This window comes from Xenophilus arseniciresistens (assembly GCF_028023875.1).
Classification (GTDB): Bacteria; Pseudomonadota; Gammaproteobacteria; order Burkholderiales; family Burkholderiaceae_C; genus Xenophilus; species Xenophilus arseniciresistens.
Map to the genome: position 1 here is coordinate 1 of NZ_JAQIPB010000003.1, position 114,842 is coordinate 114,842.

The following is a 114,842-nucleotide window of genomic DNA, read 5'->3' on the forward strand; positions in this document are numbered from 1 at the left end:
GGACAACAGCGCGGGCAAGGTCTTTGGCGAGCGCATCGCCATCGACACCCGCGGCCAGCAACTGAGCAACGCGCTGGGCACCCTTGTGGCCACCCAGGGCATCAGCCTCAAAACGGGCGCGCTGCTCAACGACGCCGGCCTGATCCAGTCCGGCGGCGCACTCACCCTCGACACGCAGGGCCAGGCGCTGAGCAACACAAACGCCGCGGGCTACGCCAACGGCCAGGGCGGCATCACCAGCGCCGATACCCTGGTGCTGAACGCTGGCGCCGTGACCAACACCGCCGGCTACATCGGCGCCAAGGGCGCCATCACGGCAAACACTCAGCAGTTCTCGAACACGGCCGGCGGGCAGGTCTTCAGCCAGGAGGCCCTCAGCGTTGACACGAACGGCGCTGCTTACGACAACACCGGCGGTCAAACCCAGGCCATGGGCGGCCTCACCCTGGCTGCCGGCAGCATCCACAACGACGGGGGGCTGATGCGCTCCCTGCAGACCACCACGCTCAGTGCCGGCGACATCCTCAACGCCCACACCCTTGGCACCGACCAGGGCATTGAAGGCAAGAGCGTCGCCCTCACCGTCGGCCACCTGGACAACGGTGCCGGGGCCATCCGCGCGGATGCCGACACCACCGTCACCAGCGGCGGCACGCTCAACAATGCCGATGGCCTGATCTCGGCGGGCCACACCCTGGCCATCCTCGACCCCAACCGGGCGAACCCGGCGGCCAAGACCCTGGCGGTCGTGAACACGGGCGGGACGCTGGAGGCAGGCAAGCGCGTCGTAGTCGATGCCGCCCGCTTCAGTGGCGACGGAACGCTGGTGTCCAACCAGGACCTGACGGTGGCGCTCTCGCAAGACGTCACCAACAACGCCGAAGTCATTGCCAATGGCAACCTGAGCTATGGCACCACGGGCAAGCTGACCAACAACGGCAAGCTGCTGGCAGGCCAGACGCTGACGGTGAGCGGGGACGGAGTCACCAATACCGCCAGCGGCGAAATGTCGGGGAAGAACACAACCATCAACGCCGATACGCTCACCAATCGCGGATTGATCGACAGCGCCAGCACCACACGCGTCAACGCCAGCATCGTCAACAACATAGGCACTGGCCGCATCTACGGCGATACCGTCGCCATCGGTACGGGTCAACTCAACAATGACGCCGAGACGGTCAACGGAATCACCTCGGCTGGGGCGATAGCGGGCCGGTGGAGCGTTGAACTAGGAGCCAGCGAGATCAACAACCGCGAGCATGCGCTCGTCTTCAGCGCTGGCGAGATGCAAATCGGCGGTGCACTGGATTCCAGCGGCTATGCGACCGGCACGGGCAACACGCTCAACAACCTGAGCGCCACCATTGAATCGCTGGGCAGCATGTCCATCGCGATGGGCCAGGTCAACAACATTGACACGCACGTCCAGTTGGGGCCGCAGGTTGTCACCACCGATTCGCAGACTTACTACGTCACCCTGAACGGCACCGTCTGGCAGAAGCTTGATGCCAACGGCAATGTGGTCACCTGGGGAGATCCGGCCAAACGCATCCTGTACCACCGCAATTCCGACGGCAGCATCATCGTGGCCGGCATTGGATACGCGGACTGGTACGTCAACACCCGGACCACGACCGATACGGCCGTCAACGCCGATCCGGCACGCATCGTGGCCGGTGGCGACCTCGCCATCAATGGTCACCTGCTCAACCGCGACAGTCGCGTTGTCGCTGGTGGCGCACTCACCACGACCAGTGTGGACAACCAGGAGTTGCAGGGGCAGCAAACAGTGGCTGAGACCCTGCGCGTGGCTTGGACCTACAGCCCGCGCCTGTCAGACCCTGCGCCGGTACCCTTGTTCTTCTTTAATCCCCCGACCACGAAGGCCATCTCGGTGGGAGCCTACGAATATGTCGACCATGCCAACGGCATCGGCGGCTATGCCATCGGCCCGGCGGCTGTGGGGAGTACGGGCGCCACTGCGACGCGCGTGGGCAGCGTCAGCAGCGGCTCCCGGAACCCGGCCATTGTCGAGGTGGCCTCCCAGGTGAGCGGCGTGGCGTCGTCCTCTGGCACTGGAGCCGGGACTGCATCGGGCGCGACTGGTGCCAGCAGCACCAGTCCCGGCGGGGTGATCCCGGTCATGGTTCGCACCAGCTCACCCAGTATCAGCATCCCGCAAGCAAGCCTGTTCCACACAGTCTCCGGCGGCCACTACCTGGTGGAGACGGACCCGCGCTTTGCAAACTACCGGAACTGGCTGTCCAGTGACTATCTGCTGGAAAGCCTGGGCGTAAGCCCGGACAGCTTGCTCAAGCGCCTGGGCGACGGCTTCTACGAGCAGCAACTGATCCGGGAGCAGGTGGCGCAGTTGACGGGCTACCGCTACCTGGACGGCCACTACAGCGATGAAGGCCAGTACAAGGCGCTCATGAGTGCTGGAGTGACATTCGCGCGGGAGTTCCATCTGAAGCCCGGAGTTGCTCTGACCGCCGATCAGATGGCCCAGCTGACCAGCGACATCGTCTGGCTGGTCGAACAGATGGTCACGTTGCCCGACGGAAGTACCCAGAAGGCGCTGGTGCCGCAGGTGTACGTGCGTCTCAAGAAGGGTGACATCGATGGTCATGGCGCACTCCTGAGCGCGGACGCCCTCGTCATTCAGAACGAGGCAGGCCAAGGCAACTTGACCAATCAGGGCGGCACGCTGGCGGGCCGCACGGTCGTCTCCATCACTGCCGACACCGTCAACAACCTCGGTGGCCGTATCTCGGGCGGCAGCGTGGGGGTCACGGCGCGCGATGACGTGAACAACCTCGGTGGCACCATCGACGCGCGCGACGCCATGAACCTAAGCGCGGGACGTGATCTCAATGTCCGGACCACCACTCAAACGGGCGCGCTTGGCACGGCCAACGTGGATCGGATCGCAGGTCTGTACGTGACCAAACCAGGCGGCACGCTGGTGGCCAGCGCCGGCAATGACGTCAACCTGATGGGTGCTGTCGTCGCCAACCAAGGCAAGAATGGCTACACCGCCATATCCGCGGGCAACGACATCAACCTGGGCACTGTTCAGTCAAAGACGCTGACAGTGGGAGTCGGCGGCGGTATGTCTGGCGTGATGACCGCCGCCAGGGAAACCGGCACCACTATCACGACCAATGGCACCACCGTGCTCGATGCCAAGCGTGACGTCAACGCGCGACAGGCCTCAGTGGAAGCCGGCGATGGACTGCTGAGCGTGCGAGCAGGCCGGGACATCAACATCCAGGAAGGGCATGCCGAGACGACCGCGAAATTCCAAGGCGAGTCGACCAGCAAGAGCCTGCTGAAAAAGAACACCACCACGATGAGTGGTGAGTCACAGACCGACACCAGCATCGGCAGCAGCTTCACCGGGGACATCGTGGCGCTGAACGCGGAGAACAACGTCAACATTCAGGGCTCGAACATCAGCGGCACGCAGGGCGTTCTGATTTCCGCGGGCAATGACTTGAATGTGACGGCGGCTCGAAGCACCTCCGATGTCAGCATGGAGATCAACCGCAGCACCCAGGGCATCACGCTCACTGGAGGCGGAACAGTTCCGATGACCGGGCCGATCAAGAAGGGAAGCGGCAGCAACGCCAACCTGCAGAGCGACACCGCTGTGGCCAGCAGCATCACCAGCAGCCAAGGGGGTGTGCTCTTGCAAGGCGGCAACCTTGTGTACCTGCAGGGAGCCCAGGTCAATGCGGCCAAGGACATCACCATCGCCGGTGCCAACGTGGTCATCGAGGCGGCTACCAACACCAGTTCCGTGACTTCCGGCACGAGCAGCAAGAACCTGAATTTTGCGAGCGAGACGACCTGGCGCGATCTGAGTACCGGCATCAACGCCAAACGCAATGAGCAGATCGCGGTTGAGGACAGCACGCTGACGCGCACCACCCTGGATGGCGCGAACGTCAACATCGCTGCGGCCGGCACCTTGTACATGTCGGGTACGACGGTCCATACGCCCGGGCAGCTGAAACTCGATGCCGATACCCTGGTCCTCGCGACGCAGACGAGCGAGCGCGAGGTGAAAGTCACGGGCGAGGGCCGTGACGTGATGTACCAGAAGGTCCAGAACAAGGGCATGCATGGCCAGACCACCCACTACAACCAGTTCAACACCGGCAGCCTCGCCATCAACGCGAGCCGCATCCAGGCCGGGCTGAACGCCAGGGACAGCATCGACCAACTGGCCCAACAACCGGGCATGGGCTGGGTGAGCCAGTTGCAAAGCGATCCGAAGTACGCGGGCAAGATCGACTGGCAGCGGGTCAACGAAGTCCACAGGACGTGGGACTACGGGGCACAGGGCTTGACGCCGGAGGGCGCCATCATTGCCACCGTGGTCACGGTGTATCTCACCGCAGGCACGGCCAGCAACCTTGGAACTGCGGCCGGCAATTCTGCAGGGAGCAGCTTCGCTGGCGGCACTGTGGCGACGCTCGGCGAAGGTGGCTTCATCGCCGCTGGTGGCGTCACAGCGTCTACGGTGGTCAGCGGTGCGGTGACGGCAGGGATCACGGCGCTGGCGGGTCAGGCAGCGGTGGCCGTCATCAACAACCAGGGCGATCTGGCGGGTGCGCTGCGTGACTTGGGCTCCAGCGCCAATGTGCGCAACCTCCTGAGTGCGATCGTCACTGGCGGCGTGTTGGGCGGGATGAATTTGAATCCGACCGGCCTGCCGACCAGCGGTGCGGGCGCACAACCTTTCTTCACGCAGCTTGGGCAGAACCTGCAGGCTGCTGCAGCCAGGGCGGTGGTCCACTCAGCCATCAACGGCGGCGGCCTGGAGCAGGCGCTGGGCGATGCGATCAAGGGGGCCGTTCTGGATACAGCGGCAGCTCAGGCGGCGCATGGCATCGGCAATCTGGTGCAGGATGGGCAGCTCAATGCTTTTACGCAGGCGGTGGCGCACGCCATTGCAGGCTGCGCAGTGGGTGCCGCACGCGCAGACAGCACAGGCGCTTGCGCGGCCGGTGCCCTGGGCGCGGCGGTCGGCGAGTTGGCCGCCAGCGCCTATGGCAGGCAACCCGATACGGTGGCCTTCGCTTCCATGATCAGCGGCTTGGCTGTGGCTATTGCGGGCGGGGATGCCAGCCAGATCAACCTGGGGGCGCAGGCAGGGGCCAATGCGGCGGCCAATAACTATCTGAACCATGATCAGTGGAAGCAACTGGCGAACCGGCTTGCGGATTGCCGCAGCAAGCCAACCGGCTGCTCGGCCAGCGAAGAGCAGCAGCTGCGCACAGAATTCCAGCGAACCAGCGACGAACAAGACCGCGCTCTGAGGGCCGCATGCGCCAGCGCCGGCAGCCAACTGTGCCGGACTCTGCTGGACGAGGCCAACCTGGGCACGCAGGCGCAACTGCAGTTGGCGGCAAGCGGCCACATTCCCAACTACTACCTAGCCGGCAGCGATTTCAACAACAACGTGCGCCTTGTGCAGCAGCGCGTGGATGCCTACGACATCGTTGCCGCGTGCGCGGCCAATCCTGCGCAATGCGACCAGCAGCGTTTGGATGGGGCGATGCGCCTTGCAGTCACAGGCGTAAGCCTTGCTGCTCTCACGGCATTTTCAGTAGAGCTGGGAGCGGTCGGCGCTGGGATGCTTGCCGAGGGTGCCGGCGCTTACTGTGCCGTGCGTGCGCAGCAATGCCTGAACCTGGTAACTGGGTTGGCAGAGATGGTCAGTGGAGTGCCCTACGCTGGCGTCAGCGCCGCAGGCAGTTGGGCCAGCAAAGTGCCTGCCGGCTATCAACGCTTCGATGGCATGAGCGGCTTGCCGCCGCGAACCATGGCGGTGGTGGACAGTGCCACGGGCGAGGTTCGGCTGCTCACCAGCAACGGCCGCATCGTCGATGTGCCGCCGGCACCGCTGCCGCCCTGGAGCAGCGCTGCGGACAATGGCAATGTGAGGATTGTTTGGGGCCAGGGGATCCAGGAGCAGGGCATGCCCTGGGAGAGTTTTCTGGCGGGACAGATGCCAGCGGGCTCGCAGTTGCCGCCGGGATTCAAGACCTTTGACTTCTATGACCTGTCAACGCAGACGGCCATCAGTGCCAAAACTTTGGATACGATGACCAGTGCGCGCATTGGCAGCCCTTCGCAGGTTTACTCGACCATCAAAGGGTATGTGGATGAAGTGGCGGGGTTCACCGAAGCTTCGTTAGGTGCGACTTTTGTGCAGCGATCAATGATCTCGACAAGTGAACTGCGACTTGCAGTGCCAGCCAGCACGACTCCCGGCCAGTGGGCCCAGATTCAGCGAGCGATTGAATATGGTCAAACTCAGGGCGTGAATGTCCTGGTCACAGGAGTGAGGTGAGAAAGTGAATGCTGTCGTACCGAGCAGGTGGGCCTCTGCCTACTGGAATAGAAACTTCTATCTGATCGAGACGTTTTCGGGATATGGCATGGCCGGGCGCGATCCTGCGGGCAAGCAACACACGCTACAACAAGACGCAACTGCCGATGATCTGGGTGCGGCGGTGCTCGACGCAATGGGCCACAGCCGCTTCTTGTCCCTTGATGAGGCCAAAGATTTCTTCGACTACAAGAAGATGCAGGAACAGTACGCGGCATGGATAGAAGACCTCATGAAACAGCATGGCTACAAGACCAAGAGGGCGCTATTTAAGGATATGGCACGGTGCAATATTTCTCTGACCGTCGGTGATAGTCAAATGACGATCAGCCCTTCGCACCATGACCGTCTTGAGAGTTGGAGTCGCGTGAAAGACGACGGCATCGAGGATGTCGTCATTCCCTCCGACAGCACGCCTGAAGTGGTAGGGCAAGCGCTGCTGCTGGGTTTCAGTCGCTGCACGTAGTCGCCGTCGGGGCTCCGACAGCGACTCCATCAGCAGCATCACCAGCAGCCAAGGCGGCGTGCTTCTGAGCGGCCAGAGCAACGTCTTGCTGCAAGGCGTGGAGGTTGCCGCCGCCAAGGATGTGTCCATCACTGGCAGCAATGTGGTCATCCAGGGCGCCACCGACACGCAAACGGTCACTGGCTCCACCGGCGCACGCAGCCCCTGGTACGACTTCGGCCAGATCGCCGTGCTCACGGACGTGGGTGAGGGCTTCAAGGCACGCGAGAGCACCCAGACGCAGGTCAGCGATTCGACGCTGGTGCGCTCCAGCATCACGGGCGCCAACGTGAGCATCACGGCCGCCGACACCCTGGCCCTGGCGGGCACCCGCATCAACGCCCCAGGCGCCGTGAAGCTGGAAGCCGACACGCTGGTCATGGGCACCCAGGGCACCGAGCACAGCACCCAGACGACCAGCCAGGGGCGGGACCTGGTCTATCAGGTCTCTCGCGATGGGGGCCAGAGCGACCAGCGCACGCACTACAACCAGATCCACGCCGGCAGCCTGAGCATCAACGCCAACCGGGTGCAGGCAGGAATAGGTGCGCGAGACAGCCTGACGCAGTTGGCGCAGCAGCCAGGCATGGGCTGGGTCGATCAACTGAACAAGGACCCGGCCTTGCAAGGCCGGGTGAACTGGCAGCAGGTCGAGGAAGTCCACCGGCAGTGGGACAACGACCGGCAGGGCCTCACGCCCGAGGGGGCTGCGATCCTGACGCTGGTGACGATCTATTTCGTGGGGCCTTGGGCTGAAGTTGGCGGTGCCGCGGCAGGTGAGGCCGTTGCCGTTGGCGCTGGCGAAGGTGTCTATCTATCGGGTGGCGGCACGTTCCTGAGCAGCACGGGCGCCAGCATCTCGGCGGTCGCGGGCGGTGCGGTAGAAGCGGGCATCGCGGCCCTCGCATCGCAAGCGGCGGTGGCGGCAGTGAACAACCAGTTCGACCTGGGGGCGACATTGGAGACACTGGGCTCCAGCGCGAACGTTCGGCAACTGCTCACGGCCGTGGTCACGGGGGGCGTGCTGGCGGGGTTGAACCTCAACCCGGTGGGCCTGCCCACGATCAGCGGCGGTGCGCAGCCATTCTTCACGCAACTGCAGCAGAACCTCACGGCCGCAGCCGCGCGGGCGGTGATCAGCACGGCGATCAATGGAGGCAGTCTGGAGCAGGCGCTGGGCGATGCGATCAAGGGTGCCATTCTGGACACAGCGGCGGCCCAGGCGGCGCATGGCATCGGTGATCTGGTGCAGGATGGCCAGCTCAATGCTTTTACGCAGGCGGTGGCGCACGCCATTGCAGGCTGCGCGGTGGGCGCGGCGCGCGCAGACAGCGCCGAGGGCTGTGCGGCGGGCGCGCTGGGTGCGGCGGTGGGCGAGCTGGCGGCCAGCGCCTATGGCAGGCAACCCGACACGGTGGCATTCGCTTCCATGATCAGCGGCTTGGCGGTGGCCATCGCGGGTGGGGATGCCGGCCAGATCAACTTGGGCGCGCAGGCTGGGGCTAATGCGGCGGCGAATAACTATTTGAACCACGATCAGTGGGCGCAGTTGGCAGAACGCCTGAGGACTTGCACGCCGGGCGCCGATTGTGATCGAGTGGTGCAGGAGTTTCGCGCGCTGAGCGAGAGCCAGGACGCAGCCATGCGGCAGGCCTGCCAGATACCCACCAGCCCTGCATTGGTCACCTCCAGCAAGTTGCGCAAGGCTATGCCTATCAACAGGACCTGCTGCGAAATCCCGAACCACGCATACCAGAGTATCTGCTCGGCGGTGATCCGCTTGGATTCTTCGAGCCACCCGAAGCGCTAGTCTCGGCCGGTCTGATCCGCTTGGATTCTTCGAGCCACCCGAAGCGCTAGTCTCGGCCGGTCTTGATCCGCTTGGATTCTTCGAGCCACCCGAAGCGCTAGTCTCGGCCGGTCTCGGGGCCACTAGGCAGGCCCCATCTCCTTGATCCTACGGGCATATTCAGCCGGTGTCAGGTCATTGAGAGCACTGTGAGGACGACTCTCGTTGTAGTCCTGGCGCCAGGCCTCTAGAAGTCCCTGCGCCTCGACCAGCGAGGCGAACCAGTTCACGTTCAAGCACTCGTCCCGCAGCGAGCCGTTGAAGGTCTCGACGAAGCTGTTGTCCGTGGGCTTGCCTGGCCTGCTGAAGTCCAGCCGCACGCCATGGTGGTACGCCCACATGTCCATCAGCCGTCCCGTGAACTCGCTGCCGTTGTCCACGAAGATGGCTTTGGGGGCACCGTGGTGACGAGCCAGCCGATTGAGCACCTCGACCACGTGCTCGCCCTTGAGCCGATGCCCCGCATGTACCGCCAAAGCCTCGCGCGTGAACACATCGACCACGCTCAGGATGCGGAACTTGCCGCCATGGCTAAATTCCTCGGCCACGAAGTCCATTGACCAAGCTTGGCCTGGCGCGCTGGGCAAGGTGCGCTGTCGGCGCTGTACGACCATCTTGCGCTTCTTGGGCAACTTGGAGCGCAGCTGCAATTGCTCCTCGCCGTAGATGCGGTAGCACTGGCTTCGCCCGAGCTGCCAGCCCTCGCGACACAGCAGCACGTGCAGCCGCCGGTAGCCCCAGCGCACGCGCGTGTTCGCCAGTTCCCGCATGCGTCGTCGCAACTCCGGCCGCGAGTCCTTGCGGCGCTCATAGTAGGGCGTGCTTCGCGACACCTGAACCAGCTGGCAGGCCCGACGCAGACTGATGCCGTAATGGCCCCGGACATAGTCCAGGGCCTGCACCCTCAGCGCGGGCCGGACCATTTTTTTGCGGCGATATCCTGAAGAATCGCTTTGTCCAGGCTCAGGTCCGCCACGAGCTTCTTGAGCCTCGCGTTCTCTTCCTGCAGCTGCTTGAGCTCGCGTGCCTGGTCGGGCTCGAGGCTGCCGTACTGTTTCTTCCAGCGATAGAAAGTCTGCTCGCTGATGCCCATCTTGCGGCACGCGTCTGCCACCGCCATGCCGAGCTCGACCTGCTTGAGCACCGCCACGATCTGCTCCACCGAAAAACGACTCCGTCTCACGACTTCTCCTGCGCCCCTGGCTCGGGGCCAAATCGCCGAAAGACTAACGCTCAACGTGTCTCGATTTCTTCAATGCAGATCACATTCCCGCTGCAAGGCTTCTTCAAGACCCCTTTGAACATGAAGTTCGAACTGCCCGCTGGCGCGGTGCAATACCTGGGCCGCGCGCAGACGCACATGCGCACCAAGAAGGACGACAGCGAAGTGGCAGCGGGCTCGATCATCCCCTTGGTGAGCCAAACCGCACTGGGCATTTCCAACAGCACCTTCGAGGTTCAGGCCGTCGACGCCTCCGAGGTTGACATCCCGAAGTTTCGCGAAGACTTTCCCGTCCTCGAAACCGCCGAGATTGGCACGCGCTTGATGACAGTGCTCGTCAAGGCACCTGCTCCTTCTGCGGTACCAGCTGCCGTGCCCGCGCAGTAGCAGCGCATTCTTCCCAGGGAGTCAAGGCAATGAACAGCACCGAGTGCACAAGAAAGTTCCTGCTCACGCTCGCAACCGTCTCGGCATTTGGCATTGCCGCCTGCGGCTCGCGCGGCCCGGTAGCCGAACAGGCGGCAGACCCGGAGCCACAGGCCAACAGCCGCAATGCCGTGGTGGTGCCGCCCATCGCCTACGGCAAGACCGACAAGGGGCAGCAGTTGAGCGCGGCCGACGATGCCTGCGGGGTGCCAGCCTCGCTGCGTCAGGCCATCGAAGATCACCTGACTGCGCCTTATGAGTTCATGGTCCAGGCGCCCTCACCCCAGATGGCGGGTGCGCCAACCATGCGGATCGAGATTGCCGATTTGCTGGCCAATGCAGGGGGGCTGTATGGCGGGCCAAAGCTCATCGAGCTGCGCGGAACGCTGGAGCGGCCTGACGCGGCGCCCGCACGCTTCACGGCGCGGCGCCAGATGTTCATCTACTTCGGCCTGCCGCGCAGCACCTGCAGCATGGTGGGCAAGGTGAGCTACGCACTGGGCGCGGACATCGCGCAATGGCTGCACAAACCGGTGGACGGCGCGCGGCTGGGCGAGTGAGTTCCAAGGGCGTTTGGCGATGACCTGCCCGCCTTGACGCCAAAGGCCTCACGCACCACCCCATCTAAAAATGCGTGCTGATCGCCTCGCACACCCCATAGTCTTCATCCACCACCGGCATCCAGCGCCACTTGTCGAAGGTGGTGCAGGGGTGCGAGATGCCCAGGCCGATGCGCTCGCCCACCACGGGTGCCTGCGCGTTCAGCGCGGGGTCGGCGGCGTCCCAGCGCAGGTAGGCGTGCTGGTCGTTCAGGCCGGTGATGTGCCAGCCTGCGGGCACGGCCTGCGGCTGCAGGGCGCCGGGGGCGGCGCGGGCGATGGGCGTGGGCAGGCCCATGTCGAAGGACAGGTCGCGCTTGCCCGCACCGACGATGGCCAGCCCGGGCTCGGGGCAGGACTGGACCAGCGCCCACACCTCCAGCGCCGGACGCAGGGCGTCTGCGCAATCGCAGCCCAGGCGCGGCGCCATGGCCGCCATCATCTGCGTGTAGGTGCCGTGGTCGTGCGTGACATAGCAGCCCGAGCGCAGCACGCCCGTCACCCGCACCTGCCCCGGCCGGCCCAGCACGGGGTTCAGCCGCGCGGCCACCAGGTCGAAGACGGCCGAGCCGCCGGCCGAGACGATGACTTCCTCATGCGCGAACAGGCTCTCTTCCACGCATTGGCGGGCCACGGCGTCCACGCGGTCCATGAGGGTGTTGACCCATTGGCTGTCGGCGCTGCTTTCGCCCTTGGCCCACAGGCCTTCGTAGCATTCGATGCCGGCCAGCTGCGCGGCGCTGCTGGCGCGCACGGCGCGGGCCACGGCCAGCGCCTGCTGCTCGTCGCGGCAGCCGGTGCGCCCGCCGTTGAAGCCGATCTCCAGCAGCAGCTCGAAGGGGCGCAGCAGTTGCGCTGAGGGCTGCGCAGCAGCCCAGGCTTCGATCAGCGCCAGCTGCTGCACGGAGTCGATCAGAAAGAGCACGCGCAGGTCGGCATGGGCCTGCAGCAGCATCTGGATGGCATGCAGGTCGCCCGCGCCCATCACCTGGTTCGGGATGATGGCGCGGCGCACGCCGGCCGCCACACCCACGGCAAGCTGGAACACATTGCCGAAGCTGATGCCCCAGGCGCCCGCCGCAAGCTGCTGCGCAAAGAGCTGCGGCGACATGGTGGTCTTGCCGTGCGGCGCCAGCGCCACGCCCCAGGCGCGGGTGCGCTGCGCCATCCACGCGATGTTGTGCGCCAGCGCATCGCGCTTGAGCAGCGCCACGGGGAACGGCAGGTCGTCGGCCAGCACGTTCCAGCCCTGGGCGCCCACCTGGGACAGCGGCAGCGGCTGGATGTGAAGCGGCAGCCCCTTCATGGGGGGCTGCAGCACCGGGTTCAGGAAGTCATGGGATTGCATGGCCCGAGCGTGCCATGAAATCCGTCCGCTGGCTCAGACCACGCCTTGCGCCAGCATCGCGTCGGCCACCTTCACGAAGCCGGCCACGTTGGCGCCGTCCACGTAGCTCACGCTGCCGTCGGCGCGCGTGCCGTATTGCAGGCACGAGGCGTGGATGCTCTGCATGATCTGCAGCAGGCGGCCGTCCACCTCTTCGCGCGGCCAGGACAGGCGCGCCGCGTTCTGGCTCATCTCCAGGCCCGAGGTGGCCACGCCGCCCGCGTTGCTGGCCTTGCCCGGCGCGTACAGCACGCCCGCCTGCTCGAAGACGTGAACCGCCTCGATGGTCGAAGGCATATTGGCGCCTTCGGCCACGCAGATCACGCCGTTCTCGACCAGCGTCTTCGCGTCTTCGGCGTTCAGCTCGTTCTGCGTGGCGCTGGGCAGGGCCACGTCCACCGGCACGTGCCAGGGCGTGGCGCCGGCGATGAAGTTGGTTTTGGTGCGCTCGGCGTAGTCGCTCACACGGCCGTACAGGTGGTTCTTCACGTCCATCAGCACCGCCAGCTTCTCGGTCGTGAAGCCGTCTTCATCGACCACCGTGCCGCTGGAATCGGACACCGTGACGACCTTGGCGCCCAGCGCCAGCGCCTTCTCGATGGTGTATTGCGCCACGTTGCCCGCGCCCGAGACGGACACGCGCAGGCCGTCGAAGCTGCGCCCGCGCGTCTTGAGCATTTCCTGCGCGAAGTAGACGTTGCCATAGCCCGTGGCTTCGGGGCGGATCAGCGAGCCGCCAAAGCTCAGGCCCTTGCCCGTGAACACGCAGTCGGCGCGGTTGGTGAGCTTCTTGACCATGCCGCTGAGGTAGCCCACCTCGCGCCCGCCCACGCCGATGTCGCCGGCCGGCACGTCGGTGTAGGCGCCCACGTGGCGGAACAGCTCGGTCGCGAAGGCCTGGCAGAAGCGCATCACCTCGCCCTGGCTCTTGCCCTTGGGGTCGAAGTCGGCGCCGCCCTTGCCGCCGCCCATGGGCAGCGTGGTCAGTGCGTTCTTGAAGGTCTGCTCGAAGGCCAGGAACTTCAGGATCGACAGGTTGACCGAGGGGTGGAAGCGCAAGCCGCCCTTGTAGGGGCCGATGGCCAGGCTGTGCTGGATGCGGTAGCCGCGGTTGACCTGCACCTCGCCGTGGTCGTCGGTCCAGCAGACGCGGAAGGTGATGACGCGCTCGGGCTCCACCAGCCGCTCCAGCAGGGCCTGCGTCTGGTACTTGGGATGCTCGGCGATGAAGGGCCACAGGCTCTGGATCACCTCGGTCACGGCCTGCAGGTATTCCGGCTGCCCCGGGTTGCGTTGGGCCACATGGGCCAGGAATTCTTGGGCGCTGCCGTGCTTCATCCGATCTCCAAACAAGTGCGTGAATTAACCAAAACCGTGCATTCTCATGCAAGAAGCACAGGAGGTCATGCACCAAAAGCATGATTCCTGGTTTTGATCGCACCTTTGTGGAGCAGAAGGCGGTGCAAAAGCTTGAGCGCGCAGGGCTGCGCCGCCAGCCTCCCCGGGGGAAGGCGGCGGCCAGATCGTGAAAAAAGAAGCTCGGGCAGGACGGCCCGGTCCGTAGACAGGCCCGCGCAGCAGCGCGCAGGCCCGCTGTGCGTCAGGCGCCGGCCAGCCGGCCCGTGTTCAGGCGCAGCACGCGGTCGCAGCGGGCGGCCAGCGCTTCGTCGTGCGTGACCATCACGAAGGCCGTGCCCTGCTCGCGCGCCAGGCGCAGCATCAGCGCAAACACGCCGTCGGCGGTGCTGCGGTCCAGGTTGCCGGTGGGCTCGTCGGCCAGCACGCAGGCCGGCCGGGTCACCAGCGCGCGCGCGATGGCCACGCGCTGGCGCTCGCCGCCCGACAGCTCGGCCGGCCGGTGCGACACGCGCTCGGCCAGGCCCACGGCCGCCAGCATGGCCTGCGCGGCTTCGGCCGCCTGCGCCGGGGGCATGCGCCGGATCTTCAGCGGCATGGCCACGTTGTCCAGTGCGCTGAACTCGGGCAGCAGGTGATGGAACTGGTAGACGAAGCCCAGTTGCTCGTTGCGCAGCCGGCCCTGCGCGGCGGGGCCGAGCCGCGCGAAGTCCTGGCCCTTGAGCAGCACCGAGCCGCCCGTGGGCGCATCCAGCCCGCCCATCAGGTGCAACAGGGTGCTCTTGCCCGAGCCCGATGCGCCCACGATGGCCAGCGTTTCGCCCGCGCGCACGTCGAGATGAACGCCGTGCAGCACCGTCAGGTCGATGCGGCCTTCATGGAAGCGCTTGGTCAGGCCGCGGGCCTGCAGCACCACAGCACCGGCACCCTCGGGGGGCAGCGAACCACGGGAAACGGGGAGCGTGGGGGTCTCATTCATAGCGCAGGGCCTCCGCGGGGTTCACGCGGCTGGCGCGCCAGCTCGGGTAGAGCGTGGCGGCAAAGGCCAGGATCAGCGAGATGATGGTGATGGGCAGGATGTCGCTGCGCTGCGGGTCGCTGGGCATGCGGCTGATGAGGTAGATGTCCTTGGGCAGGAAGCTCGCGTTGAGCGCCTTTTCGATCACTTCGACGATCTCGGTCACGTTGTAGGCCACCAGCAGGCCCAGGCCCAGGCCGGCCAGCGTGCCGATCACGCCCACCATCGCGCCCTGCACCACGAAGATGCCCATGATGCTGCGCGGGCTGGCGCCCAGCGTGCGCAGGATGGCGATGTCGGCGCGCTTGTCGGTCACGGTCATCACCAGCGTGCTCACGAGGTTGAAGGCGGCCACCGCCACGATCAGCGTGAGGATGATGAACATCATGCGTTTTTCGACCTGCACGGCCGCGAACCAGGTGCGGTTCTGGCGCGTCCAGTCGCGGATCAGGAACTGGCCCGGCAGGGTCTGCGCCATCTGGTCGGCCACCTCGCGCGCGATGTGCAGGTCCTTGAGCTTCAGGCGCAGGCCCGTGGGCCCCTCGAGCCGGAACACGCGCGCGGCGTCTTCCACATGGATCATGGCCAGCGCCGAGTCGTACTCGTAATGGCCCGAGTCGAAAGTGCCCACCACGGTGAAGGACTTCAGCCGCGGCACCACGCCGGCCGGCGTGACCTGCCCGCCCGGCGCGATCAGCGTGACCTGGTCGCCTTCGCGCACGAAGAGCGAGCGCGCCAGTTCGCCGCCCAGCACGATGCCGAACTGCCCGGGCACCAGCTTTTCCAGCGCGCCCTTTTGCGCCGTGCCCGCGAAGTCCGTCACCTCGGGTTCCTGCGCGGGCACGATGCCGCGCACCAGCGCGCCCTTCATGTCTTCGCCGCGCGCCACCAGCGCCTGCGAGGCGATGAACGGCGCCACGCCCACCACCTCGGGGTTCTGGCGCGCCGCGGCGGCGATGGCGTCCAGCTCGGGCAGGGCCTGGCCGTCGCGCGAGAAGATCTCGACGTGCGAGACCACGCCCAGCATGCGGTCGCGCACCTCCTTCTGGAAGCCGTTCATCACCGACAGCACGATGATCAGCGCCGCCACCCCCAGCGCAATGCCGGCCATGGACACGCCCGAGATGAAGTTGATGAAGCCGTTGCGCCGCGTGGCCCGGCCGGCGCGGGTGTAGCGCCAGCCCAGTTGCAGTTCGTAGGGAAATTGCATAGACGTTGAGAACGCCCGGAGGCGGGCGCGTGATTGTGTCACCCTGCCCGGCGCGCCGACGCCGACGGCCTTGCGCAGGGACCGACAATGGTCCCCATGCCCTTCTCCCGCACGCCGCCGCATCTGCTGATCCCCTTTGCCAGCCACGCGGGCGTGGCCTGCCGCATGGCCCTGCACGAGCTGGACCTGCCGCACCTGCAGGCCTTGCTGGCCCGCCTCACGCCTTCCGGCGAAGACCGCCAGGACGACACCAGCCTCAGCCCCCCGCACGAGCGTGCGCTGGCGCGCGCCCGCGGCCTCACGCCCGTGGACGGCCAACTGCCCTGGGCCGCGCTGGCTGCGCGCGAACGCGGCCTGCCCGGCGCCGACGATGGCCAGGGCTGGGGCCTGCTCACGCTGTGCCACTGGCAGGTGGGCCTGAGCGAAGTGGTGCTGGGCGATCCACAGCAGATGGGCATCACCGCGCGCGAGTCCGACGCGCTGCTGGCCGTGGTCAAGCCCTTTTTCGAGGAAGACGGCCTGGCCCTCTTCCCCGGCCCGCAGCCGGGCCAGTGGCTGGTGCACGGCACCCTGCTCGAAGGGCTGGCCACCGCCTCGGTGGACCGTGCCATCGGCCAGCCACTGGCCGCCTGGCTGCCCATGGGCGACGCGGCCCGGCCGCTGCGGCGGCTGCAGAACGAGATGCAGATGCTGCTGTACACCCACCCGGTCAATGACGAGCGCGCCACCCATGGCATGACGCCCATCAACTCCTTCTGGCTCAGCGGCACCGGCCCCGCGCCGGCCAAGGCGCAGGCCCTGGCACCGGCCCCCGAAATCGCCACCCAGCTTCGCGAAAGCGCGCTGCAGGACGACGGGGCCAGCTGGGCCCATTGCTGGGCCACGCTCGACGCCAGCACCCTGGCCGCCTGGCGCGCGCGCGCCGATGCGGGCCAGCCCATGACGCTGACCCTGTGCGGCCCGCGCGCCGCCCTGCGGCTGGAGAACCGGCCGCGCGGCCTGGGCGGCTGGCTGCGCGCGCGGCTGCGCAAGCCCGACGTGGCCGCCGTGCTGGAGGCGCTGTGAGGATCCTCGAGCGCGAAGTCCCGCCGCGCAGCGCGTGGGTGCTGGAACAGGCCGGCGTGCATCCGCTGCTCGCGCGCCTGTATGCCGCGCGCGGCGTGCGCTCGCATGACGAACTGGACGACGGCCTGGCCCGCCTGCTGCCGCCCGATGGCCTGCGCGGCACGCGCGAGGCGGCGGTGCTGCTGGCCGATGCCATCGCGCAGCAGCGGCGCATCTGCATCGTGGCCGACTACGACTGCGACGGCGCCACCGCCTGCGCCGTGGCCGTGCGCGGACTGCGCCTGCTGGGCGCCACGCAGGTCAGCTACCTGGTGCCGGACCGCGTGGTCGACGGCTACGGGCTCACGCCGCCCATCGCCGAGCGCGTGGCCGCGAGCGGGGCGCAGCTGCTGGTCACGGTGGACAACGGCATCGCCAGCGTCGAAGGCGTGGCACGCGCGCAGGCCCTGGGCCTGGCCGTGCTGGTGACCGACCACCACCTGCCCGGCCCCACGCTGCCCGCAGCCGAGGTGCTGGTCAACCCCAACCACCCCGAATGCGGCTTCGAAAGCAAGTGCCTGGCCGGCGTGGGCGTGATGTTCTATGTGCTGCTGGCGCTGCGCGCCGAGCTGCGCGCGCGGGGCGCCTTTGAACGGTCGGCGCAGCCCAAGCTGGATGCGCTGCTGCCCTTGGTCGCGCTGGGCACCGTGGCCGACGTGGTGAAGCTGGACACCAACAACCGCCGCCTCGTGGCCCAGGGCCTGCGCCGCATCCGCGCGGGCGCGCTGCCCGTGGGCATGGCAGCGCTGTTCCGCGCCGCCGGCCGCAAGGCCGAAAGCGCCACCACCTTCGACTTCGGCTTTGCGCTGGGCCCGCGCATCAACGCGGCCGGCCGCCTGGCCGACATGACGCTGGGCATCGAATGCCTGCTGACCGACGACGCCGCGCGCGCCGACGAACTGGCCCGCACGCTGGATGCCATCAACCGTGAGCGCCGCAGCATCGAAGGCGGCATGCGCGAGCAGGCCCTGCAACTGGCCGGCGAGCTGTTCCCGCCCGAACAGACGCCGCCCGGGGCCATTGCCGTCTACGACCCCGACTTCCACGAAGGCGTGGTCGGCATCGTCGCCTCGCGGCTGAAGGACCTGTACCACCGCCCCACGTTTGTCTTTGCCGCCAGCGGCGCCGACGGGCGCGGGCACGAGCTCAAGGGCTCGGGCCGCTCGATCGCGGGCTTTCATCTGCGCGACGCGCTGGACCTGGTGGCCAAGCGCCACCCGGGCGTGCTGCTGCGCTTCGGCGGCCACGCGATGGCCGCGGGCTGCACGGTGCCGGCCGAGCAGTTCCCGACCTTTGCGCGCGCCTTTGCGGAAGTGGCCGACGAATGGCTGGACGCGGCCACGCTGACGCGCCGCATGGACACCGACGGCCCGCTGGCGCCCGAGTACCTGCGCGTCGACCTGGTGGACACGCTGCACCGCGAAGTCTGGGGCCAGGGCTTTGCGCCGCCCACCTTCAGCGACGAGGTGGAGGTGCTGTCGCAGCGGCTGGTGGGCCAGGGCCATCTGTCGCTCAAGCTGCGCCTGGGCGGCCAGCCGGTGGACGGCATCTGGTTCGGCCGCAGCGAGCCGCTGCCTGCGCGCGTGAAGCTGGCCTTTCGGCTCGACGCGAACGAATGGCAGGGCCAGCGCCGGCTGCAGCTGATGGTCGAGGGCGCCGAGCTTTGAATTCCGAGACTGTGGGTTCGAGCGGCACCGCCATGTGGCGCTGCCTCGTGATCGAGGACGACGCCGACAACGCGCGCTACATCGCCGAGGGCTTTCGCAGCCTGGGCCATGTGGCCGTGATCTGCCGCGACGGCACCGAGGCCCTGGGCCGCGCCACGGGCGAAGCCTGGGACCTGGTGATCCTGGACCGCATGCTGCCCGGCGGCGTGGACGGGCTGGCCATCCTGGCGACCATGCGCGCATTGGGCCGCAAGACGCCCGTGCTGGTGCTCAGCGCGCTGAGCGCGCTGGACGAACGCGTGCGCGGCCTCAAGGCCGGCGGCGACGACTACCTGACCAAGCCCTTTGCCTTTTCCGAACTCGCGGCGCGGGCCGAGGCGCTGGTGCGGCGTTCGCGCCCCGGGCCCGAGATCCGCGTGATCGAGGTGGCCGACCTGCGGCTGGACCTGGGCCACCGCAAGGCCGAACGCGCCGGGCGCGCCATCGCGCTGCAGCCGCGCGAATTCCGGCTGCTGGCTTTTCTGGCCATGCACGCGGGCCAGGTGCTCACGCGCACCATGCTGCTCGAAGCCGTGTGGGACTACCAGTTCGACCCGCAGACCAACGTGATCGACGTGCAGGTCAGCCGCCTGCGAGCCAAGCTGGAAGCCGGCGGCCTGCCTTCGCTGATCCACACCGTGCGCGGCGTGGGCTACCGGCTGGCCGCGCCGGAGGCCGAGCCCACCGACCCGGACAGCGCGTGAACGCATCGACGGCTGCGCTGCGCCAGCTCTGGCGTTCGCTGGGCTTCAGGCTGGCCGCGCACTATGCGGTGCTGGTAGGCATCACCATGCTCGCGGCGCTGTCCATCATCTACCTGCAGACCGTGGGCACGCTGCACCAGCGCATGGCGCGCCAGGTCAGCGCCACCTCGCAGCAGCTGGCCGCGCAGTTCGAAGCCGGGGGCGAAGAAGCCCTGGTGCGCAGCATCGAGCGTGCGCTGGTCGACGGCCGCAGCACCGACGAAGAGCTGCTGCTCTTGGCCGACGCCCAGGGTCGCCGCCTGGCCGGCAACCTCGACGAGATGCCGCCGCCGGGCGCCGACGGCCAGCACCAGGTGATGCGCGCGGGCCGCAGCGTGCGCGGCTGGATCACCACGCGCACCCTGCCCGAAGGCCATGTGCTGGTGGTGGGCCAGGACCTGGGCGAACAGGAAGCGCTGGAGGAGCTGATCATCAGCGCCAGCGCGGCCGCCGCGCTGGTGGCCTTGCTGCTGCTGATCGGCGGCCTCTTCGTGTTCAGGCAGGAGATCGAGCGCAGCGTGGGCGCCGTGCGCCGCACGGCGGCGCGCATTGCGGCGGGCGACCTGCGCGAGCGGGTGCACCTGACCGATGCGCAGGGCGACGAGTTCGCGCTGCTGGAGCGCGACATCAACGCCATGCTGGACCGCATCCAGTCGCTGATGGACGGCGTGCGCCATGTCTCCGACACCATCGCCCACAACCTGCGCACGCCGCTCACGCGCGTGCTCAGCCGGCTGCGCGCGGCGGCTGAAGACGGCGTGGCGCCGGCCCAGCGCCAGGCCGCCATCGCGCGCGCGATGGACGAGCTGGAGGAGCTCAACCGCGTGTTCGAGAAGCTGCTGCAGATCGCCGAAGCGGAAGCCGGCGCGCGCCGCCAGCGCTTTGCGCCCGTGCAGCTGCAGGAGGTGGTGGCCGACGTGATCGAGCTGTACGACGCCGTGGCCGAGCAACAGGGCGCCACGGTGCGACACGCCTGCGAAGCGGGGCCCCTGCCGGTGCAGGGCGACCGCGACCTGCTGGCGGGCGTGGTGGCCAACCTGCTGGACAACGCGCTCAAGTACGGCGGGCCGGGCTGCACGGTGCGGTTGCAGACCGGGCGCGAGGATGGCCAGGCTCTGCTCTGCGTGCAGGACGACGGCCCCGGCGTGCCGCCCGAGGCGCTGCAGCGCCTGGGCGGGCGCTTCCTGCGGCTGCAGCCCGAGTTGCCGGGCCATGGCCTGGGCCTGGCCGGCGTGCAGGCGGTGGTGGCCCTGCACGGCGGCCAGATCCGCTACGAGAACGGCGCGCCGGGCCTGCGCGTGCAGCTGCTGCTGCCCCTCGACGACACGCCCCCTGCACGCGGCGTGAGCGGACCCGCAGCCGCCGGGCGGCGGCGCGCATCGCCCGTCCGCAGCTGAGCACAGCTTGAACACCCTCCAAACATTGCCAAACGGCAATGCTTTGGTCATCCACCTCGGGCGCAAGCCTTCCTACGATCCGCCGCGCACATCTCTCTCGGGGAGATGCATGCATTCGCGCGTCCGGCGGTTCGGGCGCGCGCCGTCCATCGATCGCAGGAGACCAGAAGGTGAAGATCAAAAGCGAGCGGGACTTCTTTTCAGGAGTTCTTTTCTGTGCATTCGGGGTGGCCTTCGCCTGGGGCGCCACCACGTACAACGTGGGCAATGGCGCCCGCATGGGCCCGGGCTACTTTCCGCTGATCGTGGGGGTGCTCATCGCCATCATGGGCGCGGCCATCACGCTCAAGGCCATGACCGTGGAGACCGAGGACGGCGAGCCCGTGGGCGCCATCGCCTGGAAGCCGCTGGTCTTCATCATCGGCGCCAACCTCATGTTCGGCGTACTGCTGGGCGGGCTGCCCAGCATCGGCCTGCCGCCGATGGGCCTGATCGTCGCGATCTACGCGCTGACCTTCATCGCGGGCCTGGCCGGCGACAAGTTCAGCTTCAAGGCCTCGGCCGTGCTGGCCACCATCCTGGCCGTGGGCAGCTACCTGGCCTTCGTGGTCGCGCTGAAGCTGCAGTTCCCCGTGTGGCCGACCTTCATCGCCTGACAACAAGAGACACAACGGATTCCTCAAGGCCCCATGGACCTCATCAACAACCTTTCCATCGGCTTCGGCGTTGCGTTCACCTTCCAGAACCTCGCCTATGCCTTCGTCGGCTGCCTGCTGGGCACGCTGATCGGCGTGCTGCCCGGCATCGGCCCCGTGGCCACGATCGCCATGCTGCTGCCGGCCACCTATGCGCTGCCGCCCGTGTCGGCGCTGATCATGCTGGCCGGCATCTACTACGGCGCGCAGTACGGCGGCTCCACCACCGCCATCCTGGTCAACCTGCCTGGTGAATCGGCCTCCGTCGTGACGGTGATCGACGGCTACCAGATGGCGCGCCGCGGCAGGGCCGGGCCCGCGCTGGCTGCGGCCGGGCTCGGTTCCTTCTTCGCCGGCTGCGTGGGCACGTTGATCCTGGCGGCCTTCGCGCCGCCGCTGACCGAGGTGGCCTTCAAGTTCGGCCCGGCCGAGTATTTCTCGCTCATGATCCTGGGCCTGATCGGCGCCGTGGTGCTGGCTTCGGGCTCGCTGCTCAAGGCCATCACCATGATCCTGCTGGGCCTGGCCCTGGGCCTGGTGGGCACCGACGTGAACTCCGGCGTGGCCCGCTACAGCTTCGACATCCCCGAGCTGACCGACGGCATCGGCTTCATCGCCATCGCCATGGGCGTGTTCGGCTATGGCGAGATCATCGGCAACCTCTCGGTCAAGGAAGACGAGCGCGAGGTCTTCACCTCCAAGGTCACCGGCCTGTTCCCCACCAAAGAAGACTTCAAGCGCATGACGCCGGCCGTGCTGCGCGGCACGGCACTGGGCTCCACGCTGGGCATCCTGCCCGGTGGCGGCGCGCTGCTGTCCTCGTTTGCGTCGTACACGCTGGAAAAGCGCACCCGGCTCAAGCCCGGCGAAGTGCCGTTCGGCAAGGGCAACATCCGCGGCGTGGCCGGCCCCGAATCGGCCAACAACGCGGGTGCGCAGACCTCCTTCATCCCGCTGCTGACGCTGGGCATTCCGCCCAACCCCGTGATGGCGCTGATGGTGGGTGCGATGACCATCCACAACATCCAGCCCGGCCCGCAGGTGATGACCAGCAACCCCGAGCTGTTCTGGGGCCTGATCGCCTCGATGTGGATCGGCAACCTGATGCTGATCGTGCTGAACCTGCCGCTGATCGGCATCTGGATCAAGCTGCTGACCATCCCCTACAAGTGGCTGTTCCCCGCCATCGTGCTGTTCTGCGCCATCGGCGTGTACTCGGAGAACAACAACACCTTCGACGTCTGGATGGTCGCCATCTTCGGCGTGGTGGGCTACACCTTCCTCAAGCTCAAGTGCGAGCCCGCGCCGCTGCTGCTGGGCTTCATCCTGGGGCCGATGATGGAAGAGAACCTGCGACGGGCGCTGCTGCTCTCGCGCGGGGACTGGGGCGTGCTGGTCACGCGGCCCATCTCGGCCGGCCTGCTGATCGCCGCGGCGCTGCTGCTGGTGGTGGTGCTGCTGCCCTCGGTCAAGGCCAAGCGCGAAGAGGCCTTCGTGGAGGAATAGCGCAGCTGCCGCCTTTTCTGCCGCGTGGCGGCGGCGGTCAGCGCCCGAACTCGTGCGAGAGGCCCAGGGTGTAGACCGTGCCGCCCGGCCGCGCGCGTGCCGCGCTCATGTCCAGCGTGAGCGCAGGCGTCAGGCCCAGGCGCAGGCCGCCCCGCGTCGTCCACGCATGGGCGGCGCGGTTGCGCTCCATGATCAGCGACAGCTTCCCGTCCACCGCCCACTCGGCCGCCAGGCCGCGGCGGGCGCTGCGCGGGCTGTCGCCCGCCCAGTCCGCACCCACGTTGGCATGCAGCATCAGGGCCGGCAGCGGCTGCCAGGTCAGCGGCAGCAGCAGTTGCCGGCTGGGCTTGCCGTGCTTGCGCCAGTCCCAGCCGGCCCCGAAGGCCAGGGCGGCGCGCACCGGCTGCTCCGGCTCCCCAAGCCAGGTCCACTTGATGGCGGGCCCCAGCACGCGGGCAGCGGGGCGCGAACTGCGATCACCGCTGAGGCCCAGCTCCACGGCGCCGACCCGGCACCCCAGCCCCAGGTGCTGGAAGGCCGTGCTGCTTGATTGCGCGCGCCCGGCCCACAGCTCGTACTGGCAGCGGCCTTCGCCCAGCGTGTCGGCATCGTCCACATCGAAGTGGCCGCCGGCACTGGCCGCACCCATGGCCAATGCCAGGCTGCCTGGAAGCAGGAAGCGGCTGCGGCGATGAAGGTGCACAGGCATCCGGGCAGCATAGTCCCTCCCGGGCATGGCCATGCGACCAAGCCCCGGGGAGACGCCCGCTGCGCCCGTCAGAACGTGCTCAGGTTCTCAGTTCGCCACGAACACACCTGTCCTGGCCAGATCGGCCACGCGGCCTGCGTCCTGCTGGATCAGTTGGCGAAAGTGGCCCGGTCCACGCTCGTCGCCGGTGGGGGCCTGCGCGCCCATGCTGTCGATCTGGGCGCGGAACGCGGGCTCGGCAACCGCGGCGGACAGCGCCTGTTCGAGGCGGCGCAACTCGGCCGCAGGCGTGCCCGTGGGCGCCACGACGCCGTTCCAGATCGCCAGGTCGAAGGCTAGCAGGCCCGCCTCGGCGAAGGTGGGCACGTCCGGGCTCTGCGGCACCCGCGCAGCGGACGACACGGCGAGCGCGCGCACCCGCCCATCCTTGTGCAGCGGCAGCATGGTCACGGTCTGGTCGATCACGGCCTGGATGGTGCCGGCCATGAGGTCTGTCAGCGCCGGACCCGACCCACGGTATTGCACCAGCTGGCCCTGCGCGCCGGCCTGCTGCATGAACAGCGCCTCGGCGAAATGGGCGGTGGTGCCAGGCCCGCCCGAGCCGAAGTTCAGCGCACCGGGCGTGCTCTTCATCTTTCCGATCAGCCCCGGGAGGTCCTGGATGCCGCTGGCATTGCTGACCGACAGCACCATCGGCACCTTGGCCACGATGCCCACGGGCGCCACATCCGTCACGGCCGAATAGCCGGCCTGCTTGTACAGGTGCGGCAGTATGGCGAGCGACTGGTTGATGAACAGCAGCGTGCTGCCGTCGGCCTTGGCCTTGAGGAAGCGCTGCATGCCGACCAGGCCACCCGCGCCGGTCACGTTTTCCACCACGACGGACTGGTTGAGCCGGGCGCCGAGGGCCGTCGCGGTCAGCCGCGCCAGTGCGTCGGAAGACCCGCCAGGCGGCACCGTCACGATCATCGTGATGGGGCCGGCGGCCTGGGCAGTGGACAGCACGAGGCATGACAGGGCCGCGCCGGCAAGCAGAGTGAGCATCTTGCGCATGGAAGGGTCTCCGTGTTCTTCTGGAAAAAAGGCCCTGGATCAGCCCGCGGCGCGGTCGAGGCGGCGCAGCACGGCTTCGGTCACCTCGGTGCAGGTGGCGCTGCCGCCAAGGTCGCGCGGCACCGCATCGCCCTGCGCAAGCACCTGGCCCACGGCGGTCTCGATGCGGCGGGCCGCGGCGCTCAGGCGAGCGTCGCCATGCCGCTCGGCCAGCCACTGCAGCATCAGCGTGCCCGAAAGGATGGTGGCCAGCGGGCTGGCCAGGTTCTGGCCCGCGATGTCGGGCGCCGAGCCGTGCGCGCCCTGGAACAGGCCATGGCGTTCACCCAGCTCCGCCGAGGGCGACAGGCCCATGCCGCCGATGGTGGCCGCGCCCAGGTCGGAAATGATGTCGCCGAACATGTTCTCGGCCACGATCACGTCGTAGAAGTCGGGCCGCTTGACCAGGTGAACGGTCATCGCATCGGCATACGCATAGTCGATCTCCACGTCGGCATGCTCGCGCGCCACTTCCTCGCAGACGGCCCGGAAGAAGGCGTAGCTGCGCAGGATGTTGGCCTTGTCGCAGACGGTCACCCGGCGCTTGCCGTCACGCGGCGCGCCGTGGCGCTTGCGGCTGAGCCCGAAGCTGAAGCGCGCCACGCGCTCCACGCCCTTGCGCGTCACCACGATGGTGTCGGTGGCCACCTCGCCGCGCAGGTTGATGCCGCCGCCGCGGCTGGCGTACAGGCCCTCGGTGTTCTCGCGCACGATCACGTAGTCGATCTGCCCGGCCTGCCAGCCGGCCAGCGGCGACTTCACGCCCTGCCACAGCCGCACGGGCCGCACGTTGGCGTACAGGTCGAGCCTGAAGCGCAACTGCAGGTGCAGGTCGTTGCCGACCTCGGTGCCGTCGGGGTAGGTCACGCCCGGCAGGCCGGCCGCGCCGTGCAGGATGGCGGCCGAGTCGCGGCAAAGCGCGAAGGTGTCATCGGGCAGCACGTGGCCGGTGCGCGCGTAGTGGGCGGCGCCGCCGTCGCAACGCGTGAATTCCAGCAAGTCGCTGCCGCAGGCGTGTGAAAGCACGCGGGTGGCCGACTGGCACACCTCGGGGCCGATGCCGTCGCCGTCGATGGTGGCGATCTGATACAGGGGCATGAGTCCGGTTCTCCAAGAGGGGGCGCGCGCCGCCTGCCGGCGACGCAAGAGAAAAGAAGCTGGCGGGCAGGCCGAGGCCGGCCCCGGCCTGCGCTCAGGCCGCGTCGCGCGCGGCCAGCACGGCCACCAGCTCGGGCAGCAGGCGTTGGCCGCCAGTGCTTTCGACCGCCTGCGCCAAGGTCTGGCGCACGCCCTCCGCGATCGTGTGCGGGGCCTGGCTGTCCTGCGCCATGGCCGTGTAGTAGCCCAGGTCCTTGAGCGCATTGGCCATCGTGAAGCGCAGGCCGCTCGGGTCCTGCTGCGCCAGGAAGGGCTTGAGCCGCTCCAGCGCCGTGCCGCCGCCGCCACCCTTGCTCAGCACGTCGACGAAGACCTCGGGCGCCACGCCGGCGCGCTGGGCGCAGGCGGCGGCCTCGGCGATCAGCGACACCGAGCCCAGCGACACGTAGTTGTGCAGCAGCTTCATGCGATGGCCCGAACCCACCGGGCCGCAGTGCGTGATGTTCTCGGCGAAGCAGGCCAGCAGCGGCCGGCATTCGTCGAACAGCGCCTCGTCGGCGCCCACCAGCAGGTTGAGCCGGCCCTCGGCCGCCTCCTTGGGCGTGCGGGTCATGGCCGCGTCCATGAAGCGGCCGCCGGCCTCTGCCACCACTTTCGCCAGACGCTCGGTCGAGGCCGGGATCGCGGTGGAGCAGTCGATGATCACCGTGCCCTTGCGCATGCCCTGCAGCACGCCCTCGTCGCCGAGCAGCACCGCCTCGACCTGCGGCGAGCCGGTCACGCACAGCAGCAGCACATCCACGGCCGCGGCCAGCTCCTTCGCGCTGACGCAGGTGCTCACACCCGCCGCCTTCAGACCATCCAGCGGCTGGTTGCCTTCATGCTCCAGCACCGACAGCGGATGGCCGTGCCTGGCAATGTTGGTCGCGATGCCGTGGCCCATCAGGCCGACGCCGATCAGGCCGATCTTCTTGTGTTTCATGTCTGTCTCCTTGCGTTGAATGCAGCTCAGCGGCCCGCCAGCGGTCGGCCCAGGCCACCGGCACACACGTACTTGATCTCGAGGTAGTCGTCCACGCCGTACTTGGAGCCCTCGCGGCCGACGCCCGACTCCTTGATGCCACCGAAGGGCGCCAGCTCGGTCGAGATCAGGCCCTCGTTGAGGCCCACGATCCCCACTTCCAGCGCCTCGGCCACCTGCCAGGCGCGCGCATAGTCCTGCGTGTAGAAGTAGGCCGCCAGGCCGAAGGGCGTGTCGTTGGCCATGGCGACGGCCTCCTCGTCGGTCTCGAAGCGGATCAGCGGCGCCACCGGGCCGAAGGTCTCTTCCTGCATCAGCTTGGACCGGGGCGACACCTCGGCCAGGATGGTGGGCGTGAAGAAACGCCCGCCCAGCCGGTGCGGCTGCCCGCCCGTGACGATGCTCGCGCCCAGCGCCACGGCATCGTCGATGTGCTCGCGCACCTTGGCCACGGCCGCATCGTCGATCAGCGGGCCCAGGTTCACGCCCGCTTCCAGGCCGTTGCCCACCACCTGCGCTTCCACGGCCTTCTTCAGCTTTTCGGTGAAGCGTTCGTAGATGCCGCTCTGCACGAAGATGCGGTTCGCGCACACGCAGGTCTGGCCCGCGTTGCGGAACTTGGAGGCCATCACGCCGGCCACGGCCGCGTCCAGGTCGGCGTCGTCGAAGACGATGAAGGGCGCGTTGCCGCCCAGTTCCATCGACACCTTCTTCACCGTGCCCGCGCACTGTTCCATCAGCTTCTTGCCGATCTCGGTCGAGCCCGTGAAGGACAGCTTGCGCACCACCGGGTTGCCCGTCAGTTCGCCGCCGACCGTGGAGGCCGAGCCGGTCACCACGTTGAGCACCCCGGCCGGGATGCCCGCCTCCAGCGCCAGCTGTGCCAGCGCCAGTGCCGAATAGGGCGTGGCCGACGCGGGCTTGATGACGATGGTGCAACCGGCCGCCAGCGCGGCGCCGGCCTTGCGCGTGATCATCGCGTTGGGGAAGTTCCAGGGCGTGATGGCCGCGACCACGCCCACGGGCTGCTTGAGCACCACGATGCGGCGGTCCATGGCGGCGGCAGGGATCACGTCGCCGTACACACGCTTGGCTTCCTCGGCGAACCACTCGATGAAGCTGGCGCCGTAGGCGATCTCGCCCTTGGCCTCGGCCAGCGGCTTGCCCTGCTCCAGCGTGAGCAGCAGGCCCAGGTCGTCCTGGTGCGCCATGCACAGGTCGAACCAGCGGCGCATCAGGCGCGAGCGCTCCTTGGCGCTGGTCTCGCGCCACCCCGGCAGGGCCTTGTTGGCTGCATCCACGGCGGCGCGCACATCTTCTGCGTTCAGGCGCGGCACGGTGCCGAGCAGGCTGTCGTCGGCCGGATTGCGCACCTGCAGGGTGGCGCCGTCGGAAGCATCGACCCAGCGGCCGCCGACGAGGCATTGCTGGCGAAAGAGATCGGGGTGTTGCAGTTTCATGAGAAGCGCTCTTTGGAGGAAAGTCAGCGAAGAAGGTTGTCGGGCGCGCGGCCACTTTGCAGGGCGGCGATGCCATCGATGAGCAGCCAGCCCATGGCGTCGCGCGTCTCGTGCGTGGCACTGCCGATGTGCGGCGAAAGAAAGACGTTGTCCAGGTCGCGGTAGCCGGGATGCACGCGCGGCTCGTTCGCGAACACGTCCAGCCCGGCGCCGCGCACCTGGCCACTTTGCAGCGCGGCGATCAGCGCCTCGTCATCGACCAGGTCGCCGCGCGAGATGTTGACCACCACCGCGCCGCGCGGCAGCCGCCCCAGCCGCTGCGCGTTGAAGACGCCCTTGAGCGCAGGCGCGCCGGGCGCGGCGATCATGAGGATGTCGCTGTGCGCCAGCATCGCTTCGAGCGTGGGGTGGTAGGTGGCGCCGGCTTCCAGCGCCGGCTCGAGCCGCGAGCGGTTGTGGTAGTGGATGGCCAGGCCGAAGGCCTGGGCGCGGTGCGCGATCGCGCGCCCGATGCGGCCCATGCCGAAGATGCCCAGGCGCTTGCCCACCAAACCCACGCCAAGCAGTTGCGTGGGTGCCCAGCCCTGCCAGGCCCCACTGCGCACCAGGCGGTCGGCCTCGAAGCCACGGCGGCAGGCGTTGAGCAGCAGCATCAGCGCGATCTCGGCGCAGGCATCGCTGAGCACGTCGGGCGTGTGCAGCACCTGCACGCCGGCCTCGCGCGCCGCGGCCAGGTCGATGTGGTCATGTCCCACCGACAGCGTGGCCACGATGCGCAAGGTGGGTGCCAGTGCGGCGATGACCTCGGCCGTGACCGATTCGGTGGCGCTGACGAACAGCACTTCGCAGCCCTGCGCGAGCGCGACGATCCGTGCGGGCGCGAGGATCGAATCGTCGTCGTTGATGCTCAGGATGAAGCGCTCGTGGAGCGCGGCTTCCACCGCCGGCGTGAAGCGGCGGCACAGAAAGGCACGCGGCCTGTTCGAATGATTCATGGGGGCCTTCAGGGTGTGCGGCACCAGCGCTTTGCGTCTGGCGTTGCCTCAAGTCGTATTACAAATACGTAGTACCACCTTGTCAAGCGCGTTGACTCCGGTGCTATTCTTCGGGCACCCGAACAGCCTGCGAACACCATGGCCTTCTCCGCTTCCGAAGACCTCAGCCCGCGCGCCATGGATGGCACCCTTGCCGATCGCGTGACAGGGCTGATCGCGGCCGACATCCGCGCTCGCATCTACCCGGTGAACACGCGCCTGCCCACCGAGCAGGCCATGACGCAGCAGTACGGCGTGAGCCGCACGGTGGTGCGCGAAGCCATCTCGCGCCTGAAGTCCGAAGGCCTGGTCGAAACCCGGCAAGGCAGCGGCACCGTGGTGCGCGACCCGAAGACGGCCGACGCCTTCCGCCTGGCCCAGGCCGGCACGGGCGGCACGGAAGACCCCGCGCAGGGCGTGCTGCGCATCCTGGAACTGCGCCGCGGCATCGAGGCCGAGATGGCCGCCCTGGCTGCGCAGCGGCGCACAGGTGCCGAGATGACGCAGATCCAGCAGGCGCTGCGTGCCATCGTCCGCGCCGAAAAGGAAGGCCGCGATGGCGTCGAGGAAGACCTGGCCTTTCACATCGCCATCTCGCGCGCGGCCCACAACCCGCACTACACCGAACTGCTGGGCATGCTCACGCGCGCACTGCACGACGCGATCCGGCTCACGCGCTCCAACGAGGCACGGCGGGTCGACCTCGCGGCGCAGGTGCGGGCCGAGCACGAAGCACTGTGCGCCGCCATCAAGGCGCGCGATGCCGCGGCAGCGCGCACCGCCGCCTTCATGCACATGCACAACACCGGCGAGCGCATCGAGCAGGCCGGCAAGGACTTCTGGACCGGCGACAGCCGCGCTGCCGCACGCCGCGTGGCACGGGCCAAGCTGGGCACTTCCACGACGGCAGCGGCCACGCCAGCGCGGCCGACCCCGCGCAAAGCCGGTCGTCAATCCTGAAGTTGTGTGATAGATTCATCACACAACTTTGAGAACAACCCGGCCTGACCGGGACCGAGACAGGGCGCCGGCAAGCCGCGGCGCATCCGCCCGCCCCGGGCGATTCCACGACTGCGAACCCGGCCACATGACCAAGCCTCGCGTGCTGCTGACCGACCCGCTCCACCCCGATGCGCATGCGCGCCTGTCGGAATGGGCGGATATCGAACAGATCCCCGATGGACTCGTGCGCGAAGGCAGCGACGACTTCCTGCGCAAGGCCATGCCGCGCATCGAGGGGCTGGTTGTGCGCCGGCTGCTGCCGCCCGATCTGTTCGACCGCCCCAACAGCCTGCGCTGCGTGATGCGCCAGGGCGTGGGTCTGGACTTCATCCCCGTCCCGCGCGCGACCGCCAACGGCATTCCCGTGGGCAACACGCCGGCCGTCAATGCCAACGCGGTGGCCGAGTACGTGTTCGCCGCCCTGCTCGCGCAGGCGCGCCAGCTCGCGGCCTTCGACCAAAGCGTGCGCGCCGGCGACTGGGCCGTGCGCGCACAGGCCGGTGCGCGCACCTTCGAGTTGCGCGGGCGCACGCTGGGCCTGATCGGCTTCGGCGCCATCGGCCAGCGCATCGCGGCCATCGCACAGCAGGGCTTCGGCATGCAGGTGGCCGTGTGCACGGGCACGCCGGGCAAGGTGACTGCCCCCTTCACTGCGCTGCCGCTGGACGCACTCTTCGCCGCCAGCGACTTCGTCATCGTCGCCTGCCCGCTCACGCCGCAGACGCGCGGCATGGTCGACGCCCGCGTGCTGGCCCATGCGCGACCAAGCGCAGTGCTGGTCAACGTGGGCCGCGGCCCCGTGGTGCGCGAGGAAGACCTGGTGCAGGCCCTCGAACGCGACCAGCTGGCCGGCGCCGTGCTCGACGTGTTCGAGAGCCAGCCGCTGCCCGATGACAGCGCGCTGCGCCGCCATCCGGGCGTGCTGCTGACGCCGCACCTGGCCGGCATCACGCAGGAAGCCGAACGCGCCATGGGCGTGCTGGCGGTGGACACGCTGGCCGCCGTGCTGCTGCGGGGCGAGCGCCCGCCCAACATCGTCAACCCCGAAGTCTTCGACCGGCCCGCGCGGGCCGCGCAATGAAGACCACCCTTCTTCGCCATCCATCGCCATACAAAGGAGACAACCCTTGAAGATCACCCGCATCACCGCCGTGCCGCTGTCGTACCGCCTGCCCGAGGGCAAGACCGTGACCATGGGCATCGGCAGCACGCTCAAGCGCGACTGCATCATCGTGCGCGTCGAGACCTCCGAAGGCATCACCGGCTATGGCGAGGCGCACCCGGGCCGCAGCCCCGGCGCCATCGTGAGCCTGATCCACAACACCCTGCAGCCGCTGCTGGTGGGCATGAACGCCACCGACGTGGTGGGCGCGTGGCAGCGCGTGCACCGCATGCAGCTTTCCAGCCACGGCCTGGGCGCCGGCACCTGCCTGGCGCTGTCGGGCATCGACATGGCGCTGTGGGACATCCGCGGCAAGGCCGCCAAGATGCCGCTGTACGAACTGCTGGGCGGCTCGCACCGCCGCATCCCGGCCTATGCGGGCGGCATCGCGCTGGGCTACCAGCCCCCGGAATCCATGGCGGAGGAAGCGCAGTCCTATGTGGCGCAGGGCTACAAGGCCGTGAAGCTGCGCATCGGCGACACGGTCAAGAACGACATCGCGCGCGTGCGCAAGGTGCGCGAGGTGCTGGGCGACGACATCGACATCCTGACCGATGCCAACACGGCCTACACCATCGCCGACGTGCGGCGCGTGCTGCCCGCGCTGGCCGACATCCAGGCCGGCTGGCTGGAAGAGCCCTTCGCCTGCAACGACTTCGCGTCGTACCGAGAAGCGGCCAAGATCACGCCGCTGGTGCCCATCGCGGCTGGCGAGAACCACTTCACGCGCTTCGAGTTCGGCCAGATGCTGGACGCACGCGCCGTGCAGGTGTGGCAGCCCGACCTGTCCAAGAGCGGCGGCATCACCGAGGGCGTGCGCATCGCGGCCATGGCCTCGGCCTACCGCATCCCGCTGCATGCGCACAGTTCGGCCACGGGGCTGAACCACGCGGCCACGCTGCACTTCCTGGCCGCGACCGAGAACGCCGGCTACTTCGAGGCCTGCGTCTCGCACTTCAACCCCTTCCGCGACATGTTCGGCAGCACCTTCCAGATCGGCGCCGACGGCTGCGTGGAGCCGCCCAAGGGCCATGGCATCGGCATCGAGGTCGACGAAGCCATCTTCGACAAGTACCCGATGGTGGACGGCCCGGGCTACGTCGTGAAGTTCTGACCCGCGCCCGCCGGTGCGCCATGACCGGCCCATGACAGATCGAACAACGGAGACAAGCCATGCAATTCGACAAGCGCACCCTGCTGCGAGCCCTGGCCGCGGCACCCCTCACCCTGGCGTTCGGCGGCGCCTTCGCCAATGAGGAGTACCCCGGCAAGCCGACCCGAATCATCGTGCCGTACACGCCCGGCGGCTTCAACGACACGCTGGCGCGCACCGTGAGCGACCGCCTGAACCGCACGTGGAAGCATTCGGTGATGGTGGACAACCGCCCGGGTGGCAACACCGTGCTGGGCAACAACCTGGCCGCCAAGTCGCCGGCCGACGGCTACACCATCCTCATCACGCCGCTGCCCTTCTCGGCCCTGCCGGCGCTGTACGGCGACAAGCTGCCCTACAGCGCGACGGGCGACTTCCAGCCGCTGGTGTGGGCCGGCTACACGCAGAACGCGCTGGTGATCCGGCCCGACCTGAAAGGCGTGAACAACGTCAAAGACCTGATCGACTACGCGAAGAAGAACCCGGGCAAGCTGAACTACGGCTCCACGGGTTCGGGCTCCTCCAACCACCTGTCGATGGAGCTGTTCCAGAGCATGACGGGCACGAAGATGACCCATGTGCCGTACAAGGGCAGCGCGCCGGCCGTGATGGCCATGCTGGGCGGCGAGATCGACGTGCTGTTCGACAACGTGCCCAACCTGATGCAGCAGATCAAGGCCGGCAAGCTCAAGCCCATCGGCGTGACCGGCTCCAGCCGCGCCGCGCTGCTGCCCGAGGTTCCCACGGTGCAGGAAGCCGGCGTGGCGGGCTATGAGGTGATCGTGTGGTTCGGCATGCAGATGCCGGCGGGCGTGCCCAAGCCCATCGTGCAGCGCGCCAACCGCGACATCGTGGCCGTGCTCAAGGACCCGGAAGTGGTGAAGCTGTTCCGCGACCAGGGCGTGGAAGTGGTGGCCAGCACGCCCGAGGCCTTTGGCGAGCTGCTGGCCAAGGAGATCCCGAAGTGGACCAAGGTGGTGAACGATGCGGGCGTGAAGCTGGAGTGATGCGCCCGGGCGCCTTCGCTCAGAGCTGGAACTGCGGCAGGCTCTCGCGAATGCGCTTGAGCGCCACGGCCGCGGCGGCCGTGCGCGTTTCCACGCCCAGCTTCACGTAGATGCGCTCCAGGTGCTTCTTGGCCGTGGCGGGGCTGCTGCCGAGGATGTCGCCGATGTCCTTGTTGGTCTTGCCCTTGGCCACCCAGTACAGCACCTCGGCTTCTCGCGCAGTGAGCTTCAGCGCCAGCCGCATGGCCTCGATGGCGGCGCCGTCGCTGACTTCGCGCAGGATCAGCAGCCAGTCGCCCGAGACGCCTTGCGCATCGCCCTGCCCTGCGCCGTCGTCATCGTCGTCGCCGGTCTGCTGGTGCACGCGCACCTGCAGCTCGGCCGCGCCCTGCACCAGCACCAGCGGCGGCGGCTCCACGCCCTGGCGGGTGGCCGGCAGGTGCTGCGCCAGCCAGTCGCGCATGGCCGCGGGCATGGCCGGCGCGGTGGTTTGCGCATAGCGCTGCAGCAGCTCGCGCGCCAGCGAGGTCTGCCAGATCACGCGCCCTTCGGGCATGCGCACGGTGATGCTCGCGTAGCCGAAGGCATCGAGCGCGTTGCGCGCGTGGCCGGCCTGCTGGGCCTGCTGGCGCGCATGGCGTGCGCCGCGCAGGTGCACGTCCATGCGGGCCAGCACTTCCTTGGGCTTGATGGGCTTGGTGACGTAGTCCACCGCGCCCGTGCCCAGCGCGGCCACCAGGTGCTCGGTCTCGGTCAGGCCCGTCATGAAGACGATGGGAATGTGCGCGGTGGCGGCATCGCCCTTGAGGCGGCGCGCCACCTCGAAGCCGTCCATGCCCGGCATCATGGCGTCCAGCAGCACGATGTCGGGGCGGGCCTGCGCGGCGCGCATGAGCGCGGCCTCGCCGCTGGTGGCCACCAGCACGGTATAGCCCGACTCATCGAGCGCGTCGTGCAGCATGGCCAGGTTGTCGGGCACGTCGTCGACGATGAGCACCAGGTCGCCCTGCGCGGTTTCTTCGCGCAGGCTGGCGGCCAGCGGAGCAAGGCTGGGGTCGTTCATGGCACGCGCGACAGGGCCGCCAGGGCCTCGAAGTCAAAAGCCCGTGCCTGCGCGCGGCGCGCGGCGATCCAGTCGGCACACGCGGGGTGCGCCAGGGCCAGGGCGTCCAGTTCCTTCATCACGCCCCGAAGATAGCCCAGCTCGGCCGCGGCCCGCAGCGGCTGCAGCGCCTGCGCCGGCGGCTGCGGCGCAGCGGCGGCGGCCCCGGGTGCCGCGGCCTGCGGCGCTGGCGCCGCTGCATCCAGCCACTGCAGGCCCAGGCGCCGACCCAGCCAGTCGAGCAGCTCGCTGTGGCGCACGGGCTTGACGAAGAAATCCTCAGGCGCGATGCCCACGTCGTTCTCCAGCCGCTTGTCGAAAGCGTTGGCAGAGACGATGGCGCAAGCAGTGTGTGGCCCCCACGCTCGGCACTGCGTGTCCTCGCTGCCCCCCGAGGGGGCCGCGGCCGCCTTGGGGCGGCCCGGCGGCGGCCGGGACTGCCTCATCTGACCCGGTGACGCATCACCGCTTCGCTGCGCTGCCCCGGCCCACATCGCCCCGGCCCGGCGCAAAGTCTCCCAGCCGTCGATACCGGGCATGGCCAGGTCGATGAAGATCGCGTCGGGGCGCAGGCCCGCGGCCAGCAGGTCCAGCGCGTCATGGCCGCTGGCGGCAGTGCGCAGCTCGAAGCCCAGGGGCTCGAGCAGTTGCACCAGCAGCTCGCGGTCGGCCTCCTCGTTGTCGACCACCAGCACATGGCGGCGCCGGCCGGCGTAGCCGCGGCGCGCGGAGACTGCCGGCCCCGGCGCGGCGGATGCGCCTTCGGCAGGCCGGGGCGGCGCGGGCGCCGCATGCAGGCGCGGCAGAAACAGGCGCACGCGGAACACCGAGCCCTCGCCCGGCACGCTGCGCGCCTGCAGCTCGCCGCCCATCAGGTCGGTCAGCATCTTCGCCATGGTCAGGCCCAGGCCCGCGCCCGGCGCAGCCTGCGCGGCCGAGCCGGCGCGCGCGAAGGGTTCGAAGATCCTGGCCAGTTCCTCGGGCTGCATGCCGGGGCCGCTGTCCTCGATCTCGATGCTGGCGAATTCGCGTGCGTAGGCCACGCGCAGGCTCACCTGGCCCCGCGCCGTGAACTTGATGGCATTGCCCAGCAGGTTGATGAGGATCTGACGCACGCGCTTCTCGTCGGCGCGCACCCACTCGGGCAGGCCCGGGCCGGCATCGAAGGCGAAGCGCAGGCCCTTTTCCGAAGCCTGCAGCTCGAACATGTGGCCCAGCTCGCGCAGCATGTCGCCAAAGTGCAGCGGCCGCGGCTGCAGGGTGAGCTTGCCGGCCTCGATGTGGGCCAGGTCGAGCGTGCCTTCGATCAGCGAGAGCAGGTGCTCGCCACCGCGCTTGATGACGGCCACAGCCTGCTGGCGATGCGGCGGCACGGAGGCGTCTTCGCCCATCAGCTGCGCGTAGCCCAGGATGCTGTTGAGCGGCGTGCGCAGCTCGTGGCTGATGGCGCTGATGTAGCGGCTCTTGGCCTGGTTGGCGGCCTCGGCGGCCTGGCGGGCCTCGTCGGCGGCCTGGCGCGAGGCCTGCAGCTCGCGGTCGGTCTGGCGGTGCAGCTCGATTTCGCGCATCAGCAGGTGGGCCTGGCGGTTCGACTCTTCCTGCGCCACCTTGCGGCTCTGGTGCGCCAGCACCAGCCACCAGGCCACGATGCCGGCCACCAGCAGCAGCGCCATGTAGGCCTTGAGGAAGCCGCTGCGCAGGGCCGCCTGCGGCGCGCGGCCCACCGTTTCGGCGATGGCCCGCAGCTCCTGCTGGTAGAGCACGCCGAACACGGCCGCGAGGAAGGGCACGATCACCAGGCCCAGCAGCATGAAGTGGCCCAGGCCCGTGTCGAGGTAGGGCCAGACGCGGCGCGGCAGCAGCCAGCGCAGGGCAGCCGACCATTGCGCCGACAGGCTCGCCTGGGGCTTGCACATGTCGCCGCAGCGCGCATCCAGCGTGCAGCACAGCGAGCAGATGTGGCCCTGGTAGGCGGGGCAGTGCGCCATGTCGGGGCCTTCGTAATCGCGCTCGCAGATCACGCAAGTGCGCACGACCAGGCCCTGCCCACCGGCCATCCCGGATGCTGACGGGCAAGCCTCGCACCCACCCCGCGCGAGGTAGTAGCGCCCCTTCGTCGCCCAGGCGATCAGCGGCGCGGTGACGAAGGCCGTGCCCAGCGCGATCAGCGCCGAGAAGGCCTGCGCCATCGGCCCGAAGACGCCGATGTGGGCCGTGATGGACAGCACCGAGGCCAGCGCCATGGCGCCCACGCCCACGGGGTTGATGTCCCACAGGTGTGCGCGCTTGAACTCGATGCCCCTGGGCGACAGGCCCAGCGGCTTGTTGACCACCAGGTCGGCCACCACGGCCATCATCCAGGCGATGGCGATGTTGGCGTACAGGCCCAGCACGTCGCCCAGCGCCTCGAAGACGTTCATCTCCATCAGCATGAAGGCGATGAAGGTGTTGAACAGCACCCACACCACGCGCCCCGGGTGGCTGTGCGTGATGCGCGAGAAGAAGTTGGACCAGGCCAGCGAGCCCGCATAGGCGTTCGTGACGTTGATCTTGAGCTGCGAGATGATCACGAACAGCGCCGTGGCGGCCACCGCCCAGCCGTAGTCGCTGAACACGTATTCATACGCCGCCAGGTACATCTGGTTCGGGTCGACCGCGCGCTCCACCGGCACCATGTGGCTGATGGCCAGCCAGGCCAGCAGCACGCCGGCCAGCATCTTCACCACGCCCAGCACCACCCAGCCCGGCCCGCCGGCCAGCACGCCGGCCCACCAGCGCCCGCGCGTGGCGGGCGTGCGCGCGGGCATGAAGCGCAGGTAGTCGGCCTGCTCGCCCATCTGGGTGATCAGCGCAATGCCCACCGTGAGGCCTGCACCAAACATGTGCCAATCGAAACCCGCTCGACCGGCCTTGTCACCACCGTAGTGCACGACGCCCGAGAACGCACCAGGATCGCGCATCAGCACATAGCAAAAGGGCAGCACCAGCATGAGCAGCCAGATGGGCTGCGTCCACAGCTGCAGGCGGCTGATGGCCGAGACCCCGTGCGTGACCAGCGGGATCACGACCACGGCGCAGATGAGGTAGCCCCAGGCGGGCGGAATGCCGAGCGACAGCTCCAGCGCATAGGCCATCACGGCCGCTTCCAGCGCGAAGAAGATGAAGGTGAAGCTGGCGTAGATCAGCGAAGTGATGGTGGAGCCGATGTAGCCAAAACCCGCGCCGCGCGTGAGCAGGTCCATGTCCACCCCGTAGCGCGCCGCATAGATGCTGATGGGCAGGCCGGCGCCGAAGATGATCAGGCCCGTGGCCAGGATGGCCCAGAAGGCATTGACGAAGCCGTACTGCACCAGCAGCGTGGCGCCCACCGCCTCCAGGATCAGGAAGGAGGCCGCGCCGAAGGCCGTATTGGCCACGCGCCATTCGGACCACTTGCGAAAGCGCTGCGGCGTGAAGCGCAGCGCGTAGTCCTCCAGCGTCTCGCGCGCCACCCAGCTGTTGTAGTCGCGGCGCAGCTTGACGATGCGCTGGGGCGCATCGTCGGCCAGGGGCGAGGGCTGGGGCGGCAGGGTGGACACCCCCTTCCGGGTGCAACTGCCGTGCCACGGCACGGGTGTTGCATCAGCAGCGGGCCATTCAATAATCGTCGCCCATGGAACTCACGCCCCGCGAAAAGGACAAGCTGCTGATCTTCACCGCCGCCCTGCTGGCCGAAAGGCGCAAGGCGCGGGGCCTGAAGCTCAACTACCCCGAGGCCGTGGCCCTGATCTCGGCCGCCGTGATGGAAGGCGCGCGCGACGGCAAGACCGTGGCGCAACTGATGAGCGAAGGGCGCGAGGTGCTCACCCGCGCAGACGTGATGGAGGGCGTGCCCGAGATGATCCCCGACATCCAGGTCGAGGCCACCTTCCCCGACGGCACCAAGCTGGTGACGGTGCATCAGCCGATTGCCTGAGTGGCCCGCGCTTCAAGCACCTCAAGCACCTCAACCACTTCAAGCGACAAGGACTGTTTTCATGCGCACGCTCCGCAACCCCCTGATCGGCCTCGCATCCCTGGCCGCCGCCCTGCCCGCGCTGGCCCATGAAGGCCATGGCCTCAGCGGCCCCCATTGGCATGCCACCGACGCCGCGATCTTCATCGCCCTGGCCGTGGCCGTGGGCATCGCCTGGTGGGCGGGCCGCAAATGATCCCGGGTGAGCTGCTCATCGATGCCGGCGACCACGGGCTGAACCCGGGCCGCCGCAGCACCACGCTGGTGGTGCGCAATGCTTCGGACCGGCCGATCCAGGTGGGCTCGCACTACCACTTTGCCGAAACCAACGGCGCACTCGATTTCGACCGCGATGCCGCACGCGGCATGCGCCTGAACATCGCTTCGGGCACGGCCGTTCGCTTCGAGCCCGGCCAGCAACGCACCGTGGAGCTGGTGGACTATGCCGGCGATCGCACGGTCTACGGCTTTCGCGCCCTGGTGCAAGGCAAGCTCTGAACACTCGACCGCCCTGCACGCACGCCCTCTTGCAGATTCATGCATTGCCCGGCCGGGCAATGCCGTTGAAGGATTGACCCGATGGCCTCCATCTCTCGCCGCGCCTATGCGGAAATCTTCGGCCCCACCGTGGGCGACCGCGTGCGCCTGGCCGACACGGGCCTGGTGATCGAGGTCGAGCAGGACTACACCCTGCGCGCCGGCGGCTACGGCGAAGAAGTGAAGTTCGGCGGCGGCAAGACCATCCGCGACGGCATGGCGCAGAGCCAGCGCACCCGTGCCCAGGGCGCGGTGGACACGGTGCTGACCAACGCACTCATCCTTGATCACTGGGGCATCGTCAAGGCCGACATCGGCCTCAAGGACGGCCGCATCGCCGCCATCGGCAAGGCCGGCAACCCCGACACCCAACCGGGCGTGGACATCGTCATCGGCCCCGGCACCGAGATCATCGCGGCCGAAGGCAACATCGTCACGGCCGGCGGCATCGACAGCCACATCCACTTCATCTGCCCGCAGCAGATCGAAGAAGCACTGGCCAGCGGCGTGACCACCATGCTGGGCGGCGGCACCGGCCCGGCCACCGGCACCTTCGCCACTACCTGCACGCCCGGCCCCTGGCACATCGAGCGCATGCTGCAGGCGGCCGACGCCTTTCCCATGAACCTGGGCTTTCTGGGCAAGGGCAATGCGAGCCGGCCCGAGGCGCTGCGCGAGCAGATCGATGCCGGCGTGATCGGCCTGAAGCTGCATGAGGACTGGGGCACCACGCCCTCGGCCATCGACCAGTGCCTGAGCGTGGCGGAGGAAAGCGACACGCAGGTGGCGATCCATTCGGACACGCTCAACGAATCGGGCTTCGTCGAAGACACCATCGCCGCCACCAAGGGCCGCAGCCTGTGTGCCTTCCACACCGAGGGCGCGGGAGGCGGCCACGCGCCCGACATCCTGCGCGTTGTGGGCGAGGCCAACTTCCTGCCTTCCTCCACCAACCCCACCATGCCCTACACGGTGAACACGCTCGACGAACACGTCGACATGCTCATGGTGTGCCACCACCTCGACGCCGCCATCGCCGAAGACCTGGCCTTTGCCGAATCGCGCATCCGCAAGGAAACCATTGCGGCCGAAGACATCCTGCACGACATGGGTGCCATCAGCATGATGAGCAGCGACTCGCAGGCCATGGGCCGCGTGGGCGAGGTCATCATCCGCACCTGGCAGACGGCGCACAAGATGAAGGCCCAGCGCGGCGCACTGCCCGAAGACAGCGAGCGCAACGACAACTTCCGCGCCAAGCGCTATGTGGCCAAGTACACGATCAACCCCGCCATCTCGCACGGCATCAGCCACGAAGTGGGCAGCCTGGAAGTGGGCAAGTGGGCCGACATCGTGATCTGGAAGCCGGCCTTCTTTGGCGTGAAGCCCTTCTGCATCCTCAAGGGCGGCAGCATCGCGATGGCGGCCATGGGCGATCCGAATGCCAGCATCCCCACGCCCCAGCCCGTGCATTACCGGCCCATGTTCGGCGCCTATGCAGGCAACAGCGCGCGCAGCTCGCTCACCTTCGTCTCGCAATCGGCACTGGCCGCGGGCGTGAAGGAGCGCTTCGGCCTGGCCAAGACGCTCAGCGCCGTCAAGGGCATTCGCGGCGTGCGCAAGCAGCATCTGATCCACAACGGCCTCACGCCGGTGATGGAGATCGATCACCAGACCTATGCCGTGCGCGCCGACGGCGTGCTGCTGACCTGCCAGCCTGCGACGGTGTTGCCGATGGCGCAGCGGTACTTCCTGTTCTGAGGTTGCGGCGCCGCGCCCGCCTCTTGACAGGCTGGCTATGCTGGAAAAGCCTTTTCAACCCTCGGTTCAGCCGACCCATTTCACATGCTCACCGCCAACAAACTCATGCCCCAAGGCCAGGGCCTGGCACCGGTGCTCGTCAAGCGCGCGGCCACCGTCGAACTCGATTGGGACGTGCGTCAGAAAAGCCGCTTCGAGACCACCGATTCGCAGGGGCGCCGCATCGGCGTCTTTCTGCCGCGCGGCACTGCCGTGCGTGGCGGCGACCTGCTGGTGCTGGAAGACGGCTCGCTGGTGCGCGTGATCGCTGCGCTCCAGACGGTTCTGCGCATCACCCATTGCAGCGCCCACGGCACGCCTTTCGACCTGACGCGCGCGGCCTACCACCTGGGCAACCGCCATGTGCCCATCGAACTGCAGAGCGACCACCTCAAGATCGAGCCCGACCATGTGCTGGCCGACATGCTGCGCGCCATGCACCTGATCGTGAACGAAGTGCAGGAAAGCTTCGAGCCCGAAGGGGGGGCCTATGGCGGCCACGTGACGCAGGATGGGCACAGCCATCATGGGCATGACCACTCGCATGCTGAACACACGCATGACCATGGACATGTCCATGGCCCCGGCTGCGGCCACGATCACGGACATTCGCATTGAACGCTTTGGCGCCGCAGAGCCTGCTCCAGCTGATCTGGCTGGCTTCTCCGGCGCTGCCGGTGGGTGGCTTCTCCTACTCCGAGGGCCTGGAAGCCGCGGTCGACAGCGGACGCGTTCATGACGAAGCCTCGGCCGCCCATTGGCTGGTGGAGCAGCTGCATCTGACGCTGGCGCCGGGCGACCTGGCCGTGCTGGCTGCTGCGCTGCCCGCCTGGCACGCAGGCGATCAGGCGCGCGTGCGCGTGCTGAACGACTGGGTGCTGAGCACGCGCGAATCGGCCGAGTTCAGGCTGCAGACCGAACAGATGGGCCGCTCCTTCCTCGAATGGCTCAAGCTGCATCATCCTGACGCGCAGGCCTGCTTTGACGGCCTGGCCACCACCTACCCCATTGCCTTCGCCTTTGCTGCCGCACGCAGCGGCGCCGATGCGCGCAGCGCCTGCCTGGCTTTCGCCTTCGGCTGGGCCGAGAACATGACGGCCGCAGCCGTCAAGGCCGTGCCGCTGGGGCAGAGCGCGGGCCAGCGCATGCTCGCCCGCCTCGCACAGGAAATGCCGGCGGCGGTCGATGACGCCATGGCGCGCGACGACGACACGCGCCAGGCCTTCTCGCCCATGCTCGCCATTCTGTCGGCGCAGCACGAACATCAATACTCCCGTCTTTTCAGAAGCTGACCTCATGACCACCGGCGCCGCCCTGCATCACATTCCCCATCGCACCAAGAAGCTCCCGCCGCTGCGCGTGGGCATCGGCGGCCCCGTCGGTTCAGGCAAGACGACGCTGCTGGAGATGCTCTGCAAGGCGATGCGCGCGCAGTACGACCTGGTCGCGATCACCAACGACATCTACACCAAGGAAGACCAGCGCCTGCTCACCGTGGCCGGCGCGCTGCCGGCCGAACGCATCATGGGGGTGGAGACCGGCGGCTGCCCTCACACGGCGATCCGCGAGGATGCCTCCATCAACCTGGAAGCCATCGACCGCATGCTGGCCGACTTTCCTGATGCGGACGTGGTCTTCGTCGAAAGCGGCGGCGACAACCTGGCCGCCACCTTCAGCCCCGAATTGAGCGACCTGACCATCTACGTGATCGACGTGGCCGCAGGCGAGAAGATCCCGCGCAAGGGCGGCCCCGGCATCACCAAGAGCGACCTGTTCGTGATCAACAAGACCGACCTCGCACCTTACGTGGGTGCCGATTTGGGCGTGATGGAGGCAGACACCAAGCGCATGCGCAAGGACAAGGCGTTTGTGATGACCAATCTGAAGACGCGGGAGGGGCTTGATGAGGTGGTGAGGTTTATTGAAAACAAAGGGATGCTGACGGTGGTCTGAAGCGGTCCTTAGCACCACGCTTACTGCACCACAAACAAAAAGCCAGCCGTGTTCCCACGACTGGCTTTGCGCAGACTGAGTCCCGTCAACAAGTCAGGGAGTGGGAGGAGGCGTTATTGCCTCAGGCGTCCACTCCAGCGTCAACGCGCGGGCCACGGTGTTGCCATTGGGCGAGGTGACGATCACATCGAAACCAGCTGTCGACCCTGCGGCACACGTTGCCTCAGAAATATTCGCAGCCAGATCCAGACGTGTTCGCTGGCGCGGCACTGCCAATTGATCCAGCACGGTACCACCCGCTTGGACCGTCATCGTCACACCCGGGTTCTTGGAGATAACGGTGACGGTGCTTTGCGCAGGCGCTGGGAAAGAAGCGTTTGTACCCACATGCAGGGGCAGATTCAGCGGTACGTTGACCTTGCAGTCGCCTGCAAAACGCGTCGTAGCTACCGCACCACCAGAAGGAGCGTCGTACACATTCACATCACCAATCCGGGGCGCCGTGAACTGAATCGTATCGCTGATTGCCTCGGCATTCGCTCCCACGCGCGTCGATGCCGTGACTATCACGTACTGGCCATCCAGGGGACGAGGATCTTGCACACTCAGGTCAACAGAGCACTGGCCGTTCGCGGTCACGCAACCACCACGCGACGAAGAGCCGACCGCCAGAAAGTCGGAAGTAAAGACCACAGGCACGCCGTCAGCCACGGGGTTGCCTGCCGTGTCCACGATACGTACCGTGATGGTGGACTTGTCGCCAGACGTGGCAGAGTCGAGATTGAACTTCGTGGCGGAAAGATCAAAGCCTGCCTGCGTGGCCACTCCCGTGGTGATCAGCAGTTGATCGGACTGCGACGAAATATTCCGGCCATCCACCTTCGCAACCACCACAGCCGAGGTGGTGACGTTCTGCGAAGAAACCGTTGTCAGCACCACGCCTTCTGCATCACTGGTCGCCGTCGGAACATTCAGCGTCACGTACTCGGCAGGGTTCACCGAGAACGACACCTTTGCACCCTTGACCGGCGTGTTGTTGGCATCCACCACGCGGAACCGCAGGGTGGCCGATTCGGCACGCCCATTGCCGCCGGACCCTGCCAGCACGATCGACTTGTCAGCCGGGTTGATGTCCAGGAAGCCGATGGACGATGCGAGGGCCTGAGGGTCTGTCTGGCCCACCGAGGGCGCATTGGAAATTGCGAGGGACTTCTCTGCCGTGACCGTCGTACCGTCCACCAGGGCCGAACCAACGACTGTGGTCGCGCCAGTGGACGTGGAAGATGCAGCACGCACTTCGATCGTCGCCAGGCCGTTGGCATCGGTCAGCGCCGTTCCGGAAGAAGGTGCGAAGCTGAGCAGGCCCGATCCTGACTCGGTAAAGGTGACCACCTTCCCCTGCACTGGCACGCCCTTGGCATCAAGCAACGTGAAACGTACCTGACTGATTTCAAGCGTGGTCATGGAACTGGTGCTGACACCGTTCACGTTCACGATGGCCATGGCCGCGGTGGGCGCTGCCGGCGTCGTAGGCGTGGCCGGGTTCGTCGGATTCGTCGGATTCGTGGCAATCGGAATGATGGGCACCGACGGACTGCCACCGCCACCACCACAAGCCACCACTGCTGCCGCAACGAGCGCCATCAGGCTCGCGCGACCGATTCCCTCCAGATATTTCATATCTTCCTCCAAGTAATCTTGACCTGACATGGAAGCGCCGGCCACTGGCCGGCGCACCGTGAACAATCTCAACGGCTGGCGTTGCGGTCCGTGATCATGCGCGGCGTGATGAACACCAGCATCTCGGTCTTATTGGCCGTGCGATCACGCTTGCGAAAGAGTGCGCCCACCACCGGCACTTCGCCCAGAACGGGGATGCGCGATTCGTCATTGGTTTCGGTCAGCTCGAAGATGCCGCCGATCACCACCGTGCCGCCGTTTTCCACCAGCACCTCGGTTTGCACATGCTTGGTGTTGATGGCCGGACCCGCGCTGGTATTGACGCCGCGCGAATCCTTGCTCACGTCCAGCGCCAGAATGATGTTGCCTTCGGGCGTGATCTGGGGCGTCACTTCCAGCTTAAGCACGGCCTTGCGGAACGAGATGGACGTCGCGCCGCTGGAGGTGGCCTGCTGGTAGGGAATCTCTTCACCCTGCTCGATCAGCGCCTTGGTCTGGTCGGCCGTGATCACGCGCGGGCTCGAAATCACGCGGCCCTTGCCGTCCGCCTCCATGGCCGAGATTTCCAGATTCAGCATGCGCGAGAAGCTGGAATTGAACAGCGACAGCGCGAAAGTTCCCACAGCATCGCCCGTGGTTGAGGTCGCAGGCAGGTTGATGAAGTTGGAATTCGTGAAGGTGGTGGTCGCGCTCGGGCTGGCGGTGAAGGCGCCGTTGACCACGGCGTTGGGCGCGACCGTGGGCATCGCGCCAAAGGTGCTGCGTGTGTTGATGATGCCGCCGCCCAGGCGCACGCCCAGCGAGCGACCGAAGGTGTCGGTGGCTTCCACGATGCGGGCCTCGATCAGCACCTGGCGCATCGGCACATCCAGCTTCTGGATCATTTCGGCCACCTGCGCCAACCGTGACGGCACGTCCGTCACGAAGACCTGGTTGGTGCGTTGTTCGGCAATCACGCTGCCGCGCTGACTCAGGATGCGGGTGGCGGTGCCGCTGCCACCGCCGCCGCCCGCGGCGGCGCCGGTGCCCGACAAGCCCTGGGCAATGACCAGTGCCTTGGTGTAGTTGAGCTGAAAGGACTGGGTGCGCAGGGGTTCGAGGTTCTCGATGGCCGCGCGGGCCTCGAAGTCCATCTTCTCCTTGGCGTTGATCTCGTCCTTGGGCGCGATCCACAGCACCGAGCCGTTCTTGCGCATGCCCAGGTTCTTGGCCTGCATGATGATGTCCAGCGCCTGGTCCCAGGGCACGTCCTTCAGCCGCAGCGTCAGCGCACCCGTCACCGAATCCGAGGTGACGATGTTGAAATTCGTGAAGTCGGCGATCACCTGCAACAGCGATCGGATCTCGATGTTCTGGAAGTTCAGCGACAGCTTCTCGCCCGTGTAACCCACGCCCTGCGTGAGTTTGGTCGGGTCCACCTTGCGCGCGCGCACTTCCACCACGAACTGGTTGTCGCTCTGGTAAGCAGAATGCTCCCAGTCGCCGCGCGGCTCGATGGTCATGCGCACGCGGTCGCCCACCTGCTGGGCGCTGACGAACTGCACAGGCGTGTTGAAGTCGGCCACGTCAAGGCGGCGGCGCAGCCCTTCGGGCAGGCGCGAGCGCGTGAACTCGACCAGCAGCTGGCTGCCTTGCTGGCGCACATCCACACCCACCTGGTTGTTGGGCAGCGCCACGATCACGCGGCCCGTGTTGCCCTCGCCGAGGCGGAAATCGATGTCGCGAATGGGCAGAGTGTCGCGGTTGCGGTTCTCTGCAAAAGCCGTGTTGCCCGCCGAAGCCATTGCCGGGCCTGCGGCCGGCTCCAGCACCACCAGCAGTGAATTGCCCTGCAACTCGGCCCGGTAGGCCACCGCCTGCTTCAGGTTCAGCACCAGCCGGGTCCGGTCGCCGGCCTGCACGACGTTGGCCGAACGCAGGTTGCCCTGGTTCAGATCGACCGCCGACCGTCCCACGGCATTGCTCACGCCCGGGAAATCCAGCGCGATGCGCGCGGGACTCTGGACGGTGAAGCCCTGCGGCAATGCGGCCAGAGGCTGCGCGAAGTCGATGCGAACCACTTCGGCCCCCGACTGCAGCGAGCCGGTGATTGCCTGAATGGCATTCTGCGCATGCGCCAGCGCCGTCGCACCGAGTGCGAACAAGCCGAGGGCTGCGCAGCGCAGCCAGCCCTGCCAGGTTGTTTTTGCTTGTGACTTCATTTGTTCGCCTTCTCTTGCAGTTGCAGCGTGACGGGCCGCTCGATCCACTCCCCAGCCGCGTCCTGCACGATTTCACGCAAAGCCAATTCCGTTTCGCCAATACGGGTGATACGCCCGTAGTTCATGCCGATGTGGTTGCCCACCCGCACCTGGTAGAGCAGCTTGTCCACCTGCAGCAGGGCCACGCGCTGACCGTTGCGGTCCAGGCTCCCGACCATGGCCATGCTGTCCAGCGGAAAGGCCTCCAGCGCTTCCTTGCGCCGGTTGAGCTCGGTGGCCAGCAGATCCGAATAGCCAGGCACCGCGGTTTCTCGGCGCAGTGCCTGGGTCAGCTTGTCGCGGCTGAAGGGCTCCACGGCCGCGACCTCGGTGTAGCGCTGGGCTTCGAAGCGCTTGGGCTCGGAAATCTGCTCGACGCGCGGACGCACCTTGGCGCGCTCGTCACGCATCCAGCTGCGCAGGTCCTCCTGGCCCCCGTCGCAGCCCCCCAGCAGAACCAGGACGCACAAGGCGCCGCACAAAGTTGCTGCACGCATGGTTCTTATCTCTTCTTGTTCTCTGCCTGGGCCGCGCGCTTTTGCGCTGCCTGCTCCTCGGCATCCAGGTAGCGGTAGGTTCGCGCCGTGGCGTCCATCGTCAGGCCGCCATCCTTGGCCGGCGCGATCGACAGATTGTTCAGCGTCACGATGCGCGACAGATGCGCCACATCGGAGGCGAAGGAGCCCATGTCGTGGTAGCGGCCGGTCACGCGCACGGCGATGGGCAGTTCGGCGTAATAGTCGCGCAGCACGACCTGGCCGGGCCTGAACAGCTCGAACTGCAGGCTGCGCCCCAGGCCGGCCTGGTTGATGTCCGACAGCAGCGCGTCCATCTCCGCCTTGCTTGGCAGCTGTTTCTCGAGCAGCGTGACGTACTGCTGCACTTGCTCGCGCTGCTGTTTCAGCAGATCGAGATTGACGGCCTGCGCCACCTTCTTCTGGTAATCCAGGCGCAGGGTCTGCTCGGTCGAGCGCGCCGTTTCGAGTTCGTCATTGACGTCGGTGAGCCAGACGAACCACAACGCGACCACGGTGACGGCCGCCAGGGCCACCAGCAGCACGTAGCGCGGGATCGGGGGCCAGACAGCCGGGTCGTTGGGATTGAGTCCCTGGAACTGCGCGCCCCAGCGACGCAGGGTCGTGCCGATGTCGACCTTCGGCAGGGACAGGGAGGCGGAACGCTTCTTCGCCATGCTCTCAACCCTTCACTGCGCCGGGCGCAGGCTTGGCAGCGCCTTCTGGCTTGATCTGCGTGGGACGCTTCACGTCCACCCGCATGCGAAAACTGGCCACCCGGCGCACATCGCGCGCGCTCAGCGTGACGTTGGCAGCCGTGATCTCGATGAGCTCCGGCTTGGCGAGCCAGGGGCTGCTGTTGGCTAGGTTGCGCAGCAATTCCGAGACGCGTTCGTTCGATTGGGCCATGCCCTGCAGCGACACGACCTGGTTCTCCTGCTTCATTTCGGTGAAATAGACACCGTCCGGCAACTGCCGCACCAGTTCGTTGAGCAGGTGTACAGGCAGGTTACGGTCACCCTGGAGGTCCTCCACGGCCTGCTGGCGTGCGCGCAGGGCCGCGATCTCGGCCTGCAGGCTCGCGATCTCCTTGATCTCGTTGTCCAGCTTCTTGATTTCGGACTGGAGCAGGCTGTTGCGCGACTGTTGCAGCTCGATCTGGGCCTGCAGCCACAGAAAGCCGACGCCCGCCAGCAGCCCGCCCACAAGCACCGACACGCCCAGCGCGGCGTAGAAATTCTCGCGGCGCCGCTTGCGTGCCGCTTCGCGGTGAGGAAGCAGGTTGATCAGGATCACTGCAGGAACCTCCGCATGGCCAGACCGCAGGACGTGAGGTACGAAGGCGCCTCCCGGCGCACCTTTTTCTCGCGCACTGCAGCGCCGAATTCCATGCCCTCGAAGGGATTGACCAGAGAGCAGGCGAAAGAGGTCTGGCGGGTCACGGCGCTGGTCAGACCCGGCAGCGAAGCGGATCCGCCGGCCAGCAGCACATAGTCCACGCGGTTGTGCGTGGTGCTGGTGAAGAAGAACTGCAGGGCGCGCGCGATTTCCTGCGCGATGCTGGCCACGAAAGGCTTGAGCACGCCAGAGGCGTATTCGGGCGGCAGGTCGCCGCTGCGCTTCTTGGCCTCGGCTTCTTCCGGCGAGAAGCCGTACTGGCGCGCGATCAGTTGCGTGAGCTGGGCACCACCGAAAGCCTGGTCGCGGTCGTAGAGCACCTCTTCATTGCGCATCACCTGCATGCTCGTGGTGAAAGCGCCCACCTCGAACAGGGCGACCACCGCATCGTAGCCACCGCCAGGCAGTTGCTCGATCAGGCGCGTGGTCGCCAGGCGCGATGCAAAGGAGTCCACATCGAGGATTTCAGCCTTCAGGCCAGCGGCTTCGGCCAGGCCCTGGCGATCCTGCACCTTTTCCTTGCGGGAGGCAGCGATCAGGACTTCCACGTCATCGACCGAGCCGGCACTGGGGCCCACCACGCAGAAGTCCAGGCTCACTTCATCGAGCGAGAACGGAATGTACTGGTTGGCCTCGGACTCCACCTGGATCTCGAGTTCCTGCTCGCTCAGGCCTCCGGGCAGGACGATCTTCTTGGTGATGACGGCCGAAGGCGGCAGCGCCAGCGCAGCGCTCTTGGTGCGGGTGCCGCTCTTGCGAACCAGCCGGCGCACCGCATCGGCGACTTCGTCGAACTTCTCGACGTTGCCATCGGCAATCCAGCCTCGCTCCAAAGGCTCGATCGCACAGCGCTCCAGCACCAGCTTGCCGCTTGCGGACCTGGAAAGTTCGACCAGCTTCACGCTGGATGAACTCACGTCCAGGCCGAGCAGCGGGGCCGCTTGACGGCGAAACAGAGATGCAAAGGCCACCGTAAAGTCCCCAAAGAAGGGTTTGTAACGAATAGAAATTTTTGCGTGTGGTTACATGCTATCAGCAGATATAGCGCCAAACCACGACTGCGGCGCAGGCAAACATGTAAGCGTTGCCAAAAGCGCACGGCTTGCACAGATTGATCACGGGATGATGTGAGCAACCACCTGCGCAGCCTGCCTCCCGGCCCTGCCGGCTCCTGAGGCCGGCCTTTTTATAATCAGCAGCCTACTCCTTCGACTGCCATGCCCGATTCCTCCAGCGCCCGCGGGCCTGACAAGAAGCAATCCCCCCCTCAACGGCCACTGTGGCTGCGCTGGCTGGTTCGCAGCCTCCTCTGGGTCGCTGGCCTGGGCGCCGCGGTGGTGGCTTCGGCCGCGATCGTGCTGGCGATGGCCCTGGCGGTGGCCTACCCCAACCTGCCCGATGTCTCGGACCTGGCGGATTACCGCCCCAAGCTGCCGCTGCGCATCTTCTCGGCCGACGGGATGCTGATTGGCGAGTTCGGCGAGGAACGCCGCAATCTCACGCCGATCGCGACGGTGCCCCAATTGATGAAGGACGCCGTGCTGGCGGCCGAAGACACGCGCTTCTATGACCATGGGGGCGTGGACTACAAGGGCGTGATGCGGGCCGGCCTGGCCAACCTCGAGCGAGCCAAGAGCCAGGGCGCCTCCACGATCTCGATGCAGGTGGCGCGCAACGTCTACCTCAGTTCCGAAAAGACGCTCACTCGCAAGATCTACGAAATCCTGCTGACCTTCAAGCTGGAACACCAGTTGAGCAAGGACCAGATCCTTGAGATCTACCTGAACCAGATCTACCTGGGTAACCGGGCCTATGGCTTCGCCGCCGCCGCGGACGCCTACTACGGCAAGACGCTGGCCGAGTTGAGCATCGCCGAAGCCGCCATGCTGGCCGGCCTGCCCAAGGCGCCCGGCGCCAACAACCCCATCAACAACCCGACGCGCGCACGCGGGCGCCAGATCTACGTCATCGACCGCATGGTCGAGGCCGGCTTCATCACCCCTCAGCAAGCGGCCGTGGCGCGCGAGGAAAAGCTGCAGTTGCGCGACCGCCAGGGCACCCGCCGCCTGCACGCCGAATTCGTCGCAGAAACGGTGCGCCAGCTGCTGTTCGCCCAGTACGGCGAAAGTACCTACACCCGCGGCCTGAAGGTCTACACCTCCATCGAATCTGCCGATCAGAACGCCGCCTACGAGGCGCTGCGCCGGGGCATCATGGACTACGAGCGGCGCCAGCATTACCGCGGCCCCGAGAAGTTCGTGACCCTGCCCGCCGACGCGGCCGAGCTGGACGAAGCCGTGGACGACGCCCTGGCCGAGCACCCGGACAACGGCGACGTGCTGTCGGCCGTCGTCCTGAGCGCCTCGGCCAAGGAAGTGACGGCCATGCGCGCCAACGGCGACGTGCTCAAGATCAGCGGCGATGGGCTCAAGCCCGTGCAGTCGGGACTGTCGGACAAGGCGGCCCCCAACCTGCGCATTCGCCGCGGTGCGGTGATCCGCGTGGTACAGACCCCCAAGAGCAGCTGGGAGATCACGCAGTTGCCAGAGGTGGAAGGCGCCTTCGTCTCGCTGGACCCGCGCGATGGCGCCGTCAAGGCCCTGGTAGGCGGCTTCGACTTCAGCAAGAACAAGTTCAACCACGTCACGCAGGCCTGGCGGCAGCCGGGCTCCAGCTTCAAGCCTTTCATCTATTCCGCGGCGCTGGAAAAGGGCTTCATGCCCAGCACGGTGGTCAATGACGGTCCGCTCTTCTTCGACGCCGGTACCACGGGCGGCCAGCCCTGGGAGCCCAAGAACTACGACGGCAACTTCGAAGGTCCGATGAGCCTGCGCCGCGCGCTGATGAAGTCCAAGAACATGGTCTCGATCCGCGTGCTGCAGTCCATCGGCACGAAGTACGCGCAGGAATGGGTGACCCACTTCGGCTTCGAGCGTGAGAAGCACCCAGCCTATCTGCCGATGGCGCTGGGCTCCGGCTCGGTCACACCGATGCAGATGGCCACCGCCTACGCGGTTTTCGCCAACGGCGGCTTTCGCATCAATCCCTATCTGATCACGCGCATCACCGACCACAAGGACAAGGTGCTGGTCGACGTGCAGCCGCCCAAGCTCGACGAGAGCCAGCGCGCCATCCCGCAGCGCAATGCCTTCGTGATGAACACGCTGCTGCAATCCATCACCAGCGGCGGCACGGCGGCCCGCGCGCAGGCCACGCTCAAGCGCACCGACCTCTACGGCAAGACCGGCACCACCAACGATTCGCTGGATGCCTGGTTCGCCGGCTTCCAGCCGACCAACGTGGCCGTGGTGTGGATGGGCTACGACACGCCGCGCAAGCTGGGCAGCCGGGAAACCGGCGGTGGCCTGAGCCTGCCCGTGTGGATCAGTTACATGCAGACCGCGCTCAAGGGCGTGCCCGTGGCCGAACTTCAGCCGCCGCCCGGTGTGGTGAACGTCGGCGGCGAGTGGTACTACGACGACTACACGCCGGGACGCGCCGTGTCCACGCTGGGCGTGGAGGTGGCGCCAGTGACTGCGGACCCTGGGGCCTCATCCGGCGCAGCGCACGGCTCGGGTGGCGACGAGCGCAACAGGATCCTGGACATGTTCCGCAACTGAGGACGCCCGAAGGCCGCCCGAGCCGGCCTCGGTGTCGCCGCCCGCGGCCTGAACCCGGCTGGCCCCTCAGCGTGCGGGCGCGTCGAAGCGCAGGGCCTGGCCGGCCTGCAGGCTGGCCTCACGCGAGAGCACGGCGAACAGTTCCTCGCCGGTCTTGGTGTCCAGCCACTGCTGGCCGTCATGCTTGTAGTGGTAGCCACCGGTGCGTGCCGCCACCCATATTTCATGCAGCGGCGGCTGAAGGTTGACCACCACCTGGCTGCGATTGGCGAAAGTCAGCGTGATCATGCCTCCGGTGCGCTGGTTGTCGATGTCCGCATCGGTGTCGTCATTGATGCGGTCACAGCCCTGCTCGATGGCCGCAAGCGCGGCCTCGGCGTGGTCCAGATACTCCTGATCGGTCATGAATAGAATTTCGTGATGTTGAATGCCCAAAGAATTCTAGTGAGCGCCAGCAGCCGCGCTGGCCTTGGGGTCGCTGTGCTGGCCGCTCTTGTGTCCGTGTCGGCCTGCGGCCAGCGCGGCCCGCTGTACCTGCCCACCGACCCGGCCGCCGCGCAGCGCGCGACGTTGCCGCAAACCGTGCTGCCGGGCCTGGCGCCCGACGCGCCGGCCAGCAGCAGCACCAATGGCGACGCGCGAACCAATCGCAACGATGCCAGCGTTCCCGCCGCCGGCGTGGGCGCCCCCGCAGGAGGAACGGCGCGATGAGCCCGTCACTCAACACATTCCCGGGCCAGCCGCACGTGGCGCGCAAGGAAGGCAGCCTGTGTGTGGAAGACCTCGAGCTCGAAACCCTGGCGCGCCAGCATGGCACGCCGCTGTTCGTGTACTCCCAGCAGTGGATGCTGGACGCGCTGGCGGCCTACCGCCGCGGTTTCGCCGGCCGCGATGCGCTGGTCTGCTACGCGATCAAGGCCAATTCCTCGCTGGGCATCCTGCGGGTGTTTGCCGAGGCCGGCTGCGGCTTCGACATCGTCTCCGGCGGTGAGCTGGCGCGCGTGCTGGCCGCAGGCGCCGACGCCGCCAAGGTGATCTTCTCTGGCGTGGGCAAAACCCGCGCCGAAATGCGCCAGGCCCTGGCCGCCGGCATCGGCTGCTTCAACGTCGAAAGCGAAGCCGAGATCGACGTGCTCAACGAAGTGGCGCTGGCCGAGGGCAGGCGCGCGCCCATCAGCGTGCGCATCAACCCCAATGTCGACCCGAAGACGCACCCGTACATCTCCACGGGCCTGAAGGGCAACAAGTTCGGCGTGGCCCACGACCGCGCCGTGGCCGTGTACCGCCACGCGGCCGCGCTGCCGGGGCTGCAGGTGGTGGGCATCGACTGTCACATCGGCTCGCAGATCACCGAAGCCGACCCTTACCTGGACGCGGTGGAGCGCGTGCTGGATCTGGTGCAGGCCATCGAGGCCCATGACGGCATCCGCCTGCATCACCTGGACTTCGGCGGCGGCCTGGGCATCGACTACAACGGCGACACGCCGCCCGCGGCCGATGCGCTGTGGCAGCAGTTGCTGGCCCGGCTGGACGCTCGCGGCTTCGGCGAGCGCCGCATCGTCATCGAGCCGGGTCGCTCGCTGGTCGGCAATGCGGGCGTGTGCGTCACCGAAGTGCTCTACACCAAGCCCGGTGAAGAGAAGAACTTCTGCATCGTCGATGCGGCCATGAACGACCTGCCGCGCCCGGCCATGTACCAGGCCTTCCATCGCATCGAGCCGCTGGCCCTGCGCGCCGACGAACCCACGGTGCGCTACGACGTGGTGGGCCCGGTGTGCGAAAGCGGCGACTGGCTGGGCCGTGATCGCGACCTGGCGGTGCAGGCGGGCGACCTGCTGGCGGTGCTGTCTGCGGGCGCCTATTGCATGAGCATGGCGAGCAACTACAACACGCGTGCGCGCGCAGCCGAGGTGCTGGTCAGCGGCGACAAGGCCACGCTGATCCGCCGCCGCGAAAGCATTGAGGACCAGCTTCGCACCGAGCTGCCTTGAAGCAGGCCGCCGTGCTCAGGCGGCCGCAGCAGCCGGCCGCCTGGCCTGCCGGCCGCGCCACCAGCGCCACACGCGCCAACCCAGCAGCACGCCGATGATGGCCGCATAGACCATCACTTCGGCGAAGTCGCGCTTGCCGGCGCGCATCCAGAAGAAGTGCAGCAGCGCCAGGCCGGCAATGCCGTAGACCAGCCGGTGCAGGGCCTGCCAACGCTTGCCCCCCAGCGCGCGCACGGCCCGGTTGAAAGAGGTCAGCGCCAGCAGCAGCAGGCCCACGAAGGCCGCGAAGCCCACGAGGATGAACGGCCTCTTGGCGATGTCTGCCGCGATGTCCGCGGGCTCGAAGCCCATGTCGAACCAGGCGTAGCACAGCAGATGCATGCAGGCATAGCAGAAGACGAAGAGTCCCAGCATGCGCCGCCAGCGCGCCAGCGCGGGCAGGCCTGCCATCACGCGCACAGGCGTCACGGCCAGCGTCACGCACAAGAGGCGCAGCGTCCAGTCGCCGGTGCTGCGGATCAGGGTTTCGGCCGGGTTGGCGCCCAGGTCGCCGGCAATGGCGCCGTAGAGCAGGCTGGCAAAAGGCAGCAGGCACAGCACAAAAATGAGCGGCTTGACGGCGCGGTGCATCAGCACACGCTGCAGCGGTGCTGCGCCGGCCGCGCGCGATGGCGTGGCGGCCTTGGCCATCAGTAGAACTTCTTCAGGTCCATGCCGGCGTACAGCTGCCCCACCTGGGCTTCGTAGCCGTTGAACATCAAGGTCTTGCGGCGCTTGGCGAACAGCCCGCCCGGATCGCCAATGCGCCGCTCGGTCGCCTGGCTCCAGCGCGGGTGGTCCACCTCGGGGTTGACGTTCGAATAGAAGCCGTATTCCTGCGCCGCGGCCTTGTTCCAGGCGGTGCCAGGCTCCTTTTCGGTGAAGCGGATCTTCACGATGGACTTGGCCGACTTGAAGCCGTACTTCCAGGGCACCACCAGCCGCACCGGCGCCCCGTTCTGGTTGGGCAGCACTTCGCCGTACATGCCGAAGCTCAGCAGGGTCAGCGGGTGCATGGCTTCGTCCATGCGCAGGCCCTCGGCATAGGGCCAGTCGAGCACGCGCGAGCCCACGTAGGGCATGGTCTTGGGATCGGCCAGGGTCACGAACTCCACGTACTTCGCGCTGCCCTGCGGCTCCACCTTCCTGATCAGCTCGGACAGCGAATAGCCTTCCCACGGGATGACCATCGACCAGCCTTCGACGCAGCGCAGGCGGTAGATGCGCTCTTCCATGGCCGAGAGCTTGAGCAGTTCCTCGATGTCGAAGGTGCGCGGCTTGTTCACGAGGCCTTCGACCTGCACGGTCCAGGGCCGCGTCTTGAGCGTGTGCGCGTTCTTGGCCGGATCGGACTTGTCGGTGCCGAACTCGTAGAAGTTGTTGTAGCTGGCGGCGTCCTTGTACGCGGTCAGCGCCTCCATGGTCTGCGCGCCCGCCACCTTGGAGGGCACCGACGGCAGGGCCGCAAGCTTGCCCGGCGCCTTGACGGCAGAAGCCTGGGCCAGCGCCTCGCGCCCGGCCCACGAGGCCAGCGCGGCGCCGGCCGCGCCGCCGGCCAGCCAGCGCAGCATGTCGCGGCGCCCCTCATAGGCGGCGCGCGGCGTGATCTCGGCAGCCTGGGGATGAACGAAACCGGAATCGCGGGAGCGGATCAGCATGTGCAGCCTTTCTGGGCCGCCGCACGAAGCGGCAGCACATTGCAAACGAGGACAGCCTGAAGTTCGGCGCGGGAGCCACAAAGGTTACACGCCGGAATCCGTCAGCCTCATCGCCAGTCTGCCTCAGCAGGGCCAGGCCTGCACGACAGACAAGGGCTACAAGGTACCGTAGCTGTGCAGCCCGCTCAGGAACATGTTGACGCCCAGGAAGGCGAAGGTGGTGACGGCCAGGCCCACCAGCGCCCACCACGAGGCGATGGTGCCGCGCAGGCCCTTGACCAGGCGCATGTGCAGCCAGGCTGCGTAGTTGAGCCAGACGATCAGCGCCCAGGTTTCCTTCGGATCCCAGCTCCAATAGCCGCCCCAGGCGTCGGCCGCCCACAGCGCGCCCAGCACGGTGGCGATGGTGAAGAAGGCGAAGCCCACGGCGATGGCCTTGTACATCACGTCGTCCAGCACTTCGAAGGCCGGCAGCCGCGCCGCGATGCGCTTGCGCGCGAGCAGGATGCCAAGGGCGATCAGCGCCGAGATGGCCGCATAGCCCACCCAGTAGCTGCCGCCCGCCTCGCCCACGCCGCGCAGCCGGAAGGCCACGGGCACGAAGCACAGCGCCACGCCCAGCAGCCAGATGGGCGTGAGCTTGTACCAGCGCGCCTCAGCGGCCTGCTGCTTGATCAGGTACGCAAAGGCCACCATGGCCGCCAGCGCAAAGGTGCCGTAGCCCACGAAGTTGGCCGGCACATGGATCTTCATCCACCAGCTCTGCAGCGCCGGCACCAGCGGCTGGATCTCGTGCGCCTCGCGCACCAGCGTGTACCAGAGCAAAAAGCCCACCGCGGCGCTGACCACCAGCATCACGAAGGCACCCAGCGCGCGGGTGTCGTAGCGGTCTTCGTAGTAGAGGTAGAAGAGCGCGGTCATCCAGCAGAACAGCACGAAGACCTCGTAGAGGTTGCTGACCGGGATGTGGCCGATGTCGGGGCCGATCTGGTGGCTTTCGTACCAGCGCACCATCGTGCCGATCAGCGCCATCACCACGGCTGCCCAGGTGATGCGCGAGCCGATGCGCTCCATCGCGTCGGCCTGGCTGCTGCTGAAAAAGCCCAGCCAGTAGAAAACCGTGGCCATGAAGAAGAGCACGCTCATCCACAGGATGGCCGACTGGCTGGACAGGAAGTACTTGAGCCAGAAGACCTGGTCGGCGCGCGTGAGATCGCCGCCGTAGCTGAGGATCGCCAGCACCGAGGCCGCGGCCACGCCCAGCATCAGCGTGCGCAGCGGCCGCCAGTACCAGCCCAGCCACACTATCGCGGGCAAGGTGCCCAGCAGGATCACCTTTTCGTAGCCGTCCATCGAAGCCTGGTAGCGCAGCAGCGCAAACAGCCCCCCGGCCACGACCATGAGCGCGAAGACCCAGTCGTAGACAGTGCGGCGGGACAGCCAGCTCTCGTGGAGGGTGAGGGTGGTCGTGGTCATGCTTGGGGGTCCTTGGCCGCGCTTGCGGGCGGCAGGTTCAGCAACTTGTGGCGCAAGAGCGCGAATTCCTTGTCGCTGTCCATGTTGCGCCGGTTCACCGACAGGGCCATGGTCGCGTCGCTGCGGCCCTGGCCGGCCGGCGCGATCCAGATCCACAGCCGGCGCTCGCGCACATAAAGCATGGCGAAGATGCCGATGATCAGCAGCAGGCAGCCCAGGTAGACGATGTTCTTGCCCGGCGCGCGCGCCACCTGGAAGACGCTGGCCTGCACCTGCTGGAAGTCGGTCATCATCAGCGCCATGGGCGCGGGGTAGAAGTTCGCATCGCTGAGCGCCAGCACGGCCTGCGTGAGCCAGGCCTGCGTGGCATCGTCCATGGGCAGCGCAGGCGCCCCGCCCCGCTCGCGCGAGACGTTGAGCAGCTCGAACAGCACTTCGTTGACGATGCGCACCAGCACCTGGCCTGCGCGCTCGCGCTCGCCCTCGGGCACGCGCAGGTCGATGAATTCGGCAATGGCCTGCCAGCCGCCGGCCGGCCGCGAGCCGCCCGCTTCGTCGGCGGCCTCACGCACGCGCTCGACGCCGGCGAACAGGCCCAGGGCGCGGCCCGCGGAAGCGCGCAACTGCTCGGCCTGGTCGCTGCGGCCGGGCTCCAGCGCGCGCGCCACGTAGCGGTCCACCGCCTGCTGGCGCAGCGCCGGATCGCCCAGCGCCTCGCGCAGTCGCAAGAAGCCCGTCATCTCGGCCTGTTCGTCGGCCGGAATGCGCAGGTAGCGGAAGGCATCGGCCGTCTGCTCGCGCACGCCCAGCAGGAACACCGGCGGGCTGTCTTCCTCGAGCTGGGCCGGCACCATGTAGTTCTGGTACTCGCGCGCCTGGCCGGCCTCGTCGCGCAGCTTGTAGCTCACGCTGGGGCCGATGTTGCGCAGCTCGCGCACCTTGCTCACCTTGTTGGCCGCGCCCAGGCGCGATTCCAGGCCCTGGCGCACGGCCTGCAGGTCGACCTTGCGCACGTCGGTGCCGCTGCCCATGCTGTTGCCGGCCAGGTTCTCGACGTTGATCACGCGCAGGCCGGTGTACTCGAGCCGCAACTTCTGGTCGCCGTTGCTCAGCTGCGCGCTGCTGCCGATGGTGCCTTCGATCTCGAAGGGCTTCACGGCCGCCGCCATGGGCACGGCCTTGAGCTTCACGGTGGAGCCGCCGTCGTCGAAGCTGCTCTGGTAGATCTCCACGCCCTTCCAACTGGCCGGGTGGTTGACTTCGATGCGCGCTTCCTTGGTCTCGCCGGTGGCGCGGTCGTGCAGCACCACCTCGCTGGCGAAGAGCTTGGGCATGCCGGTGGAGTAGTAGTCGACGATGAACTTCTTGAGCTCGATGGCGAAGGGCAGCTCCTGCAGCAGCACGCCATCGGCCTGATTCAGGATCGCGATGCTCGATTGCTGCCCCTCGGGCACCAGGATGTTGCCGCGGAAGGTGGGGTTGGCGGCCGACAGGCGGTGCTGGGCCGGCACGTCGGCAATCATGCCGCCGCCCGAGAACGCGCTCTTGCCGTTGAACCAGGTCTGCGCGCGCACGATCAGGTCGCCGTCCAGCAACCCGCCCAGGCACACCAGCACGATGGCGCCGTGGGCCGCGATGTAGCCGAGCTTGTTGGCCCCGCCCGCGCGGGCGGCCACCATCCAGCCCTCGGCCGGTGCCTCGCGGCGCTGCAGCTTGACCTTCCAGCCGCCACCGACCAGCAGCTGCCCGATGCGCCGGGCCTCGGCCTCGGGCGCTTCGGCCAGGCCGTTGCTCGCGCGCAGGCCAAAGGCGCGCAGACCCTGCACCCGCATGTCTTCCTTGAAGCTGCGCAGGTCCTGCAGGATGCGCGGCGTGTGCCGCGCGATGCACAGCGAGGTGCTGAGCACCAGGAAGGCCAGGATCAGCAGGAACCACCAGGCGCTGTAGATGGAGTCGAGCCGCGCCGCGCGAAAGACCTGGGCCCAGAACGGCCCGAACTGGTTGATGTAGTTGCCCAGCGGCTCATGTTGCTTGAGCACCGTGCCGATCACCGAGGCAATGCAGATCACCGTCAGCAAGGTGATGGCAAAGCGCATGGACGACAGCAGCTCCACGGCCACGCGCCAGGCGTGCGAGCCGCTGCGAAGCCGGATGCCATGGGTGGAGGTGCTCATGCGAATCGAAGGCTGCCCGCAACGCTCTGACGGCGGGCCATCATGAAAAAAGGCGGGCCATCCTCAGGGATGGGCCCGCCCGCTTTGGTGTTGTTATCGGCGGCGAAGTTCTGTGGCACGGGCCACGGTGGTGCTGCGGCGCATTGTCGGCCAGTTGGCACACCGACCGTGGCAGGGCCCTCAGCGCAGGCCGGCGATGTAGTCGGAAACGGCGCGGATCTCGCGGTCGTTCATCTTGCGGGCCACGCCGACCATCTGCGCGCTGTTGGCACGCCCGCCATCGCGGAAGGCCTTGAGCTGCGTGCCGGTGTAGTCGGCGTGCTGGCCGCCCAGGCGCGGGTACTGTGCGGGAATGCCGGCACCGTTGGGGCTGTGGCAGCCGGCGCAGGCGGGGATCATCCGGTCCGGGATGCCACCGCGGTAGATGCGTTCACCCAGGGCGACCAGATCCTTTTCCTTGGCGAAGCCGTTCTTGACGGCCTTGCTGCCCAGGAACCAGGAGATGTCGCGCATGTCCTGTTCGCTCAGGTGCGCCACCATGGGCTGCATCACCGCGCTCTTGCGCTTGCCGCCCTTGAACTCCTGCAACTGCTTGAGGATGTACTCGGGGTGCTGCTGCGCCAGCTTGGGATTGGCGGCAATGGCCGAATTGCCATCGGCGTTGTGGCATGAGGCACAGGACACGCCGTTGGGCGGTGCCGTGTTGAAAAGGGTGTCTCCCTTCGCCGGGTCCGGCTTCGCAACGGCCGGCGGTGCGGCGGCTGGCTTGGCGGGTTCTTCGGCCGCCTGGGCCAGACTGACGGCAACCCCTAGCAGGGCGCCAAGACAAAGCGAAATAGGACTGACGCGGAACGTGCACAACTTCATATCGGGGGCTCTCGAGGCTCTGGTTGTGGGCGCGAATCGGGGGCGATTCTACAATGCGCCCCCGGGCCATCCGCCCCCTCCTGAGCCCTAAGCGACCCATGACCCTGCCGCCTTCGTCCTCGTCCTCCATGCACGGGGATGCGGCTTCCAAGCCTCCTGCCGTTTCGGCCGCCGCCGAAGGCCGCGCTGCCATGGGCTGGCTGCACACCGCGCATTTCCTCTCGAGCGCGCCACAGCTCGAACATCTGCCGCCGCTGGGCCTGCCCGAGATCGCCTTCGTGGGCCGCTCCAACGCGGGCAAGTCCACGGCCATCAACACGCTCACGCAGCAAAAGCGCCTGGCCTTCGCCTCCAAGACACCGGGGCGCACGCAGCACATCAACCTCTTCGGCGTGGGCAAGGGCCAGGTCGACGATGCCGTGCTGGCCGACCTGCCGGGCTACGGCTATGCGGCCGTGCCACGCGAGGCCAAGCTGCGCTGGCAGCGCGTGATGGGCAATTACCTGGTCACGCGCGAGACGCTGGCCGGCGTGGTGCTGATGGTGGACCCGCGCCTGGGCCTGACCGAGCTGGACGAGATCCTGCTGGACGTGATCCGCCCGCGCGTGGAGCAGGGCCTGAACTTCCTGGTGCTGCTGACCAAGGCCGACAAGCTCACGCGATCCGAAGGTGCCAAGGCCCTGTCCATTGCGCGACTGCAGGCCGGTGGCGGCGAGGTGAGACTGTTCTCGGCCCTCAAGCGCCAGGGTGTGGAAGAGGCTGCGCGACTGCTGTGGCAGTGGACGCACCCGCCGCACGACCAGGCCGAAGCCCGGAACGCGCAGGACGCCGAGCCTCCGACGCCGCCAGCCGCTGGCTGAAGCCCGGATCGCCCCAGGTGCACTGCCGACGAAGAAGCCCACAACGGAGACAACCAGCACCATGACGATCCAGACCTTCCTGCGCGAGCTGCCGCATGGCATCACCCTGAGCTGCCGCGCCGCTGGCGAACCCGGCCGGCCGCTGATGGTATTCCTGCACGGCTTTCCCGAAGCGGCCTTCATCTGGGACACGCTGCTCGAGCACTTCGCCAGGCCCGAGAACGGCGGCTACCGCTGCATCGCCCCCAACCTGCGCGGCTTCGAGCGCTCCAGCTCGCCCACCGAGGTCGCGCAGTACAAGCCGCAGTTGCTGATCCAGGACGTGGCCGAGCTGGCCAAGTCGGAGAACGCCGGGGGCCACATCGACACGCTGGTGGCGCATGACTGGGGCGGCGCCTTCGGCTGGGGTTTTGCCAATGCGCTGCCGCAATCCCTCACGCGGCTGGTGATCCTCAATTCACCGCACCCGGGCACCTTCACGCGCGAGCTGCGGCAAAGCGCCGATCAGCAGAAGGCCAGCGCCTACATGAACTGGCTGGCCGCGCCGGGCTCCGAAGCGGTGCTGGCCGAAAACGGCTTCGCGCGCCTGTTCGCCATGTTCACGATGATGAAGGCCGGGCCCGAGGGCTTTGGCTGGCTCACCGACGAGGTGCGGGCGAAGTACCGCGAGGTCTGGAGCCAGGGCCTGACGGGTGCCTGCAACCTGTACCGCGTCACGCCCATGAAGCCGCCGGTGCCGGGCAAGACCACGGTCGACGACATTCCGCAGTTGCCGCCCGAGCGCGTGAATGTGCAGGTGCCCACGCTGGTGCTCTGGGCACTGGACGACATGGCGCTGCTGCCGGGCCTGCTCGAAGGGCTGGACGCCTATGTGCCCGACCTCACGGTGACCAAGGTGGCCAATGCCACGCACTGGATCGTGCATGAGCAGCCGCAGCGCGTGGCGCAGGAAATCGGTGCCTTCATCCAGCGCAAGCCATCGCGCTGAACGCGGGACTCCTTTTCTTTTTTAGTAGAGCGGCGGCTCGCCCGGCGGCCGCGTCTTGAAGCGGCGGTGCACCCAGTAGTACTGCTCGGGCATGGTGTCGATCAGGGCCTCCAGCCGGCGCGTGGCCAGGGCCGTATCGGCCTGCGCATCGTCCGATGGGAAGTCCTTCCACGCAGGCATGACCTCGATTTCGTAGCCGCCCGGCACGAAGCGCGAGACCACCGGCACCACCTTGGCCTTGCCCAGGCGCGCAAAGCGCGACAGCGAGGGCACGGTGGCCGCCGGTATGCCGTAGAACGGCACGAAGATCGAATTCGTCGGGCCGAAGTCCATGTCGGGCAGCAGGTAGAGCACGCCGCCCTTGCGCAGACCGGCCACGATCTCCTTGATGCCGTCCACCCGGTGCAGCACCGTGACGTTGCCAAAGCGCGTGCGGCCCTTGCGCGTCCACTCGTCGACCATGGGATCGCGCTGCGTGGTGTAGATGGTGGTCGAGGGCTTGGGGTTGTGCTTGGTCAGCGCGGTGGCGGCCGCATCCAGGCCGTAGAAATGCGGCGCGAACAGGATGGTGGGAGCGTTGCCCACGTCGATCTCGTCGATGGCGCCCACGATGCGCACGCGCTGGTCGATAACCTCGGCCGGCGCATGCCACAGCCAGCTGCGGTCCAGCCAGGCCTGCGCCACGTACACAAAAGTCTGGCGCGCGATGCGCGCACGCTCGGCATCGCTCTTGTGCGGGAAGCACAGCTTCAGGTTCACGTCGACCACATGCCGGCGCGGCCTGGCCAGCCCGTACAGCAGGTGGCCGAATCCCGCGCCCAGGCCGCGCACCACCGGCAGCGGCAGGCGGGCCAGCACCTTCATGAAGCCGATGCCCAGACGGGCCGTCACGCTCACTGCGCGACCTCCATCTCCTGGCGCGGCTGCTTGTAGCGCGCGTAGTCCCACACGTACTGGCCGGGCAGCGCGCGGATCAGCCGCTCGATGCCCACGTTCATGGCGGCCGCGGCGTCTTCCACCGACGCCTGCGGATCGGTGAGCGCCGTGCCCTCGAAGGGCTCGAAGCGCACCACGTAGCGGCCACCCGGCACACGCTGGCACACGCCCAGGAACACCTTGGCGCCCGTGGTCTGCGCCAGCCGCGGCAACAGGGTCATGGTGTAGGCCGGCCGGCCCAGAAAGGGCGCCCACACGCCCTGCCCTTCGGGCGGCACCTGGTCGGGCAGGATGCCGGTGTAGCCGCCCTGCTTGAGCGTGCGCATGAGGCCGCGCACGCCCTTGACGGTGGTGGGCAGGGTCTGCAGGCCCGTGCGGTCGCGCGAGCCGGCCAGCACCTCGGCCATCCACTTCTTGCGCGCGGGCCTGAACAGCGCCGTGAGCGGGCCATGGTCGGCAAAGAAGCGCTCGCCCACGGCCTGGCCGTACATCTCCCAGCTGCCCAGGTGCGGCACGATCATGATGACGCCGCGGCGCTCGGCCAGCGCGGCTTCAAACACTTCGATGCCTTCCCAGCGCAGCACCTTGGGCAGCACGCTCTCGCCCTGCGGGCGGGCCCAGAGCCAGGGCAGCTCGGCGGCCATCGCGCCGGCCGCGCCGATGGCCGGGCGGTACTGGGCCGGCGTGAGCCCTGCCGCCTGCGCATTGGCCTTGAAGCGCTTGCGATAGCCCGGTGCCAGCCACCACACGGCCCAGCCCAGCAGCCGGCCCAGGGCGTGCATCCACGGCAGCGGCACACGGGCGAGCAGACGAAACAGGGCAATCATCGGGACGGCAGGAATCGGGGGTGAAGGGATCGAGGCGCGACGGCTCGGCGGCGGCCGTCGGCGAATAGAATGCAAATTGTCGCCGAGTTACAGAACTACTTGCAGGGCGACGTTAAACCCAAACTGCTAAAGCGTTCGCCAAGACTCCCACAGGCCTGGCAACGCGTCAGTCCTCACCCAGACGGAGTTTCATTTCATGGCGAACGATTTCCTCTTTACCTCCGAATCCGTGTCCGAAGGCCATCCCGACAAGGTGGCAGACCAGATCTCCGACGCGATCCTGGACGCAATCTTCGAGCAGGACCCGCTCTCGCGCGTGGCCGCCGAGACGCTGACCAACACGGGCCTGGTGGTGCTGGCGGGCGAGATCACGACCAACGCGCACGTGGACTACATCCAGGTCGCGCGCGACACCATCAAGCGCATCGGCTACGACAACACCGACTACGGCATCGACTATCGTGGCTGCGCCGTCATGGTGGCCTACGACAAGCAGTCCAACGACATCGCCCAGGGCGTGGACCATGCCTCGGACGACCACCTGAACACCGGCGCCGGCGACCAGGGCCTGATGTTCGGCTATGCCTGCGACGAGACGCCCGAGCTGATGCCCGCGCCCATCTACTACGCGCACCGCCTGGTCGAGCGCCAGGCGCAGCTGCGCAAGGACGGCCGCCTGCCCTTCCTGCGCCCCGACGCCAAGAGCCAGGTCACGATGCGCTATGTCGATGGCAAGCCGCACAGCATCGACACCGTGGTGCTGTCCACGCAGCACCACCCCGACCAGAGCGAGACGCCGACCCAGATGAAGGCCAGCTTCATCGAGGCGGTGATCGAGGAAATCATCAAGCCCGTGCTGCCCAAGGAATGGCTGCAGGACACCAAGTACCTGATCAACCCCACGGGCCGCTTCGTCATCGGCGGCCCGCAGGGCGACTGCGGGCTGACGGGCCGCAAGATCATCGTCGACACCTACGGCGGCGCCTGCCCGCACGGTGGTGGCGCCTTCTCGGGCAAGGACCCGTCCAAGGTCGACCGCTCGGCCGCCTACGCCGCGCGCTACGTGGCCAAGAACATCGTGGCCGCGGGCCTGGCGCGCCAGTGCCAGATCCAGGTGGCCTATGCGATCGGCGTCGCGCGGCCGATGAACGTGACGGTCTACACCGAAGGCACGGGCGTCATCCCCGACGAGAAGATCGCCGCGCTGGTGACGGAGCACTTCGATCTGCGCCCCAAGGGCATCATCCAGATGCTGGATCTGCTGCGCCCGATCTACCAGAAGACCGCCGCCTACGGCCATTTCGGCCGCGAGGAGCCCGAGTTCAGCTGGGAGCGCACGGACAAGGCCGCTGCGCTGCGCGCGGCCGCGGGTCTCTGAGCCGGCACCGGCCTCCCCACAAAAAGGCCGCCGTCTGCGCAAGCAGGCGGCGGCCTGTTGCCTGAAGGTCGCCGCTCGAGGGAGCAGAGGAGGCGCCATCCGGTTGCAGGACAGGGTTGGCATGCATGCCCGCATCCGTCCGACAGGCGCTGCGGCCCAAAGCGTGTGGCGACGGTCTACATTTGCCTGCACCACAATAGCAGCCAAGGGGACACATTCACATGCCAACGATCCGCCACAGCCTTCTGGCCAGCAGCCTCGCGCTGGCCCTGGCCGCCCTGAGCGCGTGCGGCACTGCACCGACCGCCTCCACCCAACCCACGGCCCAGGCCGCAGCCTCCACTGCGGCACCCGCGCCTGCGGCCACGGCCGGCCCCACAACCACCGCGGCCGCCGCCCAGGCCGCGGCGGCCTACGACTTCGACATGGATGTGTTCCACCCCGTGGTGGCGCGCAACGGCATGGTGGCGACCGAGCACGAGCTGGCCACGAAGATCGGCCTGGACATCCTGCGCGCGGGCGGCAACGCCGTGGACGCCGCGGTGGCCGTGGGCTTTGCATTGGCCGTGGCCCTGCCCAACGCGGGCAACATCGGCGGCGGCGGCTTCATGGTGGTCCATGACGCCAAAAGCGGCCAGAGCATCGCGCTGGACTTCCGCGAAGTCGCGCCCATCAACGCCTCGCGCGACATGTACCTCGACGCGCAGGGCAAGGTGGTCGATGGCAAGTCGCTCTACACCCACTATGCCGTGGGGGTGCCGGGCACCGTGGCCGGCATGGAACACGCGCTGAAGAAGTGGGGCACGCTGCCGCTGTCGCGCGTGATCGCGCCGGCCGCCGCGCTGGCCGACAAGGGCTTTCCCGTGAGCGAGACGCTGGCCAAGATCCTTCAGCAGGAACAGAAGAACATGGGCAAGTGGCCGGCCACGCGCGCCATCTTCTGGAAGAACGGCGCGCCGCTGAAGGTGGGCGACGCCCTGGTGCAGAAGGACCTGGCCGCGTCGCTGCGCCTGATCGGCCGCCAGGGCGCCAGCGCCTTCTACCAGGGCGCGATCGCGCAGAAGATCGCCGCGGAGATGCGGCCCCATCCCAACGCCATCACACTGCAGGACCTGCGCGAATACAAGGTGGTGGAGCGCCAGCCCACGCGCGGCAGCTACCGCGGGCATGAGATCGTGACCATGCCGCCACCCTCCTCCGGCGGCCCGCACCTGGTGCAGATCCTGAACATGCTCGAGGGCTGGCCCGTGGCCCAGTGGGGGTCGGGCAGCGCCCAGTACATCCACCACCTGGCCGAAGCCAGCAAGCTCGCCTATGCGGACCGCTCCGAGTACCTGGGCGACCCTGATTTCGTGAAGGTGCCGCAGAAGGGCCTGACCTCCAAGCGCTACGCCGCCTCGCTGGCGCAGGCCATCGACGCGAACAAGGCCCGCGCCGCCAGGGACATCAAGCCCGGCCAGCCGCAGCCCTATGAAAGCGACCAGACCACGCACTACTCGGTGGTCGACAAGGCCGGCAATGCGGTGGCCGTAACCTACACGCTGAACACCAACTTCGGCAGCGGCATCGTGGCCCAGGGCACGGGCATCCTCTTGAACAACGAGATGGACGACTTCTCGGCCAAGCCCGGCGTGGCCAATGCCTATGGCCTGATCGGCGGCGACGCCAATGCCGTGGCGCCGCGCAAGCGCCCGCTGTCGTCCATGACGCCCACCCTGGTGCTCAAGGACGGCAAGCCGGTGCTGGTCACGGGCAGCCCGGGCGGCGCGCGCATCATCACCACAGTGCTGCAGACGGTGGTCAACACCATCGACTTCAAGATGAACCCGGCCGAGGCCGCCGCCGCGCCGCGCGTGCATCACCAGTGGACGCCGGACGAGCTGCGCGTCGAGAAGGGCCTGTCGCCGGACACCTTGGCCCTGCTGCGCCAGCGCGGCCACAACGTGGCGCTGAAAGCCTCGATGGGCCGCACGCAGACCATCCAGATCCGGGACGGCCAGCTCTTTGGCTATTCGGATCCGCGCAACCCCGACGGCAAGACGCTGGGGTATTGAAGACAGCGGGGCGGCACACGAAGGGGCGCGCTTTGGCATGATGCAATCCAAGCTCTTGCATCACGCCTCGCTCCCCATGCCCTCCCCCACCCGTATCGCCACGCTGCGCGAGCGCATCGACGCCGGCAGCATCACCCACGAAGCCATCGTCGCCCAAGCGCTGGAAGGCGCGCAGGCGCCCGCCGCGCAGCATGTGTTCATGCGGCTTTATGCCGATGCGGCGCTGGCCGCCGCGCGCCATGCCGATGCGGCACGCAAGGCCGGCGTGCAATTGCCGCCGCTGGCTGGCCTGCCGGTCAGCATCAAAGACCTTTACGACGTGGCCGGCGAGACCACGCTGGCCGGCTCCAAGGTGCGCGCCAAGGCGCTGCCAGCCCTGCAAGACAGCAGCGCCGTCGCACGCCTGCGCGCGCAGGGCGCGGCCATTGTCGGCAAGACCAACATGACGGAGTTCGCCTTCTCGGGCGTGGGCATCAACCCGCACCACGGCACGCCGCGCAACCCGGCCGATGCGCAGGTGGCGCGCATTCCGGGCGGATCGTCCTCGGGCGCGGCCGTGTCCGTGGCGCTGGGGCTGTCGGTGCTCGGCCTGGGCTCGGACACGGGCGGCTCCATCCGCATCCCGGCCGCGCTGTGCGGCATCGTGGGCTTCAAGAGCACGCAGTCGCGCACGCCGCGCACGGGCGCCTTCCCGCTGTCGCAGACGCTGGACACCGTCTGCGCCATGGCCGCTTCGGTGCAGGACTGCCTGCTGGCCGATGCCGTGCTGGCCGACGCCCCGCTGCAGGTGCGCCAGCGCCCGCTGCAGGGGCTGCGCCTGGCCGTGCCGCGCACGCTGATGTTCGACGGCATCGATGCACCCACTGCGCGCGCCTTCGAGCGTGCGGTCTCCCGGCTCTCGGCGGCCGGTGCACAGGTGGTGGACCTCACGCTCGCGGAACTGGCCGAAGTGGCACAGATCAACGCGCCGGGCGGCTTCTCGCCCATCGAGGCCGCGGCCGTGCACCGCGAGACCCTCGCCGAACACCGCGCCGACTACGACTCGCGCGTGGCCGCGCGCATCGACCTGGGCATGCGCATCAGCGCGGTCGACTACATCACGATGCAGCAGCGCCGCGCCGACTGGATCGGGCGCATGGGCCAGGCCCTGCAGGGCTTCGACGCGCTTGTGTGCCCCACCGTGCCGATCACGGCGCCGGCCATCGAGGCCTTGCGCAGCGACGAGGCCTTCTTCCAGGCCAACGGGCTGCTGCTGCGCAACACCTTCGCCATCAACTTCCTCGACGGCTGCGCCTTCAGCCTGCCCTGCCACGAGGCGGGCGAACTGCCTGTGGGCCTGATGCTGTCGTCGGTGCGCGGTGACGACGCGCGGCTGGCCGCGGTGGCGCTGGCGGTAGAAGCCGCGCTGGCCGGCTGAGCGCAGCAGCCCCAAAAAGGAAGGCCCCGCAATGCGGGGCCTTCTTCATGATGAAGACGCGCCAGCCAGTGGCGCGCTACGGCATCAGACCTTCTCGGCCACCTGCGCGTATTCCTCGATCTGGTCGAAGTTCATGTAGCGGTACACGCTGGCCTTGTCGGCGTCGATCACACCCATTTCCTTGAGGTACTCGGCCGGCGTGGGCAGGTAGCCCAGGCGCGAGGCGATGGCCGAGAGTTCGGCCGAGCCCAGGAACACGTTGGTGTTCTTGCCCAGGCGGTTGGGGAAGTTGCGGGTGGAGGTGGAGATCACCGTCGCGCCTTCACGCACCTGCGCCTGGTTGCCCATGCACAGCGAGCAGCCCGGCATCTCGGTGCGCGCACCGGCCGTGCCGAAGGCCGCGTAGTGGCCCTCCTTGATCAGCTCGCTCTCGTCCATCTTGGTCGGCGGTGCGACCCACAGCTTGACCGGGATGTCGCGCTGGCCGCCCAGCAGCTTGGCTGCAGCGCGGAAGTGGCCGATGTTGGTCATGCACGAACCGATGAAGGCTTCATCGATCTTGGTGCCCGAGACTTCCGACAGGAACTTGGCATCGTCCGGATCGTTGGGGCAGCAGACGATGGGCTCCTTGATGTCGGCCAGATCGATTTCGATCACGGCGGCGTACTCGGCGTCCTTGTCGGCTTCCAGCAGATCGGGCTTGGCCAGCCAGGCTTCGACCTTCTCGATGCGGCGCTGCAGCGTCTTGGCGTCGGCGTAACCGTCGGCGATCATGTTCTTCATCAGCACGATGTTGCTGGTGAGGTATTCCTTGATCGGCTCGGGGTTCAGCTTGATGGTGCAGCCGGCGGCCGAACGCTCGGCCGAAGCGTCGGACAGCTCGAAAGCCTGTTCGACCTTGAGCTCGGGCAGGCCTTCGATTTCGAGGATGCGACCCGAGAAGATGTTCTTCTTGCCGGCCTTGGCCACGGTGAGCAGGCCTGCCTTGATCGCGTACAGCGGAATCGCATGCACCAGGTCACGCAGCGTCACGCCGGGCTGCAGTTCGCCCTTGAAGCGCACCAGCACCGATTCGGGCATGTCCAGCGGCATCACGCCGGTGGCGGCGCCGAAGGCCACCAGGCCGGAGCCGGCCGGGAAGGAGATGCCGATGGGGAAGCGGGTGTGCGAGTCGCCGCCCGTGCCCACGGTATCGGGCAGCAGCAGGCGGTTGAGCCAGGAATGGATCACGCCGTCGCCGGGGCGCAGGGCCACGCCGCCGCGGTTGCTCATGAAGGCGGGCAGCTCGCGGTGGGTCTTCACGTCCACCGTCTTGGGGTAAGCCGCGGTGTGGCAGAAGGACTGCATCACCATGTCGGCCGAGAAGCCCAGGCAGGCCAGGTCCTTCAGCTCGTCGCGGGTCATGGGGCCGGTGGTGTCCTGCGAACCCACGGTGGTCATGCGCGGCTCGCAGTAGGTGCCGGGGCGCACACCCTGGCCTTCAGGCAGGCCCACGGCACGGCCGACCATCTTCTGGGCCAGCGTGAAGCCGGCCTTCGATTCAGCAGGTGCCTGCGGCATGCGGAATGCGGTTGAGGCCGGCAGGCCCAGGAACTCGCGCGCCTTGGCCGTCAGCGAGCGGCCGATGATCAGGTTGATGCGGCCACCGGCCTGCACTTCGTCGAGCAGCACTTCGGACTTGAGCGCGAAGTCGGCAACCTTGGCGCCGGCTTTTTCGATCCTGCCCTCGTAGGGGAAGATGTCGATCACGTCGCCCATTTCGAGCTTGGAGACGTCCACCTCGATGGGCAGCGAACCCGAGTCTTCCTGCGTGTTGAAGAAGATGGGGGCGATCTTGCCGCCCAGCGTCACGCCGCCGAAGCGCTTGTTGGGCACGAAGGGGATGTCGTCGCCCGTGGCCCAGATGACCGAGTTGGTGGCCGACTTGCGCGAGGAGCCGGTGCCCACCACGTCGCCCACATAGGCCACCAGGTGGCCCTTCTTCTTCAGGTCGTCGATGAACTGCATCGGACCGCGCTTGCCGTCTTCCTCGGGCTTGAAGGCCGCGTCGGGACGGGTGTTCTTGAGCATCGCCAGGTAGTGCAGCGGGATGTCCGGACGGCTCCAGGCATCGGGCGCGGGCGAGAGGTCGTCGGTGTTGGTTTCGCCGGGCACCTTGAAGACGGTGACGGTGATCTTCTGCGCGACCTTCGGGCGCGAAGTGAACCACTCGGCTTCGGCCCAGCTCTTCATCACTTCCTGGGCCTTGGCGTTGCCGGCCTTGGCCTTGGTGGCGACGTCGTTGAAGAAGTCGAACATCAGCAGCGTCTTCTTCAGCGCATCGGCTGCCACGCCCGCCACTTCGGCGTCGTCCAGCAGCTCGATCAGCGGATGCACGTTGTAGCCACCCACCATGGTGCCCAGCAGTTCCGTGGCCTTGGCCTTGGAAATCAGGCCCACCTGAATGTCGCCGTGTGCCACGGCGGCCAGGAAGGAAGCCTTGACCTTGGCCGCGTCGTCCACGCCGGGCGGCACGCGGTGGGTCAGCAGGTCCAGCAGGAAGGCGTCTTCGCCTGCCGGGGGCGCCTTGATCAGTTCGATCAGGTCGGCCACCTGCTTGGCCGTCAGCGGCAGCGGCGGGATGCCCAGCGCAGCGCGCTCGGCGACATGGTCACGGTAGGCTTGCAACATCTTTTTTTCTCCGGGGGAACTGCGCAGCGGCGCAAGCAAGACACGCGCCGCTGCATGTGGGGAACGGTTATTTGCTCGGCGTGGGGTCGTCGAGCAGGCTCTTGGGCGGGTTCTTCTTCATTTCGGCAGCGAAGACCTGCTGGGCTTCGGCCTGGCATTCATCGGCCATGCGAATGCCCTGCTTCTGGTTCATCAGCATGGACTTGTTGCCCAGCTGCAGCCACATGGCGCCGGCGCGGCCGTCTTCCAGGCGGATGGCGCCAGTGCGGCTTTCCACCGGGTGCATGCGGTAGCGCGCGCCCTTGGTGGAGACGGTGAAGAAGCCTGGCTTCTTGTCGTCGGCGGTCACGGTCACGTCGGCGCCCAGCTCGCACTGGATGCGGCCGGTGTGGACCTTCTGCGCCACGGCCAGGTCGGCATCGGTCAGCACCACGTTGGCGTCGGAATCGATGGGCGTGACCTCTTCGACGGCCTTGGCCGCGCTGCGCGAGACCTGCGGCTTCTTCTTGGCCTGCTGCGTCTTGGTGCTGGTGGCCGACTTGGCTGCGGGCTTGGCGTTGCTGCTGCTGGTGCTGCTGCTCTGGGCGGCAGCCGCGAGCGGCAGGGCGATCAGGGCGGCAGCGGCGACGGCGGCGAGGGTTTTCATGCGTTTACTCCTTGGACGAGGCAAGCGTGTTCAATCGGACGACCGGACAGACAACGCAGCAAACCAATGCTGCGCTGACGCGGGCAGCGCGCGCCCCGTGGCGTGCGCACGCTCGAGCACCTGCCAGAAATGGCGGTAGCTCGCGCGGTCATGCAATGTGCCATCAAAACTGATGGGCGCCCAATCGGCGGCCTGCGCCGCCGCAATGATGTGTGTCGCGTTGTGAATATCTGCCTCGTCGGGCGCCATCGCTTCCAGGATGGGCCGGATCTGGCCCGGATGGATGCTCCACATCCGCGTGTAGCCGAACTCGCGCGCCGCCCGGCGCGCCGCGATGCGCATGGCCTGAGCATCGCCAAACTCCGTGACAACGCAATGCGAGGGCACCTTGCCGAAAGCGTGGGCGGCCGAGGCGATCGCCAGCTTGGCCCGCACCACCAGCGGATGCGTGAACTGCCCTTCAACGCCCATGCCTTCGGCCGCAATCGCGCCGCCATGGGCCGAGACGAAGTCCATCAGGCCAAAGCTCAGCGACTGCACGCGCGGATGGGCCGCGATCTCGAAAGCGTTATGCACGGCCAGCGGCGACTCGATCAGCACATGCAGCGGCAACTGCGTGGCGCCCGCGGCGTCCAGCGCCTGCACGGCCCGCAGCACATCGGCCACGGTCTCGACCTTGGGCAGCATGAGGTGGCACAGCCGATGGCCGGCGCGGCCGGCAATGGTGGCCACGTCCGACTCGAAGGCCGGGTGGTCCACGGGATGGATGCGCGCGGCCACGCGCTGGCCCGGCGCTGCGGCCAGGGCCAGCTCGGTCACCAGTTGCGCATGCTCGGCCTCGCCGCCCACGGGCGCGCCATCCTCGCAATCGAGCGTCACGTCGAACACGCAGGTGCCGAACTCGGCCGTCATCTCGGCCTGCAGCGCGAGGCTCTTGCGCATGCGCGCTTCCACGCCGCTGTAGTGGTCGCACACCGGCAGCCGCACGGCAGCGGCCTGCGCGCCCAGCAGGACGTCAGCGGGATGGGCCCGGGTCGATGCCATGTCAGCCGGCTTTGCGCGCCACGATGGACAGTTCAGCCATGCCTGGCGCTTGCGTCCAGATCAGAGCAGGTGCTTGACGCCGTCCTGCTCGCCTTGCAGCTCGGCCAGGGTCTTGTCGATGCGCTCTTGCGAGAAGGCATCGATCTCCAGACCTTCAACGATCTTGTACTTGCCGCCTTCGGTGGTGACGGGGAAGCCGAAGATCACGTCCTTCGGAATGCCGTATTCCCCGTTGGAAGGCACGCCCATGGTGACCCACTTGCCTTGCGAGCCCAGGGCCCAGTCGCGCATGTGGTCGATGGCGGCGTTGGCGGCCGAGGCAGCCGACGACAGGCCGCGCGCATCGATGATGGCAGCGCCGCGCTTGCCCACGGTGGGCAGGAACACGTCGGCGTTCCAGACCTGGTCGTTGATGGCGTCCTTGACCGACTTGCCGCCGATGGTGGCGAAGCGGTAGTCGGCGTACATGGTGGGCGAGTGGTTGCCCCACACGGTCAGCTTCTCGATCTCGCCGACCTTGCCGCCCGTCTTGGCAGCGATCTGGCTGGCAGCGCGGTTGTGGTCCAGGCGCAGCATGGCGGTGAAGTTCTCGCGCGGCAGGCTGGGCGCGCTCTTCATGGCGATGTAGGCGTTGGTGTTCGCGGGGTTGCCCACCACCAGCACCTTGACGTCGCGCGAAGCCACCTTGTCCAGCGCCTTGCCCTGGGCCGTGAAGATCTGGGCGTTGGCGGCCAGCAGGTCAGCACGCTCCATGCCGGGGCCGCGCGGACGGGCACCGACCAGCAGCGCGTAGTCGGCGTCCTTGAAGGCCACTTCCGGATCACCGGTGGGCACCACGCCAGCCAGCAGCGGGAAGGCGCAGTCTTCCAGTTCCATGATCACGCCCTTGAGCGCCTTCTGAGCCTTCTCATCCGGGATTTCCAGCAGTTGCAGGATCACCGGCTGGTCCTTGCCCAGCATTTCGCCCGAGGCGATGCGAAACAGGAGGGCGTAACCGATTTGGCCTGCGGCGCCGGTGACGGCAACGCGGACGGGCTTTTTGCTCATGGGAAGACTCCAGAAGATGAGGAAATACGGTGCGCAAAACGTTCCGGCGTGCCACGTGCGGGCCGCCGGCCCGGAAAGCATCCAGCATTCTAGGCTCAATCGGTGGCACGCGTCTTATGTCTTATATAAGATAGCGGTCTTCGCACCCAGGGTGCGGCCGTCCGTATGTCCTCCAAACCCGTCACGCCCGACTCCCCCACGCCCTCGTTCAGCCCCCTGTATCTGCAGATCAAGGGGCTGATCCTGCAGAGCCTGCATGCGGGCGAATGGAAGCCCGGCGACCCCATTCCCAGCGAAATGGATCTGGCGGCACGCTTTCACGTGAGCCAGGGCACGGTGCGCAAGGCCATCGACGAACTGGCCGCCGAGAACCTCGTCATGCGGCGACAGGGCAAGGGCACCTTCGTGGCCACGCATGCCGAGCACCATGTGCAGTACCGCTTCCTGAAGCTGGTGCCCGACGAAGGCACGCCCGACAGCGAAGGGCCGGCCCAGCGGCGCATCGTGGACTGCCGGCGCCAGCGCGCCAGCGCCGAAGTAGCGCGCGCGCTGGCCCTGCGCAGCGGCGACCCGGTGCTGCAGGTGCGGCGCGTGCTGTCCTATGCCGGCGTGCCCACCATCCTGGAAGACCTGTGGCTGCCCGGCGCGCCCTTCAAGGGCCTGACGGCCGAGCGGCTGACACAGTGGCACGGCCCGATGTACGCCCTCTTCGAGACCGAGTTCGGGGTGCGCATGGTGCGTGCCGAAGAGAAACTGCGCGCCGTGGTGCCCGATGCCGAGCAGGCCGCCCTGCTCGACGTGAGCCGCGACACGCCGCTGCTGAGCGTCGAGCGTGTGGCCCACACCTACCACGACACCCCCATGGAGCTGCGCCGCGGCCTGTACCGCACGGACACCCACCACTACCGCAACGATCTTGGCTGACGGCGCAGCGCCTGTGCGCGACGCACGAGGCGGGAAGTCCGAGCGCCGCAGTGCGATGAGCCCGGCGCGACCCCGTGGCCATGGTGCGTTGCAATAGAATTTTGCGCTGTTTGCATTTACCCACCCAAGAACAAGCCGCCCCTCGAACCCTTCTAAAGAGTCCAACCCCATGACAGAGCTTGCCTCCTCCTCCCGGCAGAAGCGCCCGGAGTTCCGAAACATCAACGTCTTCACCGACGTCCGGACCTACCGGATGCCGCTGGCGGCCATCGTGTCCATCCTGCACCGCGCCAGCGGCGTGCTGATGTTCCTGTTGATGCCCTTCATCATCTGGATGTTCGACACCTCGGTGTCTTCGGATATCTCCTTCGCCAAATTCAAGGCCGCCTTCAACAGCGGCCTTGGTTTCGTTCCGGGATGGTTCCTCAAGCTGGTCGTGCTGGCCCTGATGTGGGCCTACCTGCACCACTTCTGCGCCGGCCTGCGCCACCTGTGGATGGACGTGAGCCACTCCGCGGTGAACAAGGAATTCGGCAAGAGCTCGGCTGTCGTCGTGCTGGTGATCAGCCTGGGCCTGACGGCCGTGCTGGGCGCCAAGCTCTTCGGCCTGTACTGATCACGGGAGCACATTCATCATGGCAGTGAACTACGGCTCCAAGCGTCTCGTCGTGGGCGCGCACTACGGCTTGCGCGACTGGCTCGCTCAGCGCATCACGGGCGGCCTGATGGCCCTCTTCACCGTGATCGTGCTGGGCCAGTTGCTCATCGGCAGCGGCCCCATCGGCTACGACAAGTGGGCGGGCATCTTCGCCTCGCAATGGATGAAGGTTCTGACCTTCTCCGTCATCGTGTCGCTGCTGTGGCATGTCTGGGTGGGCATGCGCGAGGTCTTCATGGACTACGTCCAGCCGGTGGGCATCCGCCTGGCACTTCAAATTTTCACCATCGTCTGGCTTGTGGGTTGCGCGGGTTGGGCCATTCAAGTGCTCTGGAGGGTCTGAGCCGTGTCGTACACCAAAGAAAAGATCAACAAGCGCAAGTTCGACGTCGTGATCATCGGGGCCGGCGGCTCCGGCATGCGCGCTGCACTGGAACTCTCGCGCGCGGGCCTGAACGTGGCCTCGCTGTCCAAGGTCTTCCCCACCCGCTCGCACACCGTGGCGGCGCAGGGCGGCGTGTCGGCCTCGCTGGGCAACATGTCCGAGGACAACTGGCACTACCACTTCTACGACACCATCAAGGGCTCCGACTGGCTCGGCGACCAGGACGCCATCGAGTTCATGTGCCGTGAAGCGCCCAAGGTCGTGATCGAGCTCGAGCACTTCGGGATGCCCTTCGACCGCAACCCCGACGGCACGATCTACCAGCGCCCCTTCGGCGGCCACACCGCCAACTATGGCGAGAAGGCCGTGCAGCGCGCCTGCGCCGCAGCCGACCGCACGGGCCATGCCATGCTGCACACGCTCTACCAGAAGAACGTGGAAGCAAAGACGAACTTCTTCGTCGAGTGGATGGCCCTGGACCTGATCCGCGACGCCGACGGCGACGTGGTGGGCGTCACGGCGCTCGAACTGGAAACCGGCGAGCTCTATGTGCTGCAGGCCAAGACCGTGCTGCTGGCCACCGGCGGCGCGGGCCGCATCTTCGCGGCATCGACCAACGCCTTCATCAACACCGGCGACGGCCTGGGCATGGCGGCGCGCGCCGGCATCCCGCTGCAGGACATGGAGTTCTGGCAGTTCCACCCCACCGGCGTCGCTGGCGCGGGCGTGCTGCTGACCGAAGGCTGCCGCGGCGAAGGCGCGATCCTGCTCAACAGCAACGGCGAGCGCTTCATGGAGCGCTATGCGCCCACGCTGAAGGATCTGGCGCCGCGCGACTTCGTGTCGCGCTCGATGGACCAGGAGATCAAGGAAGGTCGCGGCTGCGGTCCCAACAAGGACTACATCCTGATGAAGCTGGACCACCTGGGCGCCGACACCATCCGCAAGCGCCTGCCCTCGGTGGAAGAGATCGGCCACAACTTCGCCAACGTGGACATCACCAAGGAGCCGATCCCGGTGGTGCCCACCATCCACTACCAGATGGGCGGCATCCCGACCAACATCAATGGCCAGGTCGTGACGCACGATGGCCAGCAGAACCACATCGTCAACGGCCTGTACGCCGTGGGCGAATGCTCCTGCGTGTCGGTGCACGGCGCCAACCGCCTGGGCACCAACTCGCTGCTGGACCTGCTGGTCTTCGGCAAGTCGGCGGGCAAGCACATCGTCGAATTCGTCAAGAACAGTGGCGAACACAAGCCGCTGCCAGCCGACGCCGCCGACCGCACCCTGGCACGCCTGAACCAGCTGGAGCAATCCAGCGAAGGCATCTACGCGCAGGACATCGCCAACGACATCCGTTCGGCCATGCAACAGCACGCGGGCGTGTTCCGCACGCAGGCCAGCATGGATGAAGGCGTGACCAAGATCAACGGCATCCGCGAACGGGTGGGCGCCGTCACGCTCAAGGACAAGTCCAAGGTCTGGAACACCGCGCGCATGGAAGCACTGGAAGTGGACAACCTGATCGAGGTTGCCCAGGCCACCATGACCTCGGCAGCCGCCCGCAAGGAATGCCGCGGGGCCCACACGGTGTACGACTACGAGCATCCGGCCGACCACCCCGACTTCCCGCTGGGGCGCAATGACAAGGAATGGATGAAGCACACCCTGTGGCACAGCGCTGACAACAGCCTGAGCTACAAGCCGGTCAACCTCAAGCCCCTGACGGTCGACTCCATTCCGCCCAAGGTCCGCACGTTCTAACAAGGTCCCACACGATGAAGCGCACTTTCCACATCTACCGCTACGACCCGGACAAGGACGCCAAGCCCTACATGCAGACCGTCGAGATCGAGCTCGACGGCCACGAACGCATGCTGCTGGACGCGCTTGTGAAGCTCAAGGCGCAGGATCCGAGCATCGCCTTCCGCCGCTCCTGCCGCGAAGGCGTGTGTGGCTCGGACGCCATGAACATCAATGGCAAGAACGGCCTGGCCTGCCTGACCAACATGAACACGCTGAAGGACCCCATCGTCCTGAAGCCGCTGCCGGGCCTGCCGGTGATCCGCGACCTGATCGTGGACATGACGCAGTTCTTCAAGCAGTACCACTCGGTCAAGCCGTACCTGATCAACGAGACGCCAGCCCCCGAGAAGGAGCGCCTGCAGTCGCCCGAGGAGCGCGAAGAGCTCAACGGCCTGTACGAGTGCATCCTGTGCGCCAGTTGCTCCACCAGCTGCCCCAGCTTCTGGTGGAACCCCGACAAGTTCGTGGGCCCGGCCGGCCTGTTGCAGGCCTATCGCTTCATTGCCGACAGCCGCGACGAAGCCACTGGTGCGCGCCTGGACAATCTGGAAGACCCGTACCGCCTGTTCCGCTGCCACACGATCATGAACTGCGTGGACGTGTGTCCCAAGCACCTGAACCCGACCAAGGCCATCGGCAAGATCAAGGAACTGATGGTCCGCCGGGCCATCTGACCCTTTGCCCTGCGCCAAGTTCTCTTCTCCTTGCAGACCCTTCATGAGCGACCACGACTGTGCCCCAGACGACGCGCCCCTGAGCGCGCAGGCCCTGGGCAAGCTCAAGTGGCGCTGCCGTCGCGGCCTGCTGGAGAACGACCTGTTCATCACCCGCTTTTTCGAGCGGCATGAAGCTGGCCTGACGCATGCGCAGGCCCGGGCCCTGGAGACGCTGATGGACCTGTCGGACCACGATCTGCTGGAGCTGCTGCTGCAACGCAGGCAGCCCGATGCCGCATGGGCCGATGCCCATGTGCTGGCGCTCTTGCAGACCATGCACGCCGATGGCGCGCACCGACTGGCAACCCCTTCCCCGTCTTCCTCACCCACCCATTAACTTCCGAGAGAAAGTCGCCATGAAAGCTTCCGACACCAAGGCCTCCCTGTCCTTCAGCAACGGCGGGCAAAGCGTCGACCTGCCGATCTACAAGGGCACCGTGGGCCCCGATGTGATCGACATCCGCAAGCTCTACGCTCAGACGGGCATGTTCACTTATGACCCGGGCTTCATGTCGACGGCGTCGTGCCAGTCCACCATCACCTACATCGATGGCGACAAGGGCGAGCTGCTGTACCGCGGCTACCCCATCGAGCAACTGGCCACGAACTGCGACTTCCTGGAAACCTGCTACCTGCTGCTCAATGGCGAGCTGCCGAACGCCACCGAAAAGGAAAAGTTCAGCAGCCTCGTGACCAAGCACACGATGGTCAACGAGCAGATGCAGTTCTTCCTGCGCGGCTTCCGCCGCGACGCGCACCCGATGGCCATCATGACCGGCCTGGTGGGCGCCCTGTCGGCCTTCTATCACGACAGCACGGACATCAACAATCCCGAGCACCGCGAGATCTCGGCCATCCGCCTGATCGCCAAGATGCCCACGCTGGTGGCCATGGCCTACAAGTACACCATCGGCCAGCCGTACATGTACCCCAAGAACGAGCTGAGCTACGCCGGCAACTTCCTGCACATGATGTTCGGCGTGCCCTGCGAGGACTACAAGGTCAGCCCGGTGCTCGAGCGCGCCCTGGACCGCATCTTCATCCTGCACGCCGACCACGAGCAGAACGCATCCACCTCCACGGTGCGCCTGTGCGGCTCCTCGGGCACGAACCCCTTCGCGGCCATCGCGGCCGGCGTGGCCTGCCTGTGGGGCCCTGCCCACGGCGGCGCCAACGAAGCGGCGCTGAACATGCTCTACGACATCCAGAAGGAAGGTGGCGTGGAGAAGATCGGCGAGTTCATCAAGAAGGTGAAGGACAAGAACTCCAACGTCAAGCTGATGGGCTTCGGCCACCGCGTGTACAAGAACTACGACCCGCGCGCCAAGCTGATGCAGGAAACCTGCAATGAAGTGCTGACCGAGCTGGGCCTGGAAAAGGACCCGCTGTTCAAGCTGGCCAAGGAACTGGAAAAGATTGCCCTGGAAGACGAGTACTTCGTCTCGCGCAAGCTGTACCCGAACGTGGACTTCTACTCGGGCATCGTGCAGCGCGCCATCGGCATCCCGGTCAACCTGTTCACCGGCATCTTCGCGCTGGCCCGTACCGTGGGCTGGATCGCCCAGCTCAACGAAATGATCGGCGACCCCGAGTACAAGATCGGCCGTCCGCGCCAGCTGTTCACCGGCTCTGCGCCGCGCGACGTCAAGCCCATCGCCCAGCGCTGATCCTCCCCCACGCTGCTGCGGCACCGGCCCACCGGTGCTGCAAGGCCTTCAGAAGCTGCCCTCGGGCAGCTTTTTTCATGGCCGGGCCGCTCTTCGCTGCCCGGCACCCGAGCCATCGTGCAACGCGATGGCTTGAGCGTGCTTTAAGGGGGAGAATCGCGGCATTCATCGCCTGATGCGATGCCCCACGCCATGAACCCCTCCGAGCGCAGTTTTGCCCGCCGCATCGACCTGACCAGCCTGCAGCTGTTCGTGGCCGTGTGCGAGACCGGCAGCATCGGCCGCGCCGCCGAGCGGGAATTCATTGCCGCCTCGGCCGTCAGCAAGCGCCTGTCGGAGCTTGAAGGCACGCTGGGCACCAGCCTGCTGTACCGGCATGCGCGCGGCGTCGACCTCACGCCCGCCGGCGAAAGCCTGCTGCACCACGCACGCTCCGTGCTCTACAGCCTCGAGAAGATGCAGGGCGAGCTCAGCGAGTACGCCCAGGGCGTGCGCGGCCATGTGCGCGTGCATGCCAACATCTCGGCCATCGTGCAGTACCTGCCCGAGGACCTGGGCGCCTTTGCGCGCCACCACGCGGCCATCAAGATCGACCTGGAAGAGCACCTGTCCAGCGAGGTGATGCGCGCCGTGCAGGAAGGCGCGGCCGACCTGGGCCTGTGCCACGTGCCCACAGACACCCCTGGTGCCCACGGCCTGCAGACCCTGCCCTATCGCCAGGACCAGCTCGTGCTGGTGATGCCCCAGGGCCACCCGCTCGCGGCGCACCCGCAGCTGGCTTTTGCGCAGGTGCTGGACTTCGACCTCGTGGGCCTGCATGCCAACAGCTCCATTTACCGCGCGCTGCATCAGGCAGCGCTGGCCCAGGGCCGCAGCGTGCGCCTGCGCATGCGCGTGACGGGCCTGGACGCCATGTGCCGCATGATCGACAACGGGCTGGGCGTGGGCGTGATGCCCCTTCACGCCTTCATGCTCATGCGCCAGGGCATCGGCCGCGCGCTCACATCCGCCGCGCTCACCGACGACTGGGCCGAGCGGCAGATCAGCCTGGTGGCCCGTGACTTCTCCACGCTGCCCGTGGCCGCGCGCACGCTGGTCGAGCACCTGCGCGCGCCCGAGCCCGCGGACGGCCGCGCCGCCGCGCAGGCCCCTGCGGCCTCCCCCGCCTGAACGCGCATCGCGCGACAATCCATCCCCCACGAAAGAAGACCCTCGCCATGGCACGCACGCTCTACGACAAGCTCTGGGACGAACACGTCGTCCACACCGAAGAAGACGGCACCTCCGTCCTCTACATCGACCGCCATCTGATCCATGAAGTGACCAGCCCGCAGGCCTTCGAGGGCCTGCGCGAGGCCGGCCGCAAGCTGTGGCGCGTGAGCTCGGTGGTGGCCACCGCAGACCACAACACGCCCACCACCGGCTGGGAGCGCGGCTACGACGGCATCGTCGATCCGATCAGCAAGGAGCAGATCACCACGCTGGACTCGAACATCAAGGAGTTCGGCGCGGCAGCCTTCTTCCCCTTCATGAGCAAGCGCCAGGGCATCGTCCACGTGATCGGACCCGAGAACGGTGCCACCCTTCCGGGCATGACGGTGGTCTGCGGCGACAGCCACACCAGCACGCACGGCGCCTTCGGCGCGCTGGCGCACGGCATTGGCACCAGCGAGGTGGAGCACGTGATGGCCACGCAGACGCTGCTGGCCAAAAAGGCGAAGAACATGCTGGTCAAGGTCGAGGGCAAGGTCGCGCCCGGCATCACCGGCAAGGACATCGTGCTGGCCATCATCGGCAAGATCGGCACTGCCGGCGGCACGGGCTACACCATCGAGTTCGCCGGCTCGGCGATTCGCGACCTGAGCATGGAAGGCCGCATGAGCGTGTGCAACATGGCCATCGAGGCCGGCGCGCGCGCGGGCCTGGTGGCCGTGGACCAGAAGACCATCGACTACGTCAAGGGCCGCCCGCTCGCGCCCCAGGGCGTGGAATGGGACCAGGCCGTGAGCTACTGGAAGACGCTGCACTCCGATGCCGGCGCGCATTTCGACACCGTGGTCGAACTCGACGCGGCGCAGATCAAGCCGCAGGTCACCTGGGGCACCTCGCCCGAAATGGTGCTGCCCGTGGACGCGCGCGTGCCCGACCCGGACAAGGAAAAAGACGCCAACAAGCGCGGCGCCATCGAGCGCGCGCTGACCTACATGGGCCTGGAGCCGAACAAGGCGCTGGGCGACATCTTCGTGGACAAGGTCTTCATCGGCAGCTGCACCAACAGCCGCATCGAGGACATGCGCGAAGCCGCCGCGGTGGTGAAGAAGCTGGGCCAGAAGGTGGCCAAGAACGTGAAGCTGGCCATGGTGGTGCCGGGCTCCGGCCTGGTGAAGGACCAGGCCGAGCGCGAAGGCCTGGACAAGATCTTCGAGGCCGCCGGCTTCGAATGGCGCGAGCCGGGTTGCTCGATGTGCCTGGCCATGAACGCCGACCGGCTGGAGCCGGGCGAGCGCTGCGCCAGCACCAGCAACCGCAACTTCGAAGGCCGCCAGGGCGCGGGCGGGCGCACCCACCTCGTGAGCCCGGCCATGGCCGCCGCGGCCGCCATCCACGGCCATTTCGTCGACATCCGCCAGTTCGCCTGAGCGCCCGAGCAAGAAGACACATCATGCAGAAATTCACCGTGCATCAGGGCCTGGTGGCCCCCATGGACCGCGAGAACGTCGACACCGACGCCATCATCCCCAAGCAGTTCCTCAAGTCCATCCGCAAGACCGGCTTCGGCCCCAACCTCTTCGACGAGTGGCGCTACCTGGACCATGGCGAACCGGGCATGGACTTAGGCCAACGCAAGCCCAACCCGGACTTCGTGCTGAACCAGCCGCGCTATGCCGGCGCCTCCATCCTGCTGGCGCGCAAGAACTTCGGTTGCGGCTCCAGCCGCGAGCACGCGCCCTGGGCGCTGGACCAGTTCGGCTTTCGCGCCATCCTCGCGCCCAGCTTCGCCGACATCTTCTTCAACAACAGCTTCAAGAACGGCCTGCTGCCCATCGTGCTGCCCGAAAGCACCATCGCCAAGCTCTTCGACGAAGTCTTCGCCTTCCCGGGCTACCAGCTCACCGTGGACCTGGAACGCCAGGTGATCATCAAGCCCGACGGCACCGAGATCGCCTTCGACGTGCAGGCCTTCCGCCGCTACTGCCTGCTCAACGGGCTGGACGACATCGGCCTGACCCTGCGCCACAAGGACAAGATCAAGGCCTTCGAAGCCGAGCGCCTGGCCACCAAGCCCTGGCTCGCGCACCAAATGGCGAGCTGAGCCCCCAACTTTCAAACTGAAGACACAACGATCATGAAAATCGCAGTCCTGCCGGGTGACGGCATCGGCACCGAAATCGTCGCGGAAGCCGTCCGCGTGCTCGATGCGCTCGACCTGAAGTTCGAGATGGAAAGCGCGCTGGTCGGCGGCGCCGCCTACGACGCCCATGGCCACCCGCTGCCCGAGGCCACGCTCAAGCTGGCCAAGGAAGCCGACGCCGTGCTTTTCGGCGCCGTGGGCGACTGGAAGTACGACACGCTGGACCGCCCGCTGCGTCCCGAGCAGGCCATCCTGGGCCTGCGCAAGAACCTGGGCCTGTTCGCCAACTTCCGCCCGGCCATCTGCTACGAGCAACTGGTCAATGCGTCCAGCCTCAAGCCCGAGCTGGTCGCCGGCCTGGACATCCTGATCATCCGCGAGCTCACGGGCGACATCTACTTCGGCCAGCCGCGCGGCCGCCGCACGGCCGTGGATGGCCACTTCCCCGGCGCCGAGGAAGCCTTCGACACCATGCGCTACAGCAGGCCCGAGATCGAGCGCATCGCGCGCGTCGCCTTCGAGGCCGCCCGCAAGCGCAACAAGAAGGTGACTTCGGTCGACAAGGCCAACGTGCTGGAGACCTTCCAGTTCTGGAAGGACGTGGTCACCGAGGTGCACAAGGAGTACCCGGACGTGGAGCTGGAGCACATGTACGTGGACAACGCGGCCATGCAGCTGGTGAAGAAGCCCAAGGCCTTCGACGTGATCGTGACCGGCAACATGTTCGGCGACATCCTGAGCGACGAGGCCTCCATGCTCACCGGCTCCATCGGCATGCTGCCTTCGGCCAGCCTCAACAGCAGCAACCAGGGCCTGTACGAGCCCAGCCACGGCAGCGCCCCCGACATTGCCGGCAAGGGCGTGGCCAACCCGCTGGCCACGATCCTGTCGGCAGCGATGATGCTGCGCTTCTCGCTGAACCAGGAAGAGGCGGCCACGCGCATCGAGAACGCCGTGAAGAAGGTGCTGGCCCAGGGCCTGCGCACGCCCGACATCTGGAGCGAAGGCACGACCAAGGTCGGTACGCGCGAGATGGGCGACGCGGTGCTCAAGGCGATGGGCTGAAGCCCACGGCGCGGCGCATCAGGACTTGCTCGCGGCCACCAGCGCGTCGTCGCGCGCGTTGGCGCGCTGCGCCGCCGGCCGCACGGCGTGGCGCTGGGCGAACGCGGTGAAGGCCGGGCGAGGAGCCAGCATGCCGACCTGCATGTAATAGCCCAGGAACGCCGCCATGTACAGATCGGCGGTCGTGAACCGGTCGCCGGCCAGATGCTCGCGCCCGCTCACCGCCTGCTCCAGGGTGCGCAGCAGGTCGTCCTCGCTGCCATAGCCGGCGGCCATGGGCTCGGCCAGCTTGCCCACGTGCTTGGCCGTCATCAGTGCCTCCACCGGGCCCGAGAGGAAGAACATCCAGCGGTAGTAGGCCGCGCGCGCGGCGCTGCCGATGGGCGGTGCCAGGCCCAGCTCGGGCACGAGCTCGGCCAGGTAGGCGCAGATGGCGGCGTTCTCGGTGATCACCGTCTCGCCATGTTTGAGCGCAGGCACCTTGCCCATGGGGTTGATCGCCAGATACGCCGGCGCCTTCATCGTGCTGCCGAAGGCGAGCACCACCTCTTCATAGGGCAGGCCGGTTTCCTCCAGCATCCAGCGCGTGACGCGGGCGCGCGACATGGGGTGGGTGTAGAAGGTCAGGGTGTTCGACATGGTTGGCCTTTGGCGCAGTGGGTAAGCCGCCAGTCTGCGCCCCGCCTGCTGACAGCCCATGTCAGCAGCCGATCAAGACGCCGTCAGGGCGTGGTGGCGCGCTGCGCCAGGCAGTGCGCGCGCCATCGGCGCAGCAGCTCATGGCGGCGCTGCGGGTAGCGCCGGCCGCCGTCGTGCAGTGCCAGCACGCGGTCGGCTCGGAAGTGGCGAAAATCCTGCCGCAGTTCGCACCAGGCCGCCAGAAGCCGCTTGTCGGACAGAAAAGCCATCGCGAACGGCCAGATCGCGCGGGTGCTGACTTCGCCATCGACATCGCGGTAGTCCAACTGCAGCACCTGCTCCTCACGGATGGCGTTGCGCAGCATGGCCACCCAGGGCTCGGGCGCAGGGGCGGCGTTCTGCCACAGGGGTGCGAACAGGCCGCTGGTCTCCACCTGCAGGCGCAGCGTGTCGGGCAGCACGCCGGCCACACGGTCCAGCGCCTGTTGCGCGGCGCCGGCCAGTTCGGGGTCGGCATGGCTGGCCACCCAGCGCGCGCCCAGCGCCAGCGCTTCCAGTTCCTCGGGCGAGAACATCAAGGGCGGCAGCACGAAGCCCGGCCGCAGCACGTAGCCCACGCCCGGGTCGCCGGCGATGGCGGCCCCCTGCGCGCGCAGCGCGTCCACGTCGCGGTACAGCGTGCGCAGGCTCACCCCCAGCGTCTCGGCCAGCCAGGCGCCGGTCACCGGATGGCGACGGCGATGCAACTGATCGAGGAGGCGCAGAAGACGGGTGGCGCGGGTGCTCACGGAGCGATTTCCTGCAGTACGGCTTGCATGGCAGCGATTGTCCGGCACGCGCCCGGGGGCCGAGTGCACGCACGCCGCCCGCGCGCACTTGCGCATGTTCGCGCTAGAATCCGCGCCCATGTTTGCCGCCCATTCGTTCGCCATGAACACTGCCTGCGCCGCCAAGACCGGTGCAGGCGCGCGCGCAACCATCACCAAAACCACGACGATCATTAAGGGCTGACCCAGCCTGGTTCGTCGCGCGCGCCTCCCCCTGGCCCTCGGACGAGCCAGGCGGGCAGCCCCTTCGGCGCGGTCTCTCCGTTTTTATTGACTGGTAGACACTGAAAGGGCATTGAAATGAGCAAGTTGGTAGGTCTGGTCGGCTGGCGCGGCATGGTCGGCTCCGTCCTCATGGATCGCATGGAGGCCGAGAAGGATTTCGATCTGATCGAGCCGCTGTTCTTCTCCACCTCCAACGCCGGCGGCAAGGCCCCGGCCCAGGCGAAGAACGAAACGACGCTGCAGGACGCCTTCGACATCGAGCAGCTCAAGCGCTGCGAGATCATCATCACGGCCCAGGGCGGCGACTACACCAACGAGGTGTTCCCCAAGCTGCGCGCCGCTGGCTGGAACGGCCATTGGATCGATGCCGCCTCCTCCCTGCGCATGAAGGACGACGCCGTCATCGTGCTCGACCCGGTCAACATGCCCGTGATCAAGGAGGCGCTGGCCAAGGGCGGGCGCAACTGGATCGGCGGCAACTGCACCGTCAGCTGCATGCTGATGGGCGTGGGTGCGCTGTACAAGGCGGGTCTGGTCGAGTGGATGAGCACCCAGACCTACCAGGCTGCCAGCGGCGGCGGCGCCCAGCACATGCGCGAGCTGCTCACGCAGTACGGCACGCTCAACGCCGAAGTGCGCAACCTGCTGGACGATCCGAAGAGCGCCATCCTCGAAATCGACCGCAAGGTGATCGAGAAGCAGCGCAGCCTGTCGGGCGCCGAGACGGCCAACTTCGGCGTGCCCCTGGGCGGTTCGCTGATCCCCTGGATCGACAAGGATCTGGGCAACGGCATGTCCAAGGAAGAGTGGAAGGGCATGGCGGAGACCAACAAGATCCTGGGCCAGGGCGAAGGCTTCGGCTCCGCCGCCGTGCCCGTCGATGGCTTCTGCGTGCGCGTGGGGGCCATGCGCTGCCACAGCCAGGCGCTGACCTTCAAGCTCAGGAAGGACGTGCCCGTGGCCGACATCGAGGCCATGATCGCCGCGGACAACGAGTGGGTGAAGGTGGTGCCCAACACGCGCGAAGCCACGCTGGCCGATCTGACGCCCGTGGCCGTCACGGGCACGATGACCATCCCCGTCGGCCGCATCCGCAAGCTGGCGATGGGGCCCGAGTATGTGGGCGCGTTTACCATCGGTGACCAGTTGCTGTGGGGCGCGGCCGAGCCGCTGCGTCGCATGCTGCGGATCCTGTTGGCTGCCTGATCCCGGCCTTCGGGGCTTGCGGCAAAGTGCGTTGCGAGTCAGCAACGCACTTTTCCTGCCGAAGTTGGCACGCACTGGGACAAAACACCGCTTGTCTTGTCATTGACGACAAGTTGGTGTTAACGTCCTTTTACATTTACGGGCGCCGTGCCCCTTCAAGCATGACCAGAACAACGTCGTTCGCAAGCCAATCGCCGGCAGGACACCCGAACTCGCACCCCGTCAGCCGGCTCTCGGCCTTGAGCGTGGCTGCGGCGCTGGCGCTGACTCTGGGGCTGCCTGACGCCCAGGCGCTCACGCTGGGCCGGCTGAATGTGCGGTCCGCGCTCGGCGAGCCTCTGCGCGCCGAGGTCGACGTCACCGACATCGGCCCGGGCGAAGCGGATGGCCTGCGCGTGCTGCTGGCGCCGCGCGCCGCCTTCCAGGCTGCAGGCGTGACGTACAACGATGCGCTGGCCAACGTGCAGACGACCCTGCAGCGTCGGGCCGACGGCAGCTACGTGGTGCGGCTGACCGGCTCACGGCCCATGAACGAACCCTTCGTGGACCTGCTGCTGGAGGCCAACTGGGCCAGCGGCCGGATCGTTCGCGACTACACCTTGCTGCTGGATCCGCCCAGCAGCACGCGCCAGGCTGCAGCGCAGCCCGTGGCGCCCACCGCCCCCCAGATCGTCAGCCCGCAGCCGCGCGTGACGGCGGTGATCCCCGCCCGCCCCGCGGCGGCGCCTCGCGGTACGGCGTCTGCGCCGGTCCCGGCGGCGCCCGTGCGTACCGAGAGTCCGGCCGCCAGTGCTGGTGGCCAGCAGGTCACGGTTCAGCGAGGCGATACGGCCGGGCGTCTGGCCGCGGCTTACAAACCCGCAGACGTCTCGCTCGACCAGATGCTCGTGGCACTGCTGCGCGCCAATCCGGATGCCTTCATCGACGGCAACGTCAACCGCATGCGTGCCGGTGCAGTGCTGCAGATACCCAGCAGCAGCGAAGCCGCCAGCACGCCTGCTGCGCAGGCACGCCGCACCGTGGTGGCCCAGAGCCGCGATTTCGCCCAGTACCGTCGCCGTCTGGCAGAAAACGCGCCGACCTCCCAGGTCGCCGCCGCTGATCGCCAGGCCTCGGGGCGCCTGCAGGCCAACGTGGAAGATCGCAACGCCAATGCCACGTCGCCTGACCGCCTGACCCTTGCGCAAGGCGGCGCTGCTGCGCGCAATGAGGAGCGCATCGCCCAGGCACGCCAGGCCCAGGAGTCCTCGGCGCGCGTGAGCGAGCTGCAGCGAAACATCGAAGAGCTCAACCGGATCCAGGGTGGTGGTGCCGGCGCTGCTCCGGCGCCTGCCGCGTCGACGGCGAACGGCGCCGCTGCACCGGCCCCCGCTCCTGCCCCCGCTGCCGCACCGACGGCACCTGGTGCAGCGCCTGCAACGGCTGCCGCAACGGCCCCGGCAGCAGCGCCTGCCGCAGCGCCGATCCCCGGCCCCACGGTGCAAGGCACGCCGCCCGGCACCACACCCCCCGCAACATCGGAAACGGCAGCGCCGGCCCCGGCGGCCGAAGCTGCGCCGCCGGTGGCCGCGGCACCTGTGCCCGCTCCCGCGCCCGCCCCGGCGCCTGCAGCAGCACCAGCGCCGCCCCCTGAACCCGGCCTGCTCGACGCCTTGCTGGACAACCCCATCGTTCTGGCTGCTGGCGCCCTGGTGTTGCTGCTGCTGGGTTTTCTGGCGCTGCGTCTGCGCAATCGCAAGAAGGCCGATGCTGCGGACAGCACCTTCCCCGAAAGCAAGCTGCCCAGGGACTCCTTCTTCGGCGCCACAGGCGGCGAATCGGTGGACACCAACAGCCGCAACAGCTCGGTGGTCTCCTCGTTGTCCTATTCGCCCAGCCAGCTCGATGCCGGCGATGTCGATCCGGTGGCCGAGGCCGACGTGTACCTGGCCTATGGGCGCGACCTGCAGGCCGAGGAAATCCTGCGCGAAGCGCTGCGGACCACACCCGAGCGTCTGGCCATCCACCTCAAGCTGCTGGAAATCCACGCCAAGCGCCGAGACCTGCGCGCTTTTGAGCAACTGGCAGGCGAGGTGCGCAAGCTGAGCAACGGCAGTGGCCCCGAATGGAGCCGCGTGCTGGACATGGGCCGCGAACTGGACCCCGGCAATCCGCTGTACCAGGGCAGCGCGGCCGTGCTGGACACCGAGAAGACGGTGCCGCTGGCCTCCGCAGCCGGTGGCCTTGCGGCCGCTGCCGCGGCGGCAGCAGTGGCATCGCCACCGCCGCCTGCAGCGGCGCCTGTGGCCGCAGAACCCGTGCAGGCCTTCGTGCCTTCCGTGGCGCCGCTGGATTTCGAACTGGATCTGAGCAAGCCGGCGCCCCTGGCCGACGCGCAGGGGACGCCCGATCTGCTGAGCGAGCCTGCGCTGCCGCCCATGAGCTTCGAGCCGCTTCAAGCCACGCCCGCTGTCGATCCGGCGCGCTCGCCGCTGCTGCAGCACGACCTGCTGGACAACGACTTCGAGACGGCCCCCGGCGACCTGGACAGCAGGCTCGATCTTGGCAACCCTCGCTCGGCCCTGTCCGTGGACGGTGACCGTTCGAGCACCGCGACCCAGCATGCGGGACTGCCCGGCGACTCGGGTTTCATCGAGTTCGACATGACAGCGTTGTCCGGCCTGCGCGAGAACACGCCGACGCGTCCGGCCGCGCTGGAAACCCTGCCTCAGGCGCCGCTCGGCACCATGCCGGCCGATGCACAGATCGCAACCGCTGCGCCCGCCTCCGACGCCGGTGCCGACAGCCCGCATGCGATCAAGCTCTCGCTGGCGCGCGAGCTGCATGCGCTGGGCGACGACGAAGGCGCGCGCTCGCTGCTGGAAGAGGTGATGAGCGAAAGCAAGGACGAATCGCGCAACCAGGCGCAATTGCTGCTCAACGAGTGGCGCTGAGCCGCGCACGCCCTTTCTCGCTGCACAACATGTCAAACTCCGGGGCGGCCTGCGGGCCGCCCTTTTTCATCGCCGGGCCGCCCCAAGATGAAAAGCCCCCTCGGGGCAGCGGACCTCGCGAAGCGGGGCAGCGCGGGGCCATTTTTTTCATTGCCGGTCACATCCCTTGTTCCTGAGTCCGCTTCGCCTGAAGGATCACCCACCATGCGCATAGCCCTGGGGGTGCGCTACAACGGCCAGGCCTACGACGGCTGGCAGAGCCAGCCCTCGGGCCGCACCGTGCAGGACCGGCTTGAACTGGCCTTGGGTCGGTTCACGGCCCAGCCGCGCATCGGCACGCTGTGCGCGGGCCGCACCGATGCCGGCGTCCATGGCTGGATGCAGGTGGTGCATTTCGACACCGACATCGCGCGTGCGCCCTTCTCCTGGATGCGCGGCCCCAACCGCTTCCTGCCCGACGACATCGCCGTGCAGTGGGCGCAGGAGGTGCCGCCCGAATTCCACTGCCGCGCCAGCGCCCGCGCGCGGCGCTATCTGTACGTGCTGTCGCAATCACCGGTGCGGCCCAGCCTGGACAGCGGCCGCGTCGGCTGGTCCATGCATGAGCTGGATGGCGCTGCCATGCGCGCCGCCGCCCTGCACCTGCTGGGCACGCACGACTTCAGTTCCTTCCGCGCCTCCGCCTGCCAGGCGCGCTCGCCCGTCAAGGACCTGCGGCGCATCGAAATCACGCGCCTGGGCGACGGCCCGCGCTGCCGCTGGCATTTCGAGTTCGAGGCCGACGCCTTTTTGCACCACATGATCCGCAACCTCATGGGCTGCCTGATTCGCGTGGGCCAGGGCCATGCGCCGCCCGACTGGGTGCGCGAGGTGCGCGATGCGCGCAGCCGGGAGCGGGCCGCGCCCACCTTCTCGGGCGACGGGCTGTACTTCCTGGGGCCGCTGTATGAGCCGCATTGGGGCCTGCCCCAAGAGGTGACGCTGGGCAGCGCCGCCGCTTCGTATCATGGCCCGCCATGAAGGACGCAGCCATTGCCATGACCCAGGAAGCACGCACGCGCATCAAGATCTGCGGCCTCACGCGCGAGCAGGACGTGGATGCCGCCGTGGCTGCGGGTGCTGATGCGCTGGGCTTCGTGCTCTATGCCAGGAGCCCGCGTGCCGTCACACCGCAGCGCGCGGCCGAACTCGCAGCGCGCCTGCCGCCCTTCGTCACACCCGTGCTGCTGTTCGTGAACGAAGCGCCCGCAGTGGTTCAGCAGGCCCTGGCCATCGCGCCCGGCGCGATCGCGCAGTTCCATGGCGACGAAACGCCCGAGCAATGCTGGCAGGCCAGCGGCCAGGGGCGCTACCGCTTCATGCGCGCCGCCCGCATTCCGCTGGGCGAGGCAGGCGCCGCCTTCGACCTCGTACACTACGCGGCACTGTTCTCTCGCGCCCACGCCATCCTGCTCGACGCCCAGGTCGAAGGCTATGGCGGCGGCGGCAAGGCATTCGATTGGTCACATCTTCCACACGCCGTCGACGCTCACCTCGTCTTGAGTGGTGGACTCACACCTGCAAGTGTGGGCGATGGCCTGCGTGCGCTGCGCACGCTGCGGGCTGGCGCGAAATCGCTGTCCGTTGACGTGAGCTCCGGCGTCGAGGCCTCCAAGGGCATCAAGGACGCCGGCAAGATCCGCGAATTCATCGCGGCGGTGCGCGCGGCCGACGCCAGCGCCTGACACCCGTCCGAACGGATTCGCGGCTCCCGATCTTTGCGGCGCAGTGCACAAGCGCGCTGCCCGCGACCCAGGAGAACGCATGTCGTCCTTTTCTTCCTATGAATTTCCCGACGCTGCCGGCCACTTCGGCCCTTATGGCGGCACATTCGCCAGCGAGACGCTGACCCACGCCATCGCCGAGTTGCGCGAGGCCTATGCCCGTTACCAGAACGATCCGGACTTCCTGGCCGAGTTCGCCTACGAACTCAAGCACTTCGTCGGCCGGCCCTCGCCGATCTACCACGCCGCGCGCACCAGCCGCGAGATCGGCGGCGCGCAGATCTACCTCAAGCGCGAGGATCTGAACCACACCGGCGCGCACAAGATCAACAACGTGATCGGCCAGGCCATGCTGGCCCGGCGCATGGGCAAGCCGCGCGTGATCGCCGAAACCGGCGCCGGCCAGCACGGCGTGGCCACGGCCACCATCTGTGCGCGCTACGGCCTGGAGTGCGTGGTCTACATGGGCGCCGAGGACGTGCGGCGCCAGAGCCCCAACGTCTATCGCATGAACCTGCTGGGCGCCACGGTGGTGCCGGTGGAGTCGGGCAGCCGCACGCTCAAGGACGCACTCAACGAAGCGATGCGCGACTGGGTGACCAATGTGGAGAACACCTTCTACATCATCGGCACCGTGGCCGGGCCGCACCCCTACCCGATGATGGTGCGCGACTTCCAGCGCGTGATCGGCCTCGAATGCATCGAGCAGATGCCGGCCATGCTGGCCGCGCAGGGCATCACCGGCGAAGCCGAAGGCCGCCAGCCGGACGTGGTGGTGGCCTGCGTGGGCGGCGGCAGCAACGCGATGGGCATCTTCCACCCCTACATTCCCTTCCCCGGCGTGAAGCTGGTGGGTGTGGAAGCGGCTGGCGAAGGCCTGGACAGCGGCAAGCACTCGGCCTCGATCCAGCGCGGCAGCCCCGGCGTGCTGCATGGCAACCGCACCTACATCCTGCAGAACGAAGACGGCCAGATCACCGAGACGCACAGCATCAGCGCCGGCCTGGACTACCCCGGCGTGGGCCCCGAGCATGCGCACCTGGCCGACATCCAGCGCGCCGAGTACGTGGGCATCACCGACGAGGAGGCGCTGGCCGCCTTCCACCATCTGTGCCGCGCCGAAGGCATCATCCCCGCGCTGGAATCGAGCCACGCGGTGGCCTATGCGCTCAAGCTGGCCAAAACCATGCGACCTGACCAGTCCATCCTGGTCAACCTCTCGGGCCGTGGCGACAAGGACATCGGCACCGTGGCCGACCTGTCGGGCGTCGATTTCTACGACCGTCCTTCGATGCGCGGTCTGAGCGTGAAGGGAGGCAAGCAATGATTCGCCCCCACGCTCATCACTTCGTGTGTTCGCTGCCCCCCGAGGGGGCGCTTGCCTCCCTAGTGGCGGCTCCTCAGGAGGCAATATGAGCCGCATTGCTGCCACGTTTGACAAGCTGAAGGCCGAAGGCCGCAAGGCGCTGATTCCCTACGTCACGGCCGGCTTCCCCTTCGCCGACATCACGCCCGAGCTGATGCACGGCATGGCCGCTGCGGGCGCCGACGTGATCGAGCTGGGCGTGCCCTTCTCCGACCCCATGGCCGACGGCCCGGTGATCCAGAAGGCCGGCGAGGCCGCGCTGGCCCTGGGCGTGGGCATGACGCAGGTGCTGGCCATGGTGGCCGCCTTTCGCACGCGCAACAGCAGCACGCCCGTGGTGCTGATGGGCTATGCGAACCCGGTGGAGCGCTACGACCAGAAGCATGGCGCGGGCGCCTTCGTGCGCGACGCGGCCCAGGCCGGCGTGGACGGCGTGCTGATCGTGGATTACCCGCCCGAGGAATGCGCAGACTTCGCCGCGGCGCTCAAGGCCCACGGCATGGACCTGATCTTCCTGCTCGCGCCCACCAGCACCGACGCGCGCATGGCCCAGGTGGCGCGCATGGCCAGCGGCTATGTCTACTACGTCTCGCTCAAGGGCGTGACCGGCGCCGGCCACCTGGACACCGACGCCGTGCGCCGCATGATCCCGCGCATCCGCAGCCATGTGAGCGTGCCCGTGGGCGTGGGCTTCGGCATCCGTGATGCGGCTTCCGCCCAGGCGGTGGGCGCGGCGGCCGACGCCGTGGTGATCGGCACGCGGCTGATCCAGCTCATCGAGGGCCTGCCGCAGGAGGCCGTGGTGCCGGCGGCGGCCGATTTCCTCTCGGGCATCCGCCAGGCGCTGGACGCGCTGCCGCGCTGAAAATGGCGCGCCGGGGCCGCCAGGCGCTGCTGGCGGATAATCGCTCCCCTGCGCCCGCGCGGGCGGCCCTGCGCGGGCGCCCCTGCATCCTCGGGCCGGCATGGCCGGCCCGATTTCTCTCTAAGGCAATGCATCCATGAGCTGGCTCGAAAAACTGCTGCCCCCCAAGATCGCCCAGACCGACCCCACCGAGCGCCGCCAGGTGCCCGAAGGCCTGTGGATCAAGTGCCCGAGCTGCGAGACGGTTCTGTACAAGACCGACCTCGAGCAGAACCAGAACGTCTGCCCCCACTGCAGCCACCATCACCGCATCGGCGCGCGCGAACGGCTCGACGCCTTCCTCGACGCCGAAGGCCGCTACGAGATCGGGCAGGAAGTGCTCCCGGTCGACGCGCTGAAGTTCAAGGACAGCCGCAAGTACCCCGAGCGCCTCAAGGAAGCCCTGGAATCGACCGGCGAAACCGATGCACTCATCGTGATGGGTGGCTGTGTCCACAGCATCAACGTGGTGGCAGCCTGCTTCGAATTCGACTTCATGGGCGGCTCCATGGGCTCGGTGGTGGGCGAGCGCTTCGTGCGCGGCGTGGAAACCGCCATCGAACAGAAGGTGCCCTTCATCTGCTTCACCGCCACCGGCGGCGCGCGCATGCAGGAAGGCCTGCTGTCGCTGATGCAGATGGCCAAGACCAACGCCGCGCTCACGCGCCTGGCCAAGAAGGGCCTGCCCTACATCAGCGTGCTGACCGACCCCACCATGGGCGGCGTGTCGGCCGGCTTCGCCTTCGTGGGCGACGTGGTGATCGCCGAGCCCAAGGCGCTGATCGGCTTTGCCGGCCCGCGCGTGATCGAGTCCACCGTGCGCGTAAAGCTGCCCGAAGGCTTCCAGCGCGCCGAGTTCCTGCAGGAAAAGGGCGCCATCGATTTCATCAGCGACCGGCGCGAGCTGCGCAAGACCATCGCCAGCGTGCTGGCCATGCTCACGCGCCAGTCGGCCGACGCGGTGAGCTGATCGCGAAGCCTCTCTTCGGCACAAAAAAAGCGGCGCTCATGAGCGCCGCTTTGCATTGGGACGGACCGCGAAGGAGCGGCGTGCGAAAGAGGCTCAGCGCCCCATCGCGTACACGCCCGTGAGCAGATTGCCGATGACGATGGCCGCCACCTGCAGCAGCACGATGGCCGCCAGCGGCGACAGGTCCACGCCGCCGACCAGCGGAATGAAGCGGCGCAGCGGACGCACCAGCGGCTCGGCTAGGCGGTCGATCAGGTCCTTGAGCATGGGCGAGGCGCCTGGCACCCAAGACAGCACGGCATAGACCACCAGCAGCGCCGTCAGGCCCGACACCGTGAGTTGCAGCAGGCCGAACAGCGACAGCAGCGGCAAGATGGTGATGCGCACGCTGCCCACCAGCAGCATCAGCAGCAGGTACTTCACGGTGATCAGCAGCCAGGCCGCCACCACGCTGGCCAGGTCCCATCGGCGCACGGCGGGGACGATGCGCCGCAGCGGCATCACGATCCAGTCGGTCAGCGCAAAGACGAAACGCCCCAGCGGGTTGCCGAAGGGCACGCGGTGGTACTGCATGTACATGCGCAGCAGGCAGGCGCCGCCCAGCAGGCCCGTGATCACATCCAGGAGAAATGAAGGGATCTGATAGAACATCGGAGCGTGTCTGGCAAAGGGAATGCGATGATAGCCAGCCACCCTGCCATGACTGCCCCATCCCCCCACGCTGCCCTGCCCCTGTTCCCGCTGGGCACCACCCTCTTCCCGCAAGGTCGGCTGTCGCTGCGGGTGTTCGAGCTGCGCTATCTGGCCATGATTGGCGAGTGCCACCGCGACGGCCAGCCTTTTGGCGTGGTCAGCCTCACGCAGGGTTCCGAAGTGCGTGTGCCCGGCGCCGAAGCCGAGCAGTTCGCCCACATCGGCACGCTGGCGCGCGTCAGCCAGCTCGACCGGCCGCAACCCGGCCTGCTGGTCATCGAATGCGAGGGCGGCGCGCGCTTTCGCATCCACAGCCGCAACCAGCACAAGAATGGCCTGTGGGTCGCGCAGGCCGAGGTGCTGGCCGAAGAGGCGGCGCTGGCCATTCCGCCGGACCTTCAGCACACGGCCCAGGCCCTGGAGCGGCTGGTGCTGGCCCTGCAGGCCCGCCGCGATGCCCAGGCGGCTGGCGGCGCGCCCGTGCCGCGCCTCCCGGTGGGCGAGCCCTACCGCTTCGACGACGGCACCTGGGTGGCCAACCGCTGGTGCGAGCTGCTGCCCGTTCAAGCGGAGCTGCGCCAGCGGCTGCTGGAGCTGGACAGCCCGCTGCTGCGGCTGGAGCTGGTGAGCGACCTGCTGGCGCGCACCGGCATCGCGCAGGGCTGAAGCCGGCACGCGCCCTCTAAAATGTTGCATCGCCGCGCTTCCTGCGCGGCTTTTGTCTTTGGCTCCACCTCATGTCCGACACCTCCGCTTCCGCACTCCCCGCCACCGATGACAACCAGCTGATCGCCGAGCGCCGGGAGAAGCTCAAGGCGCTGCGCAGCGCGCAGGCCGAAGGCAGGGGCGTGGCCTTCCCGAACGACTTCAAGCCGGCCGACCGCACGGCGGCGCTGCAGGCTGCGCATGGCGAAACCTCGGCCGAGACGCTGGAAGCGCAGCCTGTCAGCGTGAGCGTGGGCGGGCGCATGATGCTCAAGCGCGTGATGGGCAAGGCCAGCTTCGCCACGGTGCAGGACGGCGCTGGCCGCATCCAGCTGTACGTGACGCGCGACGCGCTGGGCGAGGAGCTGTACGCCGACTTCAAGAAATGGGACCTGGGCGACATCGTGGGCGCCGAAGGCACGCTGATGAAGACCAAGACCGGCGAGCTGTCGATCAAGGTCAGCACGCTGCGCCTGCTCACCAAGAGCCTGCGCCCCCTGCCCGACAAGTTCCACGGCATGGCCGACCAGGAGCAGAAGTACCGCCAGCGCTATGTGGACCTGATCACCGATGCCGATGCACGCAGCCGCTTCGCCGCGCGCAGTCAGGCCGTGTCGGCCATCCGCAGCTTCATGGTGGACCACGGCTTCCTGGAGGTGGAAACGCCCATGCTCCACCCCATCCCCGGCGGCGCCAACGCCAAGCCTTTCGTCACCCACCACAACGCGCTGGACCAGGAGATGTTCCTGCGCATCGCGCCCGAGCTGTACCTCAAGCGCCTGATCGTGGGCGGCTTCGAGCGCGTGTTCGAGATCAACCGCAACTTCCGCAACGAAGGCATCTCGGTCCGGCACAACCCCGAGTTCACGATGATGGAGTTCTACGCGGCCTACTGGAACTACCGCGACCTGATGGACTTCACCGAGGCGCTGATCCGCCATGCCGCGCAGACGGCTTGCGGCTCGCTGCAACTGAGCTACGGCGGCAAGCCCGTGGACCTGAGCCAGCCCTTCGCGCGCCTGACCATCCGTGAAGCCATCCTGGCCCACACCGAGGCCGGCGACAACGTCGACAGCACCGAATGGCTGATCGCCGCGCTGCGCAAGCTGGGCATGACCGAAGAAAAAGACCGTCTGTCCAGGCGCAGCCTGGCCAGTCTGCAGGTGCTGTACTTCGAGGAAACGGTGGAAGAAAAGCTGTGGCAGCCCACCTTCATCATGGAGCACCCGACCGAGATCTCGCCGCTGGCCCGCGCCAACGATGAGCGGCCCGAGGTGACCGAACGCTTCGAGCTCTACATCACGGGCCGCGAGTTCGGCAACGGCTTTTCGGAGCTCAATGACGCCGAAGACCAGGCTGCGCGCTTCCACGCGCAGGTGGCCGCCAAGGACAGCGGCGACGACGAAGCCATGTTCTTCGACCACGACTTCGTGCGCGCGCTGGAATACGGCATGCCGCCCACCGGCGGCTGCGGCATCGGCATCGACCGACTGATGATGCTGCTGACCGATTCGCCGAGCATCCGCGACGTGATCCTGTTCCCGGCCCTGCGCCGCGAAGGCTGAGCCGGCGGCCCCTGGCGGCGGCTCAGGGCAGCAACTGCGCCAGCAGCTTGCGCGCGTGCCGGTAGCGCGCGCTGGCCTGCAGGGCCTCCCAGTCCAGCGCAGGTGCCGTGGGCAGCAAGGCCCGGCGCCTGGCTTCGCGCGCCGGCTCCGGGGCCAGCGCGCCGCTGGCCGCCGCACGCTCCATGGCGGCCAGGAACGCATCGAGCACGCCCGCATCCAGGCTCTTGTTGCACAGCAGGGCCAGGTCGCAGCCGGCGGCCAACGCCTCGAGTGCCGCTTCGGCAAAGCCCAGCTGGCGGCCCGTGATGTATCGCCCGGCCTCCATGCTCAGGTCATCGCTGAAGATGGCGCCGGCAAAGCCCAGGCGCGTGCGCAGGATCTCGTGCAGCCAGCGGCGTGAAAAGCCCGCCGGCCGCTCGTCGACGCGGCTGTAGATCACATGCGCCGGCATCACGGCGCTCAGCGTGCCGGCCAGCCACTCGAAAGGCGTCGCGTCGTCGGCCAGGATGGCCTTGAGGGCGCGCCGGTCCACAGGAATGGCGACGTGGGAGTCGGCCTTGACGAAGCCATGCCCCGGAAAGTGCTTGGCGCAGTGGCCCATGCCGGCCTGCGCCATGCCCTGTGCCAGGCTCTGCGCCAGCAGCGCCACCACGCGCGGGTCGCGGTGGAAGCTGCGGTCGCCGATCACCGAGCTGGCGCCATGGTCCAGGTCGAGCACGGGCGCGAAGCTGAAGTCCACGCCCACGGCGCGCAGCTCGCCGGCCAGCACCTGGCCGGCCGCGGCGGCGGCCTGCACGCCCCGCATCGCATCGCGCATCCACAGCTCGCCCAGCGCGCGCATCGAGGGCAGGCGCGTGAAGCCGTCGGTGCGAAAGCGCTGCACGCGGCCACCTTCGTGGTCCACGCAGATCAGCAGCTCGGGCCGGATCGCCTTGATCTGCGCGTTGAGCGCCGCCATCTGCGCGCGGCTTTCCCAGTTGCGCGTGAAGTGGATGACGCCGCCCACCAGCGGATGCGCCAGGCGTGCGCGGTCGTCGGCCGTGAGCTCGGTGCCGGCAATGTCGATCACCAGCGGACTGCCGCTTGCCTGCAGATCAGCGTTCACCAAAGTACCTTCGCGCTGAGGTGCGGCGCTGCGAGCGCCTTCGGTCGGCCGGGCGGTGTTCATGCCTTCTCCACCACCACGAAGCTCGCGGCGTACTCGGATTCGTCGGTGACGGTCACGTGCGCGCGCAGCCCCTGGGCCTCGAACCAGCTTTTGAGCGGCTCGTGCAGCACGATATGCGGCGCCCCACTGGGCGCGTTGAGGATCTCGCAGGCGCGCCAGCTCATGGGGCTGTGCATGCCCAGCCCGATGGCCTTGCTGAAGGCCTCCTTGGCCGAAAAGCGCGTGGCCAGGTAGCGGATGCCGCGCTGCGGCCAGCGCGCACCGCGCTTGCGCCACACGTCCAGTTCGGCATCACCGAGCACACGTTCGGCAAAGCGCTCGCCCTGACGCTCGAAGGTGGCCTGGATGCGCCGGATGTCGCAGATGTCGGTGCCGATGCCGTGGATCACGCGCGGGCCTCTTCAATGCAGCGCAGGTAGTCCTGCGTGGCGGCGGCATAGCCCAGCTCCAGCGCGTCGGCAATGAAGGCATGGCCGATGGAGACCTCCCTCACCTGCGGCACGGCGCGCAGGAAGTCCGTGAGGTTCTCGCGGCTCAGGTCGTGGCCTGCGTTGACCTGCAGGCCCGCAGCCTGCGCGGCGCGCGCCGCCTCGGCATAGCGGGCCAGCACGGCGTCGGCATCGGGGCGGCCACGGCTGGCCGCATAGCCTTCGGTGTACAGCTCCACGCGTTCGGCGCCCGTGGCGCGGGCCTGGGCCATCTGCGCGGGCTCCGGATCCATGAACAGGCTCACGCGCACACCGAGCGCCTGCGCCTGCTGCACCAGCGGCTTGAGCCGCTCCAGGTCTTCGGGAAAGCGCCAGCCATGGTCGCTGGTGAACTGGTCTTCGGCATCGGGCACGAAGGTGGCCTGATGCGGCCTGAACTCGCGCACGAAATCCATCAGGTTCTGGAACGGGTTGCCCTCAATGTTGAACTCGACCTGCGGCCAATCGCTGCGCAGCAGCGCGGCCAGGTCTGCCACGTCCTGCGCGCGGATGTGGCGCCCGTCGGGGCGCGGGTGCACGGTGATGCCCTGCGCGCCCGCCTGCAGGCAGCGCGTGGCGGCCGTGCAGACGCTGGGGATGCCCAGGTGCCGGGTGTTGCGCACCAGCGCGACCTTGTTGAGGTTGACGGACAGTGCCGTGCGCAGGCCGCCAGAAGAAAAGTCGGTCATAGGTTTTGCAGTTCGCGCATCAGTTGCCGCGTGCGCAGGCTGGTCACGCCGCAATGGTAGTTGAGCAGGTTGCGCAGCTGGGAGCGCAGCGCGCCATTGGCCCCGGGCGGCAGCTGGGCCACGGACCGCAAGGTGGCGGGGAAGGCCGCACCATCGCGCATGGCGGCCTGCAGGCCCTGCCACAGGCCTGCGGCCAGTGCGGGTTCATCGGCCTCGGCGGCGCGCAGGCCCAGCTCGGGCACCAGGGCATAGCGCGCGTCGGTCTGCAGCGGCACCAGGGTCAGGGTCTGCACATCCAGCGAGGGCAGCAGCCCCACTTCGCGCAGCAGCAGAAGTTCGAAGGCACGCAGCGCGGCCGCCTGGACGGTGGCCTGGGCTGGATCGGCACGCGCAGTGGCCAGCACCTCGACCACGCCGGCATAGGCGTCGAAGAGTTGCGGATGCGGATCGTCGCGCGCCAGCAGGCGGATCAGCAGTTCGTTGAGGTAGTAGCCCGAGAGCAGGGCCTCGCCGGTGGGCATCACATGGCCGCCGGTCCACTCGGCCGCCTTCAGCGTGCGGATCTCGGCATCGCCGCCAAAACCCAGCTCCAGCGGCTGCAGCGGCAGCAGCACCGGCCTGAAGTTGGAACTGGGCCGCTTGGCGCCTTTGGCCACCAGCGCGATGCGCCCATGGTGGCGCGTGAGCACTTCCAGGATCAGGCTGGACTCGCTCCAGTCGTAGCGGTGCAGCACGAAGGCCGGCTCGTGCAGGATGCTGCGCTTCATCGCCAGGTCATGACGGGCTCATGGCCGTTCACCATGAGCCGCCACATCATTCATACCCGAAGGATTTGACGCGGGCTTCGTCGTCGGCCCAGCCCGAGCGCACCTTGACCCACAGCTCGATGAAGACCTTGCAGTCCATGAGCCGCTCCAGCTCCTGGCGAGTCTCGGTGCCGATGCGCTTGATGCGCTCGCCCTTGTCACCGATCACCATGGCCTTGTGGCCGTCGCGCTCGACCACGATGGTGGCGGCAATGCGCAGCAGCCGCTTCTGGCCCTTGCGTTGGGGCGGCTCTTCCTCGAACTTGTCGATGACCACTGTGGAGGTGTAGGGCAGTTCGTCGCCGGTCAGGCGGAACAGCTTCTCGCGCACCGTCTCGCTGGCCAGGAACTTCTCGCTGCGGTCGGTCAGCTCGTCCTCGTCATACCACCAGTCCTGCTGCGGCAGGTACTTCTCGCAGATGGCGAACAGGCGCTCGATGTCCTTGGCGTTCTTGGCCGACATGGGCACGAACTCGGCAAAGCGCGCCTGCTGGGGGCCGCCATGCTCGGCCTGCATCTGGGCCAGCCAGGGCGCGATGTCGGCGCGGCGATGGATGTTGTCGAGCTTGTTGGCGATCAGCAGCACCGGGATGTTCTGCGCCAGCAGGCTCAGCACCTTCGCATCGGCCGGCGTGAAGCGGCCGGCCTCGACCACGAACAGGATCAGGTCCACGTCGGCCACTGCGCCCAGCACCGTCTTGTTGAGCGAGCGGTTGAGGGCAGTCGCGTGCTGGGTCTGGAAGCCGGGGGTGTCGACGAACACGAACTGCGTTCCTGCGCCGGGGCCACCCTCGGGCGTGGGCCGCGTGCGGATGCCCGTGATGCGGTGGCGCGTGGTCTGGGCCTTGCGCGAGGTGATGCTGATCTTCTGCCCCACCAGCGCATTGAGCAAGGTGGACTTGCCCACGTTGGGCTTGCCGACGATGGCGACCAGGCCGCAGCGGCGATCGGTGGCCGGCGAAGCGTCGGCCGGCATGCCGGGCGCGTCGGGATCAGGAATGGGGGGCACGGGGGAAGGCGTGGAGGTGCTCATGGCTTGTTGCGTCCTGCTGCTTTGAGGCGCTGCAGCATGGCCGCTGCGGCGGCCTGCTCGCCGGCCCGGCGGGAAGCGCCGACGCCGCGTTCGGTCCAGCCGCGCTCGGCCACCTCGCACTCGATCTCGAAAGTCTGTTTGTGGGCTGCGCCCAGGATGGCTGCCACGCGGTAGGCGGGCAGCTTCATTTTGTGGCCCTGCAGCCACTCCTGCAACTCGGTCTTGGCGTCCTTGGCGCTGGCGGCCAGGCCGGGGTTGATTTCCACGCCTTCGTACAGCCGCTCGACCAGCGCCTGCGCCGGGCCGAAGCCCGCGTCGAGGTAGACCGCGCCGATCACTGCCTCCAGCGCATCGGCCAGGATGGAAGGCCGGGCCGCGCCGCCCGACTTGGATTCGCCCTCGCCCAGGCGCAGCAGGGCGGGCAGGCCCAGCCGCACGGCGATCTGGTGCAGGGTGTCCTGGCGCACGAGGTTGGCCCGCACGCGCGAGAGATCGCCCTCCGGCAACTGGGCCAGGCGGCGGTACAGCAGGTGCGACACCGCCATGCCGAGCACGGAATCCCCGAGGAATTCCAGGCGTTCGTTGTGCTCGGCCGAGAAACTGCGATGGGTCAGTGCGCGCTGCAGCAGGCCCGGATCGCCAAAGCTGTGCTGCAGGCGGTTCTGCAGCCCGGGCAGGCCCGCGCCTGCGCCCGAAGAGGAAGCGGCCGTTTTCAGTTGGATTCGCCCTTGTACTTGAGCAGCAGGAAGGCCGGGCCGAACAGATGGATCTCGCGCTCGTAGGCAAAGGCCACCACCACCTTCTCGCCATTCTTGCGAACGTCCAGGTCGGCGGCCGTGACGGACTTGAAGTCGTCGATGGCCTGCGCGCGGTCGAAGATCGCGCGCACTTCAGGCACGGTGGTGCCTTCCTTGGCCTTGTTCGCGGCCTTCAGGATGGCCTGGTACTCGATCACCGTCGGGATGACCTGCGCGACGACCACGCCCACGCAGGCCAGCAGCGCCGCCACGATCAGCAGCCCGATGAAAGAAATGCCGCGTTGACGCGCTTTTGTGTGTTGCACCCTCATTGCTCTTCCCCTTCTAAAAATCCGCCTTGCGTTCCTCAGTCGAAGGAACCGATGCGCCCGAAGCTGCCGAAATTCATCCAGATGAAGAAGGCACGCCCGACGATGTTGGCGTCGGGCACGAAGCCCCAGTAGCGCGAGTCCAGCGAGTCGTCCCGGTTGTCACCCATGACGAAGTAGTGTCCCTGCGGCACCTTGCAGGTGACGCCTTCCACACTGTAGCGACATTGGTCCTTGCCCGCGAAGTCCATCGTGTCGAGCTCGGACACGCCGGCGCGCACGTCCGGGTAGTTCAGCAGCCGGTGCGTGCGCTCGCCCAGCTTCTCGTCGAACTGCGGCCAGTAGCGCATGTGCACGCGGCCGTCGGCTGCGTTGTCGCCGAAGTAGTCGGCCACGCGCGTCTTGGGCACGGGCTGGCCGTTGATGCGCAGCTCCTTGTTCAGGTACGAGACCTCGTCGCCCGGCAGGCCCACCACGCGCTTGATGTAGTCCAGGCTAGGCTGGGGCGGGTAGCGGAACACGATCACGTCGCCACGCGCCAGCGGCTTGCCTTCGGTGATCTTGGTGTTGAGCACCGGCAGGCGCAGGCCGTAGGTGAACTTGTTCACCAGGATCAGGTCGCCCGTCACCAGGGTGGGGATCATGGAGCCCGAAGGAATGCGGAAGGGTTCCGCCAGGAAGGAACGCAGCAGGAACACCACCAGGATCACGGGGAACAGGCCCGCGGTCCAGTCCAGCCACCAGGGCTGGGCCAGGATGCGCTCGCGGGCAGTGCTGTCGGGCCGGTCGAGCTGGGTGATGCCCTGGCGTGACAGCTCCTCGCGGCGCCGCACCTGCTCTTCTTCCAGCGCCTGCGCCGCACGCCGGCGCGCGGGCAGGAAATGAAAGCGCTCGGCCAGCCAGTACATGCCCGTGACCACCGTGGCCAGGAACAGCAGCAGCGCGAAGTTGCCGGTCAGCGCACCGAAGTACCAGGCGCCGATGTAGCCGGCGAATGCCGCAAGGATGAGGGAAGTGAGCAGGGCCATGGAGATGGATGTTGTTCTTGAACCGCGGGCGCGGGGCCCGCCCGCTTCATTCCTCGACCTGGAGGATGGCGAGGAAGGCCTCCTGAGGCACTTCCACGGCGCCGATCTGCTTCATGCGCTTCTTGCCCGCCTTCTGCTTTTCCAGCAGCTTGCGCTTGCGCGTGATGTCGCCGCCGTAACATTTTGCCAGCACGTTCTTGCGCAGGGCCTTCACCGTTTCACGCGCGATGATGTTGGCGCCGATGGCCGCCTGGATGGCCACGTCGAACATCTGGCGCGAGATGATCTCGCGCATCTTGGCCACCACGGCGCGGCCGCGGTACTGCGACTGGCTGCGGTGCACGATGATGGACAGGGCATCGACCTTGTCGCCGTTGAGCAGGATGTCGACCTTCACCACGTCCGACGCGCGGTACTCCTTGAACTCGTAGTCCATCGAGGCATAGCCCCGGCTGACGGACTTGAGCTTGTCGAAGAAGTCCAGCACGATTTCGCCCAGCGGCATTTCGTAGGTCAGCATCACCTGGCGCCCGTGGTAGGCCATGTTGATCTGCACGCCGCGCTTCTGGTTGGCCAGCGTCATCACCGGGCCCACGTACTCCTGCGGCATGTACAGATGCACCGTGACGATGGGCTCGCGGATCTCGGCCATGCGCCCCGTGTCGGGCATCTTGGACGGGTTCTCGACCATGATGACTTCGCCATCGGCCTTGAGCACTTCGTACACCACGCTGGGCGCGGTGGTGATCAGGTCCTGGTCGAACTCGCGCTCCAGGCGCTCCTGCACGATCTCCATGTGCAGCAGGCCCAGGAAGCCGCAGCGAAAGCCAAAGCCCAGCGCCTGCGACACCTCGGGCTCGAAATGCAGCGAGGCGTCGTTGAGCTTGAGCTTTTCCAGCGCGTCGCGCAGCTGGTCGTATTCGCTGGCTTCGGTGGGATACAGGCCCGCGAACACCTGCGGCTGGATTTCCTTGAAGCCCGGCAGCGCTTCGGTGGCCGTGAAGGCCGCACCACCCGAGCCGCCCTTGATGAGCGTGATGGTGTCGCCCACCTTCGCGGCCTTGAGTTCCTTGATCCCCGCGATGATGTAGCCCACCTCGCCCGCTTCGAGCGACTCGCGCGGCTGATTGGCGGGCGTGAACACGCCCAGGTTGTCGGCGTTGTAGCTCGCGCCGGTGGCCATCATCTTGATGCGCTCGCCCTTGGCCAGGCGGCCATCGACCACGCGCACCAGCATCACCACCCCCACATAGGGATCGAACCAGCTGTCGATGATCATCGCGCGCAGCGCGGCGTCGGGGTTGCCGCGCGGCATCGGCACCTTGGCCACGATGGCCTCGAGGATCTCGTCGATGCCCACGCCGGTCTTGGCCGAACACGGGATCGCGTCGCCGGCATCGATGCCGATCACGTCCTCGATCTCGGCCTTCGCGTTCTCCGGGTCGGCCTGCGGCAGATCGATCTTGTTGAGCACCGGCATGACCTCGACACCAAGGTCCAAGGCCGTGTAGCAGTTGGCCACAGTCTGTGCTTCGACGCCTTGCGATGCATCGACGACAAGCAATGCGCCCTCGCAAGCAGACAGCGAACGCGAGACCTCATAAGAGAAGTCGACGTGGCCGGGCGTGTCGATCAGATTGAGGTTGTAGACCTTGCCATCGCGGGCCTTGTATTGCAGCGCGGCGGTCTGGGCCTTGATGGTTATCCCACGCTCCTTCTCGATGTCCATCGAGTCGAGCACCTGCGCCTCCATCTCGCGCTCGCTCAATCCTCCACAACGCTGGATGAGCCGGTCTGCCAACGTCGACTTGCCGTGGTCGATGTGGGCAATGATCGAAAAATTTCTGATGTGATTCATCAAGGGAACCGCTTAAGTGCTTGAAATCGCTGATATGCAGCGGGCACAGCACAAGAAAAAAGGGCGCGTCCGCAAGTGACGCGCCCTGAACCAACAAGCAATGGCAACTGCAGTAGTTGGGCCTTCATTGTAGGCAAAACAGGGGGGACGTACAGCGACATGGCGTCTCTGAGGGCTCGTTGCTCGGTCGCAACAAGTATTTTATAAACAACTTATCCACAGCCTCTGTGGGCTAATGCATGAACAACTTGTGGGCGATCTGTGGAGTGGCGGTGCACGGCCAGTGATCATCCCGCATGATGAAGAAGGTCTCGTTGCTTATACAGGGAGCCTCAGTTCAGGCCGGCGCATTCTACCGAAATTGGTTGTTACAGAAGGCCGCGGTTAGTACACACAAACGTCAAAAGATGCGGCGAGGGCTGTGGTTTGAGCCGAAAAAAAGACCCCAAACCCGACTGGCGGGTGGGGCCACTGGGCTTGGATTCACGGAAGCCGGCTGCGTACGGACGCCGCCGGCCTCAGCATTCGAGCCGCCCTCCAGCCCCGGCCTCCGCGCCGGATCAGCGCCGGATCAGCGCCGGATCAGCGCATATTGCGCCCACTCGCCACGGTGATAGAGCACGCTCAGCGGCTTGCCCTTCTCGGCCTTGGCGATGGCGGCATCAAGCTCCTTGACGTTGTTGACCTCGGCATTGCCCACGGCCAGGATCACGTCGCCTTCGCGCAGGCCGGCACGCTGGGCTGCATCGCTGGCGGCCTGCACGCGCACACCGCCCTTGAGCTTGAGCGTCTTCTTCTGCTCGGCCGTCAGGTCATTCACCGCCAGGCCCAGCGACTTGGCCGCGGCCGACGCAGCCACCGGCGGCTCTGGCTCTTCGCGCGGCGCTGCCGCACGCGCGGTCTGTTCGGGCTCGAGTTCCGCCACCGTCACGGCCAGATCACGCGAACTGCCGCGGCGGAACACCGTCACCGAGGCCTTGGTGCCCGGCTTGGTGGCACCCACCAGGCGCGGCAGATCGCTGGGTCGCTCGATGGCCGTGCCGTTGAACTTGGTGATGATGTCGCCGGCCTCGATGCCGGCCTTGGCGCCGGGCGACCCGTCCTCGACCCCGCGCACCAGCGCGCCGCGCGCCTTGCCCAGGCCCAGCGATTCAGCCACCTCGCGCGAGACTTCGGCGATCTGCACGCCAATGCGCCCGCGCGACACCCGGCCCGAGGCACGCAACTGCTCGCTGACCTGGATGGCCTCGTCGATGGGGATCGAGAAGGAGATGCCCATGAAGCCGCCCGAGCGCGAATAGATCTGGCTGTTGATGCCGACCACCTCGCCACGCATGTTGATCAGTGGCCCGCCCGAGTTGCCAGGGTTGATGGCCACGTCGGTCTGGATGAAGGGCAGGTAGCTGCCGGTGTCGCGCTGCTTGGCGCTCACGATGCCGGCCGTGACGGTGTTCTCCAGCCCGAAGGGCGAGCCGATGGCCATCACCCATTCGCCCACGCGCAGCTTGGAGATGTCGCCCACCTTCACGGCAGGCAGGCCGCTGGCCTCGATCTTCACCACGGCCACGTCGGTGCGTTGGTCGGAGCCCACGATCCGCGCCTTGAACTCGCGCTTGTCGGCCAGGGTCACGATCACTTCGGACGCGTCCTCCACCACATGCGCATTGGTCATCACGAAGCCGTCGGCCGTCAGGATGAAGCCCGAACCCACGCCGCGCGGACGCGGCTCTTCCTGCTGCGGCGCGCCCGGACGCCCCTGGCGCGGCACACCCGGGAAGTTGGGGCCGAAGAAGCGGCGGAACAGCTCCTGCATCTCCTCGTCCATGGGCGCGCCATTGGGCCCGCGCTGCGCCACCTTCTCGACGGTGCGGATGTTGACCACCGAAGGCCCGACCTGGTCCACCAGATCGGTGAAGTCAGGCAGGGCGCGCGCGGCGGCCGCAGCCTGCGCGTGCGCAGGTGCGGCGGGCACCAGCAGGGCCGCGCCGCCGCCAAGGGCCAGCGCGCCAGCCAGCACCAGGGAGTTCAACTTGTTGTGATGAGGTGCGAAGGTCATGGATTCCATTCCAGGCTAGGAGTGAGATACATCCGCTATGAATCGTTGCGATGCGATTGGTTCATTGCGCGACCATGCTGCCATGACCGGCAGCAGGCCGCGCCTATGTCAGGCGACGGCGCACCGCCGGTGCGGCCGCGCCATGCCATGCCACCTGTTCAGCGCGACACGCGCACCAGCCGGCTGACGAACTGGTCCAGCGTCTGGGCCGGCACTTCGCCCACGGCCGTGACCCACCAGCCTTCGCCGCCGGGCTCCGTCAGGCGACGCACCAGCGTGTGCGTGGCGCCCAGCACCATCAGGCTGTCTTCGCGCGCCACGGCCGCAGGTGCCGGTTCGATGAACAGCGACACCGTGGCCAGGCCGTCGGAGAAGGTCCACTGCACCATGCGCTGCTGCGGATCGCGGTCCTTGGCGCCGGCCATGGCGCGGCGGTAGCAGCTGACCGGCAGGAAGCCTGGCACGGCCTCGCGCAGCGCCCAGCCCTCCTTCTCGGCCGTGGTGCGCTTGAGCACGGTCTGGTGCTCGGTATAGCCCGCGGTCTTGTCCATCATTTGCGCCAGCGAGCTCGCGCTCAGCGGCGCATCCAGCTGCAGTTCGGAAAAGGCCGACTGCTCCACCACCTGGCCGGTGTTGTTGAGCGTCTGCAGCTTCACGATCAGGCCCGTGCGCCGTTCGCTCCAGACCCGGTAGCCGTAGCGCCACGGATCGCGCGCCGCGAGCTGCACGACGTCGGCCTCGATGCCCGCCACGCGGCCGTGCCCCAGGCGCTGGGCGCTGTAGAGCGCCTCGATCTGCGCGTCCGACACCCCGCGCAGATTGGGGAAGACGTCCAGGATCTCCCGGCGTTCGCTCTTGACCAGCCTGGATTCAGGGAAGAAGGTCTGCACCCGGTCCTGGCGTCGGTAGGTGATGCGCTGCGGCCCCGACAGGGCCTCCACCCGCTCCACCTGCAGCTCGCCCTCGCAGGCATGCCAGATGCGCGCGCTGGAGAGGTTGCCCGTCGCCGCCGACACCACGAAGGTGCCGACGTAATTGCTCTGGCGCGCGGCCTCGTGCATGCGGCGCAGCCAATCCATCACGCCGAAGTTCTGCGTATCGGGCGGCCCCGCCAGGTTGGCAGGCTCCTGCCGATCCATGGCGCGCGGCTGCTGCGCCCACGTCACCGTGGCCGTCGTCAGCGCCGCCGCCAGGGCTACGCACACCCAGGGTCTTCTTGAAGATGTGGGTCGCACCGCGATCATTGCGGGGTCGTTGCAGCCGCGCGCGTCAGCGCGCCGCGCCCTCGAAAGTCGCATTGCGCAGGAAGCCGGCCGGCATCTGAGAGGCGCCCACGGCCTGCTGATGCGCTTCGAGCAACTCGTCCAGTCGCGGATCGCGCAGCATCACCTGGGGCGCGCCGCCACCGACCGACACACGCGTCTGCGACAGCGGCGCCGCGGCAAGCACCGGGGCCGGCACGGCGCCGGAAGCACCCGCGGCCGGCGCCTGCTGCTGCAGTGCCAACTGGCCGCCCACCGGCGGCTGGCCCACGCCCGTGCCCACCCAGGCCCAGCCGATGGCAGCCGCTGCGGCCACCGAGGCCAGCCCGGCCACCATCTTCCAGCGGAACACGGGCTCGTTGGCCGCCTCTGCGCGCACATGGCGCACCGCCGATTCCGGCAGCACCTGGGGCAGGCGCGCCGGCTCGATCACCTCGGCGGCCAGGCGCTCGCTCAGGCGCGCCATGAATACGGAAGTGTCACTTCCACTGGCGGCCCGGCCCGTGCGCAGCACTTCGCCCACCAGGTGATAGGTCTGCCAGCTCTCCCGCAGGCGCGCATCCGCGCCCACGGCGTCCAGCGCCTGGCGCAGCTCTTCCCCGTGCAGTTGGCCGTCCGCCAGTGCGGACAGCTGTTCAAGCGATGCAAATGTCCTGTCGTTCATCTCGTTCACCTCACCAGCGTTTGCCGGACTGGTTGTCCAGCAGTGGCTTGACTCGCGCCGAAATGGCTTCGCGTGCCCGGAAGATCCGTGAGCGCACTGTTCCGATGGGGCAATTCATGACTTCGGCGATTTCTTCATAGCTCAGGCCCTCGATCTCGCGCAGCGTCACGGCCTGCCGCAATTCGGCCGGCAGGGCCTCCATCGCGGCATTGACCGCCGCGGCGATTTCATTGGCCGCCAGCACGGAATCAGGGGTCTCGTCGCTGATTGGTTCATTTCCGGGCCGGTAAGTTTCATCGTCGTCGTCACCGGCGCGCAATGCAGCCTCGGGCACCGTGGGATCGCGCTTCATGTCCACCAGCGCCTTCTTGGCGGTGTTGACCGCGATCCGGTAGAGCCAGGTGTAGAACTGGGCCTCGCCCCGGAACTGGTGCAGCGCGCGATAGGCGCGGATGAAGGTTTCCTGCGCAATGTCCTCGACCAGGTCCACATCACGGACCATGCGGCCGATCAGGCGCTCGATGCGCCGCTGGTACTTGAGCACCAGCAACTCGAAGGCCTTGCCGTCGCCGGCCACGGTGCGCTGCACCAGCTGGAAATCAGGATCGACCGGGCGCTCCTGCGCCGAAGGCTGCTCGCCCGCCGCCGGGGTCTTGGGCGTGTCGGTCATCGCACGCTCCCCTTCATGGCGCGGCCGCGGCATCGGCGGCGCTGGACGCATCTGCCGACAGCGGTGGCCGCGCATGCACAGCGCGGCGCAGCGCGTTCCACTGGGATGGCGCGCTGCGGCGCGACAGCCAGATCCAGCCCGGCGAGTGCCCGGGCAGCCGAAGAAGCAGCACGCCCTGCAGGTCCAGCCGCACCTGCGGCGGCGCCACGGGCCTGGCGTGGGTCAGCGCACCGGCGTGGTCCGCGGGCTCGAAAGACCACGCTCCGGCCTGCCAGCGCAGCCATCCCCGTGGCGCCGCGCGCCAGTGGCGCCAGCCCATGGCCACCAGCAGCAGCCACGGCAAGGCCCAAAGCGCGCGGGGCGTCGGTGCCTGCATCTGCCAGGCCAGCAACACCAGCGCGCCGCCCAGCGCCAGGGCCAGCAGCAGGCCGCCCTCGAAACGCGAACGCCCCACCGGGTAGTTCACCGATGGGGCGTGGCGCATGCGAAACGCTGCCCGAATCCAACAGACAGGCGCTCGGGCTCAAACGCGCCGGAACACCAGGGTGCCGTTGGTGCCGCCAAAGCCGAAGTTGTTCTTCACGGCCACGTCGATCTTCATGTCCCGCGCCTCGTTGGCGCAGTAGTCCAGGTCGCATTCCGGGTCCTGGTTGAAGATGTTGATGGTCGGCGGGCTCTTCTGCTCATGCAGCGCGAGCACCGTGAACACCGACTCGATGCCGCCCGCGCCACCCAGCAGGTGACCGGTCATGGACTTGGTGGAGTTCACGACCAGCTTCTTCGCATGGGCGCCAAAGGCGTTCTTGATGGCATTGGTTTCGTTCAGGTCGCCCAGCGGCGTCGAGGTGCCATGCGCATTGAGGTAGTGCACCTCATCGGCATTGACGCCCGCATTGCGCAGCGCCGCTTCCATGGAACGGCGCGGGCCGTCCACGTTGGGCGCCGTCATGTGGAAGGCGTCGGCACTCATGCCGAAGCCCGACAGCTCGGCATAGATCTTGGCGCCGCGCGCCTTGGCATGCTCGTACTCCTCGAGCACCAGCACGCCTGCGCCCTCGCCCAGCACGAAGCCGTCGCGGTCCTTGTCCCAGGGGCGGGAGGCCGTGGCCGGATCGTCGTTGCGCGTGCTCAGGGCGCGCGCGGCCGCGAAGCCGCCCATGCCCAGCGGCGACACGGTGGATTCGGCACCGCCAGCCACCATCACGTCGGCATCGCCGGCCTGGATCATCCGCGCCGACATGCCGATGGCATGAAGACCCGTCGTGCAGGCCGTCACGATGGCGATGTTCGGCCCCGTGAAGCCGTACTTTATGGACAGGTGCCCGGAGATCATGTTGATGATCGAGGCGGGCACGAAGAACGGAGAGATGCGTCGCGGTCCACGCGCCGTCATCTCGCCATGGGTCTCTTCGATCAGCGGCAGGCCGCCGATGCCGGAGCCGATGTTGCAGCCAATGCGAAATGCCTGCTCAGGACTCAGCGCATCGCCCGTGGGCAAGCCTGCGTCCTGAACGGCCTGAATGCCTGCAGCCAGGCCGAGATGGATGAAGCGGTCCATATGACGCGCTTCCTTCTCGGTGATGTACTGCGTGATGTCGAAATCCCGGACCTGGCCGGCGAAGCGGCAGGACAGATTGCTGGCATCAAAGCGCGTGACAGTCTCGATGCCCGACTTGCCCGCGAGCAAGTTCGTCCAGCTGTCGGCAACGGTGTTTCCGACCGGGGAGATGCAACCGAGGCCGGTCACGACAACGCGGCGTGAGCTCATGCCGGCAAACCTTTCAAGGAGGAAGGAGGTCGTGGGAAGAATCTGCCGGACGCCAGGTGGGCGCCGCAGACAGCTCTGGCAGACAGGGGCAGGCCAGCCGCCCTGCTGCGATCAGGCCTTCTGGTTCTTGGTGGCGTAGTCGATCGCGTTCTGCACCGTCGTGATCTTCTCCGCGTCTTCGTCGGGGATCTCGATGCCGAATTCGTCTTCCAGGGCCATCACGAGTTCGACCGTGTCCAGCGAGTCGGCGCCCAGGTCGGCCACGAAAGCCTTCTCGTTGGTCACTTGCGACTCTTCCACGCCGAGTTGCTCGGCGATGATTTTCTTGACACGTGCTTCGATATCGCTCATTTGGTTCCCTCTGAGGGTGGTAAAGAATCTGTGGATTTTAGCCGGGCCGCCGAGGGCATTTGGCCCAAGGCCCGGCGTGGCGAAAGTTGGCGGCGGCGCCCGATTACATGTACATGCCGCCGTTGACGTGCAGCTCCTGCCCCGTCACGTAGCCGGCCTCGGGGGAAGCCAGGTAGGCCACCGCATGGGCGATGTCCTCGGGCTTGCCCAGATGGCCCAGCGGAATGGAGGCCAGCAGCGCCTGGTGCTGCGCTTCGGGCAGGGCGGCGGTCATGTCCGTGGCAATGAAACCCGGGGCGATGCAGTTGACGGTGATGCCGCGGCTGCCCAGTTCGCGCGCCAGTGCACGCGTCATGCCGGCCACGCCGGCCTTGGCTGCCGCGTAGTTGGCCTGGCCCGGGTTGCCCGAGGCGCCCACCACGCTGGTGATGCTGATGATGCGACCGAAACGCTGCTTCATCATCGGGCGGATCACGGCCCGCGAGAGGCGGAACACGGCCTTGAGGTTGGTGTCGATGACCGCGTCCCAGTCTTCATCCTTCAGGCGCATGGCCAGCATGTCGCGCGTGATGCCGGCGTTGTTCACCAGCACCTGCAGGCCGCCGTGGGCCTTGGAGACTTCGTCCACCAGCGCCTCGACGGCGGCGCCGTCGGTGACGTTGAGCACGCGGCCTTCCCCGCCGTGGGCAGCCAGCGCCTGCGTGATCTTGGCAGCGCCGTCGGCCGTGGTGCCGGTGCCGATGACCTTGTAGCCGCGCTGGGCCAGGGCCAGCGCAATCGCCGCGCCGATGCCGCGCGTGGCGCCC

101 protein-coding genes (1 of these 101 running past the window's edge) are annotated in these 114,842 nt (G+C 67.5%); 50 read left to right on the plus strand and 51 right to left on the minus strand.

Annotation, left to right across the window (positions count from 1 at the left end):
• The first annotated feature begins 85 nt into the window (after positions 1–85).
• From PGB34_RS08680 to PGB34_RS08690, 3 genes are read left to right on the plus strand one after another with little or no spacing between them, the layout of a single operon-like run.
• Entirely contained in the window at positions 86–6,367 is a 6,282-nt protein-coding gene (locus tag PGB34_RS08680) for an endonuclease toxin domain-containing protein (protein ID WP_271427693.1), read from the plus strand.
• 4 nt (positions 6,368–6,371) lie between these two features.
• Positions 6,372–6,872 carry a contact-dependent growth inhibition system immunity protein gene (locus PGB34_RS08685; protein ID WP_271427694.1) on the plus strand — a complete coding sequence of 167 codons (501 nt, stop codon included), beginning with the start codon at positions 6,372–6,374 and terminating at the stop codon, positions 6,870–6,872.
• A gap of 58 nt (positions 6,873–6,930) precedes the next feature.
• Positions 6,931–8,721 (plus strand): DUF637 domain-containing protein, encoded by a 1,791-nt coding sequence (locus tag PGB34_RS08690; protein WP_271427695.1) that lies wholly within the window; start codon positions 6,931–6,933, stop codon positions 8,719–8,721.
• A gap of 122 nt (positions 8,722–8,843) precedes the next feature.
• Here the strand turns inward: PGB34_RS08690 and PGB34_RS08695 are convergent.
• Positions 8,844–9,943 (minus strand): IS3 family transposase gene (locus tag PGB34_RS08695; RefSeq protein ID WP_271427696.1). Its coding sequence is split into 2 segments (ribosomal slippage): positions 8,844–9,694 and positions 9,694–9,943, totalling 1,101 coding nucleotides; the frame shifts between segments, so codons are not numbered across the junction.
• 120 nt (positions 9,944–10,063) lie between these two features.
• Here PGB34_RS08695 and PGB34_RS08700 point away from each other — a divergent pair.
• Positions 10,064–10,369, plus strand: coding sequence for a hypothetical protein (locus tag PGB34_RS08700; protein ID WP_271427697.1), 306 nt, complete (start codon positions 10,064–10,066; stop codon positions 10,367–10,369).
• A 29-nt stretch (positions 10,370–10,398) separates the two neighbouring features.
• Positions 10,399–10,968 (plus strand): hypothetical protein, encoded by a 570-nt coding sequence (locus PGB34_RS08705; protein ID WP_271427698.1) that lies wholly within the window; start codon positions 10,399–10,401, stop codon positions 10,966–10,968.
• A 64-nt stretch (positions 10,969–11,032) separates the two neighbouring features.
• Here PGB34_RS08705 and PGB34_RS08710 read toward each other — a convergent pair whose 3' ends face one another.
• The 4 genes from PGB34_RS08710 to PGB34_RS08725 form a co-directional block, all read right to left on the minus strand.
• Entirely contained in the window at positions 11,033–12,355 is a 1,323-nt protein-coding gene (locus PGB34_RS08710) for an alanine racemase (RefSeq protein ID WP_333909024.1), read from the minus strand.
• A gap of 33 nt (positions 12,356–12,388) precedes the next feature.
• The gene (gene gdhA, locus PGB34_RS08715; protein WP_271427699.1) at positions 12,389–13,732 is read right to left on the minus strand and encodes an NADP-specific glutamate dehydrogenase; all 1,344 of its coding nucleotides are present in this window, start codon (positions 13,730–13,732) and stop codon (positions 12,389–12,391) included.
• 262 nt (positions 13,733–13,994) lie between these two features.
• The gene (gene lolD, locus PGB34_RS08720) at positions 13,995–14,729 is read right to left on the minus strand and encodes a lipoprotein-releasing ABC transporter ATP-binding protein LolD (RefSeq protein ID WP_271427700.1); all 735 of its coding nucleotides are present in this window, start codon (positions 14,727–14,729) and stop codon (positions 13,995–13,997) included.
• Positions 14,722–15,978 carry a lipoprotein-releasing ABC transporter permease subunit gene (locus PGB34_RS08725; RefSeq protein WP_271427701.1) on the minus strand — a complete coding sequence of 419 codons (1,257 nt, stop codon included), beginning with the start codon at positions 15,976–15,978 and terminating at the stop codon, positions 14,722–14,724. Before PGB34_RS08725 ends, lolD begins: the two co-directional genes overlap by 8 nt.
• A 96-nt stretch (positions 15,979–16,074) precedes the next feature.
• On the opposite strand from PGB34_RS08725, the gene PGB34_RS08730 reads away from it, so the two are divergent.
• From PGB34_RS08730 to PGB34_RS08755, 6 genes are all read left to right on the plus strand, one after another.
• Complete coding sequence (locus PGB34_RS08730; protein WP_271427702.1) at positions 16,075–17,043, plus strand: hypothetical protein; 969 nt, start codon at positions 16,075–16,077, stop codon at positions 17,041–17,043.
• Positions 17,040–18,749 (plus strand): single-stranded-DNA-specific exonuclease RecJ, encoded by a 1,710-nt coding sequence (gene recJ / locus PGB34_RS08735; protein WP_271427703.1) that lies wholly within the window; start codon positions 17,040–17,042, stop codon positions 18,747–18,749. The genes PGB34_RS08730 and recJ overlap by 4 nt, the downstream gene beginning before the upstream one ends.
• Positions 18,750–18,781: 32 nt before the next feature.
• The gene (locus PGB34_RS08740) at positions 18,782–19,492 is read left to right on the plus strand and encodes a response regulator transcription factor (RefSeq protein WP_271428241.1); all 711 of its coding nucleotides are present in this window, start codon (positions 18,782–18,784) and stop codon (positions 19,490–19,492) included.
• Positions 19,489–20,928, plus strand: coding sequence for a sensor histidine kinase (locus PGB34_RS08745; RefSeq protein ID WP_271427704.1), 1,440 nt, complete (start codon positions 19,489–19,491; stop codon positions 20,926–20,928). Before PGB34_RS08740 ends, PGB34_RS08745 begins: the two co-directional genes overlap by 4 nt.
• Positions 20,929–21,098: 170 nt before the next feature.
• Positions 21,099–21,584 (plus strand): tripartite tricarboxylate transporter TctB family protein, encoded by a 486-nt coding sequence (locus PGB34_RS08750; protein ID WP_271427705.1) that lies wholly within the window; start codon positions 21,099–21,101, stop codon positions 21,582–21,584.
• Positions 21,585–21,617: 33 nt separating this feature from the next.
• Complete coding sequence (locus PGB34_RS08755; protein ID WP_271427706.1) at positions 21,618–23,129, plus strand: tripartite tricarboxylate transporter permease; 1,512 nt, start codon at positions 21,618–21,620, stop codon at positions 23,127–23,129.
• Between the two features lie 37 nt (positions 23,130–23,166).
• Here PGB34_RS08755 and PGB34_RS08760 read toward each other — a convergent pair whose 3' ends face one another.
• The 6 genes from PGB34_RS08760 to PGB34_RS08785 all read right to left on the minus strand — a co-directional run bounded on the left by PGB34_RS08760 (position 23,167) and on the right by PGB34_RS08785 (position 29,504).
• A complete protein-coding gene (locus PGB34_RS08760; protein WP_271427707.1) occupies positions 23,167–23,838 on the minus strand; it encodes a hypothetical protein in 672 nt (223 codons plus the stop codon).
• A gap of 87 nt (positions 23,839–23,925) precedes the next feature.
• Positions 23,926–24,891 carry a Bug family tripartite tricarboxylate transporter substrate binding protein gene (locus PGB34_RS08765; RefSeq protein WP_271427708.1) on the minus strand — a complete coding sequence of 322 codons (966 nt, stop codon included), beginning with the start codon at positions 24,889–24,891 and terminating at the stop codon, positions 23,926–23,928.
• Between the two features lie 39 nt (positions 24,892–24,930).
• Positions 24,931–26,028, minus strand: a complete 1,098-nt coding sequence (locus PGB34_RS08770) for an isocitrate/isopropylmalate dehydrogenase family protein (protein WP_271427709.1) — start codon at positions 26,026–26,028, stop codon at positions 24,931–24,933.
• A gap of 94 nt (positions 26,029–26,122) precedes the next feature.
• Complete coding sequence (locus PGB34_RS08775) at positions 26,123–27,076, minus strand: NAD(P)-dependent oxidoreductase (protein WP_271427710.1); 954 nt, start codon at positions 27,074–27,076, stop codon at positions 26,123–26,125.
• Positions 27,037–28,509, minus strand: coding sequence for an NAD-dependent succinate-semialdehyde dehydrogenase (locus PGB34_RS08780; protein WP_271427711.1), 1,473 nt, complete (start codon positions 28,507–28,509; stop codon positions 27,037–27,039). The genes PGB34_RS08775 and PGB34_RS08780 overlap by 40 nt, the downstream gene beginning before the upstream one ends.
• Positions 28,510–28,532: 23 nt before the next feature.
• Positions 28,533–29,504, minus strand: a complete 972-nt coding sequence (locus PGB34_RS08785; protein WP_271427712.1) for a 2-hydroxyacid dehydrogenase — start codon at positions 29,502–29,504, stop codon at positions 28,533–28,535.
• A gap of 138 nt (positions 29,505–29,642) precedes the next feature.
• Between PGB34_RS08785 and PGB34_RS08790 the strand changes: the two genes are divergently transcribed.
• From PGB34_RS08790 to PGB34_RS08805, 4 genes are all read left to right on the plus strand, one after another.
• Entirely contained in the window at positions 29,643–30,503 is an 861-nt protein-coding gene (locus tag PGB34_RS08790; RefSeq protein ID WP_271427713.1) for a FadR/GntR family transcriptional regulator, read from the plus strand.
• 127 nt (positions 30,504–30,630) lie between these two features.
• On the plus strand, positions 30,631–31,626 hold the full coding sequence (locus PGB34_RS08795; protein WP_271427714.1) for an NAD(P)-dependent oxidoreductase: 996 nt from the start codon (positions 30,631–30,633) through the stop codon (positions 31,624–31,626).
• Positions 31,627–31,672: 46 nt separating this feature from the next.
• Positions 31,673–32,821, plus strand: a complete 1,149-nt coding sequence (locus tag PGB34_RS08800) for a mandelate racemase/muconate lactonizing enzyme family protein (RefSeq protein WP_271427715.1) — start codon at positions 31,673–31,675, stop codon at positions 32,819–32,821.
• A 59-nt stretch (positions 32,822–32,880) separates the two neighbouring features.
• On the plus strand, positions 32,881–33,867 hold the full coding sequence (locus PGB34_RS08805; RefSeq protein ID WP_271427716.1) for a tripartite tricarboxylate transporter substrate binding protein: 987 nt from the start codon (positions 32,881–32,883) through the stop codon (positions 33,865–33,867).
• Between the two features lie 19 nt (positions 33,868–33,886).
• Here PGB34_RS08805 and PGB34_RS08810 read toward each other — a convergent pair whose 3' ends face one another.
• Complete coding sequence (locus PGB34_RS08810; RefSeq protein WP_271427717.1) at positions 33,887–34,930, minus strand: response regulator transcription factor; 1,044 nt, start codon at positions 34,928–34,930, stop codon at positions 33,887–33,889.
• The gene (locus PGB34_RS08815; protein WP_271427718.1) at positions 34,927–38,547 is read right to left on the minus strand and encodes a hybrid sensor histidine kinase/response regulator; all 3,621 of its coding nucleotides are present in this window, start codon (positions 38,545–38,547) and stop codon (positions 34,927–34,929) included. The genes PGB34_RS08810 and PGB34_RS08815 overlap by 4 nt, the downstream gene beginning before the upstream one ends.
• A 74-nt stretch (positions 38,548–38,621) precedes the next feature.
• On the opposite strand from PGB34_RS08815, the gene PGB34_RS08820 reads away from it, so the two are divergent.
• The 7 genes from PGB34_RS08820 to ureG all read left to right on the plus strand — a co-directional run bounded on the left by PGB34_RS08820 (position 38,622) and on the right by ureG (position 43,253).
• Positions 38,622–38,924: an urease subunit gamma gene (locus tag PGB34_RS08820; RefSeq protein ID WP_271427719.1), complete on the plus strand. Its 303-nt coding sequence runs from the start codon at positions 38,622–38,624 to the stop codon at positions 38,922–38,924.
• Positions 38,925–38,985: 61 nt separating this feature from the next.
• Complete coding sequence (locus PGB34_RS08825) at positions 38,986–39,159, plus strand: hypothetical protein (protein WP_271427720.1); 174 nt, start codon at positions 38,986–38,988, stop codon at positions 39,157–39,159.
• Complete coding sequence (locus tag PGB34_RS08830; RefSeq protein ID WP_271427721.1) at positions 39,156–39,461, plus strand: urease subunit beta; 306 nt, start codon at positions 39,156–39,158, stop codon at positions 39,459–39,461. The genes PGB34_RS08825 and PGB34_RS08830 overlap by 4 nt, the downstream gene beginning before the upstream one ends.
• A gap of 81 nt (positions 39,462–39,542) precedes the next feature.
• Positions 39,543–41,261: an urease subunit alpha gene (ureC, locus tag PGB34_RS08835; protein WP_271427722.1), complete on the plus strand. Its 1,719-nt coding sequence runs from the start codon at positions 39,543–39,545 to the stop codon at positions 41,259–41,261.
• 84 nt (positions 41,262–41,345) lie between these two features.
• Positions 41,346–41,918, plus strand: coding sequence for an urease accessory protein UreE (ureE, locus tag PGB34_RS08840; protein ID WP_271427723.1), 573 nt, complete (start codon positions 41,346–41,348; stop codon positions 41,916–41,918).
• Between the two features lie 5 nt (positions 41,919–41,923).
• A complete protein-coding gene (locus PGB34_RS08845; protein ID WP_408647866.1) occupies positions 41,924–42,592 on the plus strand; it encodes an urease accessory protein UreF in 669 nt (222 codons plus the stop codon).
• Positions 42,593–42,596: 4 nt separating this feature from the next.
• Positions 42,597–43,253, plus strand: a complete 657-nt coding sequence (ureG, locus tag PGB34_RS08850) for an urease accessory protein UreG (RefSeq protein ID WP_271427725.1) — start codon at positions 42,597–42,599, stop codon at positions 43,251–43,253.
• A 93-nt stretch (positions 43,254–43,346) separates the two neighbouring features.
• Here the strand turns inward: ureG and PGB34_RS08855 are convergent, their stop codons facing one another.
• From PGB34_RS08855 to PGB34_RS08880, 6 genes are all read right to left on the minus strand, one after another.
• On the minus strand, positions 43,347–44,933 hold the full coding sequence (locus PGB34_RS08855) for an Ig-like domain-containing protein (RefSeq protein WP_271427726.1): 1,587 nt from the start codon (positions 44,931–44,933) through the stop codon (positions 43,347–43,349).
• Positions 44,934–45,001: 68 nt separating this feature from the next.
• Positions 45,002–47,134, minus strand: coding sequence for a type IV pilus secretin PilQ (gene pilQ / locus PGB34_RS08860; protein WP_271427727.1), 2,133 nt, complete (start codon positions 47,132–47,134; stop codon positions 45,002–45,004).
• The gene (locus PGB34_RS08865) at positions 47,131–47,670 is read right to left on the minus strand and encodes a pilus assembly protein PilP (protein ID WP_271427728.1); all 540 of its coding nucleotides are present in this window, start codon (positions 47,668–47,670) and stop codon (positions 47,131–47,133) included. Before PGB34_RS08865 ends, pilQ begins: the two co-directional genes overlap by 4 nt.
• A 5-nt stretch (positions 47,671–47,675) precedes the next feature.
• Positions 47,676–48,365, minus strand: coding sequence for a type IV pilus inner membrane component PilO (locus PGB34_RS08870; RefSeq protein ID WP_271427729.1), 690 nt, complete (start codon positions 48,363–48,365; stop codon positions 47,676–47,678).
• Positions 48,366–48,369: 4 nt separating this feature from the next.
• Positions 48,370–48,984: a PilN domain-containing protein gene (locus PGB34_RS08875; RefSeq protein ID WP_271427730.1), complete on the minus strand. Its 615-nt coding sequence runs from the start codon at positions 48,982–48,984 to the stop codon at positions 48,370–48,372.
• A complete protein-coding gene (locus tag PGB34_RS08880; RefSeq protein ID WP_271427731.1) occupies positions 48,981–50,057 on the minus strand; it encodes a pilus assembly protein PilM in 1,077 nt (358 codons plus the stop codon). The genes PGB34_RS08875 and PGB34_RS08880 overlap by 4 nt, the downstream gene beginning before the upstream one ends.
• Before the next feature lie 246 nt (positions 50,058–50,303).
• Here PGB34_RS08880 and PGB34_RS08885 point away from each other — a divergent pair, with 246 nt between their 5' ends.
• On the plus strand, positions 50,304–52,706 hold the full coding sequence (locus PGB34_RS08885) for a penicillin-binding protein 1A (protein WP_271427732.1): 2,403 nt from the start codon (positions 50,304–50,306) through the stop codon (positions 52,704–52,706).
• A gap of 66 nt (positions 52,707–52,772) precedes the next feature.
• Here PGB34_RS08885 and cyaY read toward each other — a convergent pair whose 3' ends face one another.
• Positions 52,773–53,111, minus strand: coding sequence for an iron donor protein CyaY (gene cyaY / locus PGB34_RS08890; RefSeq protein ID WP_271427733.1), 339 nt, complete (start codon positions 53,109–53,111; stop codon positions 52,773–52,775).
• 75 nt (positions 53,112–53,186) lie between these two features.
• On the opposite strand from cyaY, the gene lptM reads away from it, so the two are divergent.
• The gene (gene lptM / locus PGB34_RS08895) at positions 53,187–53,417 is read left to right on the plus strand and encodes an LPS translocon maturation chaperone LptM (RefSeq protein ID WP_333909025.1); all 231 of its coding nucleotides are present in this window, start codon (positions 53,187–53,189) and stop codon (positions 53,415–53,417) included.
• Positions 53,414–54,697: a diaminopimelate decarboxylase gene (gene lysA / locus PGB34_RS08900; protein WP_271427735.1), complete on the plus strand. Its 1,284-nt coding sequence runs from the start codon at positions 53,414–53,416 to the stop codon at positions 54,695–54,697. The genes lptM and lysA overlap by 4 nt, the downstream gene beginning before the upstream one ends.
• A 15-nt stretch (positions 54,698–54,712) precedes the next feature.
• Here the strand turns inward: lysA and PGB34_RS08905 are convergent, their stop codons facing one another.
• From PGB34_RS08905 to PGB34_RS08925, 5 genes are all read right to left on the minus strand, one after another.
• Positions 54,713–55,387 (minus strand): protein-methionine-sulfoxide reductase heme-binding subunit MsrQ, encoded by a 675-nt coding sequence (locus PGB34_RS08905; protein WP_408647855.1) that lies wholly within the window; start codon positions 55,385–55,387, stop codon positions 54,713–54,715.
• Positions 55,387–56,394 carry a protein-methionine-sulfoxide reductase catalytic subunit MsrP gene (gene msrP / locus PGB34_RS08910; RefSeq protein ID WP_271427736.1) on the minus strand — a complete coding sequence of 336 codons (1,008 nt, stop codon included), beginning with the start codon at positions 56,392–56,394 and terminating at the stop codon, positions 55,387–55,389. Before msrP ends, PGB34_RS08905 begins: the two co-directional genes overlap by 1 nt.
• A gap of 156 nt (positions 56,395–56,550) precedes the next feature.
• Entirely contained in the window at positions 56,551–57,870 is a 1,320-nt protein-coding gene (ccsB, locus tag PGB34_RS08915) for a c-type cytochrome biogenesis protein CcsB (RefSeq protein WP_271427737.1), read from the minus strand.
• Complete coding sequence (locus tag PGB34_RS08920) at positions 57,867–60,044, minus strand: cytochrome c biogenesis protein ResB (RefSeq protein ID WP_271427738.1); 2,178 nt, start codon at positions 60,042–60,044, stop codon at positions 57,867–57,869. Before PGB34_RS08920 ends, ccsB begins: the two co-directional genes overlap by 4 nt.
• Before the next feature lie 180 nt (positions 60,045–60,224).
• Positions 60,225–60,911, minus strand: coding sequence for a c-type cytochrome (locus PGB34_RS08925; protein WP_271427739.1), 687 nt, complete (start codon positions 60,909–60,911; stop codon positions 60,225–60,227).
• A gap of 98 nt (positions 60,912–61,009) precedes the next feature.
• On the opposite strand from PGB34_RS08925, the gene yihA reads away from it, so the two are divergent.
• Entirely contained in the window at positions 61,010–61,771 is a 762-nt protein-coding gene (gene yihA / locus PGB34_RS08930) for a ribosome biogenesis GTP-binding protein YihA/YsxC (protein ID WP_408647856.1), read from the plus strand.
• 61 nt (positions 61,772–61,832) lie between these two features.
• The gene (locus PGB34_RS08935) at positions 61,833–62,759 is read left to right on the plus strand and encodes an alpha/beta fold hydrolase (RefSeq protein WP_271427740.1); all 927 of its coding nucleotides are present in this window, start codon (positions 61,833–61,835) and stop codon (positions 62,757–62,759) included.
• A 21-nt stretch (positions 62,760–62,780) separates the two neighbouring features.
• Here PGB34_RS08935 and PGB34_RS08940 read toward each other — a convergent pair whose 3' ends face one another.
• Complete coding sequence (locus PGB34_RS08940; RefSeq protein ID WP_271427741.1) at positions 62,781–63,656, minus strand: LpxL/LpxP family acyltransferase; 876 nt, start codon at positions 63,654–63,656, stop codon at positions 62,781–62,783.
• Positions 63,653–64,522 (minus strand): lysophospholipid acyltransferase family protein, encoded by an 870-nt coding sequence (locus tag PGB34_RS08945; RefSeq protein ID WP_271427742.1) that lies wholly within the window; start codon positions 64,520–64,522, stop codon positions 63,653–63,655. The genes PGB34_RS08940 and PGB34_RS08945 overlap by 4 nt, the downstream gene beginning before the upstream one ends.
• Before the next feature lie 196 nt (positions 64,523–64,718).
• On the opposite strand from PGB34_RS08945, the gene metK reads away from it, so the two are divergent.
• The 3 genes from metK (at position 64,719) to PGB34_RS08960 (ending at position 69,371) form a co-directional block, all read left to right on the plus strand.
• Positions 64,719–65,900, plus strand: coding sequence for a methionine adenosyltransferase (metK, locus tag PGB34_RS08950; protein ID WP_271427743.1), 1,182 nt, complete (start codon positions 64,719–64,721; stop codon positions 65,898–65,900).
• Positions 65,901–66,121: 221 nt separating this feature from the next.
• A complete protein-coding gene (ggt, locus tag PGB34_RS08955) occupies positions 66,122–67,954 on the plus strand; it encodes a gamma-glutamyltransferase (protein ID WP_271427744.1) in 1,833 nt (610 codons plus the stop codon).
• A gap of 76 nt (positions 67,955–68,030) precedes the next feature.
• The gene (locus tag PGB34_RS08960; protein ID WP_271427745.1) at positions 68,031–69,371 is read left to right on the plus strand and encodes an amidase; all 1,341 of its coding nucleotides are present in this window, start codon (positions 68,031–68,033) and stop codon (positions 69,369–69,371) included.
• A gap of 84 nt (positions 69,372–69,455) precedes the next feature.
• Here the strand turns inward: PGB34_RS08960 and acnB are convergent, their stop codons facing one another.
• From acnB to PGB34_RS08980, 4 genes are all read right to left on the minus strand, one after another.
• Positions 69,456–72,041 carry a bifunctional aconitate hydratase 2/2-methylisocitrate dehydratase gene (acnB, locus tag PGB34_RS08965; protein WP_271427746.1) on the minus strand — a complete coding sequence of 862 codons (2,586 nt, stop codon included), beginning with the start codon at positions 72,039–72,041 and terminating at the stop codon, positions 69,456–69,458.
• A gap of 67 nt (positions 72,042–72,108) precedes the next feature.
• A complete protein-coding gene (locus PGB34_RS08970) occupies positions 72,109–72,687 on the minus strand; it encodes a hypothetical protein (RefSeq protein WP_271427747.1) in 579 nt (192 codons plus the stop codon).
• Between the two features lie 30 nt (positions 72,688–72,717).
• Positions 72,718–73,731 (minus strand): HpcH/HpaI aldolase/citrate lyase family protein, encoded by a 1,014-nt coding sequence (locus tag PGB34_RS08975; protein ID WP_271427748.1) that lies wholly within the window; start codon positions 73,729–73,731, stop codon positions 72,718–72,720.
• 60 nt (positions 73,732–73,791) lie between these two features.
• Positions 73,792–74,778, minus strand: a complete 987-nt coding sequence (locus tag PGB34_RS08980; RefSeq protein ID WP_271427749.1) for a malate dehydrogenase — start codon at positions 74,776–74,778, stop codon at positions 73,792–73,794.
• A 165-nt stretch (positions 74,779–74,943) separates the two neighbouring features.
• Here PGB34_RS08980 and PGB34_RS08985 point away from each other — a divergent pair, with 165 nt between their 5' ends.
• The 11 genes from PGB34_RS08985 to leuB all read left to right on the plus strand — a co-directional run bounded on the left by PGB34_RS08985 (position 74,944) and on the right by leuB (position 85,354).
• Positions 74,944–75,702, plus strand: a complete 759-nt coding sequence (locus PGB34_RS08985; protein ID WP_271427750.1) for a GntR family transcriptional regulator — start codon at positions 74,944–74,946, stop codon at positions 75,700–75,702.
• A gap of 169 nt (positions 75,703–75,871) precedes the next feature.
• On the plus strand, positions 75,872–76,318 hold the full coding sequence (gene sdhC / locus PGB34_RS08990; protein WP_271427751.1) for a succinate dehydrogenase, cytochrome b556 subunit: 447 nt from the start codon (positions 75,872–75,874) through the stop codon (positions 76,316–76,318).
• 19 nt (positions 76,319–76,337) lie between these two features.
• Positions 76,338–76,703, plus strand: coding sequence for a succinate dehydrogenase, hydrophobic membrane anchor protein (gene sdhD / locus PGB34_RS08995; protein ID WP_271427752.1), 366 nt, complete (start codon positions 76,338–76,340; stop codon positions 76,701–76,703).
• A 3-nt stretch (positions 76,704–76,706) separates the two neighbouring features.
• Entirely contained in the window at positions 76,707–78,512 is a 1,806-nt protein-coding gene (gene sdhA, locus PGB34_RS09000; protein WP_271427753.1) for a succinate dehydrogenase flavoprotein subunit, read from the plus strand.
• Between the two features lie 14 nt (positions 78,513–78,526).
• Positions 78,527–79,228: a succinate dehydrogenase iron-sulfur subunit gene (locus PGB34_RS09005; RefSeq protein ID WP_271427754.1), complete on the plus strand. Its 702-nt coding sequence runs from the start codon at positions 78,527–78,529 to the stop codon at positions 79,226–79,228.
• 43 nt (positions 79,229–79,271) lie between these two features.
• Positions 79,272–79,607: an FAD assembly factor SdhE gene (locus PGB34_RS09010; protein ID WP_271427755.1), complete on the plus strand. Its 336-nt coding sequence runs from the start codon at positions 79,272–79,274 to the stop codon at positions 79,605–79,607.
• Positions 79,608–79,626: 19 nt separating this feature from the next.
• Complete coding sequence (gltA, locus tag PGB34_RS09015; protein ID WP_271427756.1) at positions 79,627–80,937, plus strand: citrate synthase; 1,311 nt, start codon at positions 79,627–79,629, stop codon at positions 80,935–80,937.
• A gap of 192 nt (positions 80,938–81,129) precedes the next feature.
• Positions 81,130–82,107, plus strand: a complete 978-nt coding sequence (locus PGB34_RS09020) for a LysR family transcriptional regulator (protein ID WP_271427757.1) — start codon at positions 81,130–81,132, stop codon at positions 82,105–82,107.
• A 47-nt stretch (positions 82,108–82,154) separates the two neighbouring features.
• Positions 82,155–83,576, plus strand: coding sequence for a 3-isopropylmalate dehydratase large subunit (gene leuC, locus PGB34_RS09025; protein WP_271427758.1), 1,422 nt, complete (start codon positions 82,155–82,157; stop codon positions 83,574–83,576).
• A gap of 23 nt (positions 83,577–83,599) precedes the next feature.
• On the plus strand, positions 83,600–84,250 hold the full coding sequence (leuD, locus tag PGB34_RS09030; protein ID WP_271427759.1) for a 3-isopropylmalate dehydratase small subunit: 651 nt from the start codon (positions 83,600–83,602) through the stop codon (positions 84,248–84,250).
• 33 nt (positions 84,251–84,283) lie between these two features.
• Positions 84,284–85,354, plus strand: coding sequence for a 3-isopropylmalate dehydrogenase (leuB, locus tag PGB34_RS09035; protein WP_271427760.1), 1,071 nt, complete (start codon positions 84,284–84,286; stop codon positions 85,352–85,354).
• A gap of 18 nt (positions 85,355–85,372) precedes the next feature.
• On the opposite strand, the gene PGB34_RS09040 is transcribed toward leuB, so the two are convergent.
• Together PGB34_RS09040 and PGB34_RS09045 are read right to left on the minus strand one after the other, a co-directional pair.
• On the minus strand, positions 85,373–85,993 hold the full coding sequence (locus PGB34_RS09040; protein ID WP_271427761.1) for a glutathione S-transferase family protein: 621 nt from the start codon (positions 85,991–85,993) through the stop codon (positions 85,373–85,375).
• An 83-nt stretch (positions 85,994–86,076) separates the two neighbouring features.
• On the minus strand, positions 86,077–86,781 hold the full coding sequence (locus PGB34_RS09045) for a helix-turn-helix transcriptional regulator (RefSeq protein ID WP_271427762.1): 705 nt from the start codon (positions 86,779–86,781) through the stop codon (positions 86,077–86,079).
• Between the two features lie 339 nt (positions 86,782–87,120).
• Here PGB34_RS09045 and asd point away from each other — a divergent pair, with 339 nt between their 5' ends.
• The 7 genes from asd (at position 87,121) to accD (ending at position 96,187) form a co-directional block, all read left to right on the plus strand.
• Complete coding sequence (gene asd, locus PGB34_RS09050) at positions 87,121–88,251, plus strand: aspartate-semialdehyde dehydrogenase (protein WP_271427763.1); 1,131 nt, start codon at positions 87,121–87,123, stop codon at positions 88,249–88,251.
• Positions 88,252–88,412: 161 nt separating this feature from the next.
• Complete coding sequence (locus PGB34_RS09055) at positions 88,413–91,184, plus strand: FimV/HubP family polar landmark protein (RefSeq protein ID WP_271427764.1); 2,772 nt, start codon at positions 88,413–88,415, stop codon at positions 91,182–91,184.
• 204 nt (positions 91,185–91,388) lie between these two features.
• Positions 91,389–92,204 (plus strand): tRNA pseudouridine(38-40) synthase TruA, encoded by an 816-nt coding sequence (truA, locus tag PGB34_RS09060; RefSeq protein WP_271427765.1) that lies wholly within the window; start codon positions 91,389–91,391, stop codon positions 92,202–92,204.
• Between the two features lie 17 nt (positions 92,205–92,221).
• Positions 92,222–92,908 (plus strand): phosphoribosylanthranilate isomerase, encoded by a 687-nt coding sequence (locus PGB34_RS09065; RefSeq protein WP_271427766.1) that lies wholly within the window; start codon positions 92,222–92,224, stop codon positions 92,906–92,908.
• Positions 92,909–92,987: 79 nt separating this feature from the next.
• Positions 92,988–94,274 carry a tryptophan synthase subunit beta gene (gene trpB, locus PGB34_RS09070; RefSeq protein WP_271427767.1) on the plus strand — a complete coding sequence of 429 codons (1,287 nt, stop codon included), beginning with the start codon at positions 92,988–92,990 and terminating at the stop codon, positions 94,272–94,274.
• A gap of 85 nt (positions 94,275–94,359) precedes the next feature.
• On the plus strand, positions 94,360–95,178 hold the full coding sequence (gene trpA / locus PGB34_RS09075) for a tryptophan synthase subunit alpha (RefSeq protein WP_271427768.1): 819 nt from the start codon (positions 94,360–94,362) through the stop codon (positions 95,176–95,178).
• A gap of 136 nt (positions 95,179–95,314) precedes the next feature.
• Positions 95,315–96,187: an acetyl-CoA carboxylase, carboxyltransferase subunit beta gene (accD, locus tag PGB34_RS09080; RefSeq protein WP_271427769.1), complete on the plus strand. Its 873-nt coding sequence runs from the start codon at positions 95,315–95,317 to the stop codon at positions 96,185–96,187.
• Positions 96,188–96,280: 93 nt separating this feature from the next.
• Here the strand turns inward: accD and PGB34_RS09085 are convergent, their stop codons facing one another.
• Complete coding sequence (locus PGB34_RS09085; protein WP_271427770.1) at positions 96,281–96,838, minus strand: YggT family protein; 558 nt, start codon at positions 96,836–96,838, stop codon at positions 96,281–96,283.
• A gap of 48 nt (positions 96,839–96,886) precedes the next feature.
• On the opposite strand from PGB34_RS09085, the gene PGB34_RS09090 reads away from it, so the two are divergent.
• Together PGB34_RS09090 and lysS are read left to right on the plus strand one after the other, a co-directional pair.
• On the plus strand, positions 96,887–97,546 hold the full coding sequence (locus tag PGB34_RS09090) for an LON peptidase substrate-binding domain-containing protein (RefSeq protein WP_271427771.1): 660 nt from the start codon (positions 96,887–96,889) through the stop codon (positions 97,544–97,546).
• Between the two features lie 71 nt (positions 97,547–97,617).
• The gene (lysS, locus tag PGB34_RS09095) at positions 97,618–99,150 is read left to right on the plus strand and encodes a lysine--tRNA ligase (RefSeq protein ID WP_271427772.1); all 1,533 of its coding nucleotides are present in this window, start codon (positions 97,618–97,620) and stop codon (positions 99,148–99,150) included.
• Positions 99,151–99,172: 22 nt separating this feature from the next.
• On the opposite strand, the gene nagZ is transcribed toward lysS, so the two are convergent.
• The 17 genes from nagZ to fabG all read right to left on the minus strand — a co-directional run.
• Positions 99,173–100,255, minus strand: a complete 1,083-nt coding sequence (nagZ, locus tag PGB34_RS09100) for a beta-N-acetylhexosaminidase (protein ID WP_271427773.1) — start codon at positions 100,253–100,255, stop codon at positions 99,173–99,175.
• 59 nt (positions 100,256–100,314) lie between these two features.
• On the minus strand, positions 100,315–100,707 hold the full coding sequence (acpS, locus tag PGB34_RS09105; RefSeq protein WP_271427774.1) for a holo-ACP synthase: 393 nt from the start codon (positions 100,705–100,707) through the stop codon (positions 100,315–100,317).
• Positions 100,704–101,474, minus strand: coding sequence for a pyridoxine 5'-phosphate synthase (locus tag PGB34_RS09110; protein ID WP_271427775.1), 771 nt, complete (start codon positions 101,472–101,474; stop codon positions 100,704–100,706). The genes acpS and PGB34_RS09110 overlap by 4 nt, the downstream gene beginning before the upstream one ends.
• The gene (gene recO / locus PGB34_RS09115) at positions 101,471–102,247 is read right to left on the minus strand and encodes a DNA repair protein RecO (RefSeq protein ID WP_408647867.1); all 777 of its coding nucleotides are present in this window, start codon (positions 102,245–102,247) and stop codon (positions 101,471–101,473) included. Before recO ends, PGB34_RS09110 begins: the two co-directional genes overlap by 4 nt.
• Positions 102,248–102,287: 40 nt before the next feature.
• On the minus strand, positions 102,288–103,256 hold the full coding sequence (gene era / locus PGB34_RS09120) for a GTPase Era (protein ID WP_271428244.1): 969 nt from the start codon (positions 103,254–103,256) through the stop codon (positions 102,288–102,290).
• Between the two features lie 53 nt (positions 103,257–103,309).
• Positions 103,310–103,990 (minus strand): ribonuclease III, encoded by a 681-nt coding sequence (gene rnc, locus PGB34_RS09125; RefSeq protein ID WP_408647868.1) that lies wholly within the window; start codon positions 103,988–103,990, stop codon positions 103,310–103,312.
• A 35-nt stretch (positions 103,991–104,025) separates the two neighbouring features.
• Positions 104,026–104,382, minus strand: coding sequence for a DUF4845 domain-containing protein (locus tag PGB34_RS09130; RefSeq protein WP_271427777.1), 357 nt, complete (start codon positions 104,380–104,382; stop codon positions 104,026–104,028).
• A gap of 35 nt (positions 104,383–104,417) precedes the next feature.
• The gene (lepB, locus tag PGB34_RS09135; protein WP_271427778.1) at positions 104,418–105,407 is read right to left on the minus strand and encodes a signal peptidase I; all 990 of its coding nucleotides are present in this window, start codon (positions 105,405–105,407) and stop codon (positions 104,418–104,420) included.
• A 46-nt stretch (positions 105,408–105,453) separates the two neighbouring features.
• Positions 105,454–107,265: a translation elongation factor 4 gene (gene lepA / locus PGB34_RS09140; protein WP_271427779.1), complete on the minus strand. Its 1,812-nt coding sequence runs from the start codon at positions 107,263–107,265 to the stop codon at positions 105,454–105,456.
• A 571-nt stretch (positions 107,266–107,836) separates the two neighbouring features.
• On the minus strand, positions 107,837–109,321 hold the full coding sequence (locus tag PGB34_RS09145; RefSeq protein WP_271427780.1) for a DegQ family serine endoprotease: 1,485 nt from the start codon (positions 109,319–109,321) through the stop codon (positions 107,837–107,839).
• Between the two features lie 158 nt (positions 109,322–109,479).
• Positions 109,480–110,526 carry a MucB/RseB C-terminal domain-containing protein gene (locus PGB34_RS09150; RefSeq protein ID WP_271427781.1) on the minus strand — a complete coding sequence of 349 codons (1,047 nt, stop codon included), beginning with the start codon at positions 110,524–110,526 and terminating at the stop codon, positions 109,480–109,482.
• Between the two features lie 64 nt (positions 110,527–110,590).
• A complete protein-coding gene (locus PGB34_RS09155; protein ID WP_271427782.1) occupies positions 110,591–111,247 on the minus strand; it encodes a sigma-E factor negative regulatory protein in 657 nt (218 codons plus the stop codon).
• Between the two features lie 10 nt (positions 111,248–111,257).
• The gene (gene rpoE, locus PGB34_RS09160; RefSeq protein WP_271427783.1) at positions 111,258–111,917 is read right to left on the minus strand and encodes an RNA polymerase sigma factor RpoE; all 660 of its coding nucleotides are present in this window, start codon (positions 111,915–111,917) and stop codon (positions 111,258–111,260) included.
• A gap of 13 nt (positions 111,918–111,930) precedes the next feature.
• Positions 111,931–112,401, minus strand: coding sequence for a hypothetical protein (locus PGB34_RS09165; RefSeq protein WP_271427784.1), 471 nt, complete (start codon positions 112,399–112,401; stop codon positions 111,931–111,933).
• A gap of 39 nt (positions 112,402–112,440) precedes the next feature.
• Entirely contained in the window at positions 112,441–113,685 is a 1,245-nt protein-coding gene (fabF, locus tag PGB34_RS09170; RefSeq protein ID WP_271427785.1) for a beta-ketoacyl-ACP synthase II, read from the minus strand.
• A 111-nt stretch (positions 113,686–113,796) separates the two neighbouring features.
• On the minus strand, positions 113,797–114,036 hold the full coding sequence (gene acpP / locus PGB34_RS09175) for an acyl carrier protein (protein ID WP_066117603.1): 240 nt from the start codon (positions 114,034–114,036) through the stop codon (positions 113,797–113,799).
• Positions 114,037–114,139: 103 nt separating this feature from the next.
• On the minus strand, positions 114,140–114,842 hold the 3' portion of the coding sequence (fabG, locus tag PGB34_RS09180) for a 3-oxoacyl-ACP reductase FabG (RefSeq protein ID WP_271427786.1). The gene runs 44 nt beyond the window's last position; 703 of the gene's 747 nt are visible here — the last part of the coding sequence; its start codon lies beyond the right edge, outside the window; it ends in the stop codon at positions 114,140–114,142.

What these genes read in the sequence shown, in the direction of transcription:
- leuB (WP_271427760.1), top strand. Translation starts at nt 84,284, where the DNA reads ATGAAAATCGCAGTCCTGCCGGGTGACGGCATCGGCACCGAAATCGTC.
- cyaY (WP_271427733.1), bottom strand. Translation starts at nt 53,111, where the DNA reads ATGACCGATCAGGAGTATCTGGACCACGCCGAGGCCGCGCTTGCGGCC.
- ccsB (WP_271427737.1), bottom strand. Translation starts at nt 57,870, where the DNA reads ATGACCACGACCACCCTCACCCTCCACGAGAGCTGGCTGTCCCGCCGC.
- trpA (WP_271427768.1), top strand. Translation starts at nt 94,360, where the DNA reads ATGAGCCGCATTGCTGCCACGTTTGACAAGCTGAAGGCCGAAGGCCGC.
- PGB34_RS09040 (WP_271427761.1), bottom strand. Translation starts at nt 85,993, where the DNA reads ATGTCGAACACCCTGACCTTCTACACCCACCCCATGTCGCGCGCCCGC.
- PGB34_RS08700 (WP_271427697.1), top strand. Translation starts at nt 10,064, where the DNA reads ATGAAGTTCGAACTGCCCGCTGGCGCGGTGCAATACCTGGGCCGCGCG.
- PGB34_RS08765 (WP_271427708.1), bottom strand. Translation starts at nt 24,891, where the DNA reads ATGCGCAAGATGCTCACTCTGCTTGCCGGCGCGGCCCTGTCATGCCTC.
- PGB34_RS09110 (WP_271427775.1), bottom strand. Translation starts at nt 101,474, where the DNA reads ATGACCGACTTTTCTTCTGGCGGCCTGCGCACGGCACTGTCCGTCAAC.
- PGB34_RS08785 (WP_271427712.1), bottom strand. Translation starts at nt 29,504, where the DNA reads ATGAATCATTCGAACAGGCCGCGTGCCTTTCTGTGCCGCCGCTTCACG.
- trpB (WP_271427767.1), top strand. Translation starts at nt 92,988, where the DNA reads ATGTCGTCCTTTTCTTCCTATGAATTTCCCGACGCTGCCGGCCACTTC.
- era (WP_271428244.1), bottom strand. Translation starts at nt 103,256, where the DNA reads ATGCCGGCCGACGCTTCGCCGGCCACCGATCGCCGCTGCGGCCTGGTC.
- PGB34_RS08760 (WP_271427707.1), bottom strand. Translation starts at nt 23,838, where the DNA reads ATGCCTGTGCACCTTCATCGCCGCAGCCGCTTCCTGCTTCCAGGCAGC.
- PGB34_RS08780 (WP_271427711.1), bottom strand. Translation starts at nt 28,509, where the DNA reads ATGAAACTGCAACACCCCGATCTCTTTCGCCAGCAATGCCTCGTCGGC.
- gdhA (WP_271427699.1), bottom strand. Translation starts at nt 13,732, where the DNA reads ATGAAGCACGGCAGCGCCCAAGAATTCCTGGCCCATGTGGCCCAACGC.
- PGB34_RS08755 (WP_271427706.1), top strand. Translation starts at nt 21,618, where the DNA reads ATGGACCTCATCAACAACCTTTCCATCGGCTTCGGCGTTGCGTTCACC.
- ureC (WP_271427722.1), top strand. Translation starts at nt 39,543, where the DNA reads ATGGCCTCCATCTCTCGCCGCGCCTATGCGGAAATCTTCGGCCCCACC.
- truA (WP_271427765.1), top strand. Translation starts at nt 91,389, where the DNA reads ATGCGCATAGCCCTGGGGGTGCGCTACAACGGCCAGGCCTACGACGGC.
- PGB34_RS09145 (WP_271427780.1), bottom strand. Translation starts at nt 109,321, where the DNA reads ATGACCTTCGCACCTCATCACAACAAGTTGAACTCCCTGGTGCTGGCT.
- PGB34_RS08810 (WP_271427717.1), bottom strand. Translation starts at nt 34,930, where the DNA reads ATGAACGACCCCAGCCTTGCTCCGCTGGCCGCCAGCCTGCGCGAAGAA.
- ggt (WP_271427744.1), top strand. Translation starts at nt 66,122, where the DNA reads ATGCCAACGATCCGCCACAGCCTTCTGGCCAGCAGCCTCGCGCTGGCC.
- PGB34_RS09020 (WP_271427757.1), top strand. Translation starts at nt 81,130, where the DNA reads ATGAACCCCTCCGAGCGCAGTTTTGCCCGCCGCATCGACCTGACCAGC.
- PGB34_RS08820 (WP_271427719.1), top strand. Translation starts at nt 38,622, where the DNA reads ATGGAACTCACGCCCCGCGAAAAGGACAAGCTGCTGATCTTCACCGCC.
- PGB34_RS08830 (WP_271427721.1), top strand. Translation starts at nt 39,156, where the DNA reads ATGATCCCGGGTGAGCTGCTCATCGATGCCGGCGACCACGGGCTGAAC.
- PGB34_RS08980 (WP_271427749.1), bottom strand. Translation starts at nt 74,778, where the DNA reads ATGAGCAAAAAGCCCGTCCGCGTTGCCGTCACCGGCGCCGCAGGCCAA.
- PGB34_RS08885 (WP_271427732.1), top strand. Translation starts at nt 50,304, where the DNA reads ATGCCCGATTCCTCCAGCGCCCGCGGGCCTGACAAGAAGCAATCCCCC.
- sdhC (WP_271427751.1), top strand. Translation starts at nt 75,872, where the DNA reads ATGACAGAGCTTGCCTCCTCCTCCCGGCAGAAGCGCCCGGAGTTCCGA.
- PGB34_RS08855 (WP_271427726.1), bottom strand. Translation starts at nt 44,933, where the DNA reads ATGAAATATCTGGAGGGAATCGGTCGCGCGAGCCTGATGGCGCTCGTT.
- acnB (WP_271427746.1), bottom strand. Translation starts at nt 72,041, where the DNA reads ATGTTGCAAGCCTACCGTGACCATGTCGCCGAGCGCGCTGCGCTGGGC.
- fabF (WP_271427785.1), bottom strand. Translation starts at nt 113,685, where the DNA reads ATGAGCTCACGCCGCGTTGTCGTGACCGGCCTCGGTTGCATCTCCCCG.
- PGB34_RS08865 (WP_271427728.1), bottom strand. Translation starts at nt 47,670, where the DNA reads ATGCGTGCAGCAACTTTGTGCGGCGCCTTGTGCGTCCTGGTTCTGCTG.
- leuC (WP_271427758.1), top strand. Translation starts at nt 82,155, where the DNA reads ATGGCACGCACGCTCTACGACAAGCTCTGGGACGAACACGTCGTCCAC.
- PGB34_RS09010 (WP_271427755.1), top strand. Translation starts at nt 79,272, where the DNA reads ATGAGCGACCACGACTGTGCCCCAGACGACGCGCCCCTGAGCGCGCAG.
- PGB34_RS09085 (WP_271427770.1), bottom strand. Translation starts at nt 96,838, where the DNA reads ATGTTCTATCAGATCCCTTCATTTCTCCTGGATGTGATCACGGGCCTG.
- lysA (WP_271427735.1), top strand. Translation starts at nt 53,414, where the DNA reads ATGAGCCCGTCACTCAACACATTCCCGGGCCAGCCGCACGTGGCGCGC.
- PGB34_RS08975 (WP_271427748.1), bottom strand. Translation starts at nt 73,731, where the DNA reads ATGGCATCGACCCGGGCCCATCCCGCTGACGTCCTGCTGGGCGCGCAG.
- acpP (WP_066117603.1), bottom strand. Translation starts at nt 114,036, where the DNA reads ATGAGCGATATCGAAGCACGTGTCAAGAAAATCATCGCCGAGCAACTC.
- PGB34_RS08770 (WP_271427709.1), bottom strand. Translation starts at nt 26,028, where the DNA reads ATGCCCCTGTATCAGATCGCCACCATCGACGGCGACGGCATCGGCCCC.
- PGB34_RS08970 (WP_271427747.1), bottom strand. Translation starts at nt 72,687, where the DNA reads ATGAAAACCCTCGCCGCCGTCGCCGCTGCCGCCCTGATCGCCCTGCCG.
- pilQ (WP_271427727.1), bottom strand. Translation starts at nt 47,134, where the DNA reads ATGAAGTCACAAGCAAAAACAACCTGGCAGGGCTGGCTGCGCTGCGCA.
- PGB34_RS08905 (WP_408647855.1), bottom strand. Translation starts at nt 55,387, where the DNA reads ATGGCCAAGGCCGCCACGCCATCGCGCGCGGCCGGCGCAGCACCGCTG.
- PGB34_RS09065 (WP_271427766.1), top strand. Translation starts at nt 92,222, where the DNA reads ATGACCCAGGAAGCACGCACGCGCATCAAGATCTGCGGCCTCACGCGC.
- PGB34_RS09005 (WP_271427754.1), top strand. Translation starts at nt 78,527, where the DNA reads ATGAAGCGCACTTTCCACATCTACCGCTACGACCCGGACAAGGACGCC.
- metK (WP_271427743.1), top strand. Translation starts at nt 64,719, where the DNA reads ATGGCGAACGATTTCCTCTTTACCTCCGAATCCGTGTCCGAAGGCCAT.
- PGB34_RS08790 (WP_271427713.1), top strand. Translation starts at nt 29,643, where the DNA reads ATGGCCTTCTCCGCTTCCGAAGACCTCAGCCCGCGCGCCATGGATGGC.
- lysS (WP_271427772.1), top strand. Translation starts at nt 97,618, where the DNA reads ATGTCCGACACCTCCGCTTCCGCACTCCCCGCCACCGATGACAACCAG.
- msrP (WP_271427736.1), bottom strand. Translation starts at nt 56,394, where the DNA reads ATGCTGATCCGCTCCCGCGATTCCGGTTTCGTTCATCCCCAGGCTGCC.
- PGB34_RS08985 (WP_271427750.1), top strand. Translation starts at nt 74,944, where the DNA reads ATGTCCTCCAAACCCGTCACGCCCGACTCCCCCACGCCCTCGTTCAGC.
- yihA (WP_408647856.1), top strand. Translation starts at nt 61,010, where the DNA reads ATGACCCTGCCGCCTTCGTCCTCGTCCTCCATGCACGGGGATGCGGCT.
- PGB34_RS08825 (WP_271427720.1), top strand. Translation starts at nt 38,986, where the DNA reads ATGCGCACGCTCCGCAACCCCCTGATCGGCCTCGCATCCCTGGCCGCC.
- PGB34_RS08725 (WP_271427701.1), bottom strand. Translation starts at nt 15,978, where the DNA reads ATGCAATTTCCCTACGAACTGCAACTGGGCTGGCGCTACACCCGCGCC.
- PGB34_RS09165 (WP_271427784.1), bottom strand. Translation starts at nt 112,401, where the DNA reads ATGCGCCACGCCCCATCGGTGAACTACCCGGTGGGGCGTTCGCGTTTC.
- PGB34_RS08805 (WP_271427716.1), top strand. Translation starts at nt 32,881, where the DNA reads ATGCAATTCGACAAGCGCACCCTGCTGCGAGCCCTGGCCGCGGCACCC.
- PGB34_RS08730 (WP_271427702.1), top strand. Translation starts at nt 16,075, where the DNA reads ATGCCCTTCTCCCGCACGCCGCCGCATCTGCTGATCCCCTTTGCCAGC.
- ureG (WP_271427725.1), top strand. Translation starts at nt 42,597, where the DNA reads ATGACCACCGGCGCCGCCCTGCATCACATTCCCCATCGCACCAAGAAG.
- PGB34_RS08870 (WP_271427729.1), bottom strand. Translation starts at nt 48,365, where the DNA reads ATGGCGAAGAAGCGTTCCGCCTCCCTGTCCCTGCCGAAGGTCGACATC.
- PGB34_RS08935 (WP_271427740.1), top strand. Translation starts at nt 61,833, where the DNA reads ATGACGATCCAGACCTTCCTGCGCGAGCTGCCGCATGGCATCACCCTG.
- PGB34_RS09155 (WP_271427782.1), bottom strand. Translation starts at nt 111,247, where the DNA reads ATGAACGACAGGACATTTGCATCGCTTGAACAGCTGTCCGCACTGGCG.
- PGB34_RS08945 (WP_271427742.1), bottom strand. Translation starts at nt 64,522, where the DNA reads ATGATTGCCCTGTTTCGTCTGCTCGCCCGTGTGCCGCTGCCGTGGATG.
- rpoE (WP_271427783.1), bottom strand. Translation starts at nt 111,917, where the DNA reads ATGACCGACACGCCCAAGACCCCGGCGGCGGGCGAGCAGCCTTCGGCG.
- leuD (WP_271427759.1), top strand. Translation starts at nt 83,600, where the DNA reads ATGCAGAAATTCACCGTGCATCAGGGCCTGGTGGCCCCCATGGACCGC.
- lolD (WP_271427700.1), bottom strand. Translation starts at nt 14,729, where the DNA reads ATGAATGAGACCCCCACGCTCCCCGTTTCCCGTGGTTCGCTGCCCCCC.
- PGB34_RS08705 (WP_271427698.1), top strand. Translation starts at nt 10,399, where the DNA reads ATGAACAGCACCGAGTGCACAAGAAAGTTCCTGCTCACGCTCGCAACC.
- lepA (WP_271427779.1), bottom strand. Translation starts at nt 107,265, where the DNA reads ATGAATCACATCAGAAATTTTTCGATCATTGCCCACATCGACCACGGC.
- sdhD (WP_271427752.1), top strand. Translation starts at nt 76,338, where the DNA reads ATGGCAGTGAACTACGGCTCCAAGCGTCTCGTCGTGGGCGCGCACTAC.
- PGB34_RS08740 (WP_271428241.1), top strand. Translation starts at nt 18,782, where the DNA reads ATGTGGCGCTGCCTCGTGATCGAGGACGACGCCGACAACGCGCGCTAC.
- accD (WP_271427769.1), top strand. Translation starts at nt 95,315, where the DNA reads ATGAGCTGGCTCGAAAAACTGCTGCCCCCCAAGATCGCCCAGACCGAC.
- ureE (WP_271427723.1), top strand. Translation starts at nt 41,346, where the DNA reads ATGCTCACCGCCAACAAACTCATGCCCCAAGGCCAGGGCCTGGCACCG.
- asd (WP_271427763.1), top strand. Translation starts at nt 87,121, where the DNA reads ATGAGCAAGTTGGTAGGTCTGGTCGGCTGGCGCGGCATGGTCGGCTCC.
- gltA (WP_271427756.1), top strand. Translation starts at nt 79,627, where the DNA reads ATGAAAGCTTCCGACACCAAGGCCTCCCTGTCCTTCAGCAACGGCGGG.
- PGB34_RS08710 (WP_333909024.1), bottom strand. Translation starts at nt 12,355, where the DNA reads ATGCAATCCCATGACTTCCTGAACCCGGTGCTGCAGCCCCCCATGAAG.
- PGB34_RS08925 (WP_271427739.1), bottom strand. Translation starts at nt 60,911, where the DNA reads ATGAAGTTGTGCACGTTCCGCGTCAGTCCTATTTCGCTTTGTCTTGGC.
- PGB34_RS09130 (WP_271427777.1), bottom strand. Translation starts at nt 104,382, where the DNA reads ATGAGGGTGCAACACACAAAAGCGCGTCAACGCGGCATTTCTTTCATC.
- PGB34_RS08920 (WP_271427738.1), bottom strand. Translation starts at nt 60,044, where the DNA reads ATGAGCACCTCCACCCATGGCATCCGGCTTCGCAGCGGCTCGCACGCC.
- PGB34_RS08960 (WP_271427745.1), top strand. Translation starts at nt 68,031, where the DNA reads ATGCCCTCCCCCACCCGTATCGCCACGCTGCGCGAGCGCATCGACGCC.
- lepB (WP_271427778.1), bottom strand. Translation starts at nt 105,407, where the DNA reads ATGGCCCTGCTCACTTCCCTCATCCTTGCGGCATTCGCCGGCTACATC.
- PGB34_RS09055 (WP_271427764.1), top strand. Translation starts at nt 88,413, where the DNA reads ATGACCAGAACAACGTCGTTCGCAAGCCAATCGCCGGCAGGACACCCG.
- PGB34_RS08795 (WP_271427714.1), top strand. Translation starts at nt 30,631, where the DNA reads ATGACCAAGCCTCGCGTGCTGCTGACCGACCCGCTCCACCCCGATGCG.
- PGB34_RS09090 (WP_271427771.1), top strand. Translation starts at nt 96,887, where the DNA reads ATGACTGCCCCATCCCCCCACGCTGCCCTGCCCCTGTTCCCGCTGGGC.